The organism is Hymenobacter perfusus (genome assembly GCF_003944765.1).
Lineage (GTDB): Bacteria > Bacteroidota > Bacteroidia > Cytophagales > Hymenobacteraceae > Hymenobacter > Hymenobacter perfusus.
The window spans coordinates 286,122-401,464 of sequence record NZ_RWIU01000001.1 but is presented as its reverse complement, the minus strand read 5'-3'; the positions used below and the strand labels follow the sequence as shown (position 1 = coordinate 401,464).

Below are 115,343 nucleotides of genomic sequence, written 5' to 3'. Positions count from 1 at the left end.
CGGCGGCCTCATTAGCCTCGACGGTCAGCAGTTCATTGAGGAAACTAGCACTGCCCCGCTCGCGGAAGCGGAGCGACTCGGAATTCAGGTGGCAGAAAGTGTATTGGGGCGCGGCGGCCAGCAAATTCTGGATGACATCCGGCGGGAGCGGGAGTAACTATATACTTTATAGCAAGGCTACTATGAGTAAGATGTTATGCATGAGGTTATTAATTGTTGTCTTGGCCAGTCTATTCACTTCGTCGTGTAATAAAAAAGATGAACAAACGTCCAGATCAGAATTCATGGATGCTCAGAAGTTTTCTCCAAAGCTTTTGAAGCAAGCAAGAGCTATAACAGATAGGATGTTGAACGAGCCTGTCGATATTCGGCTCCCTGCTCATGCTGCTATTCGTGACGCGAATACGGCAATTACTATTGCCGAAGCACTCGCATTCAGTGAATTTGGTGAGAAAGAAGTGAGAGACGAACGGCCATATAACGTCATGTATATTGATGGTTACTGGGTTGTCACGGGTTCTATGAAAGAAGCTATTGTGGATACCGACAAACACGTGACAATAGGAGGTGTTTTTGAAGTGATTTTGGATGCTAAGGATGGCCGAGTATTGCGTTTAACCCACGGTGAATAAACTCACACTTATGCTGTCTGTCGGAGCATAACTAATGCTTCCCTCTACCAAACAGTGTGTATAAAAGCAGCGCGAAAATGGCCCCGCTGGTATCAGCCAACATATCCTTCTGCGCATCCCAGATGTCACCCTGGCTGCCCAGGAAGGCGGCCCCGGCGTCGCCACCTGCCAACTCAGCATACACCCATTCAATCAGCTCATAGCTCATGGCTACCGTGCCGATAACGCACAGCGGCAGCAGATAGCTAAGGAAACGCGTGCGGATAAGGTCGCGCTGGTCAAGGTATTCAATGAGCGCATAGGCATAAAAGCCCACCGAAAAGTGCGCCACCCGGTCGTACATATTGCGCTTAAAGCCGAACAGGTTGTTGAACCAGTCGAACGGTACTTTCTCGAAAGTATAATGGCCGCCTATCGTGTGCATGAAGATGAGCACGCTCATCAGTCCATACGCCAGATTCGAGAACCGTACGCCACGCTGGTACAATACTACCAGCACCACTACAATCAAGAAAATCGGCACGTTCTCGGCCCACCAGGTGCCCCGTTCAGCGGGGCTGATGCCCAACACCACGAATTCGAGTAGGTAAATGGCCAGTAACAGCTTGGGAAACCAATGCGTACGGGTTGGGGTAAGAAGTGCAGTCATGCGAAGGGAGGGGAAAGGTTGAGTTCGGGGCAGCATACGTAAAACCCGCCCCCGAGCCGGTATCCGGTCGAAAATTCCCCCTTTTCTGACTTCCGGCCTGACTTGATAGCAGTAGCAGAACTGCCGATTACAGCCTGGCGGCAACCGGCGAAATGGGCAAAAGGCGGCCAAGCTCCTTGAAACCGCGTAATTTTGTGGCTCCGCTTTTCCCGTCTCCTATGAAAACTATTTTTCGCCGTACCCTTTGGGTCGGTTTAGTGCTGAGTTTGATGGTATCGGTTGCCCAAGCAGCCAAGGGTCCGCGCAAAACCAAAAAAGATCAGGTCGTTACTATTAGCACGCCGCAGGGCACCATCCGGTTGGTGCTGTTCGAGGTGACGCCTTTACACAAAGCCAATTTCCTGAAGCTGGCCGCCAGTGGGTTTTATAATGGCACTACATTTCACCGCGTCATTCCCGGCTTTATGATTCAGGGCGGCGACCCAAATTCCAAGGATGATGACCCCGGTAACGACGGGGCCGGCACGGCCGATGCCCAACTGATTCCGGCCGAAATTCGTCCGGAGCTGAGCCATAAGCGCGGGGCAGTGGCTGCCGCCCGCACCCCCGATTTTGTGAATCCGCAGCGTCAGAGCAGCCCCTCGCAGTTTTACATCGTGCAGAACCCGCAGGGTACGCCCCACCTTGACGGGCAGTACACCGTGTTCGGGCAGGTTATCAGCGGCCAGGACGTGGTGGACCAGATTGCCCGGCAGGCCGTAGCCGAGCGCAACCGCCCCGTCACGGATATTAAAATGACCGTGACGGTGGATAAGCTCAAAAAGAAGAAAATCACGGAGCTTTACGGCTACCAGTACTAAGCCGTCATGAAGATTCTCGTAACAGGTTCCAATGGCTTGCTGGGTCAGAAGCTTATTGCGTTGCTGCAGCAGCAGGCTGGGGTAGAAGTGGTTGCTACTTCTCGCGGAGCTAATAAAATGGCCGCCCTGTACCCGGAAGTGCGGTTTGTTGCGTTGGATGTCGCCAATCGGGAGCAGGTGCAGCAGGTACTGCAGCAGGAAAAGCCCTCTCATCTGCTGCACACGGCCGCCATGACCAACGTGGATGAATGTGAGCTCCAGCAGGCGGAATGCTGGCAGCAAAACGTGACAGCCGTTCAATATCTGGTGGAGGCCTGTGAGCAACAGCACATCCATTTGCTGCACCTAAGCACTGATTTCGTATTCAGCGGTATCGAAGGGCCGCTTCGGGAAGATGCGGAGCCCGCACCGGTGAATTTTTACGGACAGAGCAAGCTGGCGGCCGAGCAACTGGTGCAACACTGCCAGACTCCCTGGGCAATTCTGCGCACGGTGCTGGTGTACGGCGTTGCCCACGAGTACGGTCGCACCAATATTGTGCTTTGGGTGCGCGACTCGCTGCAGGCCGGCAAGCCCATCAACGTAGTAAACGACCAGTTCCGGACACCTACACTGGCCGAAGACTTGGCGCAGGGTTGCTGGCTGGCCGCCCGTCATAACGCTACCGGAATCTACCACCTCAGTGGCCGGGAACTGTATACGCCGTACCAAATGGCCATGCAGGTAGCTGCTTTTTTTGGCCTTAATGTGGCCCTGATTACTCCCGTTGATGCCAGTACTTTTTCGCAGCCGGCAAAGCGTCCGTTGCGTACCGGCTTTGTTATCAGTAAGGCTGAAGGTGACCTGGGCTATTACCCGAGGTCCTTCGCAGAAGGCATTGCGCTGGTAGCGGTTCAGGCTATGGAAGCACTCTAGCCGAAGTCCTAATCAGGAACGGTTATAACGCAAAAAACCCGTAGACAACGCCCACGGGATTTTCACACACCTATTGCAACAACCTTACAGTGACGAAGCATGCTGCGAGCAGCCGCAGGATCTTCGTACTGAAATTATTTTTTCTTAAAAATCGTCGGATGGCGTTACCAGCCCGACAAGTAAACCGCCAATCAAGAAGGCACTGCCACTATTTAGAGCAGCCAGGCCTAAGTCGTATGACACCGATTCTCCATCAATCGTCAGATACCCCGGAGCTTTACCCGCCGCCTGACGGGCGAATTCCAACTGCAGACGCAGCGCAATTTCCTGACGACGCTTGGCGAGATAGGTTCTCATGAGTATGGGTGACAAAGCGAGTTAGCTGAAACCCTCAGCCCTGTTGCGCTTGCCGTTCCATATGACAATATTATAGCATATAAGAGCTCGTGTAAAGGACACTTCTTGTGTTAGTGTGACTATATTGATTTTGCTATAAAACAGTATTATTTCTATTGTATTTAATGAATATTGCTGTTTTCCTATTGAAATAGAGGGGATTATTACTCATGAACTCCGCCGATGATCGGAAATGAATGGCAATAAAATGCTGATTTGTGACATCAGATGGTGCTCATTTTCGCCGGGCGAGCAGCTGTAAACTCAAAATAGTGAGCAATAAAGCCAGACCGGGCCAGGCCAGCAGCCACCAGTCGGTGGGAGACTGGCGGATACCGGCCAGTAACCGACCCCAGCTGGGTACTTCAGGTGGGAGGCCCACGCCCAAAAAAGAAAGCGTCGTCTCAAACCCGATAAGCATGGCCACCGTGAGAGGAAACCGGGTGAGCAGAACCTGCCACGTATTGGGCCAGATGTGACGTCGGATAATCTGAGTAGCTGGCAAGCCCGCCGCTTCGGCTGCTTCGGCGTACGGCAGGGCTTTTACCCGCAAAGTGGCCGCTCGCATCAGTCGGGCGGGCGTAGTCCAGCAGGTGAGGCTAAGCAATAGTAACAAGCCACTCAGGGAAGGTCGCTGCACTGCGGCCGCAATCAGCACCAGTACCAGCAAGGGTAGCGAATCAAGCAGCGAAATCATTCCCATCACCAGCGTGTCAACGGGAACAGGCACACCCCGCCAGCCTCGGAATACCTGACGGCCTCCCAGCCAGAGCAGCATGGCCAGACAAGGCAGCAGCAGGAGTTGTGCAACCAGCCAGCGCGGCCCGATAATTACGCTCGAAACCAGTGGAAGCAGAATGCTTAGCAACAGTTGAGGAGAAGCCTGCCAGCGGGTATTCTGCAGAAACCCTGCTAGGCTGCCCATTACAGCCCCTAACAAAAAAGTAAGCAACGTGGCGGGTACACTTACTACCACCACCGTACGGGCACCTTGTAATAACGCCTGCCCTACATCCAGGCCCTGCGCGTTGGTACCCAGCCAGTGGCGTGCATTCAGGAATGGCGGTTGGCTGAGTTGAGCGAAATCGGGGGGGGAGGAAGCTCCGGGAGCCAGTAGAGCGGCCAGGCACACCAGCGTCAGCCAGCCCACCGCCAGCCACCAATGCCTGGGCTGCTGGGTAGATAATGCGGCAACTCTCATTGGGACAATCGGATGCGAGGGTCTGCCATTTGGTACAGCATATCGGCCAGGGCCTGGGCCAGCAGGCGTACCAGCGCCGTCAGACCGGCGGCACCTACCAGCACGGGATAATCCTGAGTAGCGGCGGCCTCAGCCAGCAACCGGCCCATACCGGGCAAGGCAAACAGTACTTCTACTACAACCGAACCGGCTACGAGGCTGGGCAGCAGCTCGGTAAGTAGGGTAATGGATGGCAGCAGTGCATTGCGCAGCGCGTGCTGGCGTACCGCCCGCGAGCGGGAAGCTCCTTTCGCGCGGGCGGTTACGATATACTTCTGGCTTAGTTCCTGCTGCAATGCCCCATCCAGCTGGATAGTCAAGGCCGGTAAGCTCACCAGCACCAGGCTGAGCACCGGTAGCGTGAGGTGGTATAGCAAATAGCCGGGCTGCTGTAGCCAGTTTATTTCCGTTTCTGCATCGCCCAGCCCAAAAGCCGGAAACCAGGCTACTACATCGGGGTTGGCCAGGAGTAATAACAGGCAGACCGCAAGCAGAAATAAGGGGATGCTTTGTAATGCGTGCAGCACAGCAAGTACTAAGCTGCGGGCAGTTGGCCGGCAACTAACCCACAGGGCCAGATGAACGGCCAGCAGTAAGCTGAAGCCGGCGGCCAGCAACGTGAGCGGCAACGTATAGCGTAAAGCCCGGCCTAACAGGTGCATCACGGGCGCGTCTTCCTGATAAGAATATCCCAGACTGCCCTGTGCCAACTGGAGCAACCACTGATGGTACTGATTGTGGCTGCCATGCCACTGCCAGCCAGCGGCAGGCTGCCAGGCAAGGTAGAATAGTGGCCTATCCAGATTATAGCGGTGTAGTAGCTGCTGCGTAAGCGCCAGTTGCTCGGGCAAGCCGCTCACCCGGGCATTGCCTTCCAGCGTGCCCTGAATCAGGGTGGCTTTATCGGTAGCCGCCCGGGTGGCCAGAAATAGGGTAGATAGGGTAAGCCAGGTTAGCAAAATACCTCGCAACCCCTGACGTAGCGCGCGCCTGATCATGGGCGCTTAGCGGGTGCTAACCGGCCGAATACGCGCTGCCGCATAGCCGGGCCTAATACCGGTAACCGGCAGTTTGCCCAGCCGCTTGGCGGCGGCAATGCGGTAAGGCAGGAAGTACAAAACCGTGAATGGACGCTCCTGCTGGAGGAAGCGCTGAAATTTCCGCAACAGCTTTCTTTTCCGGGTCGGATCTTCGGTAGTGGCAATCTGCTCGATAAGCTGGTCGCTCAGCGTATTGGAGAAACCGGACGTATTGCTGGCCCCGATACCACGCGAATGCAGCAGGGGCGTAAAATCGTACGAAAAGGGGTTGCCGGTGAGAGTGCGCAATGTCAAATCGGTGGCACCGGCCCGCACCTGACGGGTGAGCAACGACTGCTCAGTAGGGTACAGCTCCACGGGAATTCCCAGCGTTGCCGCCGCCGCCCGAAATTGCAGTCCAATGGTTTCAAAAGCCGATTCTCCGGCGCGGTAATGCAGCCGTAGCTGTAACGGCTCACGAGAATTCTGGCGGGTAGACCGGAGCCAGCCACCGGCTTGTTGCTGCTGCCAGCCCGCCTCTCGCAAGAGGGCCGCCGCCCGCCGGGAGTCAAACCGGGGCAACGGCAGACTATCATAATAATACTGCCGGATACGGGGGCTGATAAGGCCGGCACTTAGCCGGGCAGTTCCCTGCTGCGTGGCCCTGTTCAACGTCGGCGCATCAAACAGGTAACTCAGAGCTTGGCGGGTAAGTGCATCCCGCAGCACGGCTTGGCGCACGTTAAAGCTGACAGCCAGGCAATCATAGGAATCCGTGGAGGAAAACGTCAGGCTCTGCTGCGCCGCTGCTGATTTCTGCAAGCGGGCAAATTCGCCCGCCGGCATCATTGGGTACACATCCAATTCGCCCCGGCGTAAAGCCAGCGTTGCCGTCGTTGCATCCGGAATTATCTGGTAAATCAGCCGGGTTGGAAAGGCCTGAAGCTGGCGAGGTGGTACCGGAAGGGCATCAGCCCACCACTTGGACTTACGGGCAAGCACAAGAAAACGACCATTCTGCCAACTGCTGACGCGGTACGGCCCACAGCCAGGAAGCCGCTCTGGGTGCTTGGCCAACTGCAACGCCTGATACCGCTTAACAAAAGCCTGAACGACCGGAGTGGCTGCAGTTCGTGCCATGTGGGGCAACGGTATCGTACGCAACTCCCCCTCAGGGTCCAGAATGTGTTCCGGCAGAATAGAATAATCTCCAGAAGTCCGGACGTGGTCGGGAGACGCCCCCAGGCACACGAGCGTAAACTGCCGGGAGTCAGTGGGATGTAGTCTGATATCCCGCACAAAGCCAAACATAGCCTGGTCCATCTCAATGGGCAGCCCCGGACAGTTCATCACCTTCAGGGTGAAGGCGACATCCCGGGCCAGAATGGGCGTACCATTATCCCAGGCGGCTTCTGGCCGCAGCCGGTAGCTTACCAGCAGTGTATCGCCGTGCTGCTCAACTGCCGGAAACGACTCCGCCAGCCAAGGAACAAATTCCTGCGTGGAATCGTCGCCGCAAAGCAGGCTGCAATTCGTCAGGTTGGCCACTTCATAGGCGCTTGAGTTGTCCACCACAAGCGGATCCAGGTTTTCCGGGTCTCTGACCCAGTGGATGCGTACCGTGCCGGTATCTGTGTTTGCAGCGCGGGGGGAGCAGGAGTAAAACAAGCTCCCCCACAGCAGCACGATCAGACCAGAGAAGAGGTGCTTCATGAACGGGTAGTTGCGAAGGGCGTATGCCCGGGCAAGTTACCACGTTTTACAGGCCGGCAAAGGCCCTACCGGGGCTGACTAGTGATTATCGCCCCAGCCGCCGGCGCCGTGGATGGTAGTGGTAGTGCCGGTAGGAGGAGTAGGGGTAGTGGTGTCGGTGCTGTTGGAAGTGGGCTCAGAAGCGGTAAAAGTGAGGCTGCTGAGTTGAACGAGGACGATGGTGATGAGCTCTAGCATGGCTTGGAAGTATGTGTGTTTCAGGTTATTGAACAGCACAAAGGTGGGCTCCAAACCAGCCCGCGTAAAGGAAATACCCGCGCTAAACGTGACTACATATTGGTACAGATTGCGGGCCTAAACGGATAAATAATGCGGGGGTTAATGGGCTTGTATAGCGTGAAGGCTTGAAATAAGGCGCGACATTTTAAAGCAAATTGTGACATATAGCTTCCTAAAAGAGCCCATTTTTACAAATACAAAATTGCGACGATGGGCGGCATATATAAAAGGCATAGATGCGTTGCTTTGTGACATTGAAAATCACAGAATAATACCCATTATATTGCCACATTAGAGCCGAATAAAGACACTTATACCATGAATGAACTGGCAACCTTAGTGAGAATTGTGACAGATAGAAGATTGGCAGTGCTGCCGTTCCTGGATTTTTCGGATAAACGCTCCCTGAATAAAGACCTGCAGCTGGTCAAATTACTGGAACAGGATCAGGTAGTTACCCAAAATCAGCTAATAAAAAGCCTATATGGCAAAACAGATGCTAAGACGCAAACTACATTCCGTAAGCTCAAGTCCAGAGTACAGCAGAAGCTCCTGAATCACCTCTACTTTCTGGACCAGTCAGACCCCCGGCATATTGTATCCAGGCGTTATGACCTGTACTGTCTGGGGCTTCTGCACCAGGCTAAAATCCTGCTGGGCGAAGGGGAATACCCGCTGGCTGAGAAGCTGTTTCGCAAGTTTTATAAAGTATCGGCCGAGGCAGAATTTACAGCTTATAGCATAATGGGAGCCAAATCCTTACGTACCCTGTACATGGAGATGGGGCGGCCTGCCAAGTACAAATGGATATCCGGGGAGCTAAGTAAGATGCAAACCCGCATGCAGCTGGAAGATGAGGCAGAACAATTGTACTCGTCCATGAAGCTGGTTCTCAATCAGAAGGTCAGATCAAGGAAGTTTATGCTGACTCAACTGCCGGAATACGAGCACCGGCTGGAACAAATTCACAAAGAAGTTAAGAGCTACAGTACCTTCCATTTCCTGTATTCGGCCAAGCTGTTTAAGGAAGAGTTGGTAGGTAACTATCAGGAAATTATCAAGATAACTTCGAGTACGGAAAAGGCCCGCAAGCAGGGGAAAATCAACGAAAAACGGTTTGATAAGCGCTTCAACAACTACATGAGCGTATATGCGCACCTACAGTGTCGCAAAGCCAAACAGGGCTTAGCCTTGGCAGAAGAATACTTCAAGGATTTTCATCATTCCTCCGGTAACTGGTTTTACTTCCTGGAAACGTACCTGCTGCTGGCCGTACATGCCCAACAGTACGGTCAGGCGTTTGATTTGCTGTTGCAGGCCCGTAAAAACACGTACTACGGCAAGCAACGGGCCGCTGCCCAGCAGCGGTGGGAACTATATGAGGCGTATATCCAATTTGTCCGGCCGGAACAGTCTCCGCTCAAAATGCGCTATTTCAACCAGTTTGTCCAGAAAGTGCCGGATTACAGCCGCGACAAACAGGGCTACAACGTAGCCATTCTGATTCTGCAGTTCCTGTACTTTCTGCGGCGGCGCGACATTGAGGGACTGCTGGCACGGCTGGAAGGACTGCGTAAGTACGAGCAGCGCCACCTGCGCGACCCGGCTACCTTGCGCAGTCAGTTGTTTTTCAGGTTGTTGCTGATGACAGTGAAGGAGAATTTTGCGTTGGAGGTATGCGAGAAAAAAGGGGCACCTATTCTGGAAAAACTGCAGGCTGCTCCGCAACCCGGGCAGGCATACGGTGAAATCGAGATTATTCCGTACGAAGACCTGTGGGACCTGACACTGGGTATTCTGCGGCAGCTCAATACGGAACAAGTAGCACTGGACCAGGCAGAGCGCAACAGAATATAACAGGCCCTAATACCTGAAGGCCCGACAGTAGGTTTACTATCGGGCCTTCGGGCAGTGGTTAAGCGGCAGCTGGCTTTAGCGGCGTACCGCCGCTTTGGTAAGAGTGGCGCGGTGATGAGCCGCCGCAGCCGCTGAGGTGCGCGATACCATTGTTTTGGCTGGCGTAGCTTGGGCCGGCCTGGCTGCCTGAACAGGCACTGCCGGTGCAGCAACGGTGGCTACAGCAGTTGGAATAGCCGGAGCGGAGGCCAGTATGGCCGCTACTGCACTGGGCAGCGAGCCAGAAGCAGCCCCCAGATACCGCTGATACTGAGTCGACGTAAGCACGGTGCCTAGTTGCTGGGTATAGTCCTGCCCGATGGCCGTTAGCTTTTTTTGGAGCATGTCGGGGTCGTTGGCGTAGAGTTGGCGGACCTCGGCTTCCTGCGTCAGGCGGAGCTGGGTGAGGCGGCGGACGGGCAATTGGCGGGCATCATCGAGGGCAACAAACGCCGCCAGTTGGCGGGTAGCCGTCAGGGCCTCGGCTTTAAAAGCAGGCGAGACTTCCTGGGCCTGGGCTGGAGCAGAGAGGACAAGCAGGCAAAAGGTGCCCAGAAATAAAGTGCAAAGGAGTTTCATACGGCAGAGCAGATGAGAAGAGCAGCGGAAAGACAAAGTGCGTACTGCTTTCGAAGTTAGGTAATCAGTTTATAGCTCGGAAGCTATACAAGCCGAATCAGGACGAAACGTCGACCAAAAGGGAAACTAAACCTTTGAGCAGCTTCAGGGGAGAACAAGTACCGTGCGGCTCACGCAATGGCTGGCCGGGCAGGAATCGGGGCCGTTACCACGCAGGCTCATGCGCACGGCGTACTGGCCGGGCCGTCGGAACGCGTGCTGCGCCTGTCGGCCATTGGCGACGTAGCCGTCCCGAAAGTCCCAGAGGACAACGATATTTTGGCACAGCGGCAGCTGCGAATCCAGGGCATCGAAGGTGACGGGCTGACCTACGCGCACGGTATCTACGGCGCGGAAATCAAGCACAATTTCCTGCGTAAAGTCCACTGTAATCAGCTTTTCGGCGGTACGCACTTCGCCGGTGGCATCTTCCACCACATCCAGCTGCACGGTGTATTTGCGGCGTTGCTGGTAGCAGTGTTGCACGGAGGGACCGGTCAGCTGAGTGCCGTCGCCCATATTCCAGCGGAAAGTGAGCGGGCCGGCGGCAGGGTCAACGGCCCGGCTGGCATCCAGCTCCACGCACATTTCCATCACCCGGGGCAGCGGGCACGCTACGCTCAGGGTGTCGCCGGCGGTCTGGGCCTGGGCGGACAGGGCGGGCAGCAACAGGAAAAGGCAGAGGAAAAAACGCAAGCGGCAGTTGGAAAACCGGTGCAGTAGCCGGCGGATAAAACGAGGATTTAGAATTTGTTGAGCCGCTGAAATACCTCGCGCAGGTACGTCTGGCCGATGGGAATATGCTTGTTATCGAGGATGATGGTATTGTCTTCGATGGTTTGCACGCGCTTAAGGTTGACGATAAAGGAGCGGTGTACGCGCACGAACAGGGAAGCCGGAAATTTCTCTTCCACGGCCCGCATAGTGCTGTACACAATCAGCTTGCTCTGGCCGGTCACGATATGCACGTAGTCGCCCAGGGCCTCTACGTAGCGTACTTCGTCAAAGAGCACCTTCACCAGCCGGCTATCGACTTTTACAAAAGTGAACTGGGTGTTCTGCGGGACTTCGATGGCCTCGGTGGCCTGGCTGGTGCGGGCTTCCACGGCTGCCAGGGCCTTCTGGGCCGCCTGCAGAAACCGGGCGTAGCTGATTGGCTTTACCACATAGTCGAGCACATCATGCTCAAACGCTTCCACTGCGTAGTTTTTGCTGCTGGTGATGAGAATCACGAGGGGCGGGTCCTGCAACGTGCGCAGCAAGTCCAGCCCCGACATCAACGGCATTTCCACATCCAGAAACAGGAGGTCGATGGGCTGCTGGCGAAGTACTTCGGCGGCGGCAATGGCACTGTTGCAACTGGCAACGTGTGCCAGAAAGGGCGTATTGGCAATGCAGTTTTCAACGATTTGCAAGGCCAAGGAGTCATCATCAACAACCAGGCAACGCAGGGGGGCAGTGGGTTCGGCCATATCGGCAAAGGTACAGGCTGACTTGAAAAAACACAGCTATTTCTGTGGAGCTTCCGGCAGCCGCTCCCGCAGCAGTGGATACAAACTAAGCAACTGCTGCTGAATACTGGAGCAGGCTTCCGCAAGGCTACTATCGGCTATGGGCTGCCGGGCCTTTTGCTCCACAAAGTCGAGTTGTTCCGTCAGGCTGTCCACGCCAAAATAGGCTGCCTGCCCTTTGAGCTTGTGGGCCGTCTGGGCCAACTCCGGGCCGGGGGGCAGTTGCAGCAGCTGCACCGCCAGTTCCGGGGCCTGCGCCAGAAACGTACGAATGATCTGCTGCACAAACCCCTCGTTACCGCCCGCCAACTCCTCGAGCAGGCGCCAGTCGGGGCGGCTGGAGGAAAGAATGGGAGACACCTGGGAAGGCATTGCCGGGGCAGCAGCCGGTATAGCGTGCGGCACGGCGCGGCCGGTAAAATGGGCCAGGCGGGCATAGAGCACTGCCGGATCGAAGGGCTTGGCCAGCGTATCGTTCATGCCGGCTTCCAGGGCCAGCACCCGGTCTTCGGGCAGGGCCGAGGCCGTGAGGCCGATGAGGGGTAGTCGCGCCGCGTCGGGAAAGAGGCTGCGCAGCTGGCGGGCGGCCTCGTAGCCATCCATTTCGGGCATCTGTACGTCCAGCAGCACGGCGTCGAAGGCCTGCTGCTGCGCGGCTTCCACGGCTAGGCGGCCGTTGGCAGCAATGGTGACCTGCACGTTCCAGGCTTCCAGGGTTTTGCGGGCGACCAATTGGTTCAGGTCGTTGTCTTCGGCCACCAGCACGCGCAGGGCCGGCTCAAAGGGTGCCAGTGGGCCGGTCACTTCGGCCCGCACGGCAGCGGCATCAGTGGGCAGGCTGGGAATATCGAACCAGAAGGTGGAGCCCTGGCCTTCCCTGCTTTCCACCCACAGCCGGCCACCGTGCAGCTGCACCAGGTTGCGGGCAATGCTCAGGCCCAGGCCGGTGCCGCCATACTGCCGGGTGGTGCTGGCGTTGGCCTGGGAAAAATCCTCGAAAATGGCGTCCAGCTTATCGGCCGGAATACCGATACCGGTGTCCTGCACCCCGAAACGGAGTGTTTCAGCCCCAGTTTCAGCTGTTGGCACTACCGTCAGCCGCAACGTGATACCGCCCCGGGTGGTGAATTTCACAGCATTGCCCACCAGATTCACCAGCACCTGGTTCAGGCGCACGGCGTCGCCGAGGATGGCGGCGGGTACGGCCGGGGCAATTTCGGTGCGGAAGTAGAGGCCCTTGGCTTCGGTGGCAAACCGGAACATACGGGCCACCCTCTCCATCAATTCGGGTAGCCGCAACGGCGCTTGTTCCAGGGTGAGTTTGCCGGCCTCCATCTTGGAGGAGTCCAGAATATCGTTGATGATGACCAGCAGGTTGTTCGACGACGACTGAATGGCTTCCAGAAACTCGCCTTGCTCGGGGTTGATGGGGGTGTTGCGCAGCAGGTGAGTCAGGCCGATAACCGCATTCATGGGCGTGCGAATCTCGTGACTCATGTTGGCCAGAAACTGTGCCTTAGCCCGGCGGGAAGCTTCCGCCGCATCCCGGGCCACCACCAAATCGGCGTTAATTTGCTCGGTGGCGGCTTTCTGCTGCCGCAGTTCCGTGGTTCGCTCGCGCACGGTGGTTTCCAGCTGCAATTTCTGGCGGCGCAGGGTGGCAGTGCGGGCCCGGGTGAAGGCGTAGGCCAGGCTCAGGGCCGCCGCCGCCGCCAGGGCCGCAAACCACCACGTGCGCCAGAACGGGGTGGCAATGCGGAAGCCGCTAGTAACCGGGGCCGACCAGGTGCCATACTTCCCCGAACGGGCCCGTACCTCAAATACATACTGGCCGGCATCCAGGCGCGGAAACTGGGCTTCCCCCACGGCTGCGGGCCTGCTCCATTCCTCCTGGTATCCGCGCAGGCGGTATTGGTACTGCATGCCCGCCCGCCCTGGCAACAAGCTGATGCCCCGAAACCAGAACGACACCCGATGCTGAGTGGCCGATAGTTCGCCGAGTTGCCGGGGCGGGCGGGAGGCTCCATCCACTTCGCTGAATAGCAAAGCTGGCCGAGGCGCAGTAGTGCTGGGCAATAGGTCCGGTTCGTCAGTTCGCAGGCGCAGCAAGCCGGTGCGGGTTAACACCCAGATGCAATAGTCACCCCAGTCCACAGCTGCCTGGGGCAGCAGGTCGCGTACCAGCGGGTTATCGGGGAGCGTGGCCGCCGTAAAGTGCTGACTGGAATCGGCAAAGCTGATGGCATTGCGGTGTACGGCCACCAGTTGCTCCCGCCGGGCATCATACCTGTAGCCGCCGTGGTAGCTTGTTCCCCAACGTACGGGTAGCAAAGCGTAACAATACGGTGAAACCAAGCCCTGTGGGGTGCTATACTGCTGAAATCTGCCGTTGAAGTAACTGAGTACGCCCGCGCCTTCCGTGCCAATCCAGACCCGACCTGCGTCATCGGTAACCAGCGCCGATACATCAATGCCGCCTTTGGGGAAACGGTGATACTGGAAACGGCCATTGCGCCACACGGCTAAACCAGTGTCATGGGTGCCAATCCAGACGCCGCCGGCCGTATCGGCCGTGAGGGCATAAATGGTGTTGTGTAGTAGTCCGTTGGCTGTGGTGAAGTGCTGTGCCGGCTGAGTAGTGTCCGCTGGCAGGCGGTACGCACCATCCAGGGCGGTGCCTACCCATAAGTCGCCGTTCGGGTGCTGAGTAAGCGCCGTAATAGCCAGATCAGGGGGTAGCCGCCGGGTTGGATTTGCCTTTATTGCTTTTGGGGCTGGTATCGGAATCTGCCAGAGGCCGTGGCCGGCGGTGCCCACCCAAATAGCACGAGCTGGCGGCGTCGGGTAACGCTTTGTGAATATGGATAAAGAACGGCCGTCGGGTGTGCTTAAGATTACGCTGGGAGCATACTGCAAACGGTTTTCGGTCCAGGTGATTGGGGATGACTTGCCTGAGCGGAGTCTCAGCCCGAAGAGCTGGGCCTCGGCGTTTCCGGCAATTGCTCGGCCTCCGCTAGTCAATGCCGTGATATGGCCTGTTGCAGAAATGGGGTAGAAAGTCACGTGCCGGTCCGACCAGCGCCACAGGCCCTGCCCGGCGGTGCCAATCCAGAGGTTGTGCTCCTGATCCAGCACTACGCATTGTGGCACAGTGCCAGGCGGTAGCAGGTGATGCAAGCCAAAAGACGGCTCAAAACCGGGTGGTTCAGCGTAGGAATAAGGCGGCTTCCCGTATTCCCGGAATGCCGTGTCCGGCGGCATAATACCGGTGTGCGGGCGTAACGGGGCGTTTTTGGCTGCCGCTGCTACTGGTTGAAATCGTTGCCCGTTCAGGAAAGACAAACCGCCCTGGTAATGGCCTACCCACAACCGGCCGGTGCGCGGATGCACATATAGTCTGGTTACGAAGTCCTCAGCCAGCCCTTCGCGGGTGGTGAACGTCTGGAACGTAGTGCCATCAAACCGCACCAGGCCCTCGGCAGTACCAATCCAGAGGTAGCCGGCTTTATCCTGCGCTAAGGCGTAAATGAACGGCTGCGACAACCCTTCGGCGGCCCCGAACTGCTTCAGAAACTGCCGCTGGGGCAGGGGCTGAGCAGCGGCGAGGTGCGTGAACAGACAGAACAGGAGCAGCAGACGGCGTATCACAACGGGCAAGATACGGGAGTGGCCCGGCTGTTGCGGATTTCCTCGTTGGAAGCTGGTTGGGAGACGTTCAGTTGGGTTTTTAGCCCGCAGAGGATAGCGCAGAATGCGCAGAATCGTTCAACGGACTCTGCGTCCTCTGCGGGAATCTGGTGACGGAATCTACTTGCCTGTTACCTTAAACTCCGTGCGGCGGTTGAGCTGGCGGCCGGCCTTGGAGGCGTTGGAGGCCACTGGCTGGGTGTCGCCGTAGCCGGCGAAGGTCAGGCGGCCCTTGTCGATGCCTTTGGCTACGAGGTAATCCACCACGGCTTTAGCGCGGCGCTGCGAAAGGTCCTTGTTGTACTCGGCTTTGCCCACGTTATCGGTGTGGCCCGAAATTTCGAGGCGCAGCGCGGGCGTTTCCACCAGCAGCTTCTGCAGGCGCTCCAGCTCGTTGGTGCTTTCCTTGCGCAGTGTGGCCTTGTCGAAGTCGAAGAAGATGTTGTTGAGCACCACTTTCACGCCCACGTCCAGCTTCTTGAGCGCAATGTCCTTCACCACTTCCGAGTACGCCGCTTTGGCCGGCAGATCGAAGTTTTCGGAGTGGAACAGGTAGCCGTCCTTGCGCACCACAATGCCATAGTTCACGCCCGAGGGCAACGACACCAGGTAGCGGCCCGACTGCTCGTTGCTCTGGAAGGAGGCAATGGTCTGGTTGAGCGAGTTGTCCACCACATCGATGGTGGCCTCGATGGGCTGCTTGCTGGCTTCGTCCGTCACGATGCCCTTCAGAATGGTCACCTGGGCCGCCACAATGGCCACCGGCGGGGCCAGCAGAGTTTCCTTTACCGGCTGTACGCGGGAAGCCAGCAGCTGGTCTTCCTGGCTGAGTACGGGCGGTTTTTCGGGGCCGAGGAAGGTAATCTGGTAGATGTCCTTGGAACCCAGCCCATCATCCCGAAACGAGGAGTAGTAGCCGTGGCGGCCCGAGGCGGATATCACGAAGAACACGTCGTCGTCGGGGGTGTTGATGGGCCAGCCCAGGTTTTCCGGCGGGCTCCACTTGCCGTTTTCGAACACCGATTTAAAGATGTCGTAGCCGCCCATTGAGTTGTGGCCCTCCGAGCTGAAGTACATCGTCTTGCCATCGGGGTGGAGGAACACGCCTTCTTCGCCGTACTGGGTGTTGATGACGGAGCCTAAGTTGACCGCCTGCCCCCGGCCTTCCATTTCAATCTTGTAGATATCGCGCTGGCCCAGGCCGCCTTCCTTATCGGTCACGAAGTACAGGCTGCGCCCGTCCGGCGTGTAGGCCGCCGACGACTCGTGGGACCGGGTGTTGATGCGGGAGCCCAGTTTCTGGGGTTTGCGCCATTCCGCGCCGCGCAGGTTGGCCTCGTGCAGGTCGCCGCCGTTGTCCTCCATGTACACCAACAGGCGCTGGCCATCGGGGGAGAGGCCCACGGTGGCGTCGTGGCCCTCGGTGTTCACGCCTTCGCCCAGGTTGCGGGCATCCACCCAGCTGCCTTTGGTGGTGCGGGTGCTGGTGTAAATATCCTCCATAAAGCCGCCGGTTTCGGGGTCTTTCTGGTCGCCCGTCGAGCCCGGCCGGCGCGAGGTGAACAGGATAACCGACTCATCGGCGGTAATCACCGGGCCGTATTCGGGGTAGGGCGAGTTTACGCCGGGGCCGGCGTTGTCGATGAAGACGCGGTTGGGCCGGGCGGCCAGCTTGCGGCCGTTTTCGCACTCCCGGATTTTCTTCTGGATATCCTGGGTGAAGGCGGCCGTATTCTTGGTGCCGGTAGCGGGCGTGGCGCGCTTGTACTCTGTAATGGCTTCGTCCCACTTCCCGTTCAGGTGCAGGCCCCGGCCCAGGGCATAGTGAATGCGTGGGTCTACATCGGGGTTGAGCTGGTAGGCCTTCTGCAGGTACTCCAACGCCCGGGGCTTGAAGCCGGAGTGCAGGTAGCTCTCCCCGATTTTGAAGTTGAGCTGGGCGTTGTTGGGGTTGAACTTCTGGGCCGCCAGGTAGTGCGGCAGCGCCTGCTCGTAGCGGGGCGGGTCCAGGTCGTACGATTCGTCGCCGAGCTTGATTTCCTTGAGGGCCGCCTTCAGCCCGTCCTTGTCGTTGCCGAAACGGTCTTTGCTGAACTCCACATCCTGAGCCAGCAGGGTAGCCGGGGCACTCAGGAGCAGCAGGGCGAGTAGGTATTTATGCATGGGAATGTCGTATAGCTGTTTGGCATCCTGCGCAGAGCGTACCATAGGCAGAGCGTTCTGGCGTCGGTTCCCGCAGAGGGGCGCAGAGGAATGCGCAGAGGTACGCTGAGGTAGTTCTACTGGCAGAAGGTCCTTCGGCTGCCGCCTCAGGATGACAGGTGTCTTTGAATTACTCCGCCGCGCCGCAGCCGGAGTTGGCGGCGTGGGTATTGCCCACTTCCAGGCCCAGCTCGGCGGCTTTGCGCCAGTCCTGGCAGGCGGCATCGGGGTTGCGCAGCATTTCGCGGGCGTGGCCCCGGTTGAGGTAGGCCTCGGCGTACTGTGCGTTCAGGCTGATGGCTTTGCTGGCGTCGGATTCGGCCTTTTTGTAGTCTTCCAGCTTGAGGTAGGCGGCGGCGCGGTTGTTCCAGGCAAAGGCGTACTGCGCGTCCAACTCAATGGCCTTGGTGAGGTCGTCCACGGCTCCTTTGTAATCGGCCTGCTCGTAGCGGGCGGCGCCGCGGTTGGTGTAGGCCAACGCGTTATCTTGTTTCTGGCGCAGATAGTCGTTGTAGTCCTGGAGGGCGCCTTTCAGGTCGCCGGCGCGGCGGCGAGTGGCGGCGCGGTTCAGTAAAGCCGGCAGCAGCTCGGGCTGGAGCTTCAGGGCCTGGGTGTAATCCTGAATGGCGGCGGGCAGGTTGCCTAGCTGGCGCTGGGCGCTGCCCCGGTCGTGCCAGGCGTAGGCGTAGGCCGGGTCGGCCTTGATGGCAGCATCAAAATCGGTCTTGGCGGCCTGATAATCGGCTTTTTCGAAGCGGAGTGCGCCCCGATAGTACCAGGCCGGGGCGTAATCGGCCTTCAACTCGGCGGCTTTGCCGTAGTCCTGCTCGGCCTCGACGGGCTGCTTCAGCGCCTCTCGGGCCTGGGCCCGCCCGAAATAGGAGGTAAACGTAGTGGGGTCGAGCCTGATGGCCTGGTCGTAATCCTGCACGGCCGTGGGATACTCCTTCAGCTCGTAGCGCACGGCGGCGCGGTTGTAATAGGCCCGGGCAAAATCGGGTTTGGCGGCCAGGGCCTTGTCGAAGTCCTGCAGGGCGGCGCGGTAGCTTTTCTGGTTGAACTTGGCCACCCCGCTGTTGTAGAGCTTTTCGGCCTGCTGGGCCGGGGGCAGGGTGGAGGCCCGCACAGTATCTACCTGCGCCTGGGCCGCAGCCGAGGTCAGCAGCAGACCAATAGAGAGGATATACGTCTGGTTCATTCTATCCCGCCGGTTTCAGAGGCGCGGGATAAATGTAATTTTATTTACGGAATACGTGGCTGTTTAACGGGTTAAATGTATTTACATTGAATTTTGGCAAGATGAAATAGTAGCCTGCAATCTGGTATTCATCCCTTACTGCGCAAGCTGGCTCCGCACCATTTCCTCCCATTCGCGGCGCAGGGAGCCATTGAAAACCGACCGATTCGCCCGCCGGTACCAGTAGGCGGCGTTGCCTGCGTCGCCTTCCTGGCGGTGCAGAAAAGCGTGCAGCCAGTTGTGTAGTGCATCGTGCTCATTATCCTGGGCAATGGTGTGGGCGCGGTGCCATTCGTCGCGGCCGGCGTACCACAGGGCTTCCAGTAGGGGAGAGAGGCCGGTTGGCGGCTCGGGTTGGGTCTGGGAAGCCAGAAAATCGGCGTACTTCATGGGCGGGCAGCTAAGGAGAAGGCAGGCAGAAAAAGTCGGGGGGCAGTAAACTTCCGAGGGCCAGCCGGAGTTCTATACGCCAACTGCGGCAGTGCGGTAGTAGTTGCGTAATTTTACGCCGCCGCCCGGCATGGTGCCGCCGCAGTAGTTCATCCTAAAGCCTAGCTTTCACCTATGGCCACGTATCCCGAATACATGGTAGCCCCGATTCGCCAGGACCTCGTAGAGGCCGGTTTCGAGCAGCTCATGACCCCCGAAGAAGTAGATAGCGCCCTCAACGACCAGAGCGGAACCGTGCTGGTAGCCGTCAACTCGGTCTGCGGCTGCGCCGCCGCCAAAGCTCGTCCGGCCCTGAAAATGGCCGTTTCCAGCTCTGACAAAAAGCCCCTCAAGCTGGTAACGGTATTTGCCGGCATGGAAACCGAAGCCGTAGCCAAGGCCCGGGAGCACATGCTGCCCTACCCGCCCAGCAGCCCCTGCATTGCCCTGTTCAAAGATGGTGAGCTGGTGCACATGATTGAGCGCTACCACATCGAAGGCAACGACCTGATGCGTATCGTAAACAATTTGCAGGGTGCTTTTGAAGAATATTGCTAATTAATTGGCTTTTTCTGTAATTGAATCGTTTAACCGTTCGTAGCTACAGCTACGAACGGTTTTTCGCTTTTTAGCAGGACAGTTATACTTAGCCGCTATGTCGATGTTGACGGAGTACGGGGTGCAGTCATTGCCGTGGGACACGCAGTTCTTCGGGTTTCCGGTAGGGCGCCTGAAGGGCCGACGATTTACCGAAGCGCAGCTGCGGGAGGTTATCCGGTTGGCGCGGGAGGAAGGCTGGCGGCTGGTGTACTGGTTTGTGGAGCCCACCGACACCGTGTCGGCAGCCAGTGCCCGGGCGCTGCGCCTGCACCTCACCGACCGCAAAGCCCGCTTTGCCCGGCCAACGCCGGAAAAGCCGCCCGCTATGTCGGCGCACGTACTGCCCACCGATGAGCTGACGCCCCGGCTGCTGGAACTGGCCCGCCAAAGCGGCCACCACTCCCGGTTTCGGGTTGATCCGGTGTTCCAGGCCGGGGTGTACGAGCGGCTCTACGAGCACTGGATCCGGAGTAGCGTAATCGGCCAGACGGCCCGGCAGGTGCTCGTGTATCAACCCGTTAAGCACGATAACGCATTTGGCATGATTACGCTGGGCTATCAGACTACCCACGCCAGCATTGGGCTGCTGGCCGTGCAGCAGGGCTACCGCAGCCAGGGTATCGGCCAGCATCTGCTCAACGCGGCCATGCACTACGCCCACGCATGGCAACTGCCTGAAATTCAAGTGACCACCCAACTCGATAACCACGGAGCCTGCCGCTTCTACGAGCGGGAAGGATTCGAGCGCGTCCACGAGGAACACGTGTACCACCTGTGGCTGTAATGTTTAGAAGTGAGACTGGTAGAAGTGAGAGGTGAGACTATGTTCTGGCGTTTGAGCCGTTGAACATAGTCTCACCTCTCACTTCTACCAGTCTCACTTCTACTACCTAATTCGCTACTTCGCTCAGGAACTTGATGCGCATCAGGCGCAGGTCCTCCTCGGTGTAGTCATCGGTGCCGAGTTCTTTGAGGGCCACGGCAATGTTGTCGGTCTGGGCCGTCATGAAGTAGTCGTAGATTTCGTCCTGACGCTCCCCGTCCAGCACTCCATTAATGTAATAATCGAGGTTGAGCTTGGTACCGGAGTAGCAGATGTGCTCGATTTCCTCCATCAGCTCCCGCATATCAATGCCCTTGGAGGAAGCAATTTCCTCCAGATCCATCTTTTTGTCGATCTGCTGGATGATGTAAATCTTGATTTTCGACTTGTTGACGGCCGATTTCACCACCACGTCGGCGGCCGTCATGATGTCGTTGTCCTCCACGTACTTCTTCACCAGGTCGAGGAAGGGCTGCCCGAACTTCTGGGCTTTGCCCTGTCCCACGCCTGATACGTGGGCCAAGTCCTCCATCTTGGTGGGAAAAGTGGTGGCCATTTCCTTCAGGCTCGGGTCCTGAAACAGCACGTAGGGGGGCAGATTCTTCTGCTGGGCCACCTTTTTGCGCAGGGCCTTGAGCATGTCAAACAGGGCCTCGTCGTGGCCGGCCGCCTGCTGAACTTCTTCCTGTTCCTGTTCTTCTTTCACCTCTTCCTCGTAGTTATGGTCCTTGGTGAGCTTGATGGAATGCGGGTTCTCAATGAAGTCAATGCCCTTGGCGCTGATTTTCACCACGCCGAAGTTCTCAATATCCTTTTCCAGGTAGCCACTGAGCAACACCTGCCGCAGCAGGGAGTGCCAGAACTGCGCGTCGTGGTCTTTGCCCTGGCCGTACACCGGCAGGCGGTTGTGGCCGTAGCTTTCCACGTGCGGGTTGTTCATGCCCATGAGCACCACCCCAATGTGGTCCAGGCCGAACCGCTCGTCGGTCTGCACCACGGTTTTGAGGGCCATCAGCACTTCGTTCTTGCCCTCAAACCGCTCCTTAGGATGCTTGCAATTGTCGCAGAAGCCGCAGTCTTTCTCGAAATGCTCCCCGAAGTAGTGCAGCAGCTGCTTGCGTCGGCACACCGCCGAATCGGCGTAGTTGGCCATTTCCTGGAGCAGCAGCTTGCCGTTGTCGCGCTCCGTTACGGGCTTGTCCTTGTTGAACTTCTCCAGCTTCACGATGTCGTCGTAGCTGTAGAACATCAGGCAGTCGCCCTCCAGGCCGTCGCGGCCGCCGCGGCCGGTTTCCTGGTAGTAGCCCTCAATGCTTTTGGGGGTATCGAAGTGAATTACGAAGCGCACGTCGGGCTTGTCGATGCCCATCCCGAAGGCAATAGTGGCCACAATCACGTCGCAGTCCTCGTTTAGGAACGCATCCTGGTTGGCCATGCGTACGTGCGGGTCGAGGCCGGCGTGGTAGGGCAAAGCGCGCACGTCGTTCACCTTCAGTAGCTCGGCAATTTCTTCCACCTTCTTGCGACTCAGGCAGTACACGATACCAGCCTGGCCCTTGCGCAGCTTCACGTACTGAATCAGCTGCTTCTTGGTGTTGTGCTTGGGCCGGACCTCGTAGTACAGGTTGGTGCGGTTGAAGCTGGTCTTGAACACCGACGCCTCGTCCATCTGCAGGTTCTTCTGAATGTCGAGCTGCACCTTGGGCGTGGCCGTGGCCGTGAGGGCAATGATGGGCACCTGCACGCCCAGCCCATCAATGATGCTGCGGATTTTGCGGTACTCAGGCCGGAAGTCGTGGCCCCACTCCGAAATGCAGTGGGCCTCATCGATGGCCACGAAGCTGATGGTGGCCTTGTTGAGGAATTCGATGGTATCGTCCTTGGTCAGGCTTTCGGGGGCCACGTAGAGCAGCTTTACCTCGCCGCTGATAACGTCCTTCTTCACCCGGTTGATTTCCGATTTCGACAGCGTCGAGTTCAGAAACTGCGCATTCACCCCGAAGGCGTTAAGCTGGTCCACCTGATTTTTCATCAGGGCAATGAGGGGCGAGATGACAATGGCCGTGCCGGGCAGCACCAAGGCGGGCAGCTGATAGCACAGGCTTTTACCCGCGCCGGTAGGCATAATTACGAAGGTATTGTTACCGGCAATAACGTTCTGGATGATGGCTTCCTGCACGCCCCGGAACTGACCGTACCCAAAAACTTCCTTTAACTTGCCTTTCAAATCAGCCTCTTGCTGCACTTGTTGTTTCACGGCTGGCATGGACATCCTCACTTGCTCAATTGGGGTGATAGATTGGAGCAGCAGCACAGCAGTGTTGCTAATCTCAATCTAAGGATTTTATGGTATTCGGCACTAAGTAGTTAGGGGAAAGAATGCGGGGTTACCCGAATTTTACTCTTACGGCTCAGCTTCCTGAATACAATACCAAATTTAGATTGAAACCGCAGAACGAACTCAACAATCTTGCAAAAAAAGTGCTTCAGCTGGAAGCTGAGGCAATTCAGGGCGTAGCTGCGGCCATTGACCGTACCCCTGATTTTGCACAATGCGTAGAAGCCATTCTCTCGTTACGGGGCCGGGTGGTGGTCACGGGCATTGGGAAGAGTGCCCACATTGCGGGCAAAATGGTGGCCACGTTCAACTCCACCGGCACGCCCGCTTTGTTCATGCACGCCGCCGATGCCATTCACGGCGACCTGGGCATGATTCAGGCTGGCGACTTTGTCATTGCCATCAGCAAGTCCGGCGATACGCCCGAAATAAAGGTGCTGGTGCCGCTGCTCAAGCGCAAAGGCGTGCCCCTGGCGGCCTTGGTCAGCAACGCCGATTCCTACCTGGCCGTGCAGGCCGATTACGTGCTGCACGCCCCCGTGGAGCGCGAAGCCTGCCCCAATAACCTGGCTCCCACTACCAGCACCACCGCCGCGCTGGCCCTGGGCGATGCGCTGGCCGTATGCCTGCTGGAAAGCCGGGAGTTTTCGCGGCAGGATTTTGCCCACCTACACCCGGGTGGGATGCTGGGTAAGCAATTGTATTTAAAGGTGGGCGACCTGAGCCGACAAAACCAGCAGCCGCAGGTGTCGGATACGGCGCAGCTGAAGGAAATTATCCTGGAAATTTCGGGTAAGCGGCTTGGCGCTACGGCCGTGCTGGAAGATACTGGCGAGCTGGTGGGCATCATCACCGATGGCGACCTGCGCCGGATGCTGACTACTTACGAGGGGCGGCTGGAAACCGTGCGCGCCCGCGACATTCTCACGCCCTCCCCGGTGACCATTGATGTGGAGGATTTCGCCATGGAAGCCCTGGCCCGGATGCAGGCCCGCAATATTACCCAACTGGTAGTAACGGAACAGGGCCGGTTCAACGGCTTTATTCATCTGCACGACTTGCTGCGGGAGGGATTGGTGTAGTTGATAAGTTAAATATTTTACAAGAATTATTATATAATTAGGATTTTCCCTATTATTGCTCTGTCCATTCGTTGGCAAATTCTACTTCCGTACCTTGTTTAGGCTGGTGGTGCGGTGGTAGGTTTTTTTTGCCAGTGAGGCCGGCTTATTCATTCCTTTCTTCTCTCCCAACAACGAACTTCTGGTTCGGCTCCGATGGAACAACACACGTACCTCGTTGTAATGGCCGGTGGCATTGGCAGCCGGTTTTGGCCTTTCAGCCGCACGCACCATCCCAAGCAGTTTCACGATGTGTTGGGCCTGGGCCGCTCGATGCTCCAGCTGACGGTGGACCGTTTCCGGGGCATCTGCCCCACCGAAAACGTGTTTGTAGTCACCAACCGTGACTATATGGAGCTGGTACACCAGCACCTGCCCGAACTGCCCGCCGACCAGATCCTGGGGGAACCCATCGGGCGCAATACCGCGCCGTGCATTGCCTACGCCAGCTACCGCATTGCCCAGCGCGACCCGGAAGCCGTGATTGTGGTGACGCCCGCCGACCACGCCGTGATGCACGAGGAGAACTTCCGGGCCGCCATCCGCGTGGCTCTCGACGGTGCCCGCACCCACGATGTACTCATCACGCTCGGCATTCAGCCCTCCCGCCCCGATACCGGCTACGGCTACATTCAGTTTCTGGATGATGCCGTGAAGCCCCAGGATGTACAGACCGTACCCGGCCACGAAAACGGTACGTTCCCGGCCGGGCTGCGCAAAGTCAAGACCTTTACCGAGAAGCCTAACCTGGAACTGGCCCGCATGTTCCTCTCCAGCGGCGACTTCCTGTGGAATTCCGGCCTGTTTGTATGGCGTGCCGATGCCATAATCAAGGCCTTCCACCACTACCTTAGCGACATTGCGGAGGTGTTCGATGAGGGAGCCAGTCAGCTAGGGACTGAGCAGGAAACGACGTTCATCACCCGCGCCTACAGCCAGTGCCGCAACATCAGCATCGACTACGGGGTGATGGAAAAGGCTGATAACGTGTACGTGCTGCCCGCCGATTTCGGGTGGAGCGACCTAGGTACCTGGGATTCTTTGCATCGCATGGGCCAGCACGACGCCGACGAAAACGTGGTGGACGGCAACGCCCTACTTTACGATACCAAGGAGTGCGTCATCAAAACGCCCTCCGAGCGCCTCGTGGTAGTACAGGGCCTGGAGGGCTACATCGTGGCCGAGTACGACAACGTGCTGCTCATCTGCAAGCGCACCGAAGAGCAGCGCGTAAAAGAATTTGTGGCCGACGTAAGATCGAAAAAGGGCGTAGGGTATAATTAAGAATGTAGTAGAATGTAAAAAATGAGCTGAATGTGGATGTCCAATTTGTATCCACATTCAGCTCATTTTTTACATTCTACCACATTACTTTTTCACCAGTCGCTGGCGCAGTACCTCATACAGCATAATACCGCTGGCCACGCTTACGTTGAGGGAGCTGATTTGGCCGGCCATCGGGATGCGGAGTTTGTGGTTGGCTAGGCGCAGGTACTCGGGGCTGATGCCGTCTTCCTCCGAGCCCATGAGGATGGCCAGGGGACCAGTCAGGTCCACCGCTTCGGCTTCCAGGCTGGCATCCGATTTTTCGGTACAGGCCACAATCTGCACGCCCGACTCGCGCAGGAACGTGAGGGTTTCCTTCAGGTTGGCCTCGCGGCACACCGGAATCAGGTTCAGGGCACCGGCGGAGGTTTTCAGCGCGTCGCCGTTGATTTGGGCGGCCCCGCGGCTGGGTACCACAATGGCGTGCACGCCCAGACACTCGGCGTTACGGGCAATGGAGCCGAAGTTACGCACGTCCGTCACGCGGTCCAGCACCAGCAGGAGCGGGGTTTTGCCCTCCTCGTACAGCCCGGCCAGAATGCTGTCCAGCGGCATGTAGTCGATGGGCGACACGAAGGCCACGGCCCCCTGGTGGTTTTTGCGGGTGATGTTGTCGAGCTTCTCCACGGGCACCATCGACACGGGCACATCGGCGGCTTTGGCCAGGGCAGTAATGTCCTGGGTCATGGAGTTTTTGGTGCCGCGCAGCAGGAAAATTTTGTCTAGCGTACGGCCCGCGTTCAGGGCCTCCAGAATAGGACGCAACCCGAAAATCATGTCGATGCTACGATCCTGGGGCGGACGGTGGTACTGGCTTTTATCGGTGCGGTTGCTTTCCGAACGGTTCCCCTCCGGGCGGCCCTCGAAGCGGTTGCCTTCCGGACGGTTCCCTTCCGGGCGGTTGTTCTCAAAGCGGCCTCCTTCGGCCCGGCTTCCCTCGAAACGTCCGCCTTCGGAGCGGCCTTCGCCGTCGCGGGGGGCGGGGCGGCGGCTGGGCACGGGGCGGTTTTCGGAATCAAAAAATTGGCGGCGCTCAGTTAGCGGCCGGGCTGGGCGGTTCGTCCTTTTCTCCATTGCTCCACGGCGGCATACCAAAGTTGTTCGTACTCGGGGCGGCGCACCAGTTCATAGTTGTCGGGGGCAAAGGTACTGGGTTTGGGGCGGAAGATGAAGGTGCCGCTGCGTTCCACAGCGGAGCGGTACACCCACCGCTCCTCGCCATTGGCCCGATATACGCTTTCCGGCGGCCCCAGCACCAGATACAGCAGGCCCCGGTCGGTGAGCCAGCCGGCTTTATGGGCCGAAAAAAGTTGACTGGCTTCGGAAACCCGGCCGTAATAGGTGCGGATAAGCTGGCGAGCCAGGGGCTGGCTGTTACCCGCCACGGTCAGCCAGAACTGGTCCACGGCCTTCTTAGGGTCGGGGGCGTCAAACAGCTGTTTGCGTTCCTGGGAAGTGGTCAGGTATGTAAGCGGGGCAATTAGCTCATCGGCAGTAACCAGCTCCGGGAAGCGGTTTTCCTCTACCAGCAGGCCCGCCCGCACCGGACTGCCGCCAACCCGTAACAGGTACAACCCGGCCGGCAACCGGAGTAATTCATCGGCCCGAAACTGTGCCGAGTCCTGGGAGCTGAGGCGGCGGGGCTGCGGGCCCAGGGCCCCGGCGGCGGCCATGGGCGGGGCGGCCGGCACCGAGCTTAGCGGGTAGCGGTAGGCCGTCAGCCGCTGGTCGGGGCCGTAGGCACTCACACCAAATACCTCCCGGGCATGCACGTAGCGGCGCATTAGCGGCTGACTGAGGGAATCGATGAGAATAAACGAGCGGCCCAGGTGCTCGGCCGTCAGGGGTAGCCAGGCCGCGTCGCCGCTCACGGCCTCCTCGGCCGGCCCGAGGGCCATGCTCAGCACCAGCCCGGCCCGCAGGCGGCTGATGGGCAGGCAGAAATCAGCGCGGGCGCCGGCACCCTCGGGTTGCAGCCGCCGGCGGAGCTGGCGCACGGTATCCTGCCACAGCGGCCGGCGGGCATCGTAGCCGGCCCAGCCCACCACGTGCAGCGGAAAGCCCCGGCGGAGCAGGTTGCGGTCAGTAAACCGCAGGTACACCCGCAGGCTGTCGCCCTCCCGGCGCGTGTCCACCAGAATGCGCCGGCCGGGCCGGTACTGCGTGGCAAAGTCGCGGCGCGGGTCAGCGGAAAGCGGGCTGCTCAGGCCGAAAAGCAGCAGGAGTAGCAGGAGTAGGTGATTTTTCACGGGCGCGGTGGGTTCAATTGGTAAGGAACAGCATCTGGCGTCCGCCTGCGAAGAGCTGTATCACGTTGGATTACATCTGAACAAGTTGTTCTAACGTGATAAGGTCCTTCTTAGACACAGGATGACATACGTACTTACGAAAAAAGCCGGCCCCGTTTCCGGAGCCGGCTTCCTGGGCGGCAAAAATCGTGCAGCTTACCGTTGCTGATAATACTGTTGCAGTAGCGCAATAGCGCGGGTGGCACGCTTCTGGTCGCCGATGGCCTCGGCGGCGCGGCCGATGCTGTTGAGCCCCAGCAGGTAGGTCTGGAACTCCTGGTCAAACAATGCCTGGTTGTGGGTGCTGTAGTAAGCCAGAGCCCGCTCGGCTCGGCCGGTCATGGTATCCATGATTTCGTTGGCGCGCTGCTGCTCGCCCACGGCCACCAGCGCCGGAATGAACTGCGGTACGTAATAATCATAGGGCACGGCCTTGTCGGGCATCACCTCGAAGCACTTATCGATTACCTGCTTGGCGCGGGCTTTGTCGCCGGAGGCCAGCAAAGCATCGGCTAGGCGCGAGAATTTGTCGCGGTAGTTGGCCGGAAAGCGCAGGTTGTTCTCGTCGTAGAAGATGTTGGCGTTGTCAAGGCCCCGATACGCGAATTTGTTCATCAGCTTATCGTACATCAGGTCTTTGGCAATGTAGCCTTCCTCCGAGCCGCCTTTGGGGTCGAAGTTCGGATCCCTGGCGGGCAGAATGCGGTAGGCCATGCCTTCAAGCTGGAAGTAGGGCTGCAGGCCCATGAAGTCGCGCGAGTCCACGGTGCTGCTGAAGTACACCGGCCGCTGCCAGTTGTTGGTGGCCAGAATATCCAGAATCACCAGGCTTTTCTTCTCGATGGCGCTTTTGCCCACCTGCCACTCCATTCGCGGCACCAGCTGCTTGCGGCGGTCGGCCGGCAAAATCCCCGATTTGGCCACGGCCGCCGTGTCGATCGGCAGGAAGAAGTTGCGGGTTGGAAAGGAGAGCAAAGACTTCGAGCCATCGCCGTAGCTCACCTGCAACAAGGGGCTGTTCTGGTTCACCAGCTGCATGAATTCCTTCACGTTCACCTCCTTCACCGAGGGGTTTTCGGCGTAGGGCAAGTAGTCGTTGGTGCCTTGCTTATAGTTGCCGTTCTGCATCGAAATCGGTAGCGGCTGCGACTTGTAGGAGCGGCGCTTCATCTGGTCGATGTACCAGTCGGTGTTCAGGTAGCTGAGCACGGCCACGCGCACGTCGGTGCGGATGCCTTCCACTTCTTGGGCGTACCAGAGCGGGAAGGTGTCGTTGTCGCCGTTGGTGAACAGGATGGCGTTCGGGGCGCAGCTGTTGAGCAGGTTTTTAGCCGAGTCGATGGAGTTGTAGCGGTCCGAGCGGTTGTGGTCGTCCCAGCCCTGCGTCACCATCAGGCCCGGTACCACCAGGCCCAGGGCCGATACCACGCCGGCCCGCGCTGTGTCCGACTTCACCACTTTCTCCAGCAGTTCCGCCAACGCCAGCACGCCCAGCCCAATCCAGATGGCGAAGGCGAAGGTGGCCCCCGCGAAGGTGTAGTCCCGCTCGCGAGGCTCGATGGGCGGCTGGTTGAGGTAAAGCACGATGGCCAGACCTGTGAACAGGAACAGCAGGCCCACGATAAAGGCGTTGCGGCCGTCGCGGCGGACGTGGAAGAACAGGCCCAGCACGCCCAGCAGCAGGGGCAAAGCGAAGAAGGCGTTGCGGGCCGGGCTGTCGGCTACCCGCTCGGGCAGACCCGCGCCGTTGCCGCTGCCCCACAGAATGCCGGACTGCTGAATGTCGCCCTCGCGGCCCACGTAGTTCCACATGAAGTAGCGCCAGAACATGTGGCCCATCTGGTACTTGAACAGGAACGAGAGGTTCTGGCCCATAGTAGGCTTCACGCCATCCTGAATATCCACCCACTTCTTGTAGTTGTACATGTGCAGCGGATCGGAGCTGTACAGGCGCGGGAGCAGCATTTTGTCCTCGGGATTGTACTGCAGCACCGGGCGGTACTCGGCCACCACGTACTTGTCGCCCTGGCGCACGTAGCGCGGGGCGCCATCCTCCTGGGCAATGGGCTGGGCGTTGAACTGCGGGCCGTAGAGCAGCGGACGGTCGCCGTACTGCTCACGCTTCAGGTAGCTCACGAAGGACAGCACATCCTCCGGGTTGTTTTCGTTGATGGTGGGGTGGTAAGAGCTGCGGATGGGCACAATCAGGTAGCTCGAATAGCCAATCAGAATGAACACGAAGCTCAGCATCACGGTATTCAGCAGCCGGCTGCGGCGCTGGAACGAGAGGCGGAACCCGAACCAGATAAGGCCCACGAACAGCAGCAGGAAAAACACGAGGCCCGAGTTGAACGGCAGCCCGGTGGCATTCACAATACCCACCTCAAACGCGCCCGCCAGCGTGGGCAGACCCGGGATAATGCCGGCCAGAATCAGGCCCACAATCACGCTGCTCACCACCAGCGTAATGATGCCGCCCACGGTAGTAGGGTTTTGGGTGCGGCGGTAATAGTAGATGAAGCCCAGGGCCGGAATGGCCAGCAGGTTCAGCAAGTGGACCCCGATGCTGAGGCCGATAACGTAGGCAATAAGCACCAGCCAGCGGTCCGAATCGGCCTCGTCGGCGCGATTTTCCCACTTCAGCATCAGCCACACCACGGCCGCCGTACACAACGACGACATGGCGTACACCTCAGCCTCGCCGGCGTTAAACCAGAACGAATCGGAAAAGGCGTAAGCCAGGGCGCCCACGGCGCCGGCGCCCAGAATCAGCAGGCTCTGGCCGAAGGTGGGTTCCAGAGCCCGGTCGTCGTGCAGGCCGGGGCGGTTCAGCACAAGCTTTTTGGCCAGCATGGTGATGATCCAGAACAGGAACAGCACCGTGAACGAGGAGCTCAGGGCCGACAGCGTGTTCACCAGCACCGATACCTTGGTCACGTCGCCGAAGCTCAGCAGGGAGAACAGCCGGCCCAGCAGCAGGAAGGTAGGCGCGCCCGGGGGGTGGGGCACCAGTAGCTTGTAGGAGCAGGCAATGAACTCGCCGCAGTCCCAGAACGAAGCCGTGGGCTCTAGCGTGAGCAGGTAGGTGAGGGTGGCAATGGCAAATACCAGCCAGCCAACGAGGTTATTCAGGCTTTTGTAACTCCGCATAAGGTGGGTAAGTGAGGCCGACCACAGCCGGCCCGCGGCTGAACGACGGGGAAAAAGTCCGGGAAAGAAGTCAGTGAAAGGTCAAAAATAGAGAATAAGTACTGAGACGCGCCGCACTTAATCAACCAACGCCCACGCCGGCCTCAACCAACTCGCGCATTCCACCGCCTTACCCAGCGGCCGGAGTACAAAAAAGCCTCCGCCGGTAGGGGCAGAGGCTTTCAGGAATGCAGGCGGCAAGCAGTGCTAGTTCTGCAACAGCAGGCGTTTGGTGGAGAGTACTTTATCGTTTTGCACCAGGCTGTAGAAATACATGCCGGCCGGCAGATCGGACAAGTTCAGGTTCATGCCGCCGTCAGCCGCTTCGGGGCGCACCGCCACCATGCGCACTTCCCGCCCGATGATGTTGCTCAGGCGCAGCTTGTAATCGGTGTTCAACGTGAGCTGACTGACCGAAAACGTCACCAGCCCTTTCGAAGGGTTCGGGAAAATGGTGAACGACGGGGCCAGCGTGCGGGCCGTGAGGGTAGGCGTGGTGCCCAGCCCGATGTGCTGCCGGGGCGTATCCTGCACCGGGCGGCTCACAGTAGCCGTGGCGTGGGTGCGGCCCTGCCCACGTAGGGTGAGGGTAGCCGCCAGCGCGGAAAGCTGCACCGATAACAGTGCCAGCACCAGAATAAAGCGAGTAGAGAGTTTCATGGAGGAAGAGGAAAGCAGCAGCGGAAAAGAGAAACAAGACCAGCCTCGTTGCCAAGATAGACAAGTTAGGCTCGGCATTATGTCTGACCAAGACGAGACGATGAAGAGACAATCATCGTGCCCGTTCGGAAAGCAGTTACCGGACAGATGCCGATTCAGACGTTTCCGTTGCATCAAGGTTTAAACGAAGACTGCTTCCGTAATTCTCAGACCAGGTATCTGATTTCTTTCAGATCAAAGTAGTGAAGCTGCCCCGCCGCAGCCAGGGCCAGCCGGCCCGCTTCATCTACGCCCACAATCTGTCCCCGAAAAGTATGACCTTCTGCTTCGTACGTGTGTTCTTCCTGAAACCGGTAGAGTACCCGCAGATACTCCGCACGCAAATTCCCGACCCGGCCCGCCCGCAGCTGGAGGTAGCGCCGCTCCAGGCTTTCGAGTAGCCGGGCGGCCAGCGTGGGCAAATCGTAGGCCCGGCCGGTGAGTTGCGCAAGGGAAGTGGCCGTGGCAACTCCAAATTCCCGCTGGTTCACATTCAGGCCAATACCTACAATGCTGTGCTGAATCTTTGTCCCGCTGAGCGTGTTCTCAATCAGAATTCCCCCCAGCTTCCGGTTGCCGAAAAAAATATCGTTCGGCCACTTTACCCGCAGCTGGTCGTCGGGGCCGAGCAGCATTATCAGCCAGTCGTGCACGGCCAGCGCCACGACTTGGCTCAGCAGAAACTGGTCGGCGGCGGGCAGAAACGCCGGCCGCCACACCACCGACAGCGTCAGGTTTTCACCGGGCGCGGCTTCCCATTGGTTGCCACGTTGGCCGCGTCCGGCGGTCTGTTTGTCGGTAATGACGCAACAGCCATCCGTGGCCCGGTTTTGGCCAACCAGTTGCTGCGCTTCTGTGTTAGTAGAAGCGCATTCGGGCAGCCAGACAAGCTGTTGGCCCGTGAAGAGCGTTTGGGGGGAGAGTGCCTCCACGTGTTTTTCGTACTTTGTGACGTTCAAACCTAACAATACCCTATGAAAAGTACCCTGGTCCGGCAGGATTCGGACAAGTTGGCAGATGTAGTAGTGCGCGGCATGCAGGAGAAGAAGGCCGCTGACATCGTGGTGCTCAACCTCAAAGAACTCAAAAATGCCGTTGCGGATTATTTCATCATCTGCTCGGCTTCTTCCGATACCCAGATTGAAGCCATTGCGCGCTCCGTTGAAGAAGAAGTAGAAAAGCTCACCGGCCAGAACCCCTGGCAGACTGAAGGCCGCATGAACCGCGAATGGGTGCTGCTGGATTACGTGGACGTAGTAGTGCATGTATTCCTGCGGGACCGTCGGCAGTTCTACGCGCTGGAGGAACTGTGGGGTGATGCCGAAATTACGCACATAGCCGAAGAAGAAACTCCGGCAGTCGTAAAGTAAACTGCAGCCGTTAGCGTCTTCCTGAAGGCAGGTGGGCACGCCAACAAACGCGCAGTTGGCGTGTTCCGCCTTTGTTTTTTGTTCTAGCAACCTCAATACATGTCTGATACGACGCCCAAAAAGAAGAAACCTACGCTGCCGAGCCCTGCTCCCCGGCCAGGTATGCAGCTTTGGGTGCTCACGGGACTGGTGGTGCTCATCCTTGGGATGGTGTACCTCTCGCGTGGCAACCCTCTGATTGATATCACGCAGCAGCGCTTCGAGCAGATGCTCGTGAGCGGTGATGTGCGGGACGTTACCCTGCTGGCCAACGAGCGGCAGGTAGAAGTTACCCTGAAGCCTGAAGCCACCAAAAAAGCGCCCTACAACGCCGAGCTAAGCCGTCGTGGACCCTTGGCTACCGAGCAAGGCGCGCAATACGGTTTTCGGGTAGTTGACGGTAAAACCTTCAAGGAAGACCTTGATAAGGTGCAGGCAGCCCAGCCGGCCGATCAGCGGGTAGGCCTGAAGGTAACTGACCGCACCGGTTACGGCGACTACATTCCCACGCTGGGCCTGATGATTCTGCTGTTTGCCGGTTTCTGGCTGCTCATGCGCCGCATGGGTGGAGCCGGTGGACCTGGGGGCCAGATTTTCAACATTGGCAAGTCGCGCGCCGCGCTGTTTGAGGGCGGTGATAAAGTGAAGATAACTTTCAAAGATGTAGCCGGTCTGGAGGAAGCCAAGGAAGAAGTACAGGAGATTGTGGAGTTCCTCAAGAACCCCTCGAAATTCACGGTTCTCGGCGGTAAAATCCCGAAAGGCGCGTTGCTGGTAGGTCCTCCCGGTACGGGCAAAACTTTGCTGGCCAAAGCCGTAGCCGGCGAAGCCGACGTGCCGTTCTTCTCGCTGTCGGGTTCCGACTTCGTGGAAATGTTCGTGGGCGTTGGCGCCGCCCGGGTACGCGACCTGTTCAAACAGGCCAAAGCCAAGGCGCCCTGCATCATCTTCATCGACGAAATTGACGCCATCGGCCGTAGCCGCAGCAAAGGCAACATGCCCGGCGGCAACGACGAGCGGGAAAACACGCTCAACTCGCTGCTGGTGGAAATGGACGGCTTCGGTACCGATTCCGGCGTAATCATTCTGGCCGCTACCAACCGCCCCGATACGCTCGACTCGGCGCTGCTGCGTCCCGGTCGCTTTGACCGGCAGGTCAGCATTGACAAGCCCGATATCAACGGCCGGACCCAGATCTTCAACGTGCACTTAAAGCCGCTGACCCTGGGCCCCGATGTGGAAGCCAAGAAGCTGGCTGCCCAGACGCCCGGCTTCGCTGGTGCTGAAATTGCCAACGTCTGCAACGAAGCCGCCCTTATTGCCGCTCGCCGTGACAAGAAGATGGTGACCATGCAGGACTTCACTGATGCGGTGGACCGGGTAATTGGTGGTCTGGAGAAAAAGAACAAAATCATCAGCCCCGGTGAAAAGCGCATTGTGGCTTACCACGAGGCCGGCCACGCCATTGCCGGCTGGTTCCTGGAACATGCCGACCCGTTGGTGAAAGTGAGCATTGTACCGCGAGGCGTTGCCGCGCTGGGCTATGCGCAGTACCTGCCCCGGGAGCAGTTTCTCTACAACACCGAGCAGCTTATGGACGAAATGTGCATGACGCTGGGTGGCCGAGCGGCCGAGGATATTGTATTCGGCAAGGTTTCAACCGGTGCCTTATCTGATCTGGAGCGCATCACGAAAGTGGCTTACAGCATCGTGACGATGTACGGGATGAATGCCAAGCTCGGCAACGTGTCGTTCTACGACTCGAAAGGGCAGAACGAATACGGTTTTACCAAGCCCTATTCGGAAGCTACTTCGCAGATGATTGACGAAGAAGTACGCACCATCATCGAGCAGGCTTATATCCGCACCAAAGAACTGCTGACCGAGCGTCGGCACGAGTTGGAAGTAGTGGCCAAAGAGCTGCTGGAAAAGGAAATTCTGCAACAGGAAGATCTGGTGCGGCTGGTAGGTAAGCGGCCTTTCGACAGCCAGACTACCTATCAGGCCCACATGGCGGGCACTGACCGCTCGGAAACCCTGAGCGAGCGGAAGCAGGAGCACCCCGGAGTTCCTCTGGGCAACGACCTGCCCAGCCTGAATCTTCCCGGCGTAGATGATAATAGCACTCCTCCAACCGGTGGGCCCTCTGAGCCTAGCGGCTCAGCAGTAACGCCAGTATAGTCCGAGCAGCTAACTAACATCTAGCAAAGCAGAAAAGTCAGCCCATTTTAGGCTGACTTTTCTGCTTTGTGGCATTACCTTATGGCGGGTTCCGTAACCCCGCTCGAAACTTTCTACCTTTGCTGCCATGTCGGATACCTCGCGTGATATTGTGCTGCGCCGCATTCGGGAGTCGTTGCGGCAACCGTCGCCGCTGTCGGCCCGGCCCGATTTTTCGGCCCCTTTGCATCCCCGCCCGGCCGCTACCGATGACTTAGCCGTGGCTTTTGCCCAGAGCTTTGTACGGGTAGGAGGAGTTTTCTTCTTCTGCGAAACGGCAGAGCATTTTTATGACCAGCTGTTTGCCTACAAGCAGGAAAAAGGCCTGGAGAATCTGTACGTGTGGGAGCCGGAGCTGAAAAAGCTGCTGCATGACGGTAATATCGGGTTCCAGAGTGATGAAACGAACTTCTTGGAGCACGCTGATGCCAGCCTGACGACCTGCGAAGCCCTCGTGGCGCGCACGGGCAGCGTGCTGGTAGCCGCTGCCACCGGTAGTGGCCGCCGCCTCAGCATTTACCCCGATCAGCACTTGGTACTGGCCCGCACTTCGCAGATAGTGACCGACATCGGAGACGGCCTGAAGCTGCTGCAGGAGAAATACGGAGCCGATAAACTGCCATCTATGGTGTCCCTGACCACGGGTCCCAGTCGCACGGCTGATATTGAAAAAACGTTGGTGCTCGGTGCGCATGGCCCGCGCAGCATCGTGTTGTTTTTGCTGGATGACGCGCCCGCCGCAACTACCTGACCTCGCTCTGCCGCCCGGCCGCCGGGTGTATTTTGCTTCCGATTTTCACCTCGGAGCTCCCGATGCCGCCAGCTCGCTGGAACGGGAACGGCGCATTGTGCGCTGGCTGACCGAAGCGGCCCGGGATGCCGCTGCCATCTACCTGCTCGGTGATATTTTCGACTTCTGGTTCGAGTATCGCCATGCCATTCCGCGCGGGTTTATTCGGCTGCAAGGCAAGCTGGCGGAACTGACCGACGCAGGCATTCCTGTTATTTTCTTTACCGGTAACCACGATATGTGGATGTTCGACTACTTCACCAAGGAGCTGAACATTCCCATTCTGCGGCATCCGGTGAGCCAGCGCATTGGCGGCCATCAGTTTCACATCGGCCACGGCGACGGCCTGGGCCCCGGCGACCATACCTACAAGCTGCTGAAGCGGTTATTTGCTTCGCCAGTAGCGCAATGGCTGTTCGCACGTTTGCATCCGAACCTGGGAATTGGCATTGCCAACCGCTGGAGCCAGCGCAGCCGCCTGCAAAATGGCGCGGCCGATGAGCAGTACTTCGGCGAAGATGAATGGCTGCTAACGTATTGCCGCGAAGTAGAGCAGCAGTTTCCGCACGAGTACTACGTGTTTGGGCACCGGCATTTACCGCTTGATGTGGAAGTAGTTCCCGGCAGCCGTTACGTGAACCTCGGCGAGTGGGTCAATTATTGCTCCTACGGCGTGTATGACGGGAAGCAGCTCGCATTGCAGCACTATGAGCAGTAACAAGGAAAACGCGCAGCGGCCCACGATGCGGGGTGCCAGCCTGCTACACCGCTGCCGGACTGGCTGCTCGGCGTTGTTTCTGACGTGCTACGCGGCAACTGCCCCGGCCCAGACCACCGCGCCAGCGGCTGGTTCCGTAGCCCCGGCCAGCCAGGCGGCCCCGGTGCTCACCGTACCCGTCGATACGAAAGTGCCGGCCGGTACCTGGCAATTGGTACGTACCATCAAGCTCCCCCAGCCCGGCGCGGCTTCCCTGGACCGACGCGGCAACCTGTACGTCACCGATGGGCAGAACAATGTGCATCAGTACGGGCCCGATGGTCAGCCGCTGAATACGTACTCGCCGGCCCTGCCGGGCCATACCATGCAGGTAGAGGCGTGGAATACGGCGAAAGTGCTGGTATTTTATGATGACCGCCAGCAGGTGGTATTGCTGGACCGGTTTCTGGCCCCCATATCTGAGCTGGCCCTGGCCGATTACCTCGACGGGCAGGCCCGCTTGGTAACGCTGGCCCCCGATGACCGGTACTGGCTCCTGAACGAGTCGGACCTGACCCTGCGGCAGTTCGATGGGCAGCAGAAGCGCTTCACCATCACCACGCCCCTGGATTTGCTTATCGGCCGCTCCCGGCCCGATTTCCGGTTTCTGCGCGAGTACCAGAACAACCTGTATCTGGTAGACCGGGTCGGCGGCGTGTATGTGTTCGACAACCTGGGAAATTACCGTAAAAAGCTGCCGTTTGTGGGACTATCCTACGTGGGCTTTCGGGGGGATGAACTGTATTACCTGGCGGCCGATGGCCTGCACTTCTTTCAGCTGTATACCCTGACTGACCGCCTGGTGCCGCTACCGGTTGCGGAGCAGGTGCAGCAGGTGCTGGTGAGCGAACAATACGCGTACGTGCTGTTGGCAACCGGGGTGCAGGTGTACAAAATGTAGGCCGTTAGCATTCTTTGTGAAATCTTTGAACAGGAAAAAGTGGCCTTTCTGGCGTGACAGTGCTGGTTTTTCTCTCATAAAGCAGAACGGTGGGCGGGAAGCTGAGCTATAACTCCCCCGGGTAGTGTGCGTTGGAAGAAGCAGTATCGGCAGTGCCGGTGCGCTGTTCCTTCCGTTCCACAACCTTGTTCTGTTATGAAAGCACTCGTGTATCACGGGATGAAAGATGTTCGCGTTGACACCGTGGACGACCCCAAAATCGAAGACGCGCGCGACGCCATTATCCGCGTTACCAGCACGGCTATCTGTGGCTCCGATCTGCACATTTACAACGGCAGCATCCCCCAGCCCCGCCCGATGGTGTTAGGCCACGAGTTCATGGGTATTGTGGAGGAAGTGGGCAAAGGCGTGGGCAGCAAGCTGAAAGTGGGCGACCGGGTGGTAGTGCCCTTCCCCATTGCCTGCGGTACCTGCTACTTCTGCAACCACGAACTGCCCGGCCACTGTGAGAACTCCAACCCCGACCACTACGGTCCCGAAGGTGGTATGATGACGGAAAAAGGCGGAGCCCTGTTTGGCTACACCGACTTGTACGGCGGCTACAACGGCGGTCAGGCGGAGTACGTGCGCGTGCCCTATGCCGACTTCGGCCCCCGCGTAATCCCCGATTCCCTCACGGATGAGCAGGCCCTGTTTCTCACCGATATTTTCCCGACCGGCTACTCCGGTATCGACTGGGCCGACGTAAAGGGCGGGGAGTTTGTGGCCATTTTTGGCGCGGGGCCGGTGGGTATTATGGCGGCCAAATCGGCTTGGCTGCGCGGGGCCGCCCGGGTGGTTATCGTGGATACGCTGCAGTATCGCCTCGACAAAGCCAAATCCTCGGCTAAAGTGGAAACCATCCGGTGGGAAAGCCAGAAGCAGGTGGTGGAGGAAATCCGGGCCATGAGCCAGGGGCGCGGGGCTGATGTATGTGTGGAATGTGTCGGCTTCGAGCCGGACCGCGACCTGCTGGATCGGGCTAAGGCCATTATCAACCTTGAAAAAGGCTCCGATAAAGTCCTGACCACTTGCATGAGTGCCGTGCGTCGGGGTGGCGTGGTAACGGTGCTGGGCGTGTACAGCTCCCCGTTTGACAACTTCCCTATCCACCAGTTTTTCGATAAAGGCATCACGCTCCGGGGTGGTCAGGCCCCGGCCCAGAAGCATATCGATAAGCTCCTGCAATACGTCATTGAAGGCAAAGTAGTCCTCGACGATATCATTACCCACCGCCTCCCGCTCACGGAAGCGGCGCACGGCTATGATATTTTCCGTAACAAGAAGGACAACTGCGTAAAAGTGGTGCTGAAGCCCTAGTGAGCCCTAGCGCGGGGCTTTCCGGTAGTAATAAAAAAGGCCAGCCACCAGCTGGCCTTTTTTATGTTCGGCAGGCTACGAAAACAGGCCAGAATGCCAGAATTTAGCGGTGTCGAAGCGTAGTCCGGCGCGGTCTGCCTGCCGGATTTCTGCCTACATTTGAAAGAACGGTTTTGTCCGTTTTTTGCCGCCCTGTTCCTTCTGCCACAACCACTTCTCCGCCATGTCTGCTGTACTTTTTCGCCGTATCGGCCTACCCGTTCTGTTGCTGTTGCTATGGGGCGAACCGGGGCAAAGCAACGGCCAGGTGCAGGTGACCCGCTTACCCGGCCGCCTGGCCCCGGGGCTGGAGAAAGACAAAAGCCAGCGGTGGCTGCGGGTGAGCGTAACCGACGAAACCGCGTGCCGGCAGTGGCTTAAGCAGCACTACCCAAACGCCCTCGTGCAGCCCGAAGCGCAGCAGGCCCGGCTGCGGGTGCGGGGAGTAGCGGCGGCGGCTCTGGCGACCTGCCCGTGGGTGAGCTTCGTGCAGGCTGCCGACCGGCAAGCCCGGCCCGAGCGGCAACTCAACGGGGCCGATTTCACGCTCAATAAGGTTACCACGGTGCATGCCCGCTATCCGCGCATTACGGGGCAGGGCCTCACGGTGTCCGTGAAGGAAAGCCCGCTGGATATTCTGGACATCGACTTTAAAGGCCGGCTGCTGAACCCCGATCCGCAGGCGCAACTGCTGAACTCGCACTCCACCATTATGACGACGCTCATTGCGGGCGGCGGCAACTCGTCGCCCAACGGCAAAGGGGCGGCCTGGAAAGCGCGCATTGCTCAATCGAGCTATGATAACCTGTTCCCTGATAACGGGCCGGGGCTGGCGGCGCAAGGCGTATCGGTGCAGAACCACTCGTACGGGGTGGCGGTGGAGAGCTTTTACGGGCAGGAAGCCCGGGCGTATGACCAGCAGGTGCGGCAGTACCCGACGTTGCTGCATGTGTTTTCAGCGGGCAATTCCGGCAACCAGGGGGGAGCGGCCGGACCGTATGCCGGCCTGGCTACTATCGGCAACCTCACCGGCGAGTTCAAAAATTCCAAAAACAGCCTGAGCGTAGGCAATACCGATGCACTGGGGCAGGTGGCTCCGCTCAGTTCCCGGGGCCCCGCCGCCGACGGCCGCGTGAAGCCCGAGCTAGTGGCCTTTGGTGACGGGGGAGCTTCCGACGCGGCGGCGTTGGTGTCGGGAGTCAGCCTGCTGGCCCAACACGCTTACAAAGACCGGTATGGTACGCTGCCCTCGGCGGCCCTGGTGAAAGCCGTGCTGCTGAATACCGCCGACGATACGGGCCGCCCCAACGTCGATTTCGTAGCGGGTTACGGTCAGGTAGATGCGCTGGGAGCAGTGCAGACCATGCTGGAAGGCCGTTTTCAGGAAGGCACCATCATGCAGGGTGAAAGGCAGAGTATTTCGATTCCGGTACCCGCTGGCACGCACCGCCTGAAAATCACCCTGGCCTGGACCGACCCCGCCGCCGTGGAAAATGCCCCGACTACCCTCGTGAATGACCTGGATATGCGGTTGTCTGACCTAAACGATACGCAAACGTGGCACCCCTGGACGCTCAGTTCCTTCCCACACCTTGATTCACTGGCCTTGCCGGCCCGCCGCCGCCCCAACCACCGCGACAATGTGGAGCAGATTACGGTAGATGCCCCGGCTGCCAATGGGTACTACATACTGATGATAAACGGTTTCCAGGTTACCCAGGGCCCGCAGGCGTACAGTATTGCCTACGAATTTGAATCGGACCTGACGTGGGTGCATCCATCGGAAGCGCGTAATCTGCGGGCAGCCGAATCGGCCCTGTTGCGCTGGCAATGGGCCGGGCCCGCTGCGTCGGCGCGGCTGGAATACCGGCCCGTCGGGCAGGCTGGCTGGAATATCGTCAACCCGGCCCTTGACCTTTCCTCGCAAACGTTTCGCTGGACTGCTCCCGACGTAACCGAAGCGGCCCAGCTGCGCCTCACCACCGGGGCCAGCGTGGTCGTGTCCGATACGTTTTTCGTGGCCCGGCCACTAATACTAGCAGTGGGCTATACCTGCCCTGAGGAAACCCTGCTGACCTGGCCACGCATACCCGGGGCTACTCAGTACCAGGTGTACGCGCTGGGCTCCACACACATGGAGCCGTATCGGTTGCTGACGGATACCGCGTTGGTTCTCACGGCCGCCGAAGCGGCTGCCCAATATTTCGCCGTCGCGCCGGTTATCCAGCAGCGGGTGGGGGAGCGAAGCGGCACGGTGAATGTATTGCAGGAAAGCAATGGGTGCTACATCCGCTCTTTCCTGGCCCGACAGCTGGTTACCGATACCGTAGAGTTTGACCTGACACTGGGTACCACCTTCCGGCTGCAGACGGTGACATTGGAGCGCCGCGCGGCCGATGGTAGTTTCGTGGCCGTGCAGAGTCTCGCGCCCGATGCGCGCACCACGTTGCGCCTGTTGGACCCCACTGCTGTGCCGGGCCGGTCTGAATACCGCGTCCGTCTGCAACTGGCCACCGGCCGCCTCGTGTATAGCTCGCTGGAGGAGATATATCTGGTACCATCAGCGGCCGAAGTGCTGGTGTTTCCGGTACCCGTAGCGGCTGGAGAGCCATTAACCGTAGTCGGCCCGCCTGACCAGGTGCTGCGCGTGCGGGTATTCGACCTGGCCGGGCGCTTGCGCCTGAATGTGGTTTCCGACACAGGTACCATCAAAACCCTCGATACGCACGGCCTGAATCCGGGCGTGTATTTGCTCCGCATCAGTACCCCCGGCGGCCGGGAAGTTACGCGCCGCGTGATAGTGCTATAACCTTCCGATCTGGCTTGTACTACTGAGTGCCGCCCCGACAGCAATATCCTGTTGGGGCGGCCTTGTACAATACAGCAACTAGGCTAGTTCAGCCTAAAACAAGGGGTGCTAACCAAAGGTGCGGAGCAGGTTCCTGTCCGGCGGCTTTTTCGGCCGTCGGGCCGGTCGTAGGGCGAACGAGGTGGCCATGTCCGAAAAGACGTGCCGTATGCGCTTACGGCGACCGGCCCGACGGCTGAAAAAGCCGCCGAACCGGAGCCCAGACCAGTCGTCCTGCATCCTCCGTAACTTGGGTGAGCTAATGAAATGGATGATTAGGTGAGTAGAAGAATATTTCACTGGTGCTCCGCTTAAGTCAGGCTTCTCTCCGGCTAATAATCCTCCGGTCGCAATAAATCGGATGCCTGTTGCTTACTGTCGGCAGAGCTGTATACAGTACCAGCAAGTCCAAACACAAACGGCCCCCGACTCAGTAGAGTCGGGGGCCGTTTGTGTTTGGACTAAGCCGTAGTCTAGTAAATGTAGTTCAGAGCCGTACGGTCGTTCGTGTTGAACGGACGGTTGGCACCCGAGCCGATGCAGGCCAGCATCCACGAGTTGGGGTCGTTGCCGGTAGCGGTGCCGGGGATGTAGATGGCACCAACTGTGCTGGCACCTTCGTTTACCGCCGAGCCACCACAGCTGTACTGACGGCCAGCGTAGTCGGTGTGACGGAAGCCGATGCAGTGACCCACTTCGTGCGCCAGGATGGTAGCAATGTAAGTAGAGGCGTTAGCCGTACCAATGGCAGCCGAGTTAACCGAAACCGAGCCGTAAGGATTACCGCCGGAAGGGAAACCAGCCGAAGCCAGGTAACCGGCGCCCGAAGGAGCCGCGCTCAGTACAATGTTGCCGCCCGAAGTTACCCGGGAAAAGGTAATGCGCAGATTCTGAGCATTATACCGGTTGATCAGCTCGTTGGTGGCCGTGATGTAAGCTGAAGGCAGGTTGCTGGCCACGCGGATGGTGATGTTGCGCGGCAGGCCGGATACCAGGTTGGTGGTGCGGTACTGCTCATCCTGACCTACCCGAACCATGCTATAGTCGGGCTTGCTGGCCAGCATTTCGTTGGTCAGCAGGATGTCGCCTTCCACGAGGATGCCGCCGTCTACTTTCTGAGCACCATCGGCCGTAAAGCCCAGAGCTTTGATCTGATTGATGGCCGTCTCTGATACTTCATTCTTTACCTCAACATTGGCTTTTTCCTGGCATGACGACAGGGACAACGTAGTGGCGGCCAACAACGCGAGTGGAGCGAGTGCTTTTAGCTTTTTCATGTGTTTTGGTTGTGGAGTGGTTAAAGGACGCATCAAACATAGGTTATTATTGAGGATATTTCAAAATTAACTATAAATGATTGTCAAAATTATATACGCTGATAGTCTGTCTTTTGCCTGTGATTTTTGAGTTTTTGTAGTCCGCTAATAGGATTATAGTAGTTTGTGAATTTTAGATGAAAAATGTGTTTCTGCTGCATAGAGCCACAATTTCTGGATGGTAAGCCGTTGCTGTACAGCAACGTCCGCCACTGTTAAAAAAAAATTCGGCAGACAACATTTTTTTCTGGCTTAGCGGACCTGATTGAGCTGCCAACCGCTGCCCCGGCTATTTCTCTATCTTTGTAAACAACCGATTTCGTGCGGCCGACCTTTGCCGGCTGCCTTACCATATAGATCCCTCAAGCTGTGGCTTGCTCATCCTGCTCCTCCTCCGGCGGGGGCTGCTCCACTACATCTGCCCAGGGCTGCGGCTCCAAGGGTAGTTGCAGTAGCGGCTGTACCCGCCTCAACGTATTCGACTGGCTCCAGGACCTGGATATGCCCAGCGACTTTAAAGAGTTTGACCTTGTAGAAGTACGCTTTAAGGGCGGCCGCAAGGATTTCTTCCGCAACAAGAGCCGTCTGCCCCTCATCACCGGCGACGCCATTGTGGTGGAAGCGGCCGGCAATGGCTGGCACCTGGGCCACGTCTCGCTGAAAGGCGAGCTAGTGCGCCTGCAGATGAAAAAGAAAAAGGTGCCGCTTGATTCCAAGGACATCCGGCCCATTCTGCGCGTGGCTACCGAGCAGGACGCGGAACGCTGGCAGGCCGTGCGCGACCTGGAAACCGGCACCATGTTCCGGGCCCGGGCCGTGGTGGATGAGCTTCGGCTTAAGATGAAGCTCTCCGATGTGGAGTACCAGGCCGACCGTACCCGCGCCACGTTCTTCTATTCCGCTGACGACCGGGTAGACTTCCGGGACCTGATCAAGCGCCTCGCCGATGAGTTTCGGGTGCGGGTAGAAATGCGCCAGATTTCGCTGCGCCATGAGGCCGGCCGCCTCGGTGGCATCGGGAGCTGCGGCCGGGAGCTGTGCTGCTCTACCTGGCTTTCAGATTTCAAAAGTGTGAGCACCACTGCGGCCCGCTACCAGAACCTGAGCCTCAACCCGGCCAAGCTTTCGGGGCAGTGTGGCCGCCTTAAGTGCTGCCTCAACTACGAGCTGGATACCTACCTCGATGCCCTCAAGGATATTCCGCAGGTGCAGCGTCCGTTGCTCACCGAAAAGGGTGAGTACGTGCTGCAGAAGACGGATATCTTCAAGCGCAAAATGTGGTTTGCCGTGCGCGGCGACAACAATTGGGTGGTAGTGCCCGCTGAACGGGTACGGGAAGTGCTGGAGATGAACAAGCGCGGCGAAAAGCCCGAAAGCTTGCTGCTCCCCATGCGCGAAGAAGAAAAGGAGCCCGAAGTAACCGCTATTGTAGAAGGTTCCCTGGAGCGCCTTGATGACAAAATCAAGGCTTCCAAGCGCAGCAAACGAGGCAAGAAAAAGAAGGGCGACGACGCTCCGGCATCGGCAGTTGCCTCCGGTGCTCCCCGCGCTGGCCGGGGCACCGGTACCCGGAGCAGCAGCGCCCCGGAAACCCGCGCCGCTGTGCCTGCCACCCCAGTTGCAGAAGGTGACCAGCCCGCCGCCACGCCCGAAGAGCGTGCCCGGCCGCGTGGAGCCGCTGCCCGGCCGCTCAACCGCCGGGGCCGGGGCCGGGGTGAGAGCAAACGCACCGATGCGCCTCGTTCTGCCGACGGGGCCACGCCGGCAGCCGATACGCCGCGCCCACCGCGCGACGGTAACCGCTCCGCCCGCCCTACTGATGAAACTCCCGAAGGTAGCCGCCGTCCAGGAGCGGAACCGGGAGAAAACCGGCGGGGTCGCTCGGGCCGGCGGGGCAACCGCCCGGGCCGGGGCGGCAGCGCCGAGGGTGTAGCTCCATCAGCTTCCTAATTCTTCGTTATGCATTGTCTGCTCCGTTTGCTCCCGGCTCTGGGGGTGAGTCTGCTACTGGCTTCCTGCGAAGCCAATGAGGTGTATGAGAAAAATACCGACCTCAAATCCCCGTTGGGTGAGCCTTACGTGTGGGCTGTGCAGGATAAGCCTTCCTTTGAGTTTGAAATCCCCGACACTACCCAGCGCTACGACGTGTATTTCAACGTGCGGAACGCGGCTGACTACGAGTATTACAACCTCTACGTGAAGCACACGCTCAGTGGCCCCAGTGGCAAGCCCATTTCGCGGCGGCTGCACCAGATGCTGCTGATGGACCCGCAAACCGGCGAGCCGCGCGGCAACGGTTCCGGGGATATCTTCGACCACCGTTTCCTGGCTCTGCCAAACCAGAAGTTCTCCCAGACGGGACCGTACAAAATCACGCTGGAACAGTACATGCGCCAGGATCAACTCCGGGGCATTATGGCCGTGGGCGTACGGGTTGTGACGCACGCGCCAGCAGGCAAATAGGATACAGTAGTACATAAAAAAGGCCCGCCGGAATATCCGGTGGGCCTTTTTGCTTGGTAGCGGGCTGGTTAGATGCGCTCTACCTTCACGGCGTTCTGGCCTTTTTTGCCATCGATGATGTCAAACGAAACCCGGTCATTCTCACGGATTTCGTGCACGAGGCCCGTTTGGTGTACAAAAATTTCCTGGCCATTCTCATCCTGAACGATGAAACCATAGCCTTTGGACTCATTAAAAAACTTCACTTTGCCGGTTTTCATAGCGGGTGTAAGCGGTTGTGGGGTGAAAGAATGGCGGTAAATCTACATGGTTTTCCAGATTGGTAAAAATAGCCCGGTTTGGAACGTGGCCGCCCCGGCTGCGTATGACATACGCACCCAACCCAGCTACTCTACGCCATGACGGACGCAACCACTCCTCCTATTTCAAGCGACAACGAGTCCCACACGCCAGTCGACCCCGCTCATAACGGCCAGGGGACGGTACCATCGGAACTTCAGATACCGGCTAATACGCCCGCCGAACAGCCTTTCGCCCACGACCGAAACCACGAGCAAAACGAAGTGGCCGGTGCCAGCCGGGGGGAGTTCGGCCGCCAATCGGACCAGGGGACCACGCAGGGCGGCTACGGCAACGAGCTGAGCCGGGGGGAGGCCACCTACGCGGGCACCCTTGGCGCGCCGGCTGCTACTACCGGCTACGTGGGGGAACGGGAACAACACGCGGAAGATAAGCCATCCGCTGAAAACGGCAGCTTTGGAACACAGGCCGTCGGAGCCGGTAACCCGGCCGGCTCGGCTGTCGGGACTGCCTTTGCCAACGATAACGCTGCACCGAAAGGCCCCGACTCGGGTTTTGCAGAAAACTACGGAACCACCTCACTGAGCGGTGGCCACCCCGCCGATACTGCCCCAGCCGCCAGCCAGCGCAACCAGCGCGAAGATTATACGCCCAATCATCCGGAGGGTGGGCCGCAGGGGCTGCACACCGGAGCCGCGCCTTCCAACGCCAGCCAGGGAACCAATGAGGCCGAGGCCACTCCCACCAACGGCCCTGGTAGCGGCTACCAGGCAGCGGGCTCCGCTGATGCGCAGGGCAGCTCAGACAAAGGCTTTGGCTCGAAAGGCGGCTCGTACAATGACGAATACGACGCGGCCAGCCCCAACCGTCAGGCCGGCTCCCCGGCTCGTGGCGACTTCGAAAAAGAAGACGGTGCCCGGAATTACGGGGGCGCGTCGGATGATCGTACCAATCCTGAGCAATCCCCGGATTACGGGGCGACTCCCGGCCGTAGCGGCTCACCCGATTAACGCCAACATATTAGGTAGCGGAGCCCGTCATGGCAGCCCCAGGGGCGTCATTGGCGGGCTCCGTTATTTGTGAGCCGCCAGTAATAGCTTGCCCTTCTCATTACTAATGAGAAAGTCCTGATTGTTGATGAATACCAGAGCCTCCGCCTGCCCAGATTTAGGCAGCGCAAGACGGGTTTTCTGACCATCGAACAACCGACGGCCGGATAAACGCTCAAACTGATACACGTAGCCGTACCCCAGCAAAGCCACCCGGTGCCCATCGGGACTGATATCGGCGGCGGTAACCCAGCTGGGCAGTTGCAGGCTGTCGGCGAGGCGGGCGGTGTGGCGGCCCGGGCGGGCGGGCACCACGTACTGCTTCACGAAGCCTCCTTCGCCGCGGTTTTTGGTGAACAGATACAGGCTGTCCTGGTAATAGTAAAACGCCTCACAGTCGAAATTGCGCCGGGGCTTGCGGGGCGGGAAGTCGTGTTGGTCGGGGTAAGTAAACCGAATCGTATCAATGTGTTGCAGACTGGGGCCGCTGAGCCGGTAAATGGCCAGATTGCGGCGCTTGTTCTGGTTGTTGCCGAAGTCGCCGAGGTAGAGCCGGTTCTCTTCATCCTGGGCCAGATCCTCCCAATCGATATTCTGAAGCGGCTCCAGGTCCAGCGCCTGCAGCAGGTCGCCCTGGCGGGTGATGCGGTAAAGACGGGCCGTATTGCCGCCATCGGCGTGGGTCCATACATCACCTTCGGGGCCGGCGGTTTCCAGGCCGGAGCTTTCCCGGGCCCGGTGCGTGATGCGGCCAATTTGCGTGACCTCATACTCCTGCGTGACCTCCGCGAAGGTACCCCGGCCCTGGTCGGAGGTACAGCCGTGCCCGACAGTCAGCAACAGGAGGAACAGGACGACAGGCGGGCGAATCGAAAGGAGCATAGGCGGTAGGGCAGCAAGTGGCGGCGGATCAGTCGGGTTTCTGACCACGTACACCGGGCAAGTGGGTTCAGCCGCCGAAAATGGGGATTTTACGGCGGACTTGTGGTAGGGAAGGGGCGGTAAAGGCGGTATCTTGGGCAAAGCATCTTTCTCCCTTACATGCAACTGCCCGGTATACGTCCCGTTTTCTCATTGCTGGCCAGCGGCTTGCTGCTGAGCCAGGTTGCGCGGGCCCAGGCTCCCACCGTTCCCGATTCGGTGCGCTCAGTACCACCACGCGTTACGACGGCTGCAGTTGGGCAGGTTTCCTGGCTGCGTAGGCCAGCTCTGTGGCGGGTTGCGGTACCGGTAACGTTAGTGGCACTGGGGTACGTGAGCCGCAACGAAAATGTGCTGGATGAGATGAAGGAGGAAGTCAACGAAGAAACCCGGGAGCATTTTCCGCATTTCCGGACCAGCATCGACGATTATTCCCGTCACTTGCCCGTGTGGGGAGCCTACGGTTTGTACGCGTTGGGGGTGAAGGGCCAGCGGGGCGTGGTGCCATTCACCGTATGCTATGGTCTTTCGCACGCCCTGAGTACGAGCATCGTCAGCAACCTCAAGCGCCTGGGCCATACCCAACGCCCCGATAATCCAGCCGATTTCAGCTCGTTTCCTTCCGCACACACCGCCGAAGCATTCATGACGGCTACGCTGCTCCACGAGCAGTTCGGGCGGGACCGGCCGTGGGTATCGGTGGCAGGCTACAGTGTGGCTACGGCTACCGGGGCCATGCGCATGCTCAACAACCGCCACTGGGTAACCGACGTGCTGGCGGGGGCGGGCATCGGGTTCTTATCAGCGGAAACCGTGTGGCGGCTGTACCCGGTAGCGGCCCGGCTGCTGCCGCGTACCATGGGCCACAAACTGCTGCTACTGCCCGCGTATCTGCCCGGCGGCAGCCTTGGGGCTACGCTGGTAGTGCGCTGATGCCAGTCGGCGGTTTTCCTATCACCTCTTCACCCTCCAGGAATGGCTTTAGCGCAACACCAGGTATGGCTGCAGCTTTTCAAACGTAGCCTCGTCCAGCACGCGGATCTGCCGCAGGTCGGCCGGTTGGCGAAATGGGCCGTGCTGCTGCCGGAACGCCACCAATACCCGCGCCAGCCGCTTGCCCACGTACGGGTGCGCCTGTAAAACCTCGAAAGAGGCATTGTTGACGTCCACCGGCGCGGGGCTGAACCCAGCGGCCACAAAGGTGTATTTGCGCAGACTGTCCACCAGGTCGGGGGCATCGTGCAGCACGTAGATTTCGGCTACCTGCTCTTGGCGCAGAAACCCGCCCAGCCGCTGCCGAAACTCCACAATCCGGCGGGCATAGCCGCGCCCAATTCCCCGAATCTGCATCAGCTGGGTAGTATCGGCCGTGTTCAGGTCGAAGGCAGCCAGGCGGGTGGGTTTGCGCGGAAAGCGGCCGGGCGTGGCCTCGAACGGCTTACGGTCCGGATACTGGCCGGGCTGATTGCGGGTATACGAGCGGCCCTCCCGGGGCGGGAGCTGATCGGGTAGCTGCAGGTAGGGCGCCAGCCGGGCGTACGTGGTATCCGACAGTCCGTAGGCCTTGCGGAGTTGCTCCTTGGCCCGGAAGCCGCCTACCGCGTCGCGGTACTTTACTAGTCGCTCCGCCAACCACGCGGGCAACCCCCGGGCCTGCCAGTCAAGCGCAGAAAAAGCGTTAGGGTTGAACGGCGCCAGAGCTACCTGCGGCACCCGGGGCCGCGCGGGGTACGTGCGCCTGGGGTAGCGGCTGGCAAACTGTGGCCGTGCCGTGCGACGGGCTGCTAGTTCAGCCGCCAGCGCATTCAGCTGCCGTTGGTCGGCGGCCGGGTTGTAGGCGGGCAGCGCGGGCCGGAGCAGGGCCGGCAGCCAAAGCCAGAGCACCATCAGCAGCACCAGCACCACAAAGCCGGACGTTTCGCGGCGGGAAAAGCCAAAGTAGCGCCGAACAGCCCGTTGCAGGGGAGAGAGTGCCGGACGGCGGGAAACAGCGGGCTTAGCCGGAGCCGGGCGCGGGTCAGACATAACGGATAGACTTAGCGAATACAGCCCTCATGTTAGGCGTAAATCGGCAGAAAATCAATCCGATGAAAAACTATTGCCGGGCCAACTGCCGGACCCCACGCGGCCGAACGGTTACTTCCGAATCTTGACGTCTACCTCGTAGCGGTAGCGGGGCGGGCCGCCCAGCGGAATGGCAAAGAAGGGCAGGGCCACGCCGTACTGGTCAGTCACGTAAAATACCAGGTCGTTGGTGGCCTTGGTGAGGGAAGTGAGCTGCAGATCCAGCGAGAGGCCGTGCTCCTTCTCATCAATGAGATGGGTGCTGCTGGCCCACACGTTGTCCTCGCTTACTTTGGCTGGGTGGCCGTTTTTGGCCACGCTGAAAATCTTCAGGCCCACGTCGCCGTCCACGTCAAAATTGCTTTGCTTGATGCTCACTACCCGGTCGTTTACAAACGGGTAGAGGTGCGTTTTGGCCCGTTTCTGGGGCGAGAGGCGGAAGCTGTACTCGTAGGTAAACGCGTTACCGCCTTCCACGGGCACATTCTGGGTGGGCGAGGTGCTGAGGAAGTAACGGTAGAGGTTGCCGTCGTCGCCGGCTTTGCCCTGCACCACCAGCTTGAATACGTAGCCATCAAACTCCGGCACAAACTCGCCTTCCAGCGGGTTCAGCGGTCCGAACGAGTACCACTTGTTGTCGTAGGTTTTCTCACTGCCGAACTTCAGCTGTTTCAGCAGCGTACCGGCCCGGAACTGGCCTCTGGGCTCGGTGGCGCGGGCATCGGGGGTGGAGTAGGCCCCCGCGCCGCCGTAGAGGCTGAACTCGGTGGTGGTGTTCCAGCCGAACTTGGCTTCGTCGTAGAGGCCGCCGCAGTCGGGGTCGAACACGCGGATGTGCACGGGCTGTCGGTTTTCCTTCGGGATGAGGAAGAAGAAGGTCTGGGTGAAGTCGTCGTCGCCCCAGCTTTTATCGGCCTGGCTGCCGAAGGTCACCAGAAAGGCAATATTTTCGCCCGGGCTTGGTACGGCCTGCGCCCGGGTCGGTGTGGTGGAGAGCAGCAGCAGGAACAGCAGCCCGCAGCCCGCCAGACGAAGAAAAGGCAATACCATATCCCGAAAGTACCGCTCGGGCAGGAATTTTGGTGAATCCGGGCGGCAATTCCGGCCGTTCATTGTCGAAGCGGCTCCGGCCGCGTATCATTACAGTAGATTCCTCCTGAACCCGCCCCGTTATACCTATGGCCGCTACCACCCTCCGTACCACCGATTTTCTGGATGCCCTGGCTGCTGATGTGGAGCAGGCGCGGGAAGTGGCCAACCGCCGCTTCCGTTCCCTCACCGACGACCAACTGAACCGGGGACCCGGACCCGGAAAATGGAGCGTAGGCCAGTGCCTGGAGCACCTCAACATTGTGGGCGGCCTGTATCTGCCGGTTATCAGCCGCAAGATAAAGGCGGCCCGGGAGCGGGGTTCCTCGCCTGCCGATACGGTGGCGCACGGCTATTTTGGCCGCAAAATGACCGACGCCATGCGCGTGCCAGCCAGCGAGAAAACCATGAAAACGCCCCAGCAGTACGCGCCCAGCGGCTCAAGGCTGCCGCGTACGGTGGTGGAAGTATTCAGCCGCCAGCTGGATGAGCTCAGCAACCTGATTGAGCAGGCCCGCCGCGTGAATGCCAACGCCATCCGCATTCCCAACCCGATTATTCCGCTGCTGCTGCCCCGCCTGACCGATGCGCTGGAGCTGCTGGTGGAGCACATGAAACGCCATATTGGCCAGGCCGAGCGGGTGCTGGACAGCCGGGAGCTGTAGCGCAACAAGAACGCTTCTCCCCAAGTAAAACGCAGGTTGAAAGCCCTGTCGGCCGCGTGCCGGCAGGGCTTTTTTTATTGGGGTGGCAAAAAACTGCCGGGCTGGCTATGGAATCTGCCGCCGGCCGGCATCTGGGTTTTTACCAACTTGCCCCGCTACTTCGTTCTGCCCCTATGCGTCCTTTCCTGCTAAGCCTGCTTGTTCTGCTGATGTTCTTTGCCTCCGGTTCCTCCCAGACCACCCCACCCAGCCCCGGCGGCCCCAACCCGGCGGCCTGGAAAAAAATTGACCAACTGCTGGCCAAAGAGCAAACCGCCTCGGCCGCTAAATTGCTGGAGCCGCTGTATCAGCAGGCCCGCCGCCAGCAGAATACGCCCGAGCACCTGCGGGCGTTGCTATACAAGCTGCGTCTGCTGGAAGGGCGGGAGGAAGAAGCCGACGGGCAGGCCATTGTGCTGGTGGAGCAGGACCTGAAAACGGCCCAATTCCCGGCCCGGCCGGTGCTGCATAGTCTGCTGGCCCAGCTCTACGCCCGCTACTACGATGCCCACCGCTACCAGCTCTACGACCGGACCCAGACTACAACCGATACCGCCGATCAGAGCCGCGACGACCTGCGCACCTGGGACGCGGCCCGCCTCGGGGCGGCCGTGGTGCAGCACTACCGCGCCTCGGTGCAGGAGGAGCCCCGCCGCCAGCAGCAGCTGAAACTGGCCACGCTGGGCTACCTCAGCCGGGGCGGCAGCGCCGAGGGCCGGGCTTTGCGCCCCACCCTCTACGATTTGCTGGCCCACCGCGCCGTGGAAGGCCTCGGCAACGATGAGCTGTACATCACCAAGCCCGCCCAACAGTTCGAGCTGACGGATGCCGCTTTGTTCGGGCCGGCCCCGGAATTTTCCCGCCTGAAATTGCAGGCGCCGCCGGCCGACTCCCTGAACGGCCAGTTCCACGCGCTGCAAGTGTTGCAGCAACTGCTGGCGTTCCGCCTCACGGATGCCGGTAACCCCGCCGCTTTGGCCGATGCCGACCGGCTGCGGCTGGAGTTCGTGCACCAGCACGCGGAACTGCCTACCAAAACCGAGCTGTACCGCGTCGCCCTGGCTCGCGCCGCCGAAACGTACAAAGCGTTACCCATCAGCGCGGAGCTGCGGGTGCTGGAAGCCGGCACCTGGGAAGAAACCGACCCCGCCAAAGCCTACGAGTTAGTCGTGGCCGCCGAGAAGCAGTTTCCGAAATCGAGAGGCGCGCGGATGGCGGCGGCTATGCGCCAGCGGCTGGCGCGAATGGAGCTGGCCTTCACCACCGAGGACGTGCTGCTGCCAAACCAGCCCTGGCTGCTGCGCCTGACGGTGCGTAACGCCCCGCGCCTCTACGCCACGGCCTACCGCATCAGCAGCGCCCAGGTGCTGCGCCAGCTGGAGCGGTCCGAGTTGTACGAAAACAAAACCTGGCAGCAGCGCTACGCCCGCGCTTTGGCCGCCCAACCTGCCGCTGCCTGGGCGCTGGACGTGCCCGGCCCCCAGGACTTCCGCATTCACACCGTGCAGCACGCCGGCCCGGCCCTGCCGCTGGGCCAGTATCTCATTGTGCTGAGCACCGCTGCCAGCAACCCAACTAAAGAGCAGGCCGGCGCAGTAACAGCTTACAGCCAAGTGCAGGTGAGTGAGCTGAGCTACGTGCGCCGTAGTGCCGACCGCACCGAAGGCCCCGAGCTGCTGGTGCTGCACCGCCAGAGCGGCGCGCCTCGGCTCGGCGTGCAGGTGCTGCCGTTCTTGACTACCTACAACCAATCGGCGCGCCGCCGTGAGGTGCGGCGCGGCCAGCCTCAGCAGACAGATGCGCAGGGGCAGGTGAAAATTCCCGTGTCGCCTTCGTCAGAGTACACGCAATTTAGTCCGGCCATGTTGAGTGCTGGTGCTGATTCCTTGTGGACGGAGGAACTGGGCTATTTTTATGCTCAGCGCAACAAGCTGCCCCAATACGAGCAGCCGCACATTCGCACCTTCCTCTACACCGACCGCGCCATCTACCGCCCCGGCCAAACGGTATACTTCAAGGGAATTCTGACAGAGGAGAAGGCGGGCAAGTCAGGGTTGTTGCCGGATTCTCCCCTGAACGTAGAGCTGCTTGATGTGAACCGGCAAGTGGTGAAGCAACTGAGCTTTCGCACCTCCAGTTTCGGTTCTGTCCACGGTTCGTTTGTGCTGCCCACGGGTTTGCTAAACGGAGAAATGACCATCCAGACGCAGTTCGGCCGCATTGGATTTGCGGTGGAGGACTACAAGCGGCCCACCTTCCAGGTCACGTTTGAGCCGGTGAAGGGCATGCCGGTGCTGGGCCAGCCCGTAACGGTGCGCGGCACGGCCACCGCCTACGCCGGTCAGCCCATCGACGGGGCCACGGTAAGCTACCGGGTGGTGCGGCGCACGTTCTGGCCCTTCTTCGGCCGGGGTGGCTACGGCGGTGGCCGGCCCGAGCAGGAAATCCTCAGCGGCACCGCCCGCACCGATTCGGCCGGGGGCTTCGCCATTGCCTTCCTTGCCAAAGGCGAGGATCTGAAGCAGGGCAAGCGCGGCGGCTGGGGACCCGGCTACGCCTTCGAGGTGACGGCCGATGTGACGGACGCCGCCGGCGAAACCCGCACCGGCACCCAGCGCGTGAGCCTGGGCACCGAGGCCCTGACGCTGCGCCTGGAACTGCCCGAACTACTCAACCGCGCCGAGCTGCCCACGCCCCGCCTCCTCAGCACCAACGCCGCCGGCGAGGCCCAGCCCGCCAAAGGTCAGTTGCGCCTCTACCGCCTCACGCCGCCCACCCAGCCGCTGCGCCCCCGCCTCTGGGAGCAACCCGAGCGTGAAGCGTTGAGCCAGGAGGAGTTCAAGCGCCGCTTCCCGCTGGATGCCTACGGCCGGGAGGACAACGACAGCACCTGGGCTCGCACGCTGGTGCTCACCCAGGAATTTGACACCGATAAAACCCCGCTGCTGCCGGCTCTGCAAACGGCCCTGGCCGCCCAGCAGCCCGGCCGCTACCTGCTGGAAGCCACGGCCGCTCCGGCCACGGCCGGTCAGCCCGAAGCCCGCACCGAGCAGCGGTTCACCCTGTTCGACCCCGCTGCCGCCACGTTGCCCGTGTCCACTACCGACTGGTTTGTGGCGTTGCAAGACAGCCTAGCACCCGGCCAGACCGCCCGTTTCCTGGTGGGTAGTTCCCTGGAAGGAGCCCGCGTGCTGCTGGAAGCCGAGGCCAAGGGCGAAACCCTGCGCCACGAGTGGCTGACGCTGCCAGCCGGCGAGCAGCGCGTGGTGGAAGTGCCCGTGCCCGCCGCCCTCGGCGAAACCCAGCTCTACGTCCACCTCACCCAGGTGCGCGACAACCGCCTTTACACCCACACGGCCCCGGTGCAGGTGGCCACACCGCCCGCCCCGCTGGTGCTCAGCATTGCCACCTTCCGCGACAAGCTGCAACCCGGCCAGAAGGAAACCTGGCGCGTCACCATCCACCAAGCCAACGGCCAACCCGCCGACGCCGAGCTGCTGGCTACGCTCTACGATAAGTCGCTGGACGTATTCCGCCCCCACGATTTTGAAGAAATAGTATTTTCAAAACCTTACTGGTCACCTGTATTGCAATGGCGGGGGCGGTTTGTGATGCAGGATGCAACGACAGAAGCTACTGAGCCGGCTGCCCTGCCGAATAAGGCTATCAGTTATCCCGAATTGAACATGTGGGACTTTAACTTTCAGCAACGACATATGGCGGTAGAAGAAGTCGTAGAAAGCAAAGCTTACGTAGTGGCCGACGCCGCCATGCCGGCTCCCGCCGCTGCGCCACGGGTAATGATTCGGGGTGCTGTCGCAATGAAACAAAGTGCGGCAACACTGAATGAGGTTGTGGTCAACAACGACTTACCGTCTGCCACTGCCCCACAACCCGACCTCAGCAATGTGCAGGCCCGCAAGGATTTTCGGGAAACAGCTTTGTGGATGCCCGCCGTACGTACCAACGCCCAGGGCGAAACCGTGCTGGAATTCCAGCTGCCCGAAGCCGTGACGCGCTGGCAGCTGCTGGCCCTGGCCCACGACCAGCAGCTGCGCACCGGTCTGCTGCGCCGGGAGCTGGTGACGCAAAAGAGCCTCCAGATAACGCCCAACGCCCCCCGCTTCTTCCGGGAAGGAGACCAGCTGACCTTCTCGGCCAAGCTCAGCAACCTTACTGCCCAGGCCCTCAGCGGCACCGCCCAGCTCATTTTGCTCGACGCCCGCACCCAGCAGCCGTTGGAAAGCCAGCTGCTGAAAAGTGCCGCCCAAGTGAACTTCAACCTGTCGGGCAATAAGAGCCAAGCCGTGAGCTGGAACCTGACCATCCCCGAAACCGCCGAGAACCAGCTGCCCATCGAATCCATTACCTACCGGGTGGTGGCGCGCGGTCAGTTGTCAGTTGCCGGTTCCCAGTTGTCAGGCAAAGAGAAAAAAGAGCAGCGCAAACAGCGCCGCCAGAACAACCAGATAACTGACAACCAACAACTAACAACTGTAGAGGATGGCGAGGAAAATACTTTGCCGGTGTTGCCGAACCGGTTGCTTGTCACCGAAAGCCTGCCGCTGGCGGTGGTGGGGCCAGCTACCCGGGAGTTTGAGCTGAAGAAGCTCACCAGCACCACCTCCGCCACCCGCCGCAACTACTCGCTCACGCTGGAGATGACACCCAACCCGGCCTGGTACGCCGTGCAGGCACTGCCCTACCTGATGGAGTACCCCTACGAGTGCTCCGAGCAGACCTTCAGCCGCCTTTACGCCAACCTGCTGGCCGCCAAAATTCTGCAGAGTAACCCCCAGCTAAAAGCCGTGCTGGCCGAGTGGCAGCGCGCCGCCCAGTCCGGCGACAAAGCTGCCCTCAGCAGCAAGCTGGAGCAAAACCAGGAGCTGAAAAATCTGCTGTTGCAGGAAACGCCCTGGGTGCGCGACGCCCAGAACGAAACCGAGCGGATGCGCCGCCTCGCCGAGCTGTTCGACGAGCCCCGCCTGAAAGCCGAAACCGCCCGCGCCCTCACCAAGCTGAAACAGATGCAGCTGCCCGACGGCTCCTTCCCCTGGTTTGAGCGCATGCCCGCCGACCGGTACATCACCCAGCTTATCGTGGCCGGCTTCGGCAAGCTGCAGAAGCTGGGGGCTTTCGACGCGCAGAAAGACGACCAGGCCCGCCCGTTGCTGCAAAACGCCGTGGCCTACCTCGATGCCGAATTGCAGGATGACTACACCCAGCTCCGCAAGCAGCCCAAAGTAGACCTCAAGCAGAACCACCTCTTCGACCAGCAGATTCAGGCCCTGTATGCCCGCAGCTTCTGGCTTACGCTGGCGGTGCGCAAGGAGGCCCAGCCGGCCCAGGCGTATTACCAGCAGCAGGCCGCTACCTACTGGATAGGCCGTACCCGCTACGAGCAGGCGCTGGCGGCCCTGGCCCTGCACCGCGCCAAAACCCAGCCCGCCGCCGTCAAGAGCATCCTCACAGCTTTGCAGGAAAACGCCCTGCACTCGCCCGAGCTGGGCATGTACTGGACGGAAGTGCGCGGCGGCTACTACTGGCGCGAAGCCCCCACCGAAACCCAGGCCACGCTCATCGAGGCCTTCGATGAGGTGCTTAATGATCAAAAATCGGTGGATGAGATGAAGCTGTGGCTGCTCAGCCAGAAGCGCGTGCAAAACTGGGAAAGCACCCGCGCCACCGCCGATGCCTGCTACGCGTTGCTGCTGCGCGGCTCCAACTGGCTGCAGCCCACCCAGCCGTTGCAGGTGGCAGTAGGAGGGAAGCCCGTGCAGCCCACCGCCCAGCAGGCGGGCACCGGCTACTACAAAGTAACCTGGCCCGCCGCCGACATCCGGCCGGCCCAGGGCCGCGTGACGGTGCAGAAACCCGATGCCGGCGTGGCCTGGGGTGCGCTCTACTGGCAGTATTTCGAGCAGCTGGATAAGATTACGCCCGCCGCCACGCCTTTGCAACTGGAACGCCGCCTGTACCGGGAGCAGCGCACTGCCGCCGGCCCCGTGCTGGAACCCCTCACCGCCGCCACGCCCCTGCGCGTGGGTGACGTGCTGGTGGTGCGCCTGGTGCTGCGCTCCGATCGGGCGTTGGAGTACGTGCACCTCAAGGACCAGCGCGCCGCCGGCCTGGAGCTCATCGGCCAGACCTCGGGCTACCGCTACCAGAGCGGCCTGGGCTACTACGAAAGCCCCCGCGACGCGGCCACCAACTTTTTCATCAGCTACTTCCCCAAGGGCACCCACACCTTCGAGTACCGCCTGCGGGCGGCCCAGGCCGGCAATTTCTCCGGCGGCCTTTCGCAGCTGCAATGCCTATACGCGCCCGAGTTTACGGCCTACTCGGCCGGCACGCGGGTGAGCATTGCGGGGCAGTAATCCGCCGTAATTAGGTAAGTAAGGCTGGATTTCGTTGCTGAGACAGGGAAGCTGCTCGGTGGTGAAATCCAGCCTTTTACCGTTTGGGGGTTGCCCTGGCCGCCAACGGATTGTACATTTGCAGTCCGTTTGGTTTTAAGCAAGAAGAAAAGTTGATGCGTAAACTGGTAATCCTCCTTACTCTGCTGCTACTTGGCAGTGCCCCGGCCTGGGCTCAGGACGAGGCCAAAGCCACTACCACCCCTACCAACCTGCCCGGTGAGGAAAAACTATCGGCCCAGGAGCGCGCCGAGCGGGATTTCCTGATGCCCGTGCGGCGTAAGCAAGCCGCCAAGCTGCGCGCCGCCGCCGAAGAAGCCGGCGTCCATCAGCCCGCGCTGGAGGCCACCATCCAGAACCTGGAAGCCGTGCCCGAAGAAGAGAAGCTGGCCCCGGTAGCCGCCCCCGAAGCCAAAGCCGCGGCGGCCGCCGCGCCGCACCGCACCACCAGCACCCACCGCAGCAGCTCGTCCACGCACCGCACCAGCAGCCATACTTCCTCGCGCAAAAAGACCCCCGCGAAGAAATCAACCGCCAAAAAGAAACCGACCCGTCGCCGCTAACGGCCGCCGGAGCCCAAAGAAAAAGTCCCGCTGACAGAAAGTCGGCGGGACTTTTTTGTGCATGATGAACAGGTCAGTCTCAAAGTAGTTGTTGCCGGTGGGAAGGTCATGGCTGTACGTCTGCATTGTCCTCCTCAGCCGGGTCGGGCGGGGCTATGTGGTAGCGCGGGGTGTGCCAGCGGGTCGGGCGTGCCTGAGCGAATTTCAGCCGCCAGCCGTAGCAGACCTGCACCGTGGCATACGAAATGCGCAGCGGCACCGTAAAGCGGCCATCGGTGCGCAGCTGGTTATTGGCATCGAAGTAGCTGATCTGGGTAGAGCGTATCTCGGCCAGCGGGAACAGGCCGTAGTGGTAGTTGAGGGAGAATAGCATATACTGGCGTTCCGCAAATTCATAACGGAACGCCGTTTCCGCTCCTGTTACGGGCGTCCCCTGGCGCTTGGGTTGCTGCTCCCAGGATGCCCCTACCTGGCCGTTGCCCGGGTTTCCCCATTGGCCGGTCTGGCGAACAACGGCTGGCGCTGCCCAAGCGTACGAGGCATGCAGCGCGGCTTCCAGCGTCCATTGCAGCCCCAGTTGCAACAACTCCAGCCGCCGCAGTCCTACGCCCGCCTGAACCATTCCGGCAAGCGGCAAACCACTGCTGCTGCTGCTGTAATAGGTGGCGCCTTTTTCCCGGTAGCCCAGCTCAACCGGCAGATTACTTATTTGCAGCTGCGACTCTACCATCCATCGGGGTTGCACGGGTAGTAGTACCCGTATGGTGCCACCCACGGCCAAATCGGATACGGTGCGAAAACGGTTGGGCAGCTGTTCCCGCTGCATCGATAGGTGGGCCCGCGTCAGGCCGCCGCCCAGCGCCAGCTCCGGATAGTGCTGGCCGTAAGCAAGGGTAGATAATCCGGATAGGAAGATAAGGCCGATGATTGGGCAGATGGAACACATCAGAGTAGAGAATAGCCGTAACTGGTTACGCAACGCTCAACTGCTGGAGCCCGGTATAGCAACCGCCGGCTATTCAACAGTCGCCCCGTGTGGGGTTGATCTGTTGAACAGCCGGCGGTTGCTATACCGGGCAGACTGGAGCGGTTACGCGTCCTGGGGCATGAGGCGCACCACCAGCCCATCCAGGCGCGGGTGCAGGCGGATCTGGCAGGAGAGGCGGCTGCCCTGCGTCATCACGGGCAGGCTTTCCAGCATGGCCAGCTCGTCGTCGGAGGGCTCGGGCAGCTCGGGGCCGGCCAGTACCTCTACGTGGCAGGTGCCGCACAGGGCCATTCCGCCGCAGGTAGCCTGAATGTCATAGCCATCAGCCTTCATCACCTCCATCAGGCTCAGGCCCATATCCGTCGGGGCCTGAATCTCGCGCCGCTGGCCGGGCGCCTCCTCTACATATACGCGTACGTCTTCAGTCATTTTCTTGGTTATTGGTTTGTGGTATATGGTTTTTGGCTCCGATACCAAACCAGTACCAACAACCACAAACCAATAACCAAAAACTACAAAGTAGGTACCCCGTTTACGGTGGTGTACTTGAGGGTGTACTTTTTGTCGGGGAAGATGTGCTTGAAGGCACCCTGGCACATGAGGGCCGCCTCGTGGAAGCCGCAGAGGATGAGCTTGAGCTTGCCGGGGTAGGTGTTGATGTCGCCGATGGCGAAGATGCCGGGCTCCGAGGTGGAGTAGTCCAGCGTGTTCACCTTCACGGCGTCGTTCTCAATTTCCAGGCCCCACTCACCAATTGGGCCGAGCTTGGGCGTGAGGCCGAACAGCGGAATAAACGAATCCACGTCCAACTGCTCAGCATCGCCGCTGTTGGCCGTGATGGTCACGGCGTTGAGGCGGCCGTTGCCGTGTACGTGGGTCACGTTGCTGCTGAGTACCAGCTTCACTTTGCCGGCCTCGTGCAGGTGCTGCACTTTCTCGGCCGAGTCAGCCGCGCCGCGGAAGGTAGTGCCGCGGTGTACCAGCGTTACTTCTTTGGCCACATCGGCCAGGAAAATCGTCCAGTCGAGGGCCGAGTCGCCGCCGCCGGCAATGACCAGGCGCTGGTCGCGGAAGGTTTCCGGGTCGCGCACCATGTAGTATACGCCCTTGCCCCCCTCAAAATCGGTGAGGCTTTCGATGGCGGGCTTGCGCGGCTCGAAGGAACCCAGGCCGCCGGCAATGGCAATGGCTTTGCAGTTGATTTCGGTGCCGTCGATGGTAGTTACCACGAACGAGCCATCCTCCAGCTTGTGGTAGCCTTCTACCCGCTCACCCAGCGTAAAGGTGGGGTGGAAGGGCTCAATCTGACGCATCAGGTTAGTCACCAGGTCGCCGGCCAATACCTCCGGGAAGCCCGGAATGTCGTAAATCGGCTTCTTGGGGTAGATTTCGGACAGCTGACCGCCCACCTGGGGCAGCGCGTCTACCACGTGGCAACGCAGCTTTAACAGTCCGGCTTCAAACACAGCAAACAGCCCCACCGGGCCGGCCCCGATAATGCAGATATCGGTGGAAATGGAATTGGTCATGCAGCAACAGCGAAAAACGAAACAAACGGGCTCTAACGTCCCAGGCATAACAGCCAAACATCCCAAATCGTTGGCATTGAGCCCCGATTTGGTGGTAACGGCACGTTATGCGGGGGCAAAGATAGGCATGCAGCCCTCAGCGGGTGTCCTTGTCGCAAAACAATGCACTGCTGTGCTGCTTCACCCTTGAAATGAGGTCTGTTCTTATGCCTTATTCTGGTGTCACAAATTGCAGCTAATGTGCCTTGATAAAAGTAAAATCACCGGATAAGTTTGGGCATCTGTCCACCTTTCCAAATCATTTTAGATTTATGTCCACTCCCCTTCGTTTACTTTCCGCAGCTATGCTTTTGGTAGCATCCTGTTTGACCAGCTGTAGTAAAGAGCAGGATGCCGCTCCTGCAACTCCCAACTCCACCGTGGCCAGCAATGTAACAGACCCTAATTACATTGGTGGGCCTAGCGTAATTGCGTATGGTCAGCAGGCTACGTATAGCTACGTGCACCGGGGTAACGGTGGCACCTGGGACCTAGGCTTGGATGCGGGCTTCACGGTTGTGTCAATTACTAATTACTCTGGCAAATCGTACATCGTAGTACAAGCACCAAGCTATGATTCTCAAACGACGCTGGATTTCTGGACACCGGATGAGTACTACGGTGGTGGACGGGGAATTAGCGCTGGTCCTACCACTTTGTATTAGTACGGGCTAAAGTAATTGAATGCCAGTGTAGTAAAAAAGCCCCTCAATAGTTTGCTGAGGGGCTTTTTCATGGTCGTGTAAGTAGATGCACTGTACGCTTCCCCGTTCAATAAGCCAGCGGTAGGCAGAGGTTAAGCCGCTTGTTTAAATTCGATTGGGATCATGAAATTCAAAGCCTAGTGGGGCCGTTAGGCGTTGTAATCGTGCCGCCACTCGTCGACCAGCTGGCGCACACGGGCCAGCGAGTGAAACAGGTGGGCAGCGAGCATTTCGCGGTGAAACGAGTTGTTGAAGCGTTCGATGTACGCATTCTGTGTCGGTTTGCCCGGTTGAATCCAGTTCAGCATAATGCCTTGCTGATCAAGTAACTAATGCAATTTACTGCTGATAAACTCAGGGCCGTTGTCGGTGCGCAGCTGCGTGGGGCAGCCATGATACTCGACTAAGCGCATCAGCACCCGCACAACGCGACTGGCCGGCAAGGAGAAGTCAATTTCCACGCCCAGCAGTTCGCGGTTGTGATCTTCGGGCACGTTGAGCGTCCGGAACCGGCGGCCATCGGTCAACACATCGCTGGTAAAGTCAAGCGACCAGTACACGTTGGCTGCCTCAGGCACGGCTAAGGGCTGCTTCACGCGGGCAGGTACGCGCTTTTTCCTAGGTGCCGAGGTAGGTGTGGACTCAATGCACAATAGATGCGCAACGTACGTTTATGATTGATTACCAGTCCACTTTTGCGTAGGCGGTAGTGCAGCCTCCAGAAACCCCAGCCCGGATGCCGCCCACTTAAATGCCCGCAGTGCCTGCTGCACGGGCTCATCGTTACGCCCGTGTGCCACCGGTGATAACTGCCACGGTCGAGTTCTACCAGAGCACACGCCCGGCGCTGGCTCCAGCCTTTACCTACTACGCCCCACGCTGCCTGGTGTCGCGCCGCAGGGCTGGCTGCTTTTTTCGCAGGATCTCCTTGATAGCCTGGTTATCTAAGCTCAGATCGGCGAATATCTGCTTGAGCTTGCGATTCTCCTCTTCCAGGTGCCTGAGCCGGGTAAGCTCTGCCACGCTGGCCCCGGCATACTTGCTTTTCCACGCGTAAAATGTGGCCTCACTCAAGCCGTGCTCGCGCACAATCTGAGCTTCGCTGAATCGTCCCTTCTTCATTTATCAGTCTTCAGGTAGTGAAAGTTACAGCTTTCTCTACCCACTACTGGCGCTCGATTTGGGGAAGACTACAGTTCTGCGCCCAGTTAAATGAACTAGTACTAACAACCAACTCCACCACTTCATCAAAACCATCGAGTCTAAGCTCGTTTCTCCTGGTACCAAGCGTCTCACACGAAAGTGGGAAATAGCAGCCGGGTGTTTCGTATCCCGGAAGGGGGAGCCGTTTACGAGCAACAGTCTGATGTGTACAGGGTACGGCAATCAACTGGTAAAGAGGCAGCACGATATTGAGCATGCTGCAAGATTACTCCGTTAGGTAGAAGATTCATTGCTGAGAAGCTATACGGACTTCGTGGACGCATCCGAGCATTCAGAAGCTGCTTTCCTGTGGGTTGTTCCGAGATGCTGCCGGTTGGCTGGTCTTCCGCCCGAAGGCCCAGTAGAGCGCCGGCATGCCCAATAGGTTGAGCACTGTGGAGGTGATAACGCCGCCCAGAATCACCACCGACATAGGGTGCTCGATTTCCGAGCCCGGCTCGTTGCCGGCCAGGATGATGGGCAGCAGGGCCAGCACTGAAGTCAGGGCCGTCATGATGATAGGCGACACCCGCTCCAGCGAGCCGCGAATGACCAGCTCTTTACTGAACGGCATGCCCTCTTCCCGCTCCAGATGCTGGTAGTGGCTCACAAGCATGATGCTGTTGCGGGCCGCCACCCCGAGCACGGTGATAAAGCCCACGATGGAGCCCAGCGAGAGTACGCCGCCCGTGAGAAACGCCGCCAGCAAGCAGCCCGACACGGCGAAGAACAGGCTCAAAATGCCCAGCGTAGCCAGCCGCACGGTACCGAAATCGGTGTAAAGCACCAAGAAGATGCCGATGAGCGAGAGGCACACCAGCAGCGCCATGCGGTTCTGCGAGGCCTGCCGCTCGGCGTACTCGCCCAGGATTTCGGGGTGGTAACCGGCCCCGAAGGCCACGCCATCCACTTGCGCCTGCACGTCGCGGGCGACGCTGCCCAGGTCCCGGCCGCGCACGTTCAGCGTCACGTCGATGCGGCGGGACGAGGCTTCGCGGGTGATTTCGTTGGGGGTGGGCACGATGCGTACGTCGGCCACTTCCTTGAGGGGGACGGCCCCGCCGCCGGGCAGGCCCACCAGCAGGTCGCGCACGGCCCCGAAGTCGGCGCGCACGGCCGGCTGCCCCCACACGGCCACGTCGAAAATCTTCTGCTCCTGGTAGATTTCGCCCACCTTGCGGCCCTTCACCAGCGTGCTGATGGCCTGCAATACGGTGCCGGGGCTCAGGCCGAAGCGGGCGGCGGCTTCGGGCTTGATCTTCACCTGAATCTGCGGCACCAGCGTCTGCTGCTGCACTTTCAGGTCCACTACGCCTTCCACGCCTTCGAGCTTGCCGCCCACTTCCTTGGCTTTGGTGTAGAGTTGGTCGAGGTCGGGGCCGAAGATGCGCACCACGATGGTGGCCGACGTGCCGGTCAGCACCTCCTTGATTCGCTCGCGCAGGTAGGTCAGCAGGTCGCGGTACAGGCCGGGGTAGCCGTCCACCACGGTCTGGATTTTGGCCACGGTCTGCTCGTAGTCCACGTTGGGGTCCACGGAAATCCACAGCTCGGTGAAGTTGGGGCCCACGACTTCGTCGGCCACCTCGGCGCGGCCGATGTGGGCCCCGAAGTTGCGCACGCCGGGAATGGCGCGTAGTTCCTTACTGGCCCGCACCGTAATGCGTGACATGGCCTGCAAGGAGGTGCCGGGCTTCTCCACCCAGTGCATCAGAAAGTCGTACTCTTTGAAGTTGGGCAGGAATTCCTGGCCGAAAAACGGCACCAGCAGCATCGACACCACCGCCACGCCGGTCAGCGACCAGGCCACGCGCTTGGGACGAGCCAGCAAACCAGGCAGCACGCGGGCGTAGTGCCGCTTCAGCCAGGCCACCACCGGCGCATCCTTCGACTCTTTCTCCGCGGCCTTGGGCAGCAGCAGCAACGCCAGCGCCGGTGTCAATGTCAGCGCCACGAACAGCGAAGCCAGGATGGCCAGCACGTAGGCAAAAGCCAGCGGCTGGAAAAACGCGCCCGACAAGCCCGGCAGCAGGAAAATGGGCAGCAGCACCAGCGCCACGATAACCGAGCCGTAAATCACGGCCGACCGCACCTCCATCGAGGCCTCGTATACCACCGCAAACGCGGTTTTGGGCGAGCCCGCTTCTTTATTCAGCCGCAGCCGGCGCATAATGTTTTCTACGTCGATAATGGCATCATCCACCACTTCTCCCAGCGCAATGATGAGGCCGGCCAGCACCATCGTGTCGATGGTTTTGCCGGAGTAGCGTAGCGCCAACGCCGCCGCAATCAGCGACGTAGGCAGCGCCAGGGCGCTAATGAGCGCCGTGCGCCACTCGTAGAGAAAGAACAACAGCACCAGCACCACCAGCACGCAGCCAATCAGCAGCGACTTATTCAGGTTGCTGAGGGACATTTCGATAAAGGTCGCGGGGCGGAAGATGGTCGAGTCGATTTCCAGTCCTTTCAGGCCGGGCCGCATGGCGTTCAGGGCCGCTTCCACCTGCCGGGTCACGTCCAGGGTATTCGCGCCGGGCTGCTTTTCCACAATGAGCAGCAGGCCGGGGCCGTCGTTAATCACCGCGTCGCCGATGGGCGCGGGGAAGCCCTCCACCACCTGCGCCACCTCGCCCAGCTTCAGACTCACGCCGTTGCGAAACGTGACGGGCATCTGGGCCAAGTCGGCAGCCGACTGAATAGCCGAGCTTTGCGAGACGGCCAGGCGCTGGTTGGGCGAGTCAATGAAGCCGCCGCCGGCCAGCGTGGTAGCGTCGGCTGCGGCCTTTTCCACTTCGGCCAACGTCAGGCCCAGCGTGCGTAGCTGCTCGGGGTTTACCAGCACCTGCAGCTGCCGGTCGCGCTGGCCCCAGATGGCCACGTTGGCCACGCCGGGCACCGCCATCAGGCGCGGGCGGATGCTCCAACGGGCCAGCGTCGTCATCTCCACCTGCGTGAGGCTGTCCGACGATACCCCAATCTTGAGCACCCGGCTGGTCGAAGACAGCGGCGAGAGCATCACCGGGGGCCGGGCCACGCCGGGCAGCGTGGGCGCTACCCGCGCCAGCCGCTCCTGCACCGCCTGCCGGGCGTTGTTGATGTCAATGCCCTGCGGGAAGTACAGCACCACCGACGAGAGCCCCAGCACCGACTTGGACCGGATTTTCTTCACGTCGGGCGTGCCGTTCAGGGCGTTTTCCAGCGGTACACTCACCAGGGCTTCTACCTCGGCCGTACTCAGGCCGGGCGCTTCGGTCTGCACTTCCACGTAGGGCGGCGCAAACTCGGGAAATACGTCCAGGGGCGTGTTGCGTACCACCTGCAGGCCCGCCACCAGCAACACCCCAAACAGGATGACCACCACCAGCCGCAGCCGCAGCGCCGATTCTATTATCCACTTCATGGCTTAGTGGCTGCCGCCAAATTCAGTTCCGAATAATTCTGCCGCGCCGTCGGTCACGACTTCCGCGCCGGCCTGCACGCCCCGGGAAACAACCACTTGGTTTCCCACTGCCCGCTGCACCTCGACTCGCTGCCGGGTGTACTGCAGGGGTTTGGTGCGCACGTACACCCACTGCCCGCCCGAGGCGTCGTAGAGCAGCGCGGCGGCCGGAATGGTCAGGGCGGCCGTTGTGGCGGTGCCGCCCGTGGCTGAGTTGCCGCTGCTCAGCGTCACGTCCACGGCCACCCGCTCGCCGGGGCGGAAGGCCTCGTCGGTGTTGTCCAGCTCGTAGAACACATCGGCCGCGCCCGCACCGGGCGTGCCGGTACCGGCGGAAGCGCTGAGCAAGTGGGCTTCCACCGCCCGGGCTTGCCGCGTCGCGCCCCCGTTCAGGGGCCGCACGGTCACGGATTGGTCCTTGCCTACCCGGTGCAAATCGCCCACGAACAGCGGTACCCGCACCCATACTTTGTTGAGGGCGGCCAGCTCCACCAGCACTGTGTTGGCCGTCACCACCGAGCCGGGCGCGACGCTCACGCGCTGCACCACCCCGCTCAGCGGCGCTTTGATGGGCAGAGCCTGCCCGCCGTTGGTATTGCCGTTCATTGCCCCCTGCCGGGCGCGGGCGTCGGCCAGGGCGCGCTGGGCCAACGCCACATCGGCGCGGGCGTCGTCGCGGGCCCGGACGCTGCCCGCGCGGTCGGCCAGCAGCTCCTCGGCCCGTTGCAGGCGGGCCTGGGCCACCTGCAGCTGGGTGCGGGCCTGAGTAATGCCCTGGTCGAGGGTGAGCAGGTCGCGCTCCGGTGGCAGCGGCACCAGACTATACAGCGTTTGGCCCTGGCGTACGCGCTGGCCGGCCGTCAGGCTGGCCCCGCCGCGCAGCGTGCCCTGCACGGGGGCCACGATGGTGACGGCCTGGCCCGGCACGGCCTGAATCTCGCCGCCCACCTCGCGGGTGGCCTGTACGTTGTCGGTTGTGATGGCCACGGTTTTGATGCCCAGCCGCTTTTCCGCGTCGGCGGTAATCACTACGGTGGTCAGGTCCGACTCCTTGACCGGATTTTCGACCTCGGCGGGGCTGACGGCCTTGGGCTTTTCGGCGTTGCCGCAGGCCACCACGCCGCCGAGCAGGCTGGTCAGCGCCAGGCAGCGCGCTGCTATCAGCAGAGAGGATGTGAACGGGGGAAAGTACATGGCAGGAAGAAGTCGGAGAAGTTAGAAGCGGCCCCCCACGGCGTAGCGCAACCGGGCCAGAGCGCGGCGCTGGTCGGCGCGGGCGTCGGCGGCGCGCTGGCGGGCGTCGAGCAGCTGGCGGGTGGTTTCGGCCACCTGCACGTAGGGGAAGTCGCCGTTGATGAAGGCGTTGGTGGAGCGGCGTAGCGCGTCAGTGAGGCTGGGCAGGTAGCTTCGGTCCCACAGGGCCACGCTCTGGGTGGCCTGCTCGTACTGAGCGTAAGCCTCGCGCACGTCCAGGTTCACAGTCTGGCGCAGCGCCAGGTACTGCCAGGAGGCCTGTTCCAGTTCGGCTTTCACCCGCGAGATGCGGCCCTGGTTGCGGTTGAAGATGGGCAGGCCGATGGCCGCGCCCGGCCCCAGGTGCACGGGGTTGGGGTCGTTGAGGCGGGCATTGAGCGAGAGCACAAACGAAAACACCCGGCTCCGTTCCCATTTCAGCCGCTTGCCAATGCCCTCGATACCGATGCGCGCCGCCCACAAATCGGGCCTGGCCGCGTAGGCCGAGTCCAGCAGCGTGCGCAGCGGCGGCACGGCCGGCGTGGTGGAAGTAACCGGCACAGCAAACCGGACGGAATCAGCATTCACCGAATCCAGCCCGAGCGTGGCAAAAAGCCGTAGGCGGGCCACCTGGGCGTCGCGGCGGGCGCGGTAGAAGTCGTCCACGGCGCGTAGGCTGTCAGCACTGGGGGCCACGGTTTCCAGCTCGCTGGCCTCGCCCACCCGGTAGCGGGCCCGTACGATGCGCGCCACCTCGGCCCGCATGATAATGGCCTCGCGGGCAATGCGCAGCCGCTCCTCGGCCAGAGTAATGTCGGTGTAGCTCACTTGGGCGTCGCGGCTCACCAGCAGGCCCCGGCTCACCAGGCTTTCGGCCACGCGCTGGGTTTCCAGCTGGGCGGCCCCCACCCGGCCGGGGCGCTGCCAGAGCAGGTCGGAGGCGAAGTTCAGGGCCAGAAACACGGGCGAGGTGCCGTAGGATGTCACGCCCGTCAGCACCGGGTTAGCCAGCAGACTTGCATCCTGCAAATCGGCCTGGGCCAGGGCCAGCGTACTCAGGTCGGCCTGAAAGGCGGGGTTGCGGGTGAGGGCCAGGTCCACGGTTTCCTCCTCGCTCAGGCCGTCCTGCAGGTTGGGCAGCGCGGGGGCTGGGGCATTGGCGGCTCGGGTTGTGCCGATGTCATAGCCGCCATGGGTTTTCAGCTGTTCGGCTACATGCTCCCGGTTGTAGGTCGATTTGGTACTCACGCAGCCCGCCAGCAGCAAGGGCAGCGCCAGCAGCCAGAGGCCGCGCCGGCGAAGCGTGGCGGCCATGAAAACGGAAGGTGGAAGCGGGAAATGTACGGTCACGGCAACGGCTGCTGGGGGCAACTACCCGGGCAAAAACTGCCGCCGGGGTAGGCACAAAGTAGGATCTTATACTTAGCTAGCTGGCCCAGGCGTGGTTTCACCGCTTTTTATGGCTCGCACGAGTAGTACTAAACCTAAGTATGAAGAATGGATGAAGTTAATGTGAGCCCAAGAGTACAACACCTTTCTGAAGCAATTCTGTAGTTGTTAGGCCACCACGGTAAGGGGTGTTCGTGCCGATCAGCAGGCTAACGCGTGCTTAGCCCCGCCGGGCCAGCCAGTAGGTGCGGGTGTCGCGCCACAGCTGGCGCAGGTTCAAGGCGGAGCGGTCGAAAAGCAGGTGCATGCCGCCCACCCAGCCCACGGAGCCCACCCAGCCGGCCAGCACATCGGAGGGGAAATGCACGCCCAAATACATGCGCGACCAGCCCATGAGCAGCGCCCAGGCCGTGCCCACGGCCACGGCCACCCAGCGGGCCCGGGTGGGCCAGAGCAGCACGCCCAGCGTCAGGGCCAGCGCTGCCGCGCCCATGGCGTGCCCGCTGGGAAAGCTGTAGGTGGTTTCCGGGGCAATGGACATCCAGAGCGCCGGCCGGGCCCGCGCCAACAGCAACTTAGCCAATAGGTTCAGGGCCCCGGCGCCGCCCACCGATAGCAGAAAAAACAGGGCTGCCCGCCGCTGCCGGGCCAGCAGCAAGCCGCCCAGCACGGCCGCTTCCACCACCGGCGTCCACAGGGTGCCGCCGGCCCGGGCCATCCACAGGGCCACGGCATCCTGGCCAGGGCTGCCAGTCCGGTGCAGCAGCTCCAGCAGGGCCTGGTCGCCGAAAAAGCCCTGGTCTTCCCACACTTCCTGGGCCACCTTGATGAACACGCACCAGGGTCCTACAAAGCCCAGCAGCAGCCCGAGCAGCAGCTGGCGGTGCTGCCGCCAGAGCAGTCGGCCAAAGCCCCAAAGTGCGGATAGATACATGCGGCGGGCGGGTGGGGAAGTAGTCGGCAGCTGGTGGCTGCCAGCGGGAGCCGGGACGCCTGATTAGCTGCGCGGTGACTCGGTTTGCGAGGAGGACTGGGGCCGCCAGGTGGTATACGCCACCAGCGCCACCAGCAGTAGCAGCAGTAGCAGGGAGGAGCCCTGCGTGCCGAACCCCAGCCCGTTTTTCGCCACCGGCTTGGTGAGCAGGTCGCCAAAGGTGGCCCCGAACGGCCTGGTCAGCACGAAGGCCAGCCAGAAGAGCAGCACCCGCGAAATGCCGGTGAGATAGTAGGCCCCGACCACGACGGCCAGCAGGCTGCCGATGAGCAGCGCGCCACCCCCGAACCCCAGCCCGGAGCTGTCGGCCAGGTAGTCGCCCAGCGCGGTGCCCAGCGTGTTGGACACTAGAATGGCCGTCCAGTAGAACAGCTCGCCCCGGCGGGTGCGGATATCGGACACGGACAAGGACTTTTCGCTTGCCCACCACAACCCCAGCACGACCAGCAGCAGGCCTACCAGTAGCCCCGCCCCCGTGGCATACCCCAGGCCCAGGGTCCGGTCCAGGTAGTCCGAGAGGGTGGTGCCGGCCGTACTCGTGGCCAGAATCACGGCCCAGTACAGGGCGGGAACGTAGTGCCGGGCGGCCAGCTGCCCCAGCAGCACCGCCAGAAACAGCCCGAGCAGCAGCAGGGTGCTGGCCCCATAGCCCACGTTGAGCGTCTGGGCCAGCAGGTCACCGGCCGTTTCCCCCAGGGTCGTCGCGCAGATTTTCATTACCCAGAACAGCAGGGTAACCTCGGGAATCTTTTTCAGGACGGATTGCATACAACCGGGCCGTTAGTGAGCACGCCAGCTTACCGTCAGGCCGGGCGTGCCGCCGCCGAAGTAGGCCGGGGCCACGTTCAGGCCTACCAACATGGGCTTGCGGCCCCAGCGGTTGCGGTGGGTGAGGTAGCCCAGGTGGGCCGACAGAATGCCAAAGCCGGCCCCGGCCACCACGTCGCTCTGCCAGTGCTTGCTGTTGATCATGCGCAGCGCGGCCACACTGGTAGCCAGCGTATACGCCCCGATGCCGTACCACTGGCTCTTGTCGCGGAACTCAGTATGCACGATGCTGGCCGCCAGAAACGCCTGCGCCGTGTGCCCCGAGGGAAACGACAGGTTATCAGACCCATCAGGCCGGGTTTCTTTAGATAGAAACTTCACCGCGTAGGTGGTGCTGAACATAATCAGCTCGCTTTTCAGCACTACCAGCCCGATGTTCAGGCGGTCATCGCGCGACTCCACCCCGGAGAACAGCACGGCCCCCAGCTCCAGGTAGGGGGCGAAGAGGAGCAGGTCGTCGGCGCGGGTGCGGAAGGTGGGAAATACCCGGTGAATGTCGCGGTTGGCCTGTTGGTTGGTGTAAAAGCCGCCCCCGTTGAAGGTGTAGGCCCCGTAGCCAATGAGCACGGCCGGCACGATACTGGCTTTCACCAGTTTGCCGGCATACCACGGCTTCTGGCTGACCGCCGCAACGGCCGTGGGATTCTCAAACTTGTGCGTGGTATCCGGGAGTACCGTCTGCGAAGGCATCACCTGCGCAGAGATAGGGTGAGCTACTACGCCGCTCAACAGGAGCAGTAACGGGTAATGGATAAGTCGCTTGAGCATATGATGCTTTACAGAAAGTAATGCCAGAGTAAGAAATGGTGCTAGTGTAGAAAGCAGAAGGTCGCTACCTACCTCACAGCCGGACCACCGCGGTGGCTCCCACGGCTCCCTGCTGGTAGCTGGGCACCACCAGCGCCCGGCTGCCCAGCACCCGGCGCATCGGCTTCATCAGGCGCGGATATAGCCAGTAGGCCGCCTCGGTGGAGAGAATGCCCACGCCGGCTCCGGCCAGCACGTCGGAGAGCCAGTGCGCATCTTTAGCCATGCGGATGCCCCCCGTGGTGGCAGCCACGCCGTATCCCCCGAGGCTGTACCAGATGCTGCGCCCGCCGTATTCCTTGTGCAGGAACGTGGCCGAGGCGAAGGCCAGGCTGGTGTGCTGGCTGGGAAAGGAATGGAGGTTGGACCCGTCGGGGCGCTGCACCTGCGTGAGCTTCTTCAGGTTGCTGGTTGCCGCGTCGTTGAGGGTGAAGGCCAGCGCCGCCAGCAGCAGCTGGTCCACTGGTTTGTGGCGGCCCGGCACCCCGGCCAGGCCCAGGCCGAGCGTTACCGCGCCCGGCAGGTAGCGCAGCTGGTTGTCGAGCGTCGTGGTGGGCCGGCCCATGTGCTCGCGGATTTCCTCCCGCATCTCCTCGTCTGATTCCAGCACCTCTACCCGGTGGGTGGTCAGGGCGCCGGCCGTGAGCAGCAGCGTGGGCACCAGCACCGCCCGGCTCACCGGCCGCTGCCAGAGCGTCCGGCGAACGGTGGAGTCACCGGAAGAGGACGTTATCGGAGCAGCCGGGGCTATCTGAGCCCGCAATGGGAACAGGGGCAGCAGACAGCACAGCCAGGAAAGCAGCACAGAGCGAAACATACAGAAGGCAGCAGCAGGTAGGCCCCAAACGTAAGGGCCAATTCTGTGCACATTCTGTAGTTGTCAGGGACGGCTGGCTGCCGGCCCAAACCGGACGCACAGCGTATGCCGCGCCGGGTCCGGGGCGTACTCATACGTCACGGTGAAGCCATAAAAGGCCGTGATGCTCTGCACGATGGACAACCCCAGGCCGGGCGACTCGGACGCGGCGTTCTGTTTGCGGAACCGCTCGAAAAACTGGGCAGGCTCCTGCTGCGCCGCCAGGGTCGGGCCAGCATTGGTGATAACCAGCTCGGTGTCATTCAGGCGCACCCGCAGCAGTCCGCCCGGCTGGTTGTGCCGGATGGCGTTGTGCAGCAGGTTGCTGAGCAGCGAATCCGCCAGGGCCGGGTGCATGGGGAGTACCGGCTCGGCGCTGATTTGTACGTCCAACTGCAGGTTTTTCTGCTGCATAAACTCTTCCAGCTGCTCCAGCTTCTCGCGCAGCAGCCCGGCCAGCGGCACCGGCTGGGCGGCGGCAAACTGCTGGTTCTCAATTTTGCTGAGCAGCGTCAGGCCCTGGTGCAGGCGTGCCAGCCGCTGCACGGCCGCGTACAGGTCGCCCACCAGCGGGCCGGCCGGCGCGGGCAGGTCGGGCAGCTGGAGCAGCTGCTCCAGCTTGGCCTGCATGATGGCCAGCGGGGTGCGGGTTTCGTGAGCGGCGTTTTCCGTGAACTCCTTGAGCGTGGCGTAGTCGGCCGCGACCCGCTCGCTCAGCTGGGTGAGCGTGTGATTGAGCTGGGCAAACTCCTCGATGCGGGTAGCGGGCAGCTGCAGCACCTGGTGCTGGCGTACCTCGTAGCCGCGCAGCTGGTGCAGGGTCTGCTCAAACGGGGCCCACAGGCGGCGGGTCAGCCAGCGGTTGAGCAGCACCACGCCCAGCAGCAGCGTGCCCAGCACGCCCACCAACAGCAGCAGAATCAGGCGTTGGACTTCGTAAGTTTCTAGTAGGGCTTTACTCAGCAACACCCACTGGGTTTGCCCATTGAGCTGCAGCCGGAACGTGAGCTGACGGTAGGGCTCCAGCTCATTTTCCAGGGGTTCCAGCAGCAGGGTGTCGCGCAGGCCTTCCGGCTGCGGCTGCGCGCTGAGCTGCATGCGGCCCTCAAACAGGGTGCCGGGCAGGCGGCCGGTGCGCTGCACCTGTGCCCGCAGGTAGTCGCGCTGCTGAAACAGGCGCTCTTCCACCTCGCTTTGCAGCGTCCAGCGCACGCCGTAGTACAGCAGTACGCTGCCCACGGTGAAAAGCACGGTGGCCAGCAGCAGGTAGTAGCGGTTGGTGGCGGCCAGCAGCTTCATTCCGCGCTGAACTTGTAGCCCACCCCGTACACGGAGCGGATGTAGTCCCCGGCTCCTTTCTCCTGTAGCTTCCGCCGCAGGTTCTTCAAGTGGGTGTAAAGAAAGTCAAAGGAGTCGGCCGCATCGGCTGCGTCGCCCCACACGTGCTCGGCAATGGACTCCTTGGTCAGCACGCGGCCGGGCTGGGTGAGCAGGTAGAGCAGCAAGTCGAACTCCTTGCGCGTGAGCAGTACAGGCTCGCCGTTGACCAGCACCTGGGCCTGGTCGGGAAACACGGTCAGCTCCTGAAACAGCAGGTGGCGCTGCCCCTGAAACTGCCGCCGCCGGATGATGGCCTTCAGCCGGGCGCTCAGCTCCGAGAGGTGAAACGGCTTGGCCAGGTAGTCATCTGCCCCCAGCTCCAGGCCCAGTACCTTGTCGTCGAGCGCCCCCCGGGCCGAGATGATGAGCACGCCGGCCGGGGAGCGGTCCGCCTTGAGCGTGCGCACCACGTCCAGCCCGTTGCCGTCGGGCAGCGTCAAATCCAGCAGCACGCAGTCGTACTGGTAGAGCTTGATTTTCTCGTGAGCCTGCTCGTAGCTGGCCGCAGCCTCCACCACGTAGCCGTCCTGGCGCAGGTACTCCACCAGAGAGGTGCGCAGGGCCGGCTCGTCTTCTACAATCAGCAGCTTCACGGGAATGCAAGGTTAGGAACAGCGGAAAGGTAGCCGGCAATTCTGAAGACTTTCTGACGGCGGCCGCAAGCGGGCTTCCATGAAGGCAGAAACCAGAACAGTTCCCTCCGACCAGGGCTGCCAGTACACGACCACCCGCTTCCACGCCTTGGTTGCTAAACACGGGGCCGTGCAAAGTATGAGCCGGCGCGGCAACTGGTACTACAACGCCCACACCGAACCGTTTTGGAGCCGCATCAAAGCCGAATTGCTCGACGAGGGCAGTTGCCCCGGTGTGGCCGAAGTCAAGCTCGAAATCAGCCACCACATTGCTTGTTACAACGCCGAACAGCGGCATTCTTCGCTCAGCTACCAAGCACCTAACTACTTCAAAACCACTTTCAAACAACGTCCCAACGCTGTCCGGCTTAGCCAGAACACCCCAGTCGGCGGCGTGTAACTATCAGCCGTGCTGCCAGACGAGCGCAGCAAGCCGCATCCGGATCGGTTCTGTACCCGGTGGCGCAGGGTGCACGGATGCTGGTACCAATCTGCCTTTCGACGCGGTTTGCGGCGGGCAATGGTGACGACGTCGACCCCTTCCTAGCGAGGCAGAACACTTTGCTAATCTGCCCAAAAACTGTCCCCCAAAAAAGGAAAAGGCCCTCAGCGAGTAGCTGAGGGCCTTTTATGTGGTCGTGTAAGGAGTCGAACCTTAAACCTTCTGATTCGTAGTCAGATGCTCTATCCAATTGAGCTACACAACCGTTTTGTTTACCGCTGCGGGACCGTTGTTCCGTTTTGGTTGTGCAAAGATAGCAGGGAAAATTCCGGTGGTGCAAGCCAATGGCTAAAATACCCCGGAAAAAAGCCGGTGAAAGCCGGCAAGATGCTGAAATTCAGCTGGATTTTTTTCAGGAATTTTCTGCGCTTTTCGCCAGCGTGCGTTTCAAGGCCCGGTTGAAGAGGTAGTAGAGGCCAAAAACCGATACGGCCAGCAGCACCGCCACCAGTACCTTGCCCAGCGTACCCGTATCGGGGTCTTGGATGAGCAGCAACACATCCTGTGCTTTCGTGCCGAGCCAGTAGAAAAACAACGTGCGCGGCAGCATACCCACCACCGAGGCCGTCAGGAACTGCCGGCGCGGCACGCCTACTACGGCCAGAATAAAGGTGATGAGCGCAAACGGCAGTACCGGCGAAAGGCGCGTGAGTAACACCAGTCGCCAGCTGTCCTGGCGCAGTTCGTGCATCACGCTGTGGGCCTTCGGAAACCGCTCCAGCAGCCCGATGAGCTTGCCCTGGTCGAGGGAGCGGGCAATGAGGTAGCCCGCGTAGGCTGCCACCATGTACGTCAGCAGCATGCCCGGGAAACCGGCCCAGCCAAAATAAAAGCCCGTAACCAGTACCACCACCGTGGTGTGGGTGAGGGCAAACGTCATGGTAAAAGCCACCACCGCGAAATACAGCAGCATCTGCCAGGCCGTGGGGTGGGCCAGCCAAGTCTGGTTTTCGTGCAGGCTCCAGGCCAGGATACTGTCGCCGAGCAGAGGCAGCAGCGTGAGCAGCACTAGGGAAAGTAAAGTGGACTTATTCTGCTGAAACAGCTCTTTGAAAAACGCCATAGGTACCTACGCAAACGGGCCGGCCACAAGAGGCCGGCCCGAAGGTAACAACGTAAGAACGGCGCGGAAGGCTACGCTTCCGGCTCGGAGGCGGGGCCTTCCAGGGCCGGCTGGGTTTCATCGTCCTGCGTGCGGCCCCCAAAAAAGCGCCGAATGGCCGTCCAGGCTCCGGCCACCAGCGCCAGCACCACTTTCCAGAATTTCAGGATGAGCGCAAAGAAGCCCACTTTCGCCAGCACTTTGCCGGCTATCAGGCCGCCGATACCGTAAGCGGCTACCTCGTCGAGGTCAGGATTGAAATCGGCGTAGCGCAGGCCTTTGGCAAAAGCCACGCTCTGGATAACGGCCGGAATGGCCCCCTTGATTTCCGGGAGCTGGCCCGGCGTGCCCACCGCGTTGAGGTTGAGCACCCCCTTGCGGCCCAGCAGGCGCACGTTGTAGTTAAGCGTATTGACCTCTTCCTGGCCAAACCGCAGTTCCTTGGCCCAGTGCAGTACGTTCAGGCCCTTATCGTAGTAGGGCGTGGCGGCCCAGCCGACCAGCGTCACGGGCTCGTAGCCGGCTTCCACCCGCTCCTTATTGCTTTCCTCCGTATCCTCCTGCATGTCCTTGAGCAGGTCGTCGTAATCGATGTCGGCCGCGTCGTCGTCCTTCACGTAGCCCATCCCTTCATACTGCAAAACAAAAGCCCAGTTATTCTCGCTCGCGGGGCCCCGGTCGGCCGGAAACAGCATGCCCAGCGACTCGCCGCCGGGGTTGCCCCAGATCTGGGTCAGCAGCCGCTTGCTCTGGTCTGCATCGAGGTAGCGGAAGCCTTTGGGCACGGTCAGGTCGCCCAGGCTTTCGGGCAGTTTTACCAACCCGGTCTGATAGTGAAAAGTGCCGTTAATGGAATCCAGAACGGCTTTCTGCCGGGCGGCCGAGTCGGCGGCGGTGGGCAGGGTAGGGGCGGCATTGGTGCCGAGGTGGGCCACCAGCAAGGCAGCCAGGAGTAGTAGTTTTTTCAAGCTGCTACGGATAAAAGAAGGTGGATAAATGGTACAGCGAAAGATACTTGCCGGGCTTTCAGTCCTCCTAATCCGTTATGTGTATTTCGTGGAAAAATATAGTTACTTCCTCTGTGCATACCAGATGTAGGCTTGGTCGTGCGGCTCTCAGGAAAGCACCCTACCTTTGCCGGCCGGGCTCCCATCCTGCCCGTTCTCAACGCTCTACGATATGAAATTCGGAACCAAAGCCATTCACGCCGGCGTGCATCCCGACCCCGAAACCGGGGCCATCATGACGCCCATCTACCAGACCTCGACCTATGTGCAACGCTCCCCCGGCGACCACAAAGGCTTCGAGTACTCGCGCACCCACAACCCCACCCGCACCCAGCTGCAGGATGCGCTGGCGGCGCTGGACGGCGGCAAGCACGGCCTGGCCTTTGCCTCGGGCATGGCGGCCATTGACTGCATCGTGAAGCTGCTGCAACCCGGCGACGAGGTTATCAGCACCAACGACCTGTACGGCGGCTCCTATCGACTCTTTACCAAGGTGTACGCCACCTACGGTATCAAATTTCACTTTGTGCCCATGCACGACATGACGGCGGTGGAAGCGGCCGTGACGGAGCGCACCAAGCTGATCTGGGTGGAAACGCCTACCAACCCGCTGCTCAACATCATCGACATTGCCGCTGCCTCGGCCGTGGCCAAGAAAGCCGGCGCCTTGCTGGTTGTCGACAACACCTTCAGCACGCCCTACCTGCAAACTCCGCTGGAGCTGGGGGCCGATATGGTGATGTACTCGCTGACCAAGTACATGGCCGGGCACTCCGATACCGTGATGGGGGCCGTGGTAGTGAATGATGACGAGCTACACCAGCGCCTGAGCTTCTACCAGAATGCCTGCGGCGGTACGCCCGGCCCCCAGGACTGCTTCCTGGTGCTGCGCGGCCTCAAAACCCTGCACGTACGTATGCAGCGCCACTGCGAAAACGGCCGCAAAGTGGCCGAGTACCTCAAGGCCCACCCCAAAGTGGAGAAAGTATATTGGCCCGGCTTCCAAGACCACCCCAACCACACCGTGGCCGCCCAGCAGATGCGCGACTTCGGGGGTATGATTTCCTTCGTGCTGAAGGGTGACCGGAAGGAGGACGCCATTGCCTGCCTGGAGAAATTCGAGCTGTTTTCTTTGGCCGAAAGCCTGGGTGGCGTGGAAAGCCTCTCGGGCCACCCCGCCACCATGACACACGCCAGCATTCCGGCCGAGGAGCGTCGCAAAGCCGGCCTCTCTGACTCTCTTATCCGTCTGAGCGTGGGTATTGAGGACGTAGAGGACCTCATTGATGATTTGCAACAGGCCATCGGCTAAGTTTCCATCGAGGATATCAGCTATAACCAAAAACGCCGCCCGACAGATAGTCAGGCGGCGTTTTTGGTTTGTGGCGGCAGGGGCAATCTGGCGGGGGCAGGCGGTTCGTACGTTTGCTCTCAACTGCGTTTTATATGGTGCGTATTCTGCTTGCTTTTTTGGTTTGGGCGTCGGTGCTGGGCTGTGCTTCACAGAAAAACGACCCGGTACCCGCGCCTCCTGTTATGCCACCCGGTGCCCCCGTTCAGGCCGTTAGCTTTCTGGCACTTGGGGATTCCTATACCATCGGGCAGAGTGTGCCGGCCGAGGACCGGTGGGGTGTGCAGCTGGCCGATCTGGCTCAGGCCGAGGGAATACAGTCGCCCGATATTATTGCCCGGACCGGCTGGACTACCGGTGAGCTGCAGCAGGGCATTGCAGCGGCCAATAACTCGAAAACCTACGAGCTGGTGTCGTTGATGATTGGCGTAAACAACCAGTTTCGGGGGCTGCCGCCGGATACCTACCGCGTAGAATTTCGCCAGCTGCTGCAAACGGCCATCCGGTTTGCCGGCGGGCGGCCCCGCCGCGTGTTCGTGCTGTCGATACCCGACTGGGGCCAGTCGCCCTACGCTCGTAACCGCGACCAGGCGCGCATCAGCCAGGAAATAGACCAGTACAACGCCGTGGCCCGGGAAGAATGCACGAAAGCAACGGTAGAGTTTGTGGACATCACTGACCTGACCCGTGCCACCAACTATGACGCGGCCCAGTTTGCGCCCGATGGGTTACATTATTCCGGCCTGCACATGCGCCAGTGGGCCACCCGGGCATTGCCGGTTGTGCGCGCACTGGTGCAGTAAGTCAATGGCCTCAGATAAGAAAAATGAGCAGCCTCTGAGAGAAGCTGCTCATGACAATGTACACTAAGTGAAAGGCTACTAGTAATGCACCAGGCGCACTGAGTAAGAGCCGTCTGTAGTTCGGGCCAGATAGATTCCTGGCTTAACGGAACCGGCCGGCTGCCATACCACCGTACCATCGGCCCGGCTGGTGAGGTGAGCTACGGTGCGGCCTACCTGATCTGTAACGAGTATCTGCTGGCTCTGGCTGCGGGGGAGTTGAAACTGTACTTGATCATGAAATGGATTGGGGAAGGATGCTGCTAGATTAGACGGCCCAGAAGAAGTGACAGCCAATACCTGCGTAGTTACCAGGAAATTAAGTGTCTGGGATTCACTGCCGTTGAAAGGACACCCATTATCCTGCACCACTACCGGAATGGAATAGCGTCCCAACGGCAGGTTGTTGGGAACTTGCCAGGTGAGTTGCGCCTGCGTTGCTGAAATGCCCCGGAAAGAAACTCCCGGAACAGTAGTGGCTTCGGTGCTGAAGCGCAGTACCTGTCCCGCATCCTGATCGGTGGCCGCCAACTGTATGGTAAGCGTCTGGCCCGGCACAACACGCAGAATCTGGGTGACCGGCTGGGTAGTAGTGCCTACCAAGGCGGAGGTGAAGGACGGGTTGCGGTTGCCGGTACCACCAGAAACCGGATACATAATGTCTCGCATTACGCTGCCAATTTTCCGCCAGTTCCCGCCAATGCGCCGGTATTCCTCCACCCGGGCCGCCATGATGTAAAAACCGGCAGTCAGAGTGAATGGCACAGTAGATAACTCACCTCGGGCCGGGTCAATAGTGAAATGTGGCGTGGGTACAACGGGGATAGTTTGCGGACAAAAATCCGAGTTGCTTGTTCCCTGAGGCGTAATCATTCGGTACACCAGCGAGTCCCCATTAGCATCGTAGGCTGAAAAGCTGAAGCGGTGAAACTGATTGCCGCAGATGTATGGCAGCAGGGAGGAGGTAAAAACCGGGGAAGTATTCGGTGTCACACTTGCCGGGTCAATGGTCAACTCGGCGTCAGCGTAAAGGCTGTAGTTTCCGGAGTTAGATAAGTTCAGAATGCCAAAAGTGCGGTTTGCCTCCGCTATGCTGAGTGTCCAGTTGCCGGAGCTGGGCAGGGTAATATCGGCGGTATAAAGCTGCGCTTCAATGCCGGGGCCACCGGCGCACCGCACGTAGCCGGTATTAGTTTTGGATACTCGATTGAGTTGAAACGTAACGTTCGTGGGGTCAGTGGGGCTGCACGCGTTAAGGCGAGCGTACAGCGCGACGGTCTGCTCAAAGTCCACCGTGGTGTTGCCGCTGTTGTCGCGGTAGAGCTTGGCCGTAACCAGGTAGCGGCGCGGGTTTACCGGTGTAGCTGGGTACGGCGCATAGGTGATTTCGGCCCCTACAATGTGGGAAGCCTCCGCGCTGAATTCGAGCAGCAGCAGCCCAAAAATTAGCAAAAGCCGATACGCGTACGAGGTAGAAAGTGACATGTAGTACTTGCTGGAGTGATAGTGAGGCGATATACAGACTAAGCGGCGGCGGATTATTTCCCCCCCGCCGAAGAGTTGCTGTCCAGAATCTTGAGCAGCTCGTTGAGTTTGGGCGTCAGGATGATTTCGGTGCGGCGGTTGAGGGCCTTGTTCTGGGGCGAGTCGTTGGCGGCTACGGGTACGTACTGGCTGCGGCCCGAGGCCGTTACGCGGTCCGGCTGCACGCCGCCGGTGGTAAGCAGACGGGCAATTTCGGTGGCGCGCAGCACGCTCAGGTCCCAGTTGTCCTGCATAGCGCCGGCCGGCCGGCTGAAGGGCACGTTATCGGTGTGGCCTTCCACCACCACGTTCACATCGGGCTGCTGCTGGAGCACCGTGGCCAGCTGCTTGAGCGCCTCCTGGCCCTTGGGGTCCACTTTGGTGGAGCCCGATTTGAACAACAGCTGCTCGGAAAGCGAAACGTACACTTTGCCATCCTTCATCTTCACCTGCAGATCAGTGCCCTGGAAACCTCTTAAAGCATTGCTCACGCTGGCTTTAAGGGCATCCACAGCCTTATCCTTCTCGGCCAGGGCTTTCTGCAGTTCGGCCAGACGCGCCTCGCGGGCCGTGAGGTCGGCCGTGAGCTTATCGATGTCGGCGCGGCTCTTGCGCAGGTTGGTGTCCAGCTCGCCCAGCTCGGCTTCGCGGCGGGCCAGGTCCTTGGCTACCTTGTTGTAGTCGGCCGATTTATCGGCCATAGCCCGGTCAGAGTTCTTCAGCAGCTTATCGTAGCTGTCGGTGAGCTGGGTGTTGAGCTGCCGGGTGCGGCGTAGGTTACGGCCGGTTTCAGTGGAGTCATCCACGAGGCGACGCGTTTCTACCCGTAGCTGCGCCAGCTCATCGGAGGCTTTTTTAAGCTCCGTCACGGCCTGGCGCTGCTGGCGTTCCAGATCGGTTTTCGCTTGTTCGGTAGCCGTCTGACGGGCTTTCAGGTCGTCATATTTTTTGGAGGCCACGCAGCCCGGCAAAGCCGTAGCCGCCAGCAGCGCACCGAAAACAAAAGCAGGCAGGTTTTTCACAGGGAGGAAAGATTGAGCGTACAACTTCAGAACTGCGGCATCAGGCGCAGATGTATTGAACGGCAAGGTAAGCGGTGCCTGCCGGATGTACTACCGGCCGCTGCTTGAGTTGGGCTACTGCATCCTCAATCTTTGTCTTACCTTCATCCTCGTTTCGCGCTTTTGGATTCTGCCGTAACTTGCACCTTGGCCGCCGGGGCGCCGCCGCAACCGGCCTTTTCCTCTCTCACTGACCTAAGCATCCCATCTGAAATATGTCATCCTGGTTCAAGCGTAAAGAAAAAGGTATCGTCACGCCGACGGAGCAGAAAAAAGAGACGCCTGACGGCCTGTGGTACAAGTGCCCCGAATGCAAAACCGTGGCCACGATGGCCGAGCACAAACGCCTGCTCGCTACCTGCGGCAACTGTGGCCATCACGACCGGATTGACGCCGCCGACTACTTCGATTTCCTCTTCGATAATCACCAGTATCAGGAGCTGGACGCCGATATGCACTCGGCCGACCCACTGGGTTTTGTGGATACCAAGGCGTATCCGCAGCGCGTAGCTGCCACCGAAAAAAGTACCGGCCTGCGCGACGCCGTGCGCTCGGCCCACGGCCAGTTGAATGGCCTGGGCCTGGTGGTAGCTGCTATGGATTTCAAGTTTATCGGGGGCTCGATGGGCTCAGTGGTAGGGGAGAAGATTGCCCGCGCCATCGATTACGCCCGGCAGAACCGACTGCCCTTCCTGATGATTTCCCGCTCCGGCGGGGCCCGTATGATGGAAGCCGGCTTCTCCCTGATGCAGATGGCCAAAACCTCGGCCAAGCTGGCACTGCTTTCCGAAGCCGGCCTGCCCTATATTTCTCTGCTGACGGACCCCACCACGGGCGGCGTAACGGCTTCCTTTGCCATGCTCGGCGACTTCAATATTGCTGAGCCGGGGGCGCTGATTGGCTTTGCCGGGCCCCGGGTTATCAAGGAAACCATCGGCAAAGATCTGCCCAAAGGCTTCCAGAGCGCCGAGTTCGTGCTGGAGCACGGTTTCCTCGACTTTATTGTGGATAGGAAGGAACTGAAGCAGCGCCTCACCGATTTATTGACAATGCTTCAGCCTGTCGAAACGACTGTGCATGAGCCTGCTACAGTGGTAGGTTCTTAGCTGCGCCGTAGAGTCAGGCAAAAACGGCAAGCTTTTTGGCAAAGCCCGTCAAACGCGTATCCGGCGCGTCTGACGGGCTTTTTGCCGGGGCTCGGCGAAAGATGGCCGCTGGTACTTCGGGGCGTATAGGTTAGCTTCTATATTTGCCGAACATTTTTCGACCAACCACAGTAAAACCTGCGAAACCACATAAACCCGGTTTTTCTCTCTCACCCAAGTTTCCTTCAACATGACATCTCGCAATTCGCTCCTGACTTTGCTTATGGCCTTCGTGCTCTTCGTGAGTTCCTGTGCCACTACCCGCAACCCCAACATTCCGGAAGCCGATACCAACGGCACGGGTCCTCGCAAAACCGGCATGAGCAAAACCGCTAAAGGTGGCCTGCTCGGGGCTGGTGGCGGTGCCGTGGTTGGGGGTGTCCTGGGCCGCGTAATCGGTGGCAAAAACGGCACGGCTGCCGGTGCTATTATCGGGGCTGCCGTGGGTGGTACCGGTGGGGCACTCATCGGCCGCAAAATGGACAAGCAGGCCGAAGAACTGCAGCGTGATATGCAGAATGCCAAAGTGGAGCGCGTAGGAGAAGGTATTAAAATTACCTTCGACTCGGGTATCCTCTTCGACACCAACAAGAGCGACCTGCGGGCTGCTTCCATGACGGAAATCCAGAAAATGGCTGAAGTCCTGAAGAAATACCCTGATACCAACGTGCTGATTGAAGGCCACACTGATGCCAGCGGCTCGGACGCCATCAACCAGCCCCTGTCGGAGCGTCGGGCCCAGGCCGTGGCCAACTATACCACCTCGCAAGGGGTTGATGCTGCCCGCGTATCGACGCAGGGCTACGGCTCCAGCCAGCCTATCGGCGACAACACCACGGTGGAAGGCAAGCAGGCTAACCGCCGGGTAGAAGTTGCCATCTTCGCCAACGAGAAGATGAAGAAAGCCGCCGAAAAAGGTACGCTGTAAGCAACCTGTTTGCGCCATACGAAAAGCCACTCCGCCTGGGGTGGCTTTTCTGGTTTTTATCCTTATCCGAAGTGACTAAGCTCAGCGGTAAAAACAGGATTTTTACGCGTGGTGTATTGCAGAATACAAAAGGAGAAGTCTGCTGTAGGTGTCTTTTTTTCTGCTTTTCTGAAGAATTGAAAATGCCTGTTTAAGCAGGTTTAAGAGGTTTTTGATAATATTTACAGCCGGTTTGTCGTTTTTGGCAAGGTGGTTGCAAATTTTTGCTCAGAGCCGGATTCTTCGGGCTGGTTTTGTACCGGAGCCGTTTAGCTCCTCATTTTCTGCTTACTTCACACCAACACACTCTAACCTTTACCAAAACCATGAAAAATCTTCGTTCGTTGTACGCGCTGCTACTGGCGGTGCTGCTGTTGGGCAGCAACTACGCTGAGGCCCAAACGACTACTACCAAGAAACCCTGGAGCAAAACGGCCAAAGGCGGCATTATCGGTGGCCTGGGTGGCGCGGCGGGCGGTGCCGTACTGGGCCGCGTAATTGGTGGCAAGTCGGGTACGGCCAAGGGAGCCATTATTGGGGCTGCCGTGGGTGGTGCCGGTGGCGCGCTTATTGGTCGCCGCATGGATAAGCAGGCCGCTGAGCTGCAGAAGGAGATGTCGGGTGCCAAAGTGGAGCGTGTAGGCGAGGGCATCAAAATTACCTTCGACTCGGGCCTGCTGTTTGCCAAAAACTCTTCGTCGCTCACGTCTTCTGCTCAGGCCAACATCCAGGATCTGGCGAAAACCCTCGTCAAATACGGTGACACGAATGTCATCGTAGAAGGCCACACCGATACCAGCGGCTCCGATGCCATCAACGACCCGCTTTCACAGCGTCGGGCGCAGGCAGTCGCCAATTATACCCAACAGCAGGGCGTAGATGCCTCGCGCTTCACGGTAACCGGCTACGGCTCGAAGCAGCCCGTAGCTGACAACTCCACGGAAGCTGGCCGCGTGGCCAACCGCCGGGTGGAAATTGCCATCTTCGCCAACGAAAAGCTGAAGAAAGCCGCCGAAAAAGGCACTATCTAAGCTCTCGGAAGTAAGGATTTTTGGACGGCCCCGTCACCAGTCTGGTGGCGGGGCCGTACTGTTTCCAATACCTTCCGTCGCGTAGCTTTTATGTCTGTTACCTATAACGCCCCAGCCGCTGAGAAAACCCAGCAGAATCATGTTCTGCTGAACCAGTTTTACCCACCGCTCACCCTGGACAACCCGCGCAGGTCGCCCATGCGCGAACTGATTTCCACGGTTCTCTCGCACCGGACTACGCATGCCGATGAAGAGTTAGCATATGACCGGATGCTGGAGGCCTTTGGCGACTGGGCCGGGGTATTGGCCGCACCTACCGCCGAGCTGGCCCACGCCATCCGAACTACCCGCTGGCCCGATACGCAGGCTCCGCGTATTCAGGAGATACTGCGTCGCATTCAGGCGGAGCGAGGTGCGTTCGAGCTGGATTTTCTGGCCGACTGGCCGATGGAAAAAGGTATGGCGTGGCTAAATGATATGCCCGGCATTGGTTTGAAAACGGCCTCGCTGGTGCTGCTGTTTAACTTTCATAAGCCAGTGCTACCCGTGGATACGCACGTGCACCGCATTGCCCAGCGTGTGGGGATGATTGGTCCCAAAGCTTCCGCCGATAAAGCCCACCAAGTGCTACTGGAACAGTTGCCAAAAGATGCGCTGACGCTGCTCAACTTCCATAAGCACAACTACTGGCACGGGCAGAAAATCTGCTTTTTCGCCAAGCCCGACTGTGCGCGGTGTCCGCTCAAAGGCTTCTGCAACTACTACCTGGAGCACTATGGCCCGGCTACGCCCGCCGCATTAGCCGCCACGCCCGCCCGTTGGGACGCCGCATGGGGAGAGCTGGCGCACTGATTGGGGTTGTCCCAGCAACAGAGACAATATGACCAGCTACAAGCTTCGACTGGCTTTATAACCGTACGACTTCTCCGAGCCTAACCACCTGATGCGCTTGCCAAAGCGTCTGGACTGCGGTAGCAACTACTTACCACCATAATCCAGACGCTTGGACAAGCGCAGATTGACAGTTTTCATCAACGCTAATGGCCCTTCAGGGCCATTAACCCAGCGTTACCCATTCGCCATCATTTGGGGCAATTACCCTACTTGACAGGCTCTCCTGGGTGGCCAGGGCGCGTACCAGCGCCCGGTCCTCGGGGGCATGGTTGACGGCTTCCATATGCACAGCGTACACGGTGGCCTGGGGCGCAAAGCGGGCTGTTTGTATCACCTCGGCGGCCGTCATGGTGATGGGGGCGCCCATTGTGAAGCGGGTGCCACCCGCGTTAACCACTACGTTATTGGGCTGGTAATGGGTAAGTGCCTCGCGGACGTCGTCGCACCAAATGGTGTCGCCGGCAATGTATAGGCGCGTCTGCTCGGCTTCCACCACAAACCCCGATACGGTGCCCATCATTACGCCTACTTCGCCGGTGCCGTGCTGGCCCGTGGTGCGGTAAAAGCGGATGCCTTCCCATTCCAACTCGTCCTCAATGGGGAGAACCTGCGCAAAACCCTGTTCCTGCAGCAGCCTGGTGTCGGCGGGCTGGCATAGCAGCGGCAACTGCTTATCGAGCAGCTCCTGGGCCAGCGCATCCCAATGGTCGGGGTGGGTATGGGTAATCAGGACGGCATCAACGGCACGCAGCCACTCGGGCAACTCGTCGGCTGGAAATGGTAAGTCGACGAGTGGAATACGCCGGTCGTTGTCCGACATGGGTGCCGGGTCGTACTGGCCCTGCGGAGCCAGCATGGGGTCGACCAAAATGGTTTTGCCCGCCACTTGCAGCAGCAGGGAGGCGTTGCGGATGAATTGAACTTGCATTGCGGGAAGTAGTTGTGTAGTAAATTGTCCTGACCGGTTGTCCTGACCGGGCCAGTGCCCTTGGTCGACCAGGCAAAGGTCCTGGCTACTTGCCATCTGCCCCAAGAAGTTTACCTGTTGGTTACCCACTTATTTTCCCGATCTGCCCATGCGCCATACCTATCGTGAAATAGATGCCTGCGGGGTGAAAGTGGCGCTGAAGCTGTTGGCGGGCAAATGGACGCCGATTATCTTTTATCACCTGGGGGCTGGCCCACTGCGCTTTACCGAGCTGTGGCACGAAATTCCGCGGGTATCCAAGAAGGTGCTGGTGGTGCAGCTGCGCCAGCTGGAAGAAGCCGGGCTGGTAGCGCGCTCGGTCCACAACGGCTTTCCTCCCGAAGTCAGCTACCAGCTCACCCCGAAAGGGGCGGGGCTGGTTCCCATCATGCAAAGCCTCGACCAGTGGGCCATGACCCACATAACCGAGGCCGTGCATATTGCCTGAACCCAGGCCAGAACGGGCCAGATTAGCCCAGGAAAGCTGTTTTGTGCTGCCTGACCCACTCTTCAATGGGCGTCATAGCCACGGGTAGCTTGGCCAGAACAGCGGGCATTTCTTCTGAGAACAAGGTCGGGAACGGTCGGTTGTCCACCATGCTTTGGTAGAAGCCCTCCACGCCGCGGGCGGCGTCTTCGGGAATGAAGGTTTTGAGGATGTCGCCAAACTCGCGCGGCGGCATGGCATAGTAGCTGATGGGCTCGCCCAGCCCGGCCGAGAACTTGGCCGCCAGCGCATCGCCAGTCAGGTTTTCGAGGCCGCTCACTCGGAACGACTGCCCGGCCAGCTCGGGGTGGTAGATGGCATCGGCTACCAGCGCGCCTACATCGCGCGAGGTAATCCAGCCGATGGGCATCTCCTCCAGAGTAGGGTACGCCACCTGCCGCGCTTTTCGGATGTAGTTGACGGTGTAGGGGGCCAGTAGGTTTTCGGCGTACACGGATGGCTCTATCAGGATGTAGGGCACGCCACTGGCCTGCAGATACGCCTTGATTTCCTGTTTGCCGTCGATGGTGGGGGCGCCGGTTTTGTGCGGCACGAGAAACCCGCTGGTGTTCCAGACCAGGATTTTGACGGCCGCCTGCCTGGCCGCGTCAATAGCGTGTTTGGCATACTGCACGCCATCGGCCGGATTGGGCAGGGATACCGGAATGAGCAGCGACACCGCATCCATGCCTTCGGTGACCTCGCGGAGACGCGCCGCATCTGCCAGGTTGGCCTGCACGGGCGTAACGCCGACCTGCGTGAGTGTGGCCACGCCGGTTTCGGAGCTGGTAGTGGCGTATACCTGAGCTCCCTTTTGCTGCAGGGCCGCCAGAACGGGAAATTGCTGGGAGCCGGTGGCCCCGTAAACTAGTACCTTCATGTTCGGTTGTTGAGTGGCGTAAACGGAGCACAACATTACGGCCTGTTTCCCCCTCCCGAACCATCACTATCCCGCCGGATACTACTATCCTGGCGGATAGTGCCGGTTTCATTACCCCGTGTTTTTATGCCTAAAAAGGAAGAATGCATCCACTACGTCCGGCCCGTACGTGATGTGCTGGAGCTGCTGGCCGGTAAGTGGAAAGTGCCCCTGCTCGTTGCGCTGGCTGTCCGAAGCCGGAAGTTCAATGAGCTGGAGCGGCTGCTGGAAGGCATTACCCCTCGGACCCTTTCCAAAGAGCTGAAAGGCCTGGAGGTAAATGAGCTGGTACAGCGTATCGTCTGCGCGACTACGCCCGTAACGGTTGAGTACAGTCTGACGGCGTACGGTGATACCTTCGAGGACGTTATTGCCACGCTGCGCAGCTGGGGGCTTACGCACCGGGCCCGCCTACTGGAGCGCACCGAGCCGGAACAAACCACATTCATGTGCGGGAATCTGGCAGAGTAGCCTGAGGTGGCCTGTCTGAGTAAGCTGGATAAAGTTGAACCGTGGTGGCAACCGCCCAAATAGGTAGTGCACCTTGTCTTGCTTCCTGGGCGAGAAGCCTGCGGTTATAGAACGGTGGTTAGCGGCTCCACCGGATTCCGTTTGTCCGTTTCCCGGGAGGACCTTGCTTGGTTTGCCGTTATTTGTTGTCTGCTCTCCGTTGTGCAATAATTGGGGGGGGACTGGTAGCATCCGACGTGTTAGTCGCCTCCCGCTAGAAAATGCGTAGTCAGCAACAGCCTGACCACGAAAAACGAGCACCTTATAATCACGAACAGGCCATGCGCTTAGTCAATCATCCGGTCCTGTGCAATTACTACGTCACCTACCGGTGCAATGCCAAGTGCTCCTTCTGCGACATCTGGGAAAAACCCTCGCCCTACATTACCCTGGCCGATGTGGAGCAGAACCTGCGCGACCTGAAGCGGCTGGGCGTGTCGGTGGTGGACTTTACGGGTGGCGAGCCGCTGCTACACCGCCAGATTCATGAGTTTGTAGGCTTAGCGCATGATATGGGCTTTATCACGACGCTGACCACCAACTGCCTGCTGTACCCGAAATACGCTGAGCGGCTGCGCGGAAAGGTAGATATGCTGCATTTCTCGCTTGATTCATCAGAAAAAGAAGTCCACGACAAAGGCCGGGGCGTAGCGTGCTTTGATTTCGTGCTGGAAAGCATTCGGGTGGCGCGGGAGCTGGGCGAGCGGCCCGACGTGCTGTTCACGGTGTTCCGCGAGAATCTAAAGGATCTGGAGCGGGTATACCACGAAATCACCCGGCCTAATAAGCTGGTCCTGATCCTCAACCCGGCCTTCGAGTACAACGCCGTGGCCGCCGGCGAACAGCTCACGCCCGCCGAGCTGGATTACCTCTCGGCCTTTGGCAAGCGGCCCGGCGTGTACCTGAACGAAGCCTTCATCCAGCTACGTCGCGACGGAGGTAACCACGTCGCGGCACCGGTGTGCCGGGCGGCCAGTACCACGCTGGTTATCTCCCCCAGCAATGAGCTGGTACTGCCCTGCTACCACCTGGGCGAGCAGAAATTCCCCATCGAAGGTGGCCTGCACGCGCTGTACAACTCAGCCGAGGTGCGCCGTTTGGTAGCGCTGGAAGGCCGGCTGCCGCAGTGCGAAGGCTGCACCATCAACTGCTACATGCAGCCCAGCTTTGCCGTGGAAACCAGCAAATATTTCTGGCAGGCCTTACCCAGCACCCTCAAGTACAACTGGGAAAAAGGTACCTGGAAGCGCATGCTGACGCGGTAGCGAGGCCATGTGCAGTTGCCCATCTGCCCGCGCAAGCAGTCCGGCCCGCCCAATTGCCAACTTCCCGACTCTTAAACTCCCCAACACTACCCGAATGCCTGCTCTTATTCTACCCGTTCAGGGAAAATACCCCGAAATCGGCCCCGACTGCTACCTGGCCGACAACGCCACCATAGTGGGCGACGTGACGCTGGGGCGCGACTGTACCGTGTGGTTCAATGCCGTGGTGCGCGGTGATGTGAACAGTATCCGCGTCGGCGACCAGACCAATATTCAGGATGGGGCCGTGATTCACTGCACCTACCAGAAGGCGGCCACCATCATCGGTTCCCGCGTCAGCATCGGCCACAAAGCCATTGTGCACGGCTGCACCGTGGAAGATGACGTGCTCATTGGGATGGGAGCCATTGTAATGGACCAGGCCGTAGTGGGGGCGGGGTGCATTATTGCGGCCGGGGCCGTAGTGCTGGAAAATACACAGTGCGAATCGGGCTATCTGTACGCCGGGGTGCCAGCGCGAAAAATCAAGCCCGTGAGTGAAGCCCAGCGAGCCGGGATGCAGCAAACGGCTGCCAACTATGTGATGTACGCCGGCTGGTTCCGGCCGGAGCCACAATAGTCTTGCCGCACCAGAATGCACAAAAAAGCCTCCGTACGGAGGCTTTTTTGTGCATTCTGGTGCGGATTGAGTCGGGCTAGAGTGTCAGCGTTTCGCCGTTGTCTTCCAGCCGCTCCTCCGCTGTTGTCACGCGCAGCTGCACGAGCTCCACGGAGCGCCGGGAGCGTTTCAGCACCCGGAACTCGTAGTTATCGAGCATGGCCACGTCGCCTACTTCCGGGATGTTGCCATAAAGCACATTGAGCAGACCGCCTACCGTTTCATAGTCGTCGCCCTCGGGCAGCGGATAGGGCAGATACTCGTTGGCGTCAGAAATCGGGGTAGCCGTATTCACGCGGTAATCGGTTTCCGATACTTTTTCCACTACCGGCACCTCGTTGTCGTACTCGTCCTGGATTTCGCCCACCAGTTCCTCCATGATGTCCTCGATGGTCACGATGCCCGAGACGCCACCGAATTCGTCGCTGACGATGGCCATGTGCATGTGCTTGCGCTGGAACTGACGCAGCAGGCGGTTGATTTTCTTGGTTTCGGGTACGAAGTAGGCCGGCCGCATGATCTTGGGTAGCTCAAGCGGCTCGTTGCGCCGGATAATCTGGAGCAGATCCTTCACGTAAAGCACGCCCACGATATTGTCGATGTTGCCTTCGAACACCGGAATGCGCGAGTAGCCCTCGTTGTACACCATTTCCAGGATGCCATCCTGAGGCGTATTCATATCAATGGCAGCCAGCTTGGTGCGGGGCACCATAATCTGCTTCACCATTCGGTCGTTGAACTCGAACACGTTTTCCAGCAATTCGTGCTCCGACTCCTGGATTTCACCGCTCTGCTTGCTCTGGTCAAGCAACAGGCGCAGCTCCTCCGACGTATGTACTTCTGAGCCGTGGGTGGCATTGCCACCAAACAAACCGGCCACCATATTCGACAGTCGGTCGAGCACCCAGATCAGCGGAAAGGTGATGAAGGCAAATGCCCGCAACGGAATGGCAATAGCCATGGAGGTGGTTTCGGGCTTTTGAATAGCCAGCACCTTGGGCGCCTGCTCCCCCAGCACAATGTGCATAATGGTGATGAGCGTGAACGACGTGGCAATGGCAATCTGGTGAACCACGGTAGGCGTGAGCGTCAGGCCCAGCCGGTCGATGATGGCGAGTACCACGGCTGCTACCACGCTTTCACCTACCCAACCCAGTGCCAGCGACGCTACCGTAATGCCCAGCTGCGTAGCCGATAGGTAGTAGTTGAGGTCGTGCAGCATGCTCTGCACGAGCTTGGCCAGCCGGTTCCCGCTCTGCGCCTTAATGTCTATCTGCGACGGGCGAACTTTAACGAAAGCAAACTCTGCTGCCACAAAAAACCCGTTCAGCAATACCAGCAGAACGGTAAAAACGATGTTTAAGATCATAGGTACGGCAACTCAGGCTCACGCGGCCCAGTTGCCTTTATGAAACAAAAGTACGTGATTCCGGGCAAGCAGTTGGCGCGCCGTAAGGCTTTGCCCAAATTCGAGGGTAGCGGCACACTAAAAAACTGATAAACTCGCCCGGCTGTTAGGGTTTCTACCGACCTTTGTGGGTCTGCATTTTCGCTGTTTTCATTTCGCTGATGTTCTTCCGAAATTATTTTCTGCTGCCATTCCTGCTCGTATTGAGCATGGCGGGCAGTGCTGCCGCCCAAATTCTGCAGCCCACCAAGCTTTCCACGGCTCTCAGCAAGCCTGCTGCCAGGGTTGGCGAGGAACTGGACCTTATCGTAACGGCCCGCATCGACGACAAGTGGCACCTCTATGCCACCGACTTCGACCCCGATCTGGGCCCGACGGTGTTCACCTTCACCTTCGCTAAAAGCCCGGCCTACGAGCTGGTTGGCGCGCCTAAGTCCATCGGGGCCACCAAGCATTACGATGACGTATTCAAGGGCAACGTCACGTACTTCGAGAAAACCGGCCGCATTACCCAGCGCATCCGGGTGCTACAGCCCGGCTCACTCACTATCAAGGCCGAAACCGAATTTCAGAGCTGCACCGATGTGGACGGCCGTTGTATTCCCGGCGAAGAAAGCCTGAGCTTCGGCCCGATTGAGGTAACCGGCACCGCTGCTGTTCCGGCTACTCCGGCTGCCACCAAAGGCACTACCGGTACCGTTACGCCGGTTTCCACGCCCGCCGCCGGTGTACCTACCGCTTCAGCGGATACAGGTGCTACTCCTGTGGCAGTATCACCCGCAACCCCAGCCACCGCCGACACTACCCCAGCCGTTACCGCCGCGCCCGCCGTTGCCGAAGCGGCTGTAGCTTCGGGGGCTACTACCGCCTTGGAAGGCAACAGTTTGTGGGGCTTCGCGCTGCTGGCGTTTCTGTCGGGACTGGGGGCATTACTTACGCCGTGCGTGTTTCCGCTCATTCCCATGACGGTTTCCATTTTTACGAAAGGCTCCGCTAACCGTCGGCAAGGTATCCTGAAGGCGTTGGTCTATGGCCTGTCCATCATCTTTATTTACGTGGTGGTGGGGCTGCTGACTACTGTATTACTCGGGGCCGACGGCCTCAACCTTATCAGTACCCATTGGCTGCCTAATCTGATTTTCTTCGCGGTTTTTGTGGTGTTTGGCCTCTCGTTTCTGGGCTTGTTTGAAATCACGCTGCCGCATGGCATGGTTAATAAGATTGATGAACAGGCCGATAAAGGCGGTTGGGCCGGGGTGTTTTTTATGGCTCTCACGCTGGTGGTCGTGTCCTTCAGCTGCACCGGCCCCATCGTGGCGTCTATTCTGACGATGGCCGCGCAGGGCGAAAGAATTCAGCCGGTTGTCGGAATGCTGGGCTTCTCCCTGGCGTTTGCCCTGCCCTTCATGCTGTTTGCGCTGTTCCCGACCTGGCTGAAAAGCCTGCCTAGCTCCGGCGGCTGGCTAAACACCGTGAAAGTAACGCTGGGCTTCGTGGAGCTGATGCTGGCCCTCAAATTCCTGAGCATGGCCGACCTGGCCTACCACTGGAACCTGCTCCCGCGCGACATCTACTTGGTCCTCTGGATTGCGCTGTCGGGTTTGCTGGGGGTGTACCTGCTGGGCCGCTTCAAACTCTCTCATGATTCCGACCTCTCGCACCTGAGCGTGGGCCGGCTGCTGATGGCCGTGCTGGCCTTCAGCTTCATGACCTACCTGGTGCCCGGCCTGTTCGGGGCGCCGCTGCCGCTGCTGGCTGGCTACCTACCCCCCCAGAGCCGTAATGACTTCTCCCTGGCCGCTTCCTCCGAAGCCCCGGCCGTGTCGGCCGGCACCACGCCCGATGCGCAGTGCGAAGCGCCACGCTACGCTGAGTTTCTGGAATTGCCGCATGGTTTGCAGGGCTTCTTCGATCTGGAACAGGCCAAGCGCTGCGCCAAAGCCCGCAACAAACCTATTTTCATCGATTTCACGGGCCATGCCTGCGTCAATTGCCGCAAGATGGAAGCCACCGTCTGGAAAGATCCGGAAGTACTGCGCCGCCTGCGCAACGACTTTGTAGTGGTAGCCCTGTACGTGGATGACAAAGCCCCGCTGCCTCGCAACGAGTGGTATACCTCTGCCCACGACCACAAGGAAAAAACCACGCTCGGTAAGAAAAACGCCGATTTGCAGCTAACTGGCTTCAACGTGAATGCCCAGCCGTACTACGTGCTGCTCGACCCCAATGCCCCCGCCGACCTGGCCCACGTACTTACGCCGCCCATTGCCTATGAGCCCGATGTAGCCGGCTTTGTAAAATTTCTGGATGCCGGGCTGGCCCGTTACCGACAGCAGGTAACCACCCGCTAAAGCCAAATGGCTAATAAAAACCCCGCTTCCGAGCATAGTCCGGAGCGGGGTTTTTATCTTTCCGAACCATCCGTTTATTCGCACTCTGCCATGTTATTCAGTCGTTTCTTCCGCACCGCCCTTCTGGCTGCGCTACTTGCCTCCCCCGTGCTGTTGCAGGCGCAGTCGGCTACCCCGGCTACTGCCGCCCCCGATGCGTCCCGTATCACGCTGGTTATCCATGGTGGCGCCGGCACCATCACCCGGGCCCTGATGACGCCTGAGAAGGAAAAAGCCTATCAGGATGCGCTGAATCAGGCGCTGGATGCCGGATATGCCGTACTCAAGAAAGGTGGTACCGCCCTTGATGCCGTAGAGGCATCCGTGCGGTTCATGGAAGATTCGCCCCTGTTCAACGCCGGTAAAGGAGCCGTCTTCACCCACGATGGCCGCAATGAAATGGATGCCGCCGTTATGGACGGCCGCAACCTGGCCGCCGGCTCCGTGGCCGGCGTTACAGTAGTGCGCAACCCCATCCGGGCGGCGCGGGCGGTTATGGAGCAGTCGGAGCATGTGTTGCTGACCGGCCCTGGAGCCGAGCAGTTTGCCCGCGAAAAAGGGTTGGACATAGTGCCGCCCAGCTACTTCTACACCGAAGCCCGCCACCAGCAACTTCAGCAAGCCTTGGCCGAGGAACGCAAAGCCGGCACCCCGGATCAGCTGAACACGCCTGCGGCCACTCCCGAAAAGAGTAAAGTGAAGCTGAAAGGTGGCAAGCCCCAGAGCACTGCCTTGCCCGAAAGCCAGATTTTCACGGAAGGAAAGAAGTACGGTACCGTTGGCGCTGTCGCCCTCGACCAGTTCGGAAACCTGGCCGCCGCCACTAGTACCGGCGGCATGACCAACAAGCGCTACGGCCGCGTCGGCGACGCCCCTATCATTGGCTGTGGTACTTACGCCGATAATCAGTCCTGCGCCGTGTCGTGTACCGGCTGGGGCGAATACTTTATCCGGGCCACCGTGGCGCGAGATATAGCCGCCCGGGTGGAGTACCTGCACCAGCCGCTGGCGGAGGCTGCTCAGGCCACGTTGGATAAAGTGGGGAAGATGGGCGGCGACGGTGGGCTGATTGCCCTAGACCGGCAGGGAAATATCACCTTGCCTTTCAACTCAGCCGGCATGTATCGAGCCTATATCAAGGCCAATGGCGAGCGGCAGGTCCAGATCTACAAATGAGTTCTGGGACCTGCCGGGTCAGATTCTGACCAAAAAAAGGCTTCGAGCAATTGCCCGAAGCCTTTTTTGTTTTTATCAGTGTTTTTCCGGCCGGAAAAGGTGAACTTTGCGGCCTGATTGCAAAAAGCCGGTGTGAAAGCTGCAAAAATGATGATGGACCGGATAGAAAAAGAAAAGGCGGCACCCACCCAGATGCCGCCTCTCGATTCAGAACGTACCCACCCAGATACGTCCCGTTTTCCCTCCTCACATTATCCACCCAATTTTCTTTCCTGCTGTAGAAGAAGGATTCGAACCTCCACGGTGTGGTTAGCCGGCCGCCGGACCAGTTTTTCCCGAATCACCACCCCCGAGAGAGGAGGGTATGTCTGCCAGTTTCATCATTCTACAGTGTAAAACAATCCCTCGCCGCTTGCGTTGGATTATGACAAATGTACTATGTTGGTTGATGTTATAAAATAATTTCAGACATTTGTAAAAAAAATTACATAGTTTTTAAAAAAGAAGTCTCTTCATTGAAATATAGATAATCAACACCCTGAAAAATGGCCCGTAATTACGAACTTGACGACACCGACCGGAGGATTCTGGCCCTGTTGATTGATGATGCAAAGACGCCCTACACGGAAATTGCCCGGAAGGTGCATGTTTCGGGTGGTACGGTCCACGTCCGGATGGCTCGCTTGGAAGAACTGGGCATTGTCCAAGGCGCTACCCTCAAGATTGATTACCAAAAGCTCGGCTACGGCGTACGGGCTTTTCTGGGAATATATCTGCAGAAAAGCTCCGTGTATGAAAGCGTAGTAGCAGCGTTGCGCCAGATTCCGGAAGTGGTAAGCATCGACTTCACTACCGGGGCGTACGGCATCTTCGCCCGTCTCATCTGCCGTGACACGAACCATCTGCGCGAAGTGCTGCACGAACAGATTCAGTTAATCGAAGGCATTGAGCGAACCGAAACGCTGATTTCGCTGGAGGAAGCATTTAACCGCCCCATCCAACTGCAGGAGGTAGGTGAGGACGCGGGCTAAGGGGCTGTAATCATTCGTAAAAGCGTATGCATGATGCCGCTACTCCATACAGTTGGGGTAGCGGCTGTTGTATTTAGAAGGAAAGCGCGCAGCAAACCGGACACCCGGAATTGGCTGGCAACCAGCTGAAATAGTACTTTTCGAGTGAAGTTGAACTGGTGCTTGGGCCCTGATGTTCTGTTGGTTATATTTCGTAAAACCATGCTGGCGTCTTAATCAGGTTGCTCATGAGGATTCATTGCGTTTTTCTCCTGTCTTTCGCGTTCCTGACCCAGGTGGGCCACGGCCAGAGTTTGCCGGCCGTGTATCTCAACAACCGGGATGAGGCGACTATCCCCGATAGTGCTACGCATTACCGCATCGTGGACCGCAAGAATGAGTTGCTGGGTACCTACGCCATGCGGGAATACTCCCTTTCAGGTACGCTACTGCTCAAAGGCACCCTGTCCTCCATTGATCCGCCGGTGCGCAACGGCCTACTGACCTGGTACCATCCTGATGGCAGCAAAGCAGCTCAGGTGCATTACCGTAACGACGAAGCGGACGGCCTGTACTTGGGCTGGTATGAAGACGGCCGAGTAAACCTGCGCGGCGACTACTCCGACGGGCAGCGGGTGGGGCGCTGGATATCGGTGCACCGCAATGGCCAGAAACGCTCCGAAGGCCGCTACAACAACGGCCGCGCCGTGGGCGAGTGGCGGTATTACTACGATTCCGGCGAGCTGAGCGCCATTGAAATGCCCGACCGCCAAGGTAAGCCGCTGGCTTTGGCTTTCTTCAACAAAGATGGCTCACCGTACATGGGACGGGTACGTACCCGCGAAATGCCCCGGTTCCCGGGCGGCCAGGAAGCACTGCTGAACTACGTGGCCCGCACGACTAACTACCCGCGCAACATTCGGCGTAAGGGTATTACCGGCAACGTATACGTGAGCTATACCGTGGGCGAGGATGGCCGGGTCGGGCAGGTGCGGGTGATACAGGGCCTGGCTCCGGAAGCCGATCTGGAGGCGCGGCGGGTGGTGGCCAATCTGCCGCCGTTCGAGCCGGGCCGCGAATATAACCTGCCCACGGCCATGACGTTTACCATCCCCATCTACTTTGCGCCCAACTTCTCGCTGGCTTCGGGGCTGCGGCCCCCGCAAGTGCCGCCCTCAGAAGCCCGCGCCGCCGCCCCCGATGGTGAGGAATAAAGCAGCAAACGAAAAAGCCTTGCCTGTACATGTATAGACAAGGCTTTTTTGCGTGGTAGTAGGATGAGTAGTCAGAAATCAGACATGTGAATTAAACCTGCGTACTGGCTGGCCATCTTAGCTACACATGCAACCTCTTACTTGCTACACACATGAAACGTTCCATTTTCACTGTTACTGCCCTTTGTCTTTTTGCAGTTGCAACTGCCTCCGCACAGGTGGCACCCCGTGCCAATGATCAGGCCCGCATCCGTCAGGGAGTACGGTCGGGGCAACTGACCCGGGCTGAGGCTGCCAGGGCGCAGGCCCAGCAGGCAGATACCCGCCAAGCCCGGCAAGCGGCCCGTGCCGACGGGGTAGTGACGCCCGCTGAACGGCAAACCGTGCGCCATGAGGAACGTCAGGCCGACCGGGTGCTGTATCGCCAGAAGCACGATGGGCAGACCCGCGTAGTACGCTAACGGGCGCCATCAACAACTTTGTGCATAAAAAAACGCCCCGCTCTCAATTGAGAGCGGGGCGTTTTTTTATGCACAAAGAAACTAGGCAGATACCTGAGCATCCAGTTTTTGAGCCAGTACGTGCTTCGGAACGGCACCAACTTGTTTGTCAACTACCTGGCCGTTCTTGAATACCAACAAAGTAGGAATACTCCGGATGCCAAATTTGGCGGAAGTCTGGGGGTTCGAGTCGACGTCAACCTTGCCGATAACGGCTTTACCTTCGTATTCGCCGGCCAGTTCTTCCACTACCGGGCCTACCATGCGGCAGGGGCCACACCACTCGGCCCAGAAGTCTACAAGCACAGGCTTATCGGAGTTGATGATCTGGTCGAAATTAGCATCGGTAATCTCGATGGCTTTATGTCCCATAACAGTCGTTTTTTTTGTTGAAAGGGTTTTCAGTGCTAGTGTACGGTCAAGCGGGCCGCAAGGTAGCAGATTGCGATTCAACAAGCAGCCGCCGGGAAAGTTCACTCGGTCAGTGTAGGGGTTCCGCCGCTCAACCAGCCCAAGGCCCCGGCGACCCGGCCGCGCTCAGGCCAGACCTCCAAGGCCAAGTACAGTGTAGGGCTAACTTTATCGACTACGAATGATACGCGCGGGCATATTCCTGCGCCTTGTGCCGAAGCTTGTAGAACACATACAGATTGAAGAAGTGCATGCCACCCAGGATCAGAATAATCGTCCCGATCTTGATGCTGAGGATTTCCACGCTTTGCTGGTAGCTGGTAATCGGGTCGCCGCTTTGGAGCGTGAGCATGGCGTAGCCGATGTTGATGAGGTAAAATCCCATGAGCAGGAGCTTATTCACAGAGTCGGCCAGCTGCTCATTCCCGTGAAAAATATCGACGAGAAACAGGCGGCCGTTGTTGAAAAGCGTGCGGGCGACCCACACCGTCAGCAGTACTGTAACGGGCAGGTACACGCCGTACACGAGGAGGTGAAAGTTCATGGCAGAGAGAAATTGAAGTGAAAAAGAAGAAAAGAGCGCGGAACAGAATGCAGTAGTAGGGCTAGGGCAATTGCGGCAGTAAATCAGCCAGGGCGGTCTGGCAATCAGGAAAACGGAACTGGAAACCGGCTTCCAGCAGCCGCTGGGGCATCACCTTGCGGCTTTTCAGGATCAGCTCAGTTTCGGTGCGCAGCACGAAGGCCCCGATTTTCAGCAGCCAGCGCGGCTGCGGCAAGTGCCAGCGCGGATGGTAGTGGGCATCAAACAGCGCCATTAGGGCGGCGTTGGGCAGCGGCTCCGGGGCGCACAGGTTGAACGCACCTTCCAGCTGGGGCCGCGCCACCAGAAACTCCACGGCCCGGCAGAAATCCTGGATGTGCAGCCAGCTCACCCATTGTCGGCCGTGGCCCTGCGGTGTGCTCAGGCCCAGCCGCGCCAACCGGGCCATGACGGGCAGCGCGCCTCCATCGGCCCCCAATACAATGGCCGTGCGCAGAGCTACGCGTCGGGTATGGGGCAGGGCAACCAGATTAAACTCGGCTTCCCACTGCTGGGCTACCATCTCCGAGAAAGTGCGGCCCAGCTGGCCTGTGGCTTCCGTATTGGCGGGCTGCTCGTCTTCGGTGTGCTGGTAGATGGTGGCCGTGGAAGAGTTCAGCCACACGGCGGGCGGGTTGCGGCAGGCCGCCACAGCTTCGGCCAGCACGCGGGTGCTTTCGGTGCGGCTGCGGGTAATGGCGTAGCGGTTGACGGCATTGTAGCGGCAATCAACGGAGCGGCCGGCCAGATTGATGAGTACGGCGGCACCCTCCAGCTCAGCGGCCCAAGGGCCCAGCGTACGGCCATTCCACCGCACCGTTCCTGGTTTAGCCGACCGGCCCAGAATGACCACCTCGTATCCCAGGCGGGTGAAGTAGTGCGCTAGGTGCTGGCCCAGAAATCCGTTGCCACCCGCCAGAAGTAGTTTGAGCCGTTCCATAATGCCAGACAAATAAGCCGCGTTGATTTCTGAGAGATTAATTCTTTCAAACTTTCAATAAAATTTGAAAGAAAGAAGTAAAAAAATAAGGGTTGCTCTTAACCCGGCCGCATGAGTTTCATGAAGGTGCTCAGGAACCAGTTCTCATCGGCTTTGATGAGTGTAGAAGCCGCCCGGTTAGCGAATTCAGCAAAATTCTGGACGCTGCCAATCATCTGGGTGAAAGCTGCCGTTTCCTCCGGCGTAGCGGTGGGGGAGGGCTCTACTTGGCTGATTTCGCCCAGTACGCGCAGAATAGGCTCCAGTTCACGCTTACGGCGTTCTTTCAGGATGAGCGTGGCCGTTCTGTGAATGTCTTTTTCGGCCGAGAAAAACTCGCGCCGCTCGCCAGGCCGCAACTCCTTGCGCACGATGCCCCAGTCCATGAGGGCGCGCACGTTCAGGTTCACGTTGCCCCGCGAAATTTGCAGCTGCTCCATGATGTCCTCGGTGCTCAACGCCCCCGGTGACACCAGCAGCAGCGCGTGGACCTGCGCCATTGTGCGGCTCACGCCCCAGGCCGAGCCCAGGGTGCCCCAGCCTTCAATGAACTTGCTTTTGGCTTCGTCGAGTTGCATGGTTCAAATGTAGTGGAGTATTTCAAACTTTCAATAAAAATTGAAAGTTAATTTTTGGGGTACTCATTAGCCCTGGAAAAAGAACTTCATGCTGAGCTTGCCAAAGCATCTCTATCGCACAAGTGCCTACCTGAAACCTGGATTGGCTCCGAAACCTGCTGCATTGAAATACATAGGTATCTTCAGTTGATTGCCCTGATAGTTGGTAAAGCATTCTACCAAATATTCAATTTCATTTTTTCTCCGGCTCCCAACCAGCTTAAAGACCTTACCTATGCTTTCCGCGTGGAAAGAGTTTTGGCTAATTGTTTTTTGCAATGCTATGGGAAGCTCTTCTATAGAGATTTCGGTTTTAGATTCAGTAAATGCGCAATGCCTGTCAAAAGCCACATTAAGTACCCGGTTCTGTTGCCTAGAATAGAACATGTAATGTTCTTCTTTTGCTTCTACATTGCCATAGACATAACACGAATCAATGTGAGCGTTCGGATACGTTCGTTTGAATTTCTTGACCACATTCTTCGGCACAGGTATCTCTCGAGTACGCATAGCGTTTTTCGCTAGATATGTCTGTGCGTAAAGGTGACTTGTCAACGCACAGCAAAACAGTAGAGCAACAATCCTTTTCATATTTAAGATATCCATAATAATAGGGCATGTTACTCAGATCTTGATCCGAAGACTCAAGAGCAAATCTTACCATCACAACGTCAGCACGCGAGATTTCTCGCTCTGCTCAGAATGACGTGCTGGTGGTATGGATCAACCAAATAAGCTGGCAGGCGTCGATTTCCATTTCGCGCATCTTGCGGATGAACTCCTGGGGTTGGATGCGGTAGCAGCGGGAGTAGGTGTCCGCGGCCAGGTGCTCGTGGGCGCGAGGGAAGCCATATAACGGGTCGAACGGCAGTTTCTGAGGCGTAGGCCGAGCAGAGCTGCCTACATGGAGCTGCGCACAAATCACAATCCAGTCAAAATCGAAACAACTAGGCTAGCGCGGTGCCTGGCCGCGTTGGCGGTCAATTTCATCGAGGTCAGCCTCTCCCTGGGCGGTGCTCACCCACTCGCAAATGGGCCGTGCGGTTGGGGAGCCGGGGGTAGTTACGCGCAGGTAGTTGAGGCCAGCGGGATTAGGAATGATGAGCTGGCAGGGCAGTCCAGGTAGATCTAAGCATAGACGCAACATCCGGCCGGGATAGGGCCAGGGAATTTCCTAGTACTCCCGAAGCTTTAGCTGGCCGACTGGTTGGTCATCGAGGGAGAACGAGACGGGGGTAGCGGCGGTATCGGCGTAACGGTAAAGGTAGATGTAAGCGGTGTCGTTGCGGACCGGGGGCGGCAGCAGTGGGTTGGGGAACTGCCCGGCCTGGCCCGTGTGCATGTCCACGGAGTAGCCCATCGGCTCGGCCGTATGGTCGTTAGCATTATTGGCGTTGTTGGCAATCATGGCGCCCACTACGCCTCCCATCACAGCCGCGCTGCTCTGGGCCCGGGACTGCATGTAGACAACATCGGGTGGAGTTTCGCCTACAAAGGTGAAAAAGTCGTGGTAGCGGTGCAGAGGGAAAAACTCTTTCTCGTGCTGCACAAACAACTGGCGACCATCCGAGAAACCCCAGATTTCCTTGGCCGATTGGGAGTGGTTTTTTTCATTTAGAATACGCACCCGCAGCCGAGGCACCCCGCGCCAGAGCCGCCGGGCCAGCGGGGCTCCGAAGCCGAAGGAAACGGTGTCGGCCATGGCCTGCAGACCGGGCGCGGGAGTGTTGGCCAGAAACTGCCCGAACGAGTAGTATACGCCCGGCCGGGGTGCTTCCTGCAGAATGGCCGGCCGGGCCGCTTGGGCAACCCCGGGGGCGGCGTTGGCGGCAGGAATGGCTATGGGGGAATCGGTGAGCACCTGGGCCAGGGTAAGGGCAGGTCTGGTGGGCGTAGTGGGCCAGTGATAGGTAGTGAGCTGCTCCAGGCACTTTTGTAGCAATTGGGCCACGTGCTCAGCGTGCAGATAAGTGGTTTCGAGGGCACGGGCTGAAGTATGTGCGGCCACGCTGCGCACGAAGTGGTAGCCGTCGGGTAGCTGTTCGTACACGTCGGCGGCTAGGTCGGCGCTGGCTTTTTCCGTGATGCCGGCCATCTGCTCGCCTACTCGGAGTTGGCGCAGGCACAGCACCACGGTATGGTCTTCGGGCCGGGCGGGCAGTTGCTGGCGCAGAAAATCAGTCAGCTCCACTTCCAGGCCCCGCCGGAAAAGTACGGCTGCCTGCTGATTCGCGAGGCCCCGGTACACCAGCCCAATGACGGGTTTGCCCGGCCGCCCATCTACCACCTGCGTCACGCATACGGTTCGGGAAGGCAGGCTGAGTGACTGGTGGCTCAGGTCGAGGTAGTACTGTTGTGCCTGGACCCGGGAAAAGGGCAGTAAGCCTAACAGGAGACTTAGTAGAATAAGGCCACGGCCCATGGATAACAACATTTCAACACGCGTAATAGAGAGTTCATAAAGCCGCCGCGACCCGGGAAAGGCGCGGCGGCGTTAAAAGTCGAATTAATCAGCGAAATCAGCGGCCTAAATAAGCTGGCAGGCATCGATTTCCATCTCGCGCATTTTGCGGATGAACTCCTTAGGCTCGATGCGGTAGCGGCGGGAATAGGTGTCCACGGCCAGGTGCTCGTGGGGCTCGGCGAACTTGATTTCAAGTTTTTTGGAGCCGGTGGCACTTTCCACGGCTTCCATGAAACGGTCCATGAAGGGCTCCGTGATGGTGCGCAGGTCGAGCTGCACGCGCACGCCGTTGGCGAGCTTTTCGGCCACGTTGAACAGCGGCTCCATGGTCATGATCTTGAACTCGAACTGGTCGGAGTCGCGGAAACGCTGGGCGTACTTGCCGCGGATGAACATGGGCGGCACCTGCTCCTTGTCGTAGTTGCGCGGGTTGATGAGGGCCGAAAACTTGGAGTAGTCGTCGCGGAACAACGCCAGGTTGAGGCTGCTCTCGTAGTCTTCCACGTTGAAGCTCACGAAGGGCTGGCCGGTCTTGGTGGTCTTGAACAGCACGTTGGAAATCAGCCCCGCCACGGTCACGTCGCGGTTTTTGTAGGTCTCAATCTTGTCGAGCCCACAGGTGCAGTAGGAGTCAATTTCGAGCTTGAAGTCGTCCAAGGGGTGGCCGGAGAGGTAGAAGCCCACGATTTCCTTTTCGCGGCGCAGCTTCTCGGTGGGGCTCCAGGGCTCCAGGTCCTGGATTTTGGGCATCGGGATGGCCATTTCGCCGCCCCCGCCGCCAAACAGGCTCTGCTGGGCTGATTCTTTGGCGGCCTGGTGCTGCTGGCCCACCTTCATGGCCTTCTCGATGAGGTTCTGGTCGTTGCCGGGGGCTTCCAGAAACTGGCGGCGGTGGTAGCGGTCAAACGAGTCGAAGGCGCCGGCCTGGGCCATGCTCTCGAAGGTTTTCTTGTTCACGGCCCGCAGGTTTATGCGGCGCGCAAAGTCGAAGATGTCGGCGTAGTGGCCGTTTTTGTCGCGCTCCTGCACGATTTCCTCCACGGCGGCCTCGCCCGAGCCCTTCATGGCGGCCATACCGAAGCGGATCTGGCCCTGGGCGTTTACGTTGAACTTCAGAATGGATTCGTTCACGTCGGGACCGAGCACGGCCACGCCCTGCTTGCGGGCTTCCTCGATGAAGAACGTCACCTTCTTGATGTCGCCCATGTTGTTGGTGAGCACGGCGGCCATGTACTCGGCGGGGTAGTGGGCCTTGAGGTAGCCGGTCTGGTAGGCCACCACCGAGTAGGCGGCCGAGTGGGAGCGGTTGAAGCCGTAGGCCGCAAACTTCTCCATCACGTCGAACACCTCGTTGGCCTTTTTGGCCTTGATGCCGTGCAGCTTCTCGGCGCCCTCGCAGAACTTCTCCCGCTCCAAGGCCATCTTCTTCATGTCCTTCTTACCCATGGCCCGGCGCAGCAAGTCGGCGCCGCCAAGGGAGTAGCCGGCCAGAATCTGGGCCGTCTGCATGATCTGCTCCTGGTACACCATGATGCCCTGGGAGTAGTTCAGGATGGGTTCCAGCAGCTCGTGGGGGTAGTCGACCACCTCGCGGCCGTGCTTGCGGTTGATGAAGTTCGGGATGAACTGCATCGGGCCGGGCCGGTACAGGGCGTTCATGGCAATCAGGTCCTCGATGTTGGTCGGTTTGAGGTCCTTGAGGTACATGCGCATGCCCTCGCTCTCGAACTGGAACGTGCCGATGGTGTCGCCGCGCTGGTAGAGCTCGTAGGTTTTCTGGTCGTCAATCGGAATTTCGTCAATGTCGATTTTGACGCCGTGGTTGCGCTCAATCAGGTTGATGGCATCCACGATGATGGTCAGGGTTTTGAGGCCCAGAAAGTCCATCTTCAGCATCCCGGCACTCTCAATCACCTTGCCGTCGAACTGCGTGATGAGCAGGTCCGAGTCCTTGGAGGTCGAAACCGGAATGTACTTAGTGATGTCGTCGGGGGCGATGATGACGCCGGCCGCATGGATGCCGGTGTTGCGCACCGAGCCTTCGAGCTTGTGGGCCAGGCGCAGAATCTGGCCGCGCAGGTTATCGGGGGCCTCGTCGCGGAGGATGTAGTCCAGCTCGGGGTTTTCGGCGAAGGCCTTGGCCAGGGTGGTGCCCACCTGGTCGGGCACCATCTTCACCAAGTCGTTGGCCACCGGCAGCGGCAGCTCCATAGCCCTTGAAACGTCCTTGATGCTGGATTTGGCGGCCATGGTACCGAAGGTGATGATCTGGGCCACCTGGGTTTTGCCGTACTTGTCCACCACGTAGTCAATCACGCGCTGACGGTTCACGTCGTCGAAGTCGATGTCGATATCGGGCATGGACACGCGCTCCGGGTTCAGAAACCGCTCGAACAGCAGCGAGTACTTGATCGGGTCGATGTTGGTGATGCCCACACAGTAGGCCACCGCCGAGCCGGCCGCCGAACCCCGGCCCGGCCCGATGGCCACGCCATTGTTGCGGCCGTGGTTGATGAAGTCCTGGGTGATAAGGAAGTAGCCCGCAAAGCCCATCGTCTCAATCACGCGCAGCTCGTAGTCCAGCCGCTCCTCGATTTCGGGGGTGCGGTCGGAGTAGCGGCGTTTGGGGCCTTCAAACGCGCCTTTGTAGGTAAGGTGGCGCAGGAAAGCGTCGGCGGTGGGGTGCTCGGGCGGCAAAGGGAAATTGGGGAGCAGAATGTCGCGCTGCAGCTTGGGCGGCGTGATTTTGTCCACGATTTCGTTGGTGTTGTCCACGCTTTCCGGCACGTCGCTGAACAGCGCGTTCATCTCGGCCTGGTTCTTAAAGTAGAACTGGTCGTTGGCGAAGCCGAAGCGGGCGCGCGGCTTGGGCGACTGCGCTTCCTCGTCGATGCGCTGGAGCTGGCGGCGGATGGTGGCATCCTGGCCGGAAAGGTGGCGCAGATTGTCGAGGTGGTCGTAGTGGACCTTGTTGTCCTGGGAAATCAGGCGAAAATACTGGGTCTGGAAGTCGCCGACCGGGATGCTGTGCTCCTCGCCGGTGTTCACGCAGAGCAGAATATCATGGGGTGCGAAGTCAGTCTGCTCCACGTAGTGAGAGTCGTTGGTGCAGATGACCTTCACGTTGTACTTCTTGGCCAGGCCCAGCAGCACCTGGTTCACGTCCTCCTGGCTTTTGCCGGTGCCGTCGAAGTTCATCAGCCCGTGCCGCTGGATTTCGATGTAGTAATCGTCCTCGAACACGTCGAGCCACCACTTGAGCAGCTCCTCGGCTTTGGCCTCGCTCTGGAACAGGATGGCCTGGGGAATCTCGGCCCCGATGCAGCAGCTGGTGGCAATCAGGCCCTTGTGGTACTTGAGCAGCAGCTCCTTATCAATCCGCGGGAACTTGCTGTACACGCCCTCGATGAAGCTCATGGAACAGAGCTTGCTCAGGTTGTGGTAGCCGTCCTGGTCCTTGGCCAGCAGCAGCTGGTGGTAGCGCTTGTCCCGCTCGCCTTTCTCCCGGCTGAAGGCCTTCTTGTGGCGGTCCTCCACCATGTAGAACTCGCAGCCCACAATCGGCTTGACGTTGTACTTGTTGGCCTCGGCCACGAAGTTGAACGCCCCGAACATGTTGCCGTGGTCGGTGAGGGCCACGGCCGGCATGCCGTCGGCCTGGGCCTTCTTCATCAGGGCCGAAATGCTGGCCTGACCGTCGAGCAGGGAATATTGGGTGTGCGAGTGGAGGTGCGAGAAAACGGGCATGGGCAAGCCGCGCCGCGCCGTTAGGGCGCGAAGCGTACAGTAAAGTTACCCACGAATCAGCGGGCGAGAAAGATTGCGCGGCAACGGATTTTGGCGTATCATCTAAAACGGCCACCCCTTGTGAGGGTGGCCGTTTACAGTCGCGAAAGCAAAGTAAGTAGTTAGTGCCCGGACGAAAAACAGCTACATCTTACCGAGTAGGAGCAGCGGCTTTGGCGGGTTCTACCACCAGTACTTCCCCAATTTTGACCTTGCCATCGGCCTTGCCGTTCCATTCCAGCAGCTGGGCCGCCGTTACGTTGTACTGGCGCGAGATGCTAAACAGTGTTTCACCTTTCTGGACGGTATGGTTTCGGGATGCTTCTCCAGCGGGCTTGGCCAGGGAGGTGGGTTGCTGGCGGGTAGCAGGAACCAGCGCGGAAGTACCTGCCGGCAGCTTGGCCGCGGCGGCAACTGGCTGAGGCTTGGTGGCCGGCGCAGTAGTCACGATAGTACCCATCGGGGCGGGAGCTGGGATTTTGGCGGCTACCGGCTTGGCTGTGCCCATGAAGCCGGAGGCGTGCAGCCGCTCGGCGGCGGCTTTCAGCTCCGGGGTTTTGGCGGCCCGGGCATCGAAGCCTTTGTACTGCGGGCTGCGCAACAGCGTGTTCAACTCTACCTGCCAGGGTTGCTGCCGGAGCCGCTGGGCCAGCTGTTGCTGCTGCTCGCGGGGCAGGCTGGCGGTGTAGCGGCTCAGGCGCTGGTTGAGGGCCGGAATCCGGACCAGGGCCTCGTCGATGAGCTGGGTGGTTTTGGCGTCGTTGGGCTCGAAATAGATGGCCCGCAGCTGCCGCACGCTGCTTTCCACCAGTGCCGACATCACCTGTACGGAGTCGTTGGAGAGCGTAACAGCGGAAATTGGAGTCGTTTGCTGCGCCTGGGCGCGGAAAGAGCCCACCGTACCGGCAACTGCCAGCACCAGGGAAACGGAAAAGAAGCGCATCGGAAAAGCAGCGGAAAAGTAAAGGCGGAGAAGGATAGAAATAGACTACTTAGCGGGCGTGATGGTCAGCACTTCGCCCGGCTTCACCGCGAAATCGGGCTTGCTGTTCCATTCCATAATCTGCTTGATGGTAACGCCGTACTTGCGCGATACGCTGTACATGGTTTCGCCGGGCTGCACGGTATGACGGATGGCCGCCGGAGTTGAAGCTGGAGCCGTGTTGGTCGGCTTAGCCGAAGCCGGTGCCACTGGTTGGGGAGCCGCAACTGGAACCGGAGCTGCCCCGGCCGCCGGAGCCGTCAGGCGCAACACCTGCCCGATGCGCAAAGAAGGGTTCTGCGGTAGATTATTCCACAGCACAATATCCGCCGGACGCAGATTGAAACGCCGGGCCACGGAATACAAATTTTCCTTGGGCTGTACCGTGTGCAGGCCGTTAGCCGGCACGGCCTCCACTGCCGTTGTTGCCGTGGGGTAAGCAGGAGGAGGTAGAACGGCAGTTGGGCCTGGTTTGGCCGGAACGGCTGGTGAAGAGGCCGATGGCGTAACGGGCACCGGGGCCGGCGTAACGGGGCGAACCACCGGCGCGGGTGCAGCCGCCTGCGCTACGGGCCGGGGAGTTGGCTCCGTAACAGGTTCAGCCTCAGCTTCAGCGGGCTCATCGGCAATAGGGGCCGCCGCCGGCAGTGGTTTACGGGGGCTGGGAGCAGCAGGTCGGGGTGCTGGCGCGGTGGGCTGGCGGATGGGAGTCGGCGGGAGGTCGTTCAGATTTTCGGTGTGCTCATCGGTGGCACTGTCGGGCTGTACTACCATGCCTTCGTCTTCGGTAGCATCCTCCAGAATACGGCTGGAGTTGGCCGTGCCACCCATATAGGGTTCGGCTTCCTCCTGCTTCTTCTTTTTCTCCGGCTGCGGCTTAGGAACCGTGGAAGCGGCCGGGGCCGGAGCCGCAGCGGTTGGCGTTACCGGCTTTTCAAAAGCCGCCAGCGCCGTGGCATTGTTGCCGTCGGCGTATTCTACCGGTACGGTTTTGGGGCGGGTGTGCTGCAGCCACAGCACCCGGCCGGGGCGCAGCTCCTCATTGCGGGCCATGCGGTTCTTGCTCCAGATGGCCTTGGCCCGGATACCGTATTTCTGCGACACCGTGACTACACTTTCCCCGGGGCGCGTGACGTGATATTCCACGGCCGCTTTGTCGCGCTTCTTCTGCACAAAGTAGGGCTGGCCAGCCACGATGTTATCGAAGGGAAACAGGTCATTGAACTGCATGAACTTGCGCATCTTCAGGTTGGCGCGCTTCGCGAGGCTTTCTTTGGTGTCGCCGGGCAGCGCTACCACCGCCTTCAGGCCGTTTACGCGCACGAAGTCAGCGTTTTCGGGGTCGGGGGTGGGCTGGTTGAGGAGCTGGCCGGCGGTGGCGTTTTTTTGCTGCGCGGCTAAGGCGGTGAGCTGCACGGGGTCGGTGATGGGCACCAGCATGGTGTACACCCGGTCGGTGGGCACGGTGGGTGCCAGCAGCCAGCGGTTGTATTTCACCAGGTCATCGGGGTTCTGTTGCATGGCCTGGGCCATAATGCTCAGGGCCTGGCCGGCTGGGGCCGGAAACTCCTGGAACAGCAGCGGGGGCTTGGTATTGAGGCCGATGGCGGGTTCGAAGGCAATTTTATGGGCCAGAAACGTGAGAATGTACGGGTGGGTCTTCTCCGTGATTTCCACCTCGCTGGCATCGGCATCAGTAGGCAGGGTGTAGGGCTTGGTGCCGGTGAGGCCCAGGTTGTAGCTGAGCAGCGCATTGGTCCAGTTGCGGAACGTCTTGTTGTTGCGCAGCAGGTACTGGGCCGCTGCTTTGGAGGAAGCCGCAATATGCTTGCGCTCATCAATGGCTTCATTCATCAGCAACCCAAAATCGGCGGCTGACTCGCGCTTGAACTGCCAGTAACCTACGGCATCGTGAATGCTCTGGGCATCACCCTGCAGGCCGCTTTCCTGGAGGGCCAGGAAGTGAAAATCCAGCGGAAGGCCTTCCTGCTGAAATACCCGGTCGATGATAGGAAAATAGGCGTCGGCCAGCACCACACGGGCCTGGAAGGAGGCCGGGTGGCGGCGCAGGGCATCCACCTTTTGTTGTAAAGCAGCACGGCCCCCGTCGGTGAGGCGCAGGCGCAGACCGGCCATACTCAGCTGGGCCGGTACTGGTACGGTTTGGGCGGCTACCAGCAGTGGCAGCCACAGAAACACCAGCAGTAAAACTCGTTTCATAAGCGGGGAAAAGCATCCGGGCAGGGCCGCTGACAAGCGTTTGCGCGCTGATACCGGCCCCGTTAGCCTACAAAATAGCGCAAAAAAAGCCTGTGGTCGGACGTGTCTGCGGCAAATCCAACAGAATGCCAGAATTCTACCGCGCCAAGTGGGACAACGCCAAAACGCACCACTGCGCGTCCCGGTGTCAGAACTATGTCACCAAATGGTAACGGTTCAACGCCGAAACGCGCAGTGGCACGTTTTCGCATAGCACTACACATAAATACTACATGCCACCACCAGGGGGCGGCCCACCACCCGGCTGGCCGAAGCCACCCGGACCCCGCCGGCGCTCCGTGGGCGCATCGCCGGGCAAGGCGTCAGCGGGGCCGCTGCCGGCGCCGGCGAAGCTGCGGATGTTATAAGTGAACATCAGCATGAAGTAGCGCTGCAGAATGTTGGTCTGCACGTCCTCGGTGTAGGCGGCCGTGATGTTGCGCTGGATGCTGTTGTTCTGGCCCAGCAAATCGAAGGCGTAGAGCTTGATTTCGGCCTGCTGCTTCGGTCCCAGCTTTTTGCCCAGAGAGGCATTCCAGAGCACGAAGTTCTGGTTAAAGCCCGCCGAAAGGCCCGAGTACAGCTGATGGTTCACATCCGACTGCACCGTGATGCCCTTGGTCACAATCCAGCTGAAGCGCAGGGCCGTGTTCTGGCGGAAAAACTGGCTGTTGAGCTGCTGGCGTAGGGTGTTGCGCACGTAGCTCTGGCTGGAGTTGCTGCTGAGCGTGAAATCGAGCTGGGGGCTGATGTTGCTGCTCAAAGCCACGCCCAGGCCGGCGGTGGGCGTGCGGCTGTAGTTCAGCTCGCTGAACACCAGACCCGGCGTCTGGGAGTAGGTACCAGTGGCATTCACGTTCAGGTTCGATTTGATGAAGGCCAGCGGCAGGCTGTAGTTCACGAAGGAGCGGAGCGTGTACTGCTGGTTCAGGTTGACGGGCCGGGTGAGCTGGCCGCCGGCCGGAATGGTGATGTTATCTACCGTGATGGGCGCGGTGCCGGCGTAGATGGTGTTGTTGGTGATGTAGTTGTTCACGTAGGAGCCGCCCAGCAGCGCAAAGAAGGAGCGCGACTTCTCGGGCACGGCCGCCGAGTAGCGCAGAAACACGTTGTGGCGGGTTTCCTGGCGCAGGTTGGGGTTGCCGGTGGTGAGCTGCAAAGGGTTGGCATTGTTTACCACTTCCTGCAGCTGGCTGATGCCGGGCGGGTTGGTGTTGGCCCGGTAGTTCAAGCGCAGGTTTTGCTGCCTGGAGAAGTTGTAGCGCACCTGAGCGTTGGGTAGCACGTTCAGAAACGTGCGGCGGGTGCTGCCGGGGCGCGGGAATTCCTGGTCGCTGCGCAGCTGGGCGCTCTGCACCGCCGCCCCCACCGACCACTGGAATGCCTTGTCCTGGAAGCGGTAGGTTACTTCGCCCGAGTTAGTGAGGTACTGGCTCTGGAACACGCTGCTGAGCGTATCGTTCAGGATGCTGTACTGCTGCTCGCCGGGCGAGAAGTTGTAGGTCTTCTTGTCCGAATCGTTGGGCGTATAGTTGATGGAGTAGGCCAGTTGCAGGATGCTTTTCAGGCCGAGCGGCTCGGTGTAGTTCACGTTGCCGGTCCAAGCCCAACCCGTCTGGTTCAGCTCCGAGAACTGATTGAGCAGCGTGGTCTGGGGCTGGTTATTCTGGAAGAAGGTGGTGCTCGACAGCAGGTTGTTGTCGCCGTTTTTGTCGTTGTAGCTCGTATTCACGCCCAACGAGAAGGTGCGGCCCCGGCGCTGAAACCGGTGCCGGTACAGCAGTTGGTTGGTGGCCGTGAGGCCGGTGAGGGCCGAGCGGTAGGAGCTGTTGTTGGCCCCCTGGTTGAGGCTGCCGGCATCGGGCTGCACCTGAAACGTGTTGCCATCGAGCAGGCTGTTGCCGGTGTTGCGCTGCACCGAGAGGCTGGGCCGCCACAGCAAGGAGTTCAGGGAGTCGAACTTGTGCTCCAGCCGGAAGTTGAAGCGGTTATTGATGTTGCGGCTGGTGTTGCGCGAGAGTTCGTTGTAACGTAAATCCTGGGTCTGGCCCGCGGGGGCCACATAGCGGCGCAGCAGGTTAGTGCGGCTGGTGTTGTCGCTCAGGTTGAAGAAGTAGCTGCCCTGTACCTCGGTTTTGGTACCCCAGGTATCGGAGTAGTTCAGGCCCAGCGCGTGGGTTTTGCTGATGCCGCCCTGCTGGCTCACTAGGAAATCGCCGGAGTTGTTTCCGCCGCCACCCTGCGCGCCGCCGCCTACCCGGCCGCCGCCCTGGCCCCGCTGGCCCTGGCCGCCCCCGCCGCCCTGGCGCGAGGCGCCCACCACGCCCAGCAAATCCTCGGTCCCGAAGTTCTGCTCGTTCACGTTGTTGCTCTGGGCCACAATGGAAAACCGCTGCTTGCCCTTGAATACGTTCAGGTTGCCGCTCAGGCGGTACCGGTCGTCCTGGGGGCCGTAGCCGGCCAGCACCCGCCCGAATTTGCCGTTGCGGAAGCTGGGCTTAGTGATGATGTTGATGGTTTTCTGCTGGTTGCCGTCGTCGAAGCCTGTGAACTGGCTCTGGTCCGACGACCGGTCGTACACCTGAATCTTGTCGATTACCTCGGCCGGAATGTTCTTGAGCACCGCGTCGGGGTCGTTGCCGAAAAACTCCTTGCCATCCACCAGCACCCGCTGCACCTGCTCGCCCTGGGCCTGCACCTTGCCGGTGCTAGGGTCCACGGTCACGCCGGGCATCTTGGTTATGAGGTCCTGGGCGTTGGCGTCGGGGTTGGTTTTGTAGGAGCCGGCGTTGAACTGGGCCGTGTCGCCCTTCTGTACGGCCGCGGCAGCCTGGCCTACCACTTCCACGCCTTTCAGCGCAATACCGCCCCCGGCCTGCAGCGTAAGGCTGCCCAGGGCAAGCGGCTGGCCGCTCACTTCTACCGTGCGGCGCAGGTTCTGGTAACCCAGAAACGACACCGTGAGCACATAGCGCCCGGCCGGCACGCTTGGCACGGTAAACGAGCCATCTACCTCCACGGCCGCGCCGCGCTTGGTGGAATCAGGAATCTGGGTGAGTAGCACGTTGGCCCCAATCAGCGGCGACTGGTCTTTGGCATCGAGCACCCGGCCGCTGACGGTGGTGGTCTGGGCCTGCGCCGCGCCGGATAGCGTGGTCAGGAGCAGCAGAAACAGGAGGAAATTTCTCAGCATTAGTCGGAATGGATATACTACAAGGGCAATAGACGCAAAACCGGGCGCAGCGTTTAGCTTTTGCTGCCCGCCGCGCCCGTAAAAACCGATGAACCCTGGTAAATCATCCGCTGAAGCGGCGGATTCTATCTTTTGCGCACCAGAAATAATCCGTCGCGCAGGGGCAGAAATACATTTTCTACCCGCTCATCGGCCTGCACTTTGTCATTGAATGCGCGCACGGCCAACGTGTCTTTATCCGAAGGCTTTACCGGGTAATCATCGAGTGCCTTGCCGCCCCACAGCACGTTGTCAATCAGCAGGAAGCCGCCGGGGCGCACCTGAGGCAGCACCAGCTCGTAGTAGATGTCATTGTTGATTTTATCGGCGTCGATGAACACCAAATCCCAGGTTTCAGCCAGGGCGGGCACAATGTCCCGGGCGTTGCCGATGTGCAATTGAATACGGTTTTCCGCGTCGGCCTCCCGCACGTAGCGCTGGATGCGGCTTTCCAGCTCGGGGTTCTGCTCCACGGTATGCAGCAAACCGTCCTCGGCCAGCCCCTCGGCCAGGCACAGCGCCGAGTAGCCCGTGAACGTGCCCAGCTCCAGCACCCGGCGCGGCCGGATCATGTGGCTGATCATGCTCAGCAGCCGGCCCTGGGCGTGCCCGCTGAGCATGCGGGCGTGTAGCAGCTGCACGTGGGTTTCGCGGTTGAGGCGGGCCAGCAGCGGGCTTTCGGGCGTGGTGTGGTTATCGGCGTAAATCTGAGCGTCGTCGGGGGAGTACATGAGGAAATTACGTGAACAGGGTGGCCGGTCGATAAATCCGCCGCCGATGGTAAAGCAAATGAGCCGGGTGCGGCTGATGCGTGGGGGCCACGGTTAAGTGTCCTGGCTCACCCAACAGGTGCCAATCGTCTTGAATTGCCCAGCCCCCGCGGTCGAAGGTAGCGTGATGATTGGGGCACAGACAAAGCAGGTTGCTGATTTTGTCGGGGCCATGATGCGCGCACCCTAACGGCCGAATATGCGCTGCTCCGGCGTAGGCCCCACCCGGCACCGCAAGCCGCGCGCGGCACACCTGGCAGCGGTAATCGTACAACTGCTTCACCGCGTGCATCACGGTTGTGTCGCGTATAATCTGCTGCGCGAGCCTCAGCCGACGCGGGGCGGCGGTGTAGGTTGGTTCTGGTTCCTGCGCTGCTGGAGTTTCAGGAGCTGCATCAGCAGGAGCGGAGCGCTGCTCCAGCCTGAAACGCCAG

The 115,343-nt window shown here is 59.8% G+C and carries 98 protein-coding genes and 1 tRNA gene (2 of these 99 cut by a window edge); 39 read left to right on the top strand and 60 right to left on the bottom strand.

Features of this window, described 5'->3' with window-relative positions; genetic code table 11:
* Window positions 1-157, top strand: partial view of a hydroxymethylbilane synthase gene (gene hemC / locus EI293_RS01700; RefSeq protein WP_125435115.1) — the 3' end only. 779 nt of this gene lie to the left of the window's left edge; only the last 157 of its 936 coding nucleotides appear in the window; its start codon lies off the left edge, out of view; it ends in the stop codon at window positions 155-157.
* Between the two features lie 127 nt (window positions 158-284).
* Entirely contained in the window at window positions 285-632 is a 348-nt protein-coding gene (locus EI293_RS01695; RefSeq protein ID WP_170170199.1) for an NTF2 fold immunity protein, read from the top strand.
* A 31-nt stretch (window positions 633-663) separates the two neighbouring features.
* On the opposite strand, the gene EI293_RS01690 is transcribed toward EI293_RS01695, so the two are convergent.
* Window positions 664-1,281, bottom strand: a complete 618-nt coding sequence (locus EI293_RS01690) for a DUF2238 domain-containing protein (protein WP_125435111.1) — start codon at window positions 1,279-1,281, stop codon at window positions 664-666.
* A 218-nt stretch (window positions 1,282-1,499) separates the two neighbouring features.
* Between EI293_RS01690 and EI293_RS01685 the strand changes: the two genes are divergently transcribed.
* Together EI293_RS01685 and EI293_RS01680 are read left to right on the top strand one after the other, a co-directional pair.
* Window positions 1,500-2,141 carry a peptidylprolyl isomerase gene (locus EI293_RS01685; protein WP_125435109.1) on the top strand — a complete coding sequence of 214 codons (642 nt, stop codon included), beginning with the start codon at window positions 1,500-1,502 and terminating at the stop codon, window positions 2,139-2,141.
* Window positions 2,142-2,147: 6 nt separating this feature from the next.
* Window positions 2,148-3,056: an SDR family oxidoreductase gene (locus EI293_RS01680; RefSeq protein WP_125435107.1), complete on the top strand. Its 909-nt coding sequence runs from the start codon at window positions 2,148-2,150 to the stop codon at window positions 3,054-3,056.
* 144 nt (window positions 3,057-3,200) lie between these two features.
* Here EI293_RS01680 and EI293_RS01675 read toward each other — a convergent pair whose 3' ends face one another.
* From EI293_RS01675 to EI293_RS22005, 5 genes are all read right to left on the bottom strand, one after another.
* A complete protein-coding gene (locus tag EI293_RS01675) occupies window positions 3,201-3,413 on the bottom strand; it encodes a hypothetical protein (RefSeq protein WP_125435105.1) in 213 nt (70 codons plus the stop codon).
* A gap of 274 nt (window positions 3,414-3,687) precedes the next feature.
* Window positions 3,688-4,653, bottom strand: a complete 966-nt coding sequence (locus EI293_RS01670) for an ABC transporter permease (protein WP_125435103.1) — start codon at window positions 4,651-4,653, stop codon at window positions 3,688-3,690.
* Entirely contained in the window at window positions 4,650-5,651 is a 1,002-nt protein-coding gene (locus EI293_RS01665) for an ABC transporter permease (protein ID WP_170170198.1), read from the bottom strand. The genes EI293_RS01670 and EI293_RS01665 overlap by 4 nt, the downstream gene beginning before the upstream one ends.
* 45 nt (window positions 5,652-5,696) lie before the next feature.
* Complete coding sequence (locus tag EI293_RS01660) at window positions 5,697-7,424, bottom strand: ABC transporter substrate-binding protein (RefSeq protein ID WP_125435099.1); 1,728 nt, start codon at window positions 7,422-7,424, stop codon at window positions 5,697-5,699.
* A 78-nt stretch (window positions 7,425-7,502) separates the two neighbouring features.
* Window positions 7,503-7,661, bottom strand: a complete 159-nt coding sequence (locus EI293_RS22005; RefSeq protein WP_170170197.1) for a hypothetical protein — start codon at window positions 7,659-7,661, stop codon at window positions 7,503-7,505.
* Between the two features lie 390 nt (window positions 7,662-8,051).
* On the opposite strand from EI293_RS22005, the gene EI293_RS01655 reads away from it, so the two are divergent.
* A complete protein-coding gene (locus tag EI293_RS01655; RefSeq protein ID WP_125435097.1) occupies window positions 8,052-9,560 on the top strand; it encodes a hypothetical protein in 1,509 nt (502 codons plus the stop codon).
* Window positions 9,561-9,635: 75 nt separating this feature from the next.
* Here the strand turns inward: EI293_RS01655 and EI293_RS01650 are convergent, their stop codons facing one another.
* The 7 genes from EI293_RS01650 to EI293_RS01620 form a co-directional block, all read right to left on the bottom strand.
* The gene (locus EI293_RS01650) at window positions 9,636-10,178 is read right to left on the bottom strand and encodes a hypothetical protein (RefSeq protein ID WP_125435095.1); all 543 of its coding nucleotides are present in this window, start codon (window positions 10,176-10,178) and stop codon (window positions 9,636-9,638) included.
* Window positions 10,179-10,322: 144 nt separating this feature from the next.
* Complete coding sequence (locus EI293_RS01645; RefSeq protein WP_125435093.1) at window positions 10,323-10,913, bottom strand: PKD domain-containing protein; 591 nt, start codon at window positions 10,911-10,913, stop codon at window positions 10,323-10,325.
* Window positions 10,914-10,960: 47 nt separating this feature from the next.
* Window positions 10,961-11,689, bottom strand: a complete 729-nt coding sequence (locus tag EI293_RS01640) for a LytR/AlgR family response regulator transcription factor (RefSeq protein ID WP_125435091.1) — start codon at window positions 11,687-11,689, stop codon at window positions 10,961-10,963.
* A 36-nt stretch (window positions 11,690-11,725) separates the two neighbouring features.
* A complete protein-coding gene (locus EI293_RS01635; RefSeq protein ID WP_125435089.1) occupies window positions 11,726-15,376 on the bottom strand; it encodes a hybrid sensor histidine kinase/response regulator in 3,651 nt (1,216 codons plus the stop codon).
* 159 nt (window positions 15,377-15,535) lie between these two features.
* Entirely contained in the window at window positions 15,536-17,623 is a 2,088-nt protein-coding gene (locus EI293_RS01630; RefSeq protein ID WP_125435087.1) for an OmpA family protein, read from the bottom strand.
* A gap of 124 nt (window positions 17,624-17,747) precedes the next feature.
* On the bottom strand, window positions 17,748-18,815 hold the full coding sequence (locus EI293_RS01625) for a tetratricopeptide repeat protein (RefSeq protein ID WP_125435085.1): 1,068 nt from the start codon (window positions 18,813-18,815) through the stop codon (window positions 17,748-17,750).
* 135 nt (window positions 18,816-18,950) lie between these two features.
* Window positions 18,951-19,244: a hypothetical protein gene (locus EI293_RS01620; protein ID WP_125435083.1), complete on the bottom strand. Its 294-nt coding sequence runs from the start codon at window positions 19,242-19,244 to the stop codon at window positions 18,951-18,953.
* 174 nt (window positions 19,245-19,418) lie between these two features.
* Here EI293_RS01620 and EI293_RS01615 point away from each other — a divergent pair, with 174 nt between their 5' ends.
* Window positions 19,419-19,841 carry a BrxA/BrxB family bacilliredoxin gene (locus EI293_RS01615; protein WP_044003115.1) on the top strand — a complete coding sequence of 141 codons (423 nt, stop codon included), beginning with the start codon at window positions 19,419-19,421 and terminating at the stop codon, window positions 19,839-19,841.
* 97 nt (window positions 19,842-19,938) lie between these two features.
* Window positions 19,939-20,667, top strand: coding sequence for a GNAT family N-acetyltransferase (locus EI293_RS01610; RefSeq protein WP_125435081.1), 729 nt, complete (start codon window positions 19,939-19,941; stop codon window positions 20,665-20,667).
* Window positions 20,668-20,773: 106 nt separating this feature from the next.
* On the opposite strand, the gene recQ is transcribed toward EI293_RS01610, so the two are convergent.
* Entirely contained in the window at window positions 20,774-22,972 is a 2,199-nt protein-coding gene (recQ, locus tag EI293_RS01605; protein WP_125436234.1) for a DNA helicase RecQ, read from the bottom strand.
* 176 nt (window positions 22,973-23,148) lie between these two features.
* On the opposite strand from recQ, the gene EI293_RS01600 reads away from it, so the two are divergent.
* Window positions 23,149-24,126, top strand: coding sequence for a KpsF/GutQ family sugar-phosphate isomerase (locus EI293_RS01600; RefSeq protein WP_394343388.1), 978 nt, complete (start codon window positions 23,149-23,151; stop codon window positions 24,124-24,126).
* Between the two features lie 195 nt (window positions 24,127-24,321).
* Window positions 24,322-25,449 carry a mannose-1-phosphate guanylyltransferase gene (locus tag EI293_RS01595; RefSeq protein WP_125435077.1) on the top strand — a complete coding sequence of 376 codons (1,128 nt, stop codon included), beginning with the start codon at window positions 24,322-24,324 and terminating at the stop codon, window positions 25,447-25,449.
* Window positions 25,450-25,533: 84 nt separating this feature from the next.
* On the opposite strand, the gene rlmB is transcribed toward EI293_RS01595, so the two are convergent.
* From rlmB to EI293_RS01570, 5 genes are all read right to left on the bottom strand, one after another.
* Complete coding sequence (rlmB, locus tag EI293_RS01590) at window positions 25,534-26,490, bottom strand: 23S rRNA (guanosine(2251)-2'-O)-methyltransferase RlmB (RefSeq protein WP_211339460.1); 957 nt, start codon at window positions 26,488-26,490, stop codon at window positions 25,534-25,536.
* Window positions 26,491-26,528: 38 nt separating this feature from the next.
* Complete coding sequence (locus EI293_RS01585; protein ID WP_125435075.1) at window positions 26,529-27,740, bottom strand: GWxTD domain-containing protein; 1,212 nt, start codon at window positions 27,738-27,740, stop codon at window positions 26,529-26,531.
* 195 nt (window positions 27,741-27,935) lie between these two features.
* Complete coding sequence (locus tag EI293_RS01580; RefSeq protein WP_125435073.1) at window positions 27,936-30,929, bottom strand: glycosyltransferase family 117 protein; 2,994 nt, start codon at window positions 30,927-30,929, stop codon at window positions 27,936-27,938.
* A gap of 246 nt (window positions 30,930-31,175) precedes the next feature.
* On the bottom strand, window positions 31,176-31,628 hold the full coding sequence (locus tag EI293_RS01575; protein ID WP_170170196.1) for a T9SS type A sorting domain-containing protein: 453 nt from the start codon (window positions 31,626-31,628) through the stop codon (window positions 31,176-31,178).
* Between the two features lie 206 nt (window positions 31,629-31,834).
* Window positions 31,835-32,599 (bottom strand): biotin--[acetyl-CoA-carboxylase] ligase, encoded by a 765-nt coding sequence (locus tag EI293_RS01570; protein WP_246010501.1) that lies wholly within the window; start codon window positions 32,597-32,599, stop codon window positions 31,835-31,837.
* A gap of 42 nt (window positions 32,600-32,641) precedes the next feature.
* On the opposite strand from EI293_RS01570, the gene rsfS reads away from it, so the two are divergent.
* From rsfS to EI293_RS01535, 7 genes are all read left to right on the top strand, one after another.
* Complete coding sequence (rsfS, locus tag EI293_RS01565) at window positions 32,642-33,037, top strand: ribosome silencing factor (protein ID WP_125435067.1); 396 nt, start codon at window positions 32,642-32,644, stop codon at window positions 33,035-33,037.
* A gap of 99 nt (window positions 33,038-33,136) precedes the next feature.
* A complete protein-coding gene (gene ftsH / locus EI293_RS01560) occupies window positions 33,137-35,257 on the top strand; it encodes an ATP-dependent zinc metalloprotease FtsH (protein WP_125435065.1) in 2,121 nt (706 codons plus the stop codon).
* Window positions 35,258-35,384: 127 nt separating this feature from the next.
* The gene (locus tag EI293_RS01555) at window positions 35,385-36,047 is read left to right on the top strand and encodes a LutC/YkgG family protein (RefSeq protein WP_125435063.1); all 663 of its coding nucleotides are present in this window, start codon (window positions 35,385-35,387) and stop codon (window positions 36,045-36,047) included.
* A complete protein-coding gene (locus EI293_RS01550; RefSeq protein ID WP_125435061.1) occupies window positions 36,022-36,804 on the top strand; it encodes a UDP-2,3-diacylglucosamine diphosphatase in 783 nt (260 codons plus the stop codon). Before EI293_RS01555 ends, EI293_RS01550 begins: the two co-directional genes overlap by 26 nt.
* A complete protein-coding gene (locus EI293_RS01545) occupies window positions 36,794-37,744 on the top strand; it encodes a hypothetical protein (RefSeq protein WP_125435059.1) in 951 nt (316 codons plus the stop codon). The genes EI293_RS01550 and EI293_RS01545 overlap by 11 nt, the downstream gene beginning before the upstream one ends.
* 195 nt (window positions 37,745-37,939) lie before the next feature.
* Window positions 37,940-39,103, top strand: a complete 1,164-nt coding sequence (locus EI293_RS01540) for a zinc-dependent alcohol dehydrogenase (protein WP_125435057.1) — start codon at window positions 37,940-37,942, stop codon at window positions 39,101-39,103.
* Between the two features lie 223 nt (window positions 39,104-39,326).
* Entirely contained in the window at window positions 39,327-41,951 is a 2,625-nt protein-coding gene (locus EI293_RS01535) for a S8 family serine peptidase (RefSeq protein ID WP_125435055.1), read from the top strand.
* Window positions 41,952-42,463: 512 nt separating this feature from the next.
* Here EI293_RS01535 and EI293_RS01530 read toward each other — a convergent pair.
* Window positions 42,464-43,267 (bottom strand): M57 family metalloprotease, encoded by an 804-nt coding sequence (locus tag EI293_RS01530; protein ID WP_125435053.1) that lies wholly within the window; start codon window positions 43,265-43,267, stop codon window positions 42,464-42,466.
* Between the two features lie 408 nt (window positions 43,268-43,675).
* On the opposite strand from EI293_RS01530, the gene ricT reads away from it, so the two are divergent.
* Window positions 43,676-45,256 carry a PSP1 domain-containing protein gene (gene ricT / locus EI293_RS01525; protein ID WP_317127193.1) on the top strand — a complete coding sequence of 527 codons (1,581 nt, stop codon included), beginning with the start codon at window positions 43,676-43,678 and terminating at the stop codon, window positions 45,254-45,256.
* Window positions 45,257-45,265: 9 nt separating this feature from the next.
* A complete protein-coding gene (locus EI293_RS01520) occupies window positions 45,266-45,769 on the top strand; it encodes a gliding motility lipoprotein GldH (protein WP_125435051.1) in 504 nt (167 codons plus the stop codon).
* 68 nt (window positions 45,770-45,837) lie between these two features.
* Here EI293_RS01520 and EI293_RS01515 read toward each other — a convergent pair whose 3' ends face one another.
* Window positions 45,838-46,029: a cold-shock protein gene (locus tag EI293_RS01515; RefSeq protein WP_044003100.1), complete on the bottom strand. Its 192-nt coding sequence runs from the start codon at window positions 46,027-46,029 to the stop codon at window positions 45,838-45,840.
* Between the two features lie 138 nt (window positions 46,030-46,167).
* Here EI293_RS01515 and EI293_RS01510 point away from each other — a divergent pair, with 138 nt between their 5' ends.
* Complete coding sequence (locus EI293_RS01510) at window positions 46,168-47,079, top strand: hypothetical protein (RefSeq protein WP_125435049.1); 912 nt, start codon at window positions 46,168-46,170, stop codon at window positions 47,077-47,079.
* A gap of 63 nt (window positions 47,080-47,142) precedes the next feature.
* Here the strand turns inward: EI293_RS01510 and EI293_RS01505 are convergent, their stop codons facing one another.
* A complete protein-coding gene (locus EI293_RS01505) occupies window positions 47,143-48,000 on the bottom strand; it encodes a hypothetical protein (protein ID WP_125435046.1) in 858 nt (285 codons plus the stop codon).
* Window positions 48,001-48,159: 159 nt separating this feature from the next.
* Between EI293_RS01505 and EI293_RS01500 the strand changes: the two genes are divergently transcribed.
* The gene (locus tag EI293_RS01500; RefSeq protein ID WP_125435044.1) at window positions 48,160-48,972 is read left to right on the top strand and encodes a phosphatase PAP2 family protein; all 813 of its coding nucleotides are present in this window, start codon (window positions 48,160-48,162) and stop codon (window positions 48,970-48,972) included.
* Between the two features lie 48 nt (window positions 48,973-49,020).
* Here the strand turns inward: EI293_RS01500 and EI293_RS01495 are convergent, their stop codons facing one another.
* Window positions 49,021-50,064 (bottom strand): ComEA family DNA-binding protein, encoded by a 1,044-nt coding sequence (locus tag EI293_RS01495; RefSeq protein WP_125435042.1) that lies wholly within the window; start codon window positions 50,062-50,064, stop codon window positions 49,021-49,023.
* A gap of 111 nt (window positions 50,065-50,175) precedes the next feature.
* The gene (locus EI293_RS01490) at window positions 50,176-51,153 is read right to left on the bottom strand and encodes a hypothetical protein (RefSeq protein WP_246010500.1); all 978 of its coding nucleotides are present in this window, start codon (window positions 51,151-51,153) and stop codon (window positions 50,176-50,178) included.
* Between the two features lie 128 nt (window positions 51,154-51,281).
* On the opposite strand from EI293_RS01490, the gene EI293_RS01485 reads away from it, so the two are divergent.
* From EI293_RS01485 to EI293_RS01475, 3 genes are all read left to right on the top strand, one after another.
* Entirely contained in the window at window positions 51,282-51,857 is a 576-nt protein-coding gene (locus EI293_RS01485) for a DinB family protein (protein ID WP_125435040.1), read from the top strand.
* Between the two features lie 173 nt (window positions 51,858-52,030).
* On the top strand, window positions 52,031-58,273 hold the full coding sequence (locus tag EI293_RS01480; protein ID WP_170170195.1) for an alpha-2-macroglobulin family protein: 6,243 nt from the start codon (window positions 52,031-52,033) through the stop codon (window positions 58,271-58,273).
* A gap of 155 nt (window positions 58,274-58,428) precedes the next feature.
* Window positions 58,429-58,875, top strand: a complete 447-nt coding sequence (locus EI293_RS01475) for a hypothetical protein (protein WP_125435036.1) — start codon at window positions 58,429-58,431, stop codon at window positions 58,873-58,875.
* 106 nt (window positions 58,876-58,981) lie between these two features.
* Here EI293_RS01475 and EI293_RS01470 read toward each other — a convergent pair whose 3' ends face one another.
* The 15 genes from EI293_RS01470 to EI293_RS01400 form a co-directional block, all read right to left on the bottom strand.
* Window positions 58,982-59,821, bottom strand: a complete 840-nt coding sequence (locus EI293_RS01470) for a hypothetical protein (RefSeq protein WP_125435035.1) — start codon at window positions 59,819-59,821, stop codon at window positions 58,982-58,984.
* A gap of 144 nt (window positions 59,822-59,965) precedes the next feature.
* A complete protein-coding gene (locus EI293_RS01465; protein ID WP_125435033.1) occupies window positions 59,966-60,292 on the bottom strand; it encodes a 2Fe-2S iron-sulfur cluster-binding protein in 327 nt (108 codons plus the stop codon).
* 83 nt (window positions 60,293-60,375) lie between these two features.
* Window positions 60,376-61,392 (bottom strand): NAD(P)/FAD-dependent oxidoreductase, encoded by a 1,017-nt coding sequence (locus EI293_RS01460; RefSeq protein ID WP_125435031.1) that lies wholly within the window; start codon window positions 61,390-61,392, stop codon window positions 60,376-60,378.
* A gap of 892 nt (window positions 61,393-62,284) precedes the next feature.
* Complete coding sequence (locus EI293_RS01455; protein ID WP_125435029.1) at window positions 62,285-62,443, bottom strand: integrase core domain-containing protein; 159 nt, start codon at window positions 62,441-62,443, stop codon at window positions 62,285-62,287.
* A gap of 21 nt (window positions 62,444-62,464) precedes the next feature.
* Window positions 62,465-62,731, bottom strand: a complete 267-nt coding sequence (locus EI293_RS01450) for an integrase catalytic domain-containing protein (RefSeq protein WP_170170194.1) — start codon at window positions 62,729-62,731, stop codon at window positions 62,465-62,467.
* A 271-nt stretch (window positions 62,732-63,002) separates the two neighbouring features.
* Window positions 63,003-63,257, bottom strand: a complete 255-nt coding sequence (locus EI293_RS01445) for a transposase (RefSeq protein WP_125435025.1) — start codon at window positions 63,255-63,257, stop codon at window positions 63,003-63,005.
* Window positions 63,258-63,630: 373 nt separating this feature from the next.
* Window positions 63,631-66,738 (bottom strand): efflux RND transporter permease subunit, encoded by a 3,108-nt coding sequence (locus tag EI293_RS01440; RefSeq protein ID WP_125435023.1) that lies wholly within the window; start codon window positions 66,736-66,738, stop codon window positions 63,631-63,633.
* A 3-nt stretch (window positions 66,739-66,741) separates the two neighbouring features.
* Window positions 66,742-67,971 (bottom strand): efflux RND transporter periplasmic adaptor subunit, encoded by a 1,230-nt coding sequence (locus EI293_RS01435; RefSeq protein ID WP_125435021.1) that lies wholly within the window; start codon window positions 67,969-67,971, stop codon window positions 66,742-66,744.
* Window positions 67,972-67,992: 21 nt separating this feature from the next.
* Window positions 67,993-69,324, bottom strand: a complete 1,332-nt coding sequence (locus EI293_RS01430; protein WP_125435019.1) for a TolC family protein — start codon at window positions 69,322-69,324, stop codon at window positions 67,993-67,995.
* Between the two features lie 295 nt (window positions 69,325-69,619).
* Window positions 69,620-70,333 (bottom strand): phosphatase PAP2 family protein, encoded by a 714-nt coding sequence (locus tag EI293_RS01425; RefSeq protein ID WP_125435017.1) that lies wholly within the window; start codon window positions 70,331-70,333, stop codon window positions 69,620-69,622.
* A 63-nt stretch (window positions 70,334-70,396) separates the two neighbouring features.
* Entirely contained in the window at window positions 70,397-71,161 is a 765-nt protein-coding gene (locus EI293_RS01420; protein WP_211339458.1) for a COG4705 family protein, read from the bottom strand.
* Window positions 71,162-71,173: 12 nt separating this feature from the next.
* On the bottom strand, window positions 71,174-71,989 hold the full coding sequence (locus tag EI293_RS01415; RefSeq protein WP_125435014.1) for a phosphatase PAP2 family protein: 816 nt from the start codon (window positions 71,987-71,989) through the stop codon (window positions 71,174-71,176).
* A gap of 73 nt (window positions 71,990-72,062) precedes the next feature.
* Window positions 72,063-72,845, bottom strand: coding sequence for a phosphatase PAP2 family protein (locus tag EI293_RS01410; RefSeq protein WP_125435011.1), 783 nt, complete (start codon window positions 72,843-72,845; stop codon window positions 72,063-72,065).
* A 63-nt stretch (window positions 72,846-72,908) separates the two neighbouring features.
* The gene (locus EI293_RS01405) at window positions 72,909-74,183 is read right to left on the bottom strand and encodes a sensor histidine kinase (RefSeq protein WP_125435009.1); all 1,275 of its coding nucleotides are present in this window, start codon (window positions 74,181-74,183) and stop codon (window positions 72,909-72,911) included.
* Window positions 74,180-74,857, bottom strand: a complete 678-nt coding sequence (locus EI293_RS01400; protein ID WP_125435006.1) for a response regulator transcription factor — start codon at window positions 74,855-74,857, stop codon at window positions 74,180-74,182. Before EI293_RS01400 ends, EI293_RS01405 begins: the two co-directional genes overlap by 4 nt.
* A gap of 79 nt (window positions 74,858-74,936) precedes the next feature.
* Between EI293_RS01400 and EI293_RS01395 the strand changes: the two genes are divergently transcribed.
* Window positions 74,937-75,296, top strand: a complete 360-nt coding sequence (locus EI293_RS01395; protein WP_125435003.1) for an integrase core domain-containing protein — start codon at window positions 74,937-74,939, stop codon at window positions 75,294-75,296.
* Window positions 75,297-75,529: 233 nt separating this feature from the next.
* Here EI293_RS01395 and EI293_RS01390 read toward each other — a convergent pair.
* The 3 genes from EI293_RS01390 to EI293_RS01380 form a co-directional block, all read right to left on the bottom strand.
* Window positions 75,530-75,603, bottom strand: a tRNA-Arg gene (locus EI293_RS01390).
* A gap of 147 nt (window positions 75,604-75,750) precedes the next feature.
* Window positions 75,751-76,461, bottom strand: a complete 711-nt coding sequence (locus EI293_RS01385; RefSeq protein ID WP_125435000.1) for a TVP38/TMEM64 family protein — start codon at window positions 76,459-76,461, stop codon at window positions 75,751-75,753.
* 71 nt (window positions 76,462-76,532) lie between these two features.
* Window positions 76,533-77,468: a DUF2167 domain-containing protein gene (locus EI293_RS01380; protein ID WP_246010499.1), complete on the bottom strand. Its 936-nt coding sequence runs from the start codon at window positions 77,466-77,468 to the stop codon at window positions 76,533-76,535.
* A gap of 211 nt (window positions 77,469-77,679) precedes the next feature.
* On the opposite strand from EI293_RS01380, the gene EI293_RS01375 reads away from it, so the two are divergent.
* Both EI293_RS01375 and EI293_RS01370 read left to right on the top strand, forming a co-directional pair.
* Window positions 77,680-78,819: a cystathionine gamma-synthase gene (locus EI293_RS01375; RefSeq protein ID WP_125434996.1), complete on the top strand. Its 1,140-nt coding sequence runs from the start codon at window positions 77,680-77,682 to the stop codon at window positions 78,817-78,819.
* A gap of 224 nt (window positions 78,820-79,043) precedes the next feature.
* A complete protein-coding gene (locus EI293_RS01370; RefSeq protein WP_246010498.1) occupies window positions 79,044-79,661 on the top strand; it encodes an SGNH/GDSL hydrolase family protein in 618 nt (205 codons plus the stop codon).
* Window positions 79,662-79,739: 78 nt separating this feature from the next.
* On the opposite strand, the gene EI293_RS01365 is transcribed toward EI293_RS01370, so the two are convergent.
* Window positions 79,740-81,185, bottom strand: coding sequence for a hypothetical protein (locus EI293_RS01365; protein ID WP_125434992.1), 1,446 nt, complete (start codon window positions 81,183-81,185; stop codon window positions 79,740-79,742).
* Window positions 81,186-81,238: 53 nt separating this feature from the next.
* Window positions 81,239-82,246 carry an OmpA/MotB family protein gene (locus EI293_RS01360; RefSeq protein ID WP_246010497.1) on the bottom strand — a complete coding sequence of 336 codons (1,008 nt, stop codon included), beginning with the start codon at window positions 82,244-82,246 and terminating at the stop codon, window positions 81,239-81,241.
* Window positions 82,247-82,500: 254 nt separating this feature from the next.
* Here EI293_RS01360 and accD point away from each other — a divergent pair, with 254 nt between their 5' ends.
* The 4 genes from accD (at window position 82,501) to EI293_RS01340 (ending at window position 86,280) form a co-directional block, all read left to right on the top strand.
* Window positions 82,501-83,391, top strand: coding sequence for an acetyl-CoA carboxylase, carboxyltransferase subunit beta (gene accD, locus EI293_RS01355; protein ID WP_125434990.1), 891 nt, complete (start codon window positions 82,501-82,503; stop codon window positions 83,389-83,391).
* A gap of 229 nt (window positions 83,392-83,620) precedes the next feature.
* Window positions 83,621-84,358, top strand: a complete 738-nt coding sequence (locus EI293_RS01350) for an OmpA family protein (RefSeq protein WP_246010496.1) — start codon at window positions 83,621-83,623, stop codon at window positions 84,356-84,358.
* A gap of 365 nt (window positions 84,359-84,723) precedes the next feature.
* Window positions 84,724-85,428: an OmpA family protein gene (locus tag EI293_RS01345; RefSeq protein ID WP_125434988.1), complete on the top strand. Its 705-nt coding sequence runs from the start codon at window positions 84,724-84,726 to the stop codon at window positions 85,426-85,428.
* Between the two features lie 90 nt (window positions 85,429-85,518).
* On the top strand, window positions 85,519-86,280 hold the full coding sequence (locus EI293_RS01340) for an endonuclease III domain-containing protein (protein WP_125434986.1): 762 nt from the start codon (window positions 85,519-85,521) through the stop codon (window positions 86,278-86,280).
* A gap of 205 nt (window positions 86,281-86,485) precedes the next feature.
* Here EI293_RS01340 and EI293_RS01335 read toward each other — a convergent pair whose 3' ends face one another.
* Window positions 86,486-87,250: an MBL fold metallo-hydrolase gene (locus tag EI293_RS01335; RefSeq protein WP_125434984.1), complete on the bottom strand. Its 765-nt coding sequence runs from the start codon at window positions 87,248-87,250 to the stop codon at window positions 86,486-86,488.
* 148 nt (window positions 87,251-87,398) lie between these two features.
* On the opposite strand from EI293_RS01335, the gene EI293_RS01330 reads away from it, so the two are divergent.
* Window positions 87,399-87,737: a winged helix-turn-helix transcriptional regulator gene (locus EI293_RS01330; RefSeq protein ID WP_125434982.1), complete on the top strand. Its 339-nt coding sequence runs from the start codon at window positions 87,399-87,401 to the stop codon at window positions 87,735-87,737.
* A gap of 22 nt (window positions 87,738-87,759) precedes the next feature.
* Here EI293_RS01330 and EI293_RS01325 read toward each other — a convergent pair whose 3' ends face one another.
* The gene (locus EI293_RS01325) at window positions 87,760-88,656 is read right to left on the bottom strand and encodes an SDR family oxidoreductase (protein WP_125434980.1); all 897 of its coding nucleotides are present in this window, start codon (window positions 88,654-88,656) and stop codon (window positions 87,760-87,762) included.
* A 126-nt stretch (window positions 88,657-88,782) separates the two neighbouring features.
* Between EI293_RS01325 and EI293_RS01320 the strand changes: the two genes are divergently transcribed.
* The 3 genes from EI293_RS01320 (at window position 88,783) to EI293_RS01310 (ending at window position 91,089) form a co-directional block, all read left to right on the top strand.
* Window positions 88,783-89,166: a winged helix-turn-helix transcriptional regulator gene (locus EI293_RS01320; RefSeq protein WP_125434978.1), complete on the top strand. Its 384-nt coding sequence runs from the start codon at window positions 88,783-88,785 to the stop codon at window positions 89,164-89,166.
* Window positions 89,167-89,486: 320 nt separating this feature from the next.
* The gene (locus EI293_RS01315) at window positions 89,487-90,470 is read left to right on the top strand and encodes a radical SAM protein (RefSeq protein ID WP_125434976.1); all 984 of its coding nucleotides are present in this window, start codon (window positions 89,487-89,489) and stop codon (window positions 90,468-90,470) included.
* Between the two features lie 94 nt (window positions 90,471-90,564).
* Window positions 90,565-91,089: a gamma carbonic anhydrase family protein gene (locus EI293_RS01310; RefSeq protein ID WP_125434974.1), complete on the top strand. Its 525-nt coding sequence runs from the start codon at window positions 90,565-90,567 to the stop codon at window positions 91,087-91,089.
* Window positions 91,090-91,165: 76 nt separating this feature from the next.
* Here EI293_RS01310 and EI293_RS01305 read toward each other — a convergent pair whose 3' ends face one another.
* Complete coding sequence (locus EI293_RS01305; RefSeq protein ID WP_125434972.1) at window positions 91,166-92,497, bottom strand: hemolysin family protein; 1,332 nt, start codon at window positions 92,495-92,497, stop codon at window positions 91,166-91,168.
* 200 nt (window positions 92,498-92,697) lie between these two features.
* Here EI293_RS01305 and EI293_RS01300 point away from each other — a divergent pair, with 200 nt between their 5' ends.
* The 5 genes from EI293_RS01300 (at window position 92,698) to EI293_RS01280 (ending at window position 98,787) form a co-directional block, all read left to right on the top strand.
* Window positions 92,698-94,887 carry a protein-disulfide reductase DsbD family protein gene (locus EI293_RS01300; protein ID WP_125434970.1) on the top strand — a complete coding sequence of 730 codons (2,190 nt, stop codon included), beginning with the start codon at window positions 92,698-92,700 and terminating at the stop codon, window positions 94,885-94,887.
* A 90-nt stretch (window positions 94,888-94,977) separates the two neighbouring features.
* Window positions 94,978-96,102 carry an isoaspartyl peptidase/L-asparaginase family protein gene (locus tag EI293_RS01295; RefSeq protein ID WP_125434968.1) on the top strand — a complete coding sequence of 375 codons (1,125 nt, stop codon included), beginning with the start codon at window positions 94,978-94,980 and terminating at the stop codon, window positions 96,100-96,102.
* Window positions 96,103-96,647: 545 nt separating this feature from the next.
* Complete coding sequence (locus EI293_RS01290; protein WP_125434966.1) at window positions 96,648-97,133, top strand: Lrp/AsnC ligand binding domain-containing protein; 486 nt, start codon at window positions 96,648-96,650, stop codon at window positions 97,131-97,133.
* Window positions 97,134-97,360: 227 nt separating this feature from the next.
* On the top strand, window positions 97,361-98,326 hold the full coding sequence (locus EI293_RS01285) for an energy transducer TonB (protein ID WP_125434964.1): 966 nt from the start codon (window positions 97,361-97,363) through the stop codon (window positions 98,324-98,326).
* A 152-nt stretch (window positions 98,327-98,478) separates the two neighbouring features.
* The gene (locus tag EI293_RS01280; protein WP_125434962.1) at window positions 98,479-98,787 is read left to right on the top strand and encodes a hypothetical protein; all 309 of its coding nucleotides are present in this window, start codon (window positions 98,479-98,481) and stop codon (window positions 98,785-98,787) included.
* 81 nt (window positions 98,788-98,868) lie between these two features.
* Here the strand turns inward: EI293_RS01280 and trxA are convergent, their stop codons facing one another.
* From trxA to EI293_RS01215, 13 genes are all read right to left on the bottom strand, one after another.
* On the bottom strand, window positions 98,869-99,198 hold the full coding sequence (gene trxA / locus EI293_RS01275) for a thioredoxin (protein WP_125434960.1): 330 nt from the start codon (window positions 99,196-99,198) through the stop codon (window positions 98,869-98,871).
* A 214-nt stretch (window positions 99,199-99,412) separates the two neighbouring features.
* Window positions 99,413-99,781, bottom strand: coding sequence for a hypothetical protein (locus tag EI293_RS01270; protein WP_125434958.1), 369 nt, complete (start codon window positions 99,779-99,781; stop codon window positions 99,413-99,415).
* Between the two features lie 61 nt (window positions 99,782-99,842).
* Complete coding sequence (locus tag EI293_RS01265; RefSeq protein ID WP_125434956.1) at window positions 99,843-100,760, bottom strand: TIGR01777 family oxidoreductase; 918 nt, start codon at window positions 100,758-100,760, stop codon at window positions 99,843-99,845.
* A gap of 98 nt (window positions 100,761-100,858) precedes the next feature.
* A complete protein-coding gene (locus EI293_RS01260; protein ID WP_125434954.1) occupies window positions 100,859-101,377 on the bottom strand; it encodes a GbsR/MarR family transcriptional regulator in 519 nt (172 codons plus the stop codon).
* A gap of 126 nt (window positions 101,378-101,503) precedes the next feature.
* Window positions 101,504-102,022: a hypothetical protein gene (locus EI293_RS01255; protein WP_148103272.1), complete on the bottom strand. Its 519-nt coding sequence runs from the start codon at window positions 102,020-102,022 to the stop codon at window positions 101,504-101,506.
* Between the two features lie 346 nt (window positions 102,023-102,368).
* Window positions 102,369-102,563 carry a hypothetical protein gene (locus EI293_RS01250; protein WP_125434949.1) on the bottom strand — a complete coding sequence of 65 codons (195 nt, stop codon included), beginning with the start codon at window positions 102,561-102,563 and terminating at the stop codon, window positions 102,369-102,371.
* Between the two features lie 27 nt (window positions 102,564-102,590).
* The gene (locus tag EI293_RS01245) at window positions 102,591-103,850 is read right to left on the bottom strand and encodes a hypothetical protein (RefSeq protein ID WP_125434947.1); all 1,260 of its coding nucleotides are present in this window, start codon (window positions 103,848-103,850) and stop codon (window positions 102,591-102,593) included.
* A gap of 93 nt (window positions 103,851-103,943) precedes the next feature.
* Window positions 103,944-107,627: a DNA polymerase III subunit alpha gene (dnaE, locus tag EI293_RS01240; protein WP_125434945.1), complete on the bottom strand. Its 3,684-nt coding sequence runs from the start codon at window positions 107,625-107,627 to the stop codon at window positions 103,944-103,946.
* Between the two features lie 190 nt (window positions 107,628-107,817).
* Window positions 107,818-108,609 (bottom strand): LysM peptidoglycan-binding domain-containing protein, encoded by a 792-nt coding sequence (locus tag EI293_RS01235; RefSeq protein ID WP_125434943.1) that lies wholly within the window; start codon window positions 108,607-108,609, stop codon window positions 107,818-107,820.
* A gap of 45 nt (window positions 108,610-108,654) precedes the next feature.
* Entirely contained in the window at window positions 108,655-110,868 is a 2,214-nt protein-coding gene (locus EI293_RS01230) for a LysM peptidoglycan-binding domain-containing protein (RefSeq protein ID WP_125434941.1), read from the bottom strand.
* A 268-nt stretch (window positions 110,869-111,136) separates the two neighbouring features.
* Complete coding sequence (locus tag EI293_RS01225) at window positions 111,137-114,100, bottom strand: TonB-dependent receptor (RefSeq protein ID WP_125434939.1); 2,964 nt, start codon at window positions 114,098-114,100, stop codon at window positions 111,137-111,139.
* Between the two features lie 125 nt (window positions 114,101-114,225).
* Window positions 114,226-114,870 carry an O-methyltransferase gene (locus EI293_RS01220; protein ID WP_125434937.1) on the bottom strand — a complete coding sequence of 215 codons (645 nt, stop codon included), beginning with the start codon at window positions 114,868-114,870 and terminating at the stop codon, window positions 114,226-114,228.
* 7 nt (window positions 114,871-114,877) lie between these two features.
* On the bottom strand, window positions 114,878-115,343 hold the 3' portion of the coding sequence (locus tag EI293_RS01215) for a YDG/SRA domain-containing protein (RefSeq protein ID WP_125434935.1). It continues 419 nt past the right edge of the window; the window shows 466 of its 885 coding nt (coding positions 420-885); its start codon lies beyond the right edge, outside the window — the gene reads right to left on this strand; it ends in the stop codon at window positions 114,878-114,880.

Excerpts from the sequence above, each read along its gene's own strand:
- EI293_RS01695 (WP_170170199.1), top strand. The coding sequence starts at position 285 with ATGGATGCTCAGAAGTTTTCTCCAAAGCTTTTGAAGCAAGCAAGAGCT.
- EI293_RS01690 (WP_125435111.1), bottom strand. The coding sequence starts at position 1,281 with ATGACTGCACTTCTTACCCCAACCCGTACGCATTGGTTTCCCAAGCTG.
- EI293_RS01685 (WP_125435109.1), top strand. The coding sequence starts at position 1,500 with ATGAAAACTATTTTTCGCCGTACCCTTTGGGTCGGTTTAGTGCTGAGT.
- EI293_RS01680 (WP_125435107.1), top strand. The coding sequence starts at position 2,148 with ATGAAGATTCTCGTAACAGGTTCCAATGGCTTGCTGGGTCAGAAGCTT.
- EI293_RS01675 (WP_125435105.1), bottom strand. The coding sequence starts at position 3,413 with ATGAGAACCTATCTCGCCAAGCGTCGTCAGGAAATTGCGCTGCGTCTG.
- EI293_RS01670 (WP_125435103.1), bottom strand. The coding sequence starts at position 4,653 with ATGAGAGTTGCCGCATTATCTACCCAGCAGCCCAGGCATTGGTGGCTG.
- EI293_RS01660 (WP_125435099.1), bottom strand. The coding sequence starts at position 7,424 with ATGAAGCACCTCTTCTCTGGTCTGATCGTGCTGCTGTGGGGGAGCTTG.
- EI293_RS22005 (WP_170170197.1), bottom strand. The coding sequence starts at position 7,661 with ATGCTAGAGCTCATCACCATCGTCCTCGTTCAACTCAGCAGCCTCACT.
- EI293_RS01650 (WP_125435095.1), bottom strand. The coding sequence starts at position 10,178 with ATGAAACTCCTTTGCACTTTATTTCTGGGCACCTTTTGCCTGCTTGTC.
- EI293_RS01640 (WP_125435091.1), bottom strand. The coding sequence starts at position 11,689 with ATGGCCGAACCCACTGCCCCCCTGCGTTGCCTGGTTGTTGATGATGAC.
- EI293_RS01630 (WP_125435087.1), bottom strand. The coding sequence starts at position 17,623 with ATGGTACGCTCTGCGCAGGATGCCAAACAGCTATACGACATTCCCATG.
- EI293_RS01625 (WP_125435085.1), bottom strand. The coding sequence starts at position 18,815 with ATGAACCAGACGTATATCCTCTCTATTGGTCTGCTGCTGACCTCGGCT.
- EI293_RS01620 (WP_125435083.1), bottom strand. The coding sequence starts at position 19,244 with ATGAAGTACGCCGATTTTCTGGCTTCCCAGACCCAACCCGAGCCGCCA.
- EI293_RS01615 (WP_044003115.1), top strand. The coding sequence starts at position 19,419 with ATGGCCACGTATCCCGAATACATGGTAGCCCCGATTCGCCAGGACCTC.
- EI293_RS01610 (WP_125435081.1), top strand. The coding sequence starts at position 19,939 with ATGTCGATGTTGACGGAGTACGGGGTGCAGTCATTGCCGTGGGACACG.
- recQ (WP_125436234.1), bottom strand. The coding sequence starts at position 22,972 with ATGCCAGCCGTGAAACAACAAGTGCAGCAAGAGGCTGATTTGAAAGGC.
- EI293_RS01595 (WP_125435077.1), top strand. The coding sequence starts at position 24,322 with ATGGAACAACACACGTACCTCGTTGTAATGGCCGGTGGCATTGGCAGC.
- EI293_RS01580 (WP_125435073.1), bottom strand. The coding sequence starts at position 30,929 with ATGCGGAGTTACAAAAGCCTGAATAACCTCGTTGGCTGGCTGGTATTT.
- EI293_RS01575 (WP_170170196.1), bottom strand. The coding sequence starts at position 31,628 with ATGAAACTCTCTACTCGCTTTATTCTGGTGCTGGCACTGTTATCGGTG.
- rsfS (WP_125435067.1), top strand. The coding sequence starts at position 32,642 with ATGAAAAGTACCCTGGTCCGGCAGGATTCGGACAAGTTGGCAGATGTA.
- ftsH (WP_125435065.1), top strand. The coding sequence starts at position 33,137 with ATGTCTGATACGACGCCCAAAAAGAAGAAACCTACGCTGCCGAGCCCT.
- EI293_RS01555 (WP_125435063.1), top strand. The coding sequence starts at position 35,385 with ATGTCGGATACCTCGCGTGATATTGTGCTGCGCCGCATTCGGGAGTCG.
- EI293_RS01550 (WP_125435061.1), top strand. The coding sequence starts at position 36,022 with ATGACGCGCCCGCCGCAACTACCTGACCTCGCTCTGCCGCCCGGCCGC.
- EI293_RS01545 (WP_125435059.1), top strand. The coding sequence starts at position 36,794 with ATGAGCAGTAACAAGGAAAACGCGCAGCGGCCCACGATGCGGGGTGCC.
- EI293_RS01540 (WP_125435057.1), top strand. The coding sequence starts at position 37,940 with ATGAAAGCACTCGTGTATCACGGGATGAAAGATGTTCGCGTTGACACC.
- EI293_RS01535 (WP_125435055.1), top strand. The coding sequence starts at position 39,327 with ATGTCTGCTGTACTTTTTCGCCGTATCGGCCTACCCGTTCTGTTGCTG.
- EI293_RS01530 (WP_125435053.1), bottom strand. The coding sequence starts at position 43,267 with ATGAAAAAGCTAAAAGCACTCGCTCCACTCGCGTTGTTGGCCGCCACT.
- EI293_RS01520 (WP_125435051.1), top strand. The coding sequence starts at position 45,266 with ATGCATTGTCTGCTCCGTTTGCTCCCGGCTCTGGGGGTGAGTCTGCTA.
- EI293_RS01515 (WP_044003100.1), bottom strand. The coding sequence starts at position 46,029 with ATGAAAACCGGCAAAGTGAAGTTTTTTAATGAGTCCAAAGGCTATGGT.
- EI293_RS01510 (WP_125435049.1), top strand. The coding sequence starts at position 46,168 with ATGACGGACGCAACCACTCCTCCTATTTCAAGCGACAACGAGTCCCAC.
- EI293_RS01505 (WP_125435046.1), bottom strand. The coding sequence starts at position 48,000 with ATGCTCCTTTCGATTCGCCCGCCTGTCGTCCTGTTCCTCCTGTTGCTG.
- EI293_RS01500 (WP_125435044.1), top strand. The coding sequence starts at position 48,160 with ATGCAACTGCCCGGTATACGTCCCGTTTTCTCATTGCTGGCCAGCGGC.
- EI293_RS01495 (WP_125435042.1), bottom strand. The coding sequence starts at position 50,064 with ATGTCTGACCCGCGCCCGGCTCCGGCTAAGCCCGCTGTTTCCCGCCGT.
- EI293_RS01490 (WP_246010500.1), bottom strand. The coding sequence starts at position 51,153 with ATGGTATTGCCTTTTCTTCGTCTGGCGGGCTGCGGGCTGCTGTTCCTG.
- EI293_RS01485 (WP_125435040.1), top strand. The coding sequence starts at position 51,282 with ATGGCCGCTACCACCCTCCGTACCACCGATTTTCTGGATGCCCTGGCT.
- EI293_RS01480 (WP_170170195.1), top strand. The coding sequence starts at position 52,031 with ATGCGTCCTTTCCTGCTAAGCCTGCTTGTTCTGCTGATGTTCTTTGCC.
- EI293_RS01475 (WP_125435036.1), top strand. The coding sequence starts at position 58,429 with ATGCGTAAACTGGTAATCCTCCTTACTCTGCTGCTACTTGGCAGTGCC.
- EI293_RS01470 (WP_125435035.1), bottom strand. The coding sequence starts at position 59,821 with ATGTGTTCCATCTGCCCAATCATCGGCCTTATCTTCCTATCCGGATTA.
- EI293_RS01465 (WP_125435033.1), bottom strand. The coding sequence starts at position 60,292 with ATGACTGAAGACGTACGCGTATATGTAGAGGAGGCGCCCGGCCAGCGG.
- EI293_RS01460 (WP_125435031.1), bottom strand. The coding sequence starts at position 61,392 with ATGACCAATTCCATTTCCACCGATATCTGCATTATCGGGGCCGGCCCG.
- EI293_RS01455 (WP_125435029.1), bottom strand. The coding sequence starts at position 62,443 with ATGCTGAACTGGATTCAACCGGGCAAACCGACACAGAATGCGTACATC.
- EI293_RS01445 (WP_125435025.1), bottom strand. The coding sequence starts at position 63,257 with ATGAAGAAGGGACGATTCAGCGAAGCTCAGATTGTGCGCGAGCACGGC.
- EI293_RS01440 (WP_125435023.1), bottom strand. The coding sequence starts at position 66,738 with ATGAAGTGGATAATAGAATCGGCGCTGCGGCTGCGGCTGGTGGTGGTC.
- EI293_RS01435 (WP_125435021.1), bottom strand. The coding sequence starts at position 67,971 with ATGTACTTTCCCCCGTTCACATCCTCTCTGCTGATAGCAGCGCGCTGC.
- EI293_RS01430 (WP_125435019.1), bottom strand. The coding sequence starts at position 69,324 with ATGGCCGCCACGCTTCGCCGGCGCGGCCTCTGGCTGCTGGCGCTGCCC.
- EI293_RS01425 (WP_125435017.1), bottom strand. The coding sequence starts at position 70,333 with ATGTATCTATCCGCACTTTGGGGCTTTGGCCGACTGCTCTGGCGGCAG.
- EI293_RS01420 (WP_211339458.1), bottom strand. The coding sequence starts at position 71,161 with ATGCAATCCGTCCTGAAAAAGATTCCCGAGGTTACCCTGCTGTTCTGG.
- EI293_RS01415 (WP_125435014.1), bottom strand. The coding sequence starts at position 71,989 with ATGCTCAAGCGACTTATCCATTACCCGTTACTGCTCCTGTTGAGCGGC.
- EI293_RS01410 (WP_125435011.1), bottom strand. The coding sequence starts at position 72,845 with ATGTTTCGCTCTGTGCTGCTTTCCTGGCTGTGCTGTCTGCTGCCCCTG.
- EI293_RS01405 (WP_125435009.1), bottom strand. The coding sequence starts at position 74,183 with ATGAAGCTGCTGGCCGCCACCAACCGCTACTACCTGCTGCTGGCCACC.
- EI293_RS01395 (WP_125435003.1), top strand. The coding sequence starts at position 74,937 with ATGAAGGCAGAAACCAGAACAGTTCCCTCCGACCAGGGCTGCCAGTAC.
- EI293_RS01385 (WP_125435000.1), bottom strand. The coding sequence starts at position 76,461 with ATGGCGTTTTTCAAAGAGCTGTTTCAGCAGAATAAGTCCACTTTACTT.
- EI293_RS01375 (WP_125434996.1), top strand. The coding sequence starts at position 77,680 with ATGAAATTCGGAACCAAAGCCATTCACGCCGGCGTGCATCCCGACCCC.
- EI293_RS01370 (WP_246010498.1), top strand. The coding sequence starts at position 79,044 with ATGCCACCCGGTGCCCCCGTTCAGGCCGTTAGCTTTCTGGCACTTGGG.
- EI293_RS01365 (WP_125434992.1), bottom strand. The coding sequence starts at position 81,185 with ATGTCACTTTCTACCTCGTACGCGTATCGGCTTTTGCTAATTTTTGGG.
- accD (WP_125434990.1), top strand. The coding sequence starts at position 82,501 with ATGTCATCCTGGTTCAAGCGTAAAGAAAAAGGTATCGTCACGCCGACG.
- EI293_RS01350 (WP_246010496.1), top strand. The coding sequence starts at position 83,621 with ATGACATCTCGCAATTCGCTCCTGACTTTGCTTATGGCCTTCGTGCTC.
- EI293_RS01345 (WP_125434988.1), top strand. The coding sequence starts at position 84,724 with ATGAAAAATCTTCGTTCGTTGTACGCGCTGCTACTGGCGGTGCTGCTG.
- EI293_RS01340 (WP_125434986.1), top strand. The coding sequence starts at position 85,519 with ATGTCTGTTACCTATAACGCCCCAGCCGCTGAGAAAACCCAGCAGAAT.
- EI293_RS01335 (WP_125434984.1), bottom strand. The coding sequence starts at position 87,250 with ATGCAAGTTCAATTCATCCGCAACGCCTCCCTGCTGCTGCAAGTGGCG.
- EI293_RS01330 (WP_125434982.1), top strand. The coding sequence starts at position 87,399 with ATGCGCCATACCTATCGTGAAATAGATGCCTGCGGGGTGAAAGTGGCG.
- EI293_RS01325 (WP_125434980.1), bottom strand. The coding sequence starts at position 88,656 with ATGAAGGTACTAGTTTACGGGGCCACCGGCTCCCAGCAATTTCCCGTT.
- EI293_RS01320 (WP_125434978.1), top strand. The coding sequence starts at position 88,783 with ATGCCTAAAAAGGAAGAATGCATCCACTACGTCCGGCCCGTACGTGAT.
- EI293_RS01315 (WP_125434976.1), top strand. The coding sequence starts at position 89,487 with ATGCGCTTAGTCAATCATCCGGTCCTGTGCAATTACTACGTCACCTAC.
- EI293_RS01310 (WP_125434974.1), top strand. The coding sequence starts at position 90,565 with ATGCCTGCTCTTATTCTACCCGTTCAGGGAAAATACCCCGAAATCGGC.
- EI293_RS01305 (WP_125434972.1), bottom strand. The coding sequence starts at position 92,497 with ATGATCTTAAACATCGTTTTTACCGTTCTGCTGGTATTGCTGAACGGG.
- EI293_RS01300 (WP_125434970.1), top strand. The coding sequence starts at position 92,698 with ATGTTCTTCCGAAATTATTTTCTGCTGCCATTCCTGCTCGTATTGAGC.
- EI293_RS01295 (WP_125434968.1), top strand. The coding sequence starts at position 94,978 with ATGTTATTCAGTCGTTTCTTCCGCACCGCCCTTCTGGCTGCGCTACTT.
- EI293_RS01290 (WP_125434966.1), top strand. The coding sequence starts at position 96,648 with ATGGCCCGTAATTACGAACTTGACGACACCGACCGGAGGATTCTGGCC.
- EI293_RS01285 (WP_125434964.1), top strand. The coding sequence starts at position 97,361 with ATGAGGATTCATTGCGTTTTTCTCCTGTCTTTCGCGTTCCTGACCCAG.
- EI293_RS01280 (WP_125434962.1), top strand. The coding sequence starts at position 98,479 with ATGAAACGTTCCATTTTCACTGTTACTGCCCTTTGTCTTTTTGCAGTT.
- trxA (WP_125434960.1), bottom strand. The coding sequence starts at position 99,198 with ATGGGACATAAAGCCATCGAGATTACCGATGCTAATTTCGACCAGATC.
- EI293_RS01270 (WP_125434958.1), bottom strand. The coding sequence starts at position 99,781 with ATGAACTTTCACCTCCTCGTGTACGGCGTGTACCTGCCCGTTACAGTA.
- EI293_RS01265 (WP_125434956.1), bottom strand. The coding sequence starts at position 100,760 with ATGGAACGGCTCAAACTACTTCTGGCGGGTGGCAACGGATTTCTGGGC.
- EI293_RS01260 (WP_125434954.1), bottom strand. The coding sequence starts at position 101,377 with ATGCAACTCGACGAAGCCAAAAGCAAGTTCATTGAAGGCTGGGGCACC.
- EI293_RS01255 (WP_148103272.1), bottom strand. The coding sequence starts at position 102,022 with ATGGATATCTTAAATATGAAAAGGATTGTTGCTCTACTGTTTTGCTGT.
- EI293_RS01250 (WP_125434949.1), bottom strand. The coding sequence starts at position 102,563 with ATGTTGCGTCTATGCTTAGATCTACCTGGACTGCCCTGCCAGCTCATC.
- EI293_RS01245 (WP_125434947.1), bottom strand. The coding sequence starts at position 103,850 with ATGTTGTTATCCATGGGCCGTGGCCTTATTCTACTAAGTCTCCTGTTA.
- dnaE (WP_125434945.1), bottom strand. The coding sequence starts at position 107,627 with ATGCCCGTTTTCTCGCACCTCCACTCGCACACCCAATATTCCCTGCTC.
- EI293_RS01235 (WP_125434943.1), bottom strand. The coding sequence starts at position 108,609 with ATGCGCTTCTTTTCCGTTTCCCTGGTGCTGGCAGTTGCCGGTACGGTG.
- EI293_RS01230 (WP_125434941.1), bottom strand. The coding sequence starts at position 110,868 with ATGAAACGAGTTTTACTGCTGGTGTTTCTGTGGCTGCCACTGCTGGTA.
- EI293_RS01225 (WP_125434939.1), bottom strand. The coding sequence starts at position 114,100 with ATGCTGAGAAATTTCCTCCTGTTTCTGCTGCTCCTGACCACGCTATCC.
- EI293_RS01220 (WP_125434937.1), bottom strand. The coding sequence starts at position 114,870 with ATGTACTCCCCCGACGACGCTCAGATTTACGCCGATAACCACACCACG.